104 protein-coding genes and 2 pseudogenes (1 of these 106 running past the window's edge) are annotated in these 113,967 nt (G+C 57.9%); 47 read left to right on the top strand and 59 right to left on the bottom strand.

From position 1 onward, the window contains the following. Positions 1 to 158: 158 nt before the first annotated feature. Complete coding sequence (locus tag ACVWXW_RS00810) at positions 159 to 1,382, top strand: glycosyltransferase (RefSeq protein WP_457402220.1); 1,224 nt, start codon at positions 159 to 161, stop codon at positions 1,380 to 1,382. Between the two features lie 111 nt (positions 1,383 to 1,493). Here ACVWXW_RS00810 and ACVWXW_RS00805 read toward each other — a convergent pair whose 3' ends face one another. Continuing rightward, a complete protein-coding gene (locus ACVWXW_RS00805) occupies positions 1,494 to 3,362 on the bottom strand; it encodes a peptidoglycan D,D-transpeptidase FtsI family protein (protein WP_457402218.1) in 1,869 nt (622 codons plus the stop codon). 508 nt (positions 3,363 to 3,870) lie between these two features. On the opposite strand from ACVWXW_RS00805, the gene ACVWXW_RS00800 reads away from it, so the two are divergent. Next, positions 3,871 to 4,692: a hypothetical protein gene (locus ACVWXW_RS00800; RefSeq protein WP_457402216.1), complete on the top strand. Its 822-nt coding sequence runs from the start codon at positions 3,871 to 3,873 to the stop codon at positions 4,690 to 4,692. Between the two features lie 75 nt (positions 4,693 to 4,767). Then, the gene (locus ACVWXW_RS00795; protein WP_457402214.1) at positions 4,768 to 6,354 is read left to right on the top strand and encodes an ArnT family glycosyltransferase; all 1,587 of its coding nucleotides are present in this window, start codon (positions 4,768 to 4,770) and stop codon (positions 6,352 to 6,354) included. 24 nt (positions 6,355 to 6,378) lie between these two features. Here ACVWXW_RS00795 and ACVWXW_RS00790 read toward each other — a convergent pair whose 3' ends face one another. The 5 genes from ACVWXW_RS00790 to ACVWXW_RS00770 all read right to left on the bottom strand — a co-directional run bounded on the left by ACVWXW_RS00790 (position 6,379) and on the right by ACVWXW_RS00770 (position 11,013). After that, a complete protein-coding gene (locus tag ACVWXW_RS00790) occupies positions 6,379 to 7,743 on the bottom strand; it encodes a gluconeogenesis factor YvcK family protein (RefSeq protein WP_457402212.1) in 1,365 nt (454 codons plus the stop codon). Next, positions 7,736 to 8,719: an RNase adapter RapZ gene (rapZ, locus tag ACVWXW_RS00785; protein ID WP_457402210.1), complete on the bottom strand. Its 984-nt coding sequence runs from the start codon at positions 8,717 to 8,719 to the stop codon at positions 7,736 to 7,738. The genes ACVWXW_RS00790 and rapZ overlap by 8 nt, the downstream gene beginning before the upstream one ends. Before the next feature lie 110 nt (positions 8,720 to 8,829). Continuing rightward, entirely contained in the window at positions 8,830 to 9,534 is a 705-nt protein-coding gene (gene nth / locus ACVWXW_RS00780; protein WP_457402208.1) for an endonuclease III, read from the bottom strand. A 6-nt stretch (positions 9,535 to 9,540) separates the two neighbouring features. Further along, positions 9,541 to 10,638 carry an RIP metalloprotease RseP gene (rseP, locus tag ACVWXW_RS00775; protein WP_457402206.1) on the bottom strand — a complete coding sequence of 366 codons (1,098 nt, stop codon included), beginning with the start codon at positions 10,636 to 10,638 and terminating at the stop codon, positions 9,541 to 9,543. A gap of 132 nt (positions 10,639 to 10,770) precedes the next feature. Beyond that, positions 10,771 to 11,013, bottom strand: a complete 243-nt coding sequence (locus ACVWXW_RS00770) for a NifU family protein (protein WP_011432622.1) — start codon at positions 11,011 to 11,013, stop codon at positions 10,771 to 10,773. Positions 11,014 to 11,502: 489 nt separating this feature from the next. On the opposite strand from ACVWXW_RS00770, the gene ACVWXW_RS00765 reads away from it, so the two are divergent. The 5 genes from ACVWXW_RS00765 (at position 11,503) to sppA (ending at position 17,004) form a co-directional block, all read left to right on the top strand. Then, positions 11,503 to 12,636 (top strand): PIN domain-containing protein, encoded by a 1,134-nt coding sequence (locus tag ACVWXW_RS00765; RefSeq protein ID WP_457402205.1) that lies wholly within the window; start codon positions 11,503 to 11,505, stop codon positions 12,634 to 12,636. 44 nt (positions 12,637 to 12,680) lie between these two features. Continuing rightward, positions 12,681 to 14,420, top strand: coding sequence for a sensor histidine kinase (locus tag ACVWXW_RS00760; protein ID WP_457402204.1), 1,740 nt, complete (start codon positions 12,681 to 12,683; stop codon positions 14,418 to 14,420). A gap of 44 nt (positions 14,421 to 14,464) precedes the next feature. Then, positions 14,465 to 15,313, top strand: coding sequence for a 16S rRNA (adenine(1518)-N(6)/adenine(1519)-N(6))-dimethyltransferase RsmA (gene rsmA / locus ACVWXW_RS00755; RefSeq protein ID WP_457402263.1), 849 nt, complete (start codon positions 14,465 to 14,467; stop codon positions 15,311 to 15,313). 105 nt (positions 15,314 to 15,418) lie between these two features. After that, positions 15,419 to 16,123, top strand: a complete 705-nt coding sequence (gene fabG, locus ACVWXW_RS00750; RefSeq protein ID WP_457402202.1) for a 3-oxoacyl-ACP reductase FabG — start codon at positions 15,419 to 15,421, stop codon at positions 16,121 to 16,123. Positions 16,124 to 16,197: 74 nt separating this feature from the next. Then, on the top strand, positions 16,198 to 17,004 hold the full coding sequence (gene sppA / locus ACVWXW_RS00745) for a signal peptide peptidase SppA (RefSeq protein ID WP_457402200.1): 807 nt from the start codon (positions 16,198 to 16,200) through the stop codon (positions 17,002 to 17,004). 89 nt (positions 17,005 to 17,093) lie between these two features. Here the strand turns inward: sppA and coaBC are convergent, their stop codons facing one another. Further along, positions 17,094 to 18,332 (bottom strand): bifunctional phosphopantothenoylcysteine decarboxylase/phosphopantothenate--cysteine ligase CoaBC, encoded by a 1,239-nt coding sequence (gene coaBC, locus ACVWXW_RS00740; protein ID WP_414344656.1) that lies wholly within the window; start codon positions 18,330 to 18,332, stop codon positions 17,094 to 17,096. 339 nt (positions 18,333 to 18,671) lie between these two features. Between coaBC and ACVWXW_RS00735 the strand changes: the two genes are divergently transcribed. Together ACVWXW_RS00735 and ACVWXW_RS00730 are read left to right on the top strand one after the other, a co-directional pair. Next, positions 18,672 to 19,040 carry an AbrB family transcriptional regulator gene (locus ACVWXW_RS00735; protein ID WP_011432615.1) on the top strand — a complete coding sequence of 123 codons (369 nt, stop codon included), beginning with the start codon at positions 18,672 to 18,674 and terminating at the stop codon, positions 19,038 to 19,040. 256 nt (positions 19,041 to 19,296) lie between these two features. Continuing rightward, a pseudogene (locus ACVWXW_RS00730) lies at positions 19,297 to 19,707 on the top strand (Ig-like domain-containing protein); the annotation flags it as partial. A 232-nt stretch (positions 19,708 to 19,939) separates the two neighbouring features. On the opposite strand, the gene ACVWXW_RS00725 reads toward ACVWXW_RS00730, so the two are convergent. Beyond that, positions 19,940 to 21,163 carry an RNA-guided endonuclease InsQ/TnpB family protein gene (locus ACVWXW_RS00725; RefSeq protein WP_457402198.1) on the bottom strand — a complete coding sequence of 408 codons (1,224 nt, stop codon included), beginning with the start codon at positions 21,161 to 21,163 and terminating at the stop codon, positions 19,940 to 19,942. A gap of 317 nt (positions 21,164 to 21,480) precedes the next feature. Between ACVWXW_RS00725 and ACVWXW_RS00720 the strand changes: the two genes are divergently transcribed. Beyond that, the gene (locus ACVWXW_RS00720) at positions 21,481 to 23,208 is read left to right on the top strand and encodes a helicase HerA domain-containing protein (protein WP_457402195.1); all 1,728 of its coding nucleotides are present in this window, start codon (positions 21,481 to 21,483) and stop codon (positions 23,206 to 23,208) included. A 282-nt stretch (positions 23,209 to 23,490) separates the two neighbouring features. Here the strand turns inward: ACVWXW_RS00720 and ACVWXW_RS00715 are convergent, their stop codons facing one another. From ACVWXW_RS00715 to ACVWXW_RS00705, 3 genes are all read right to left on the bottom strand, one after another. Further along, complete coding sequence (locus tag ACVWXW_RS00715) at positions 23,491 to 24,702, bottom strand: FAD-dependent hydroxylase (protein WP_457385481.1); 1,212 nt, start codon at positions 24,700 to 24,702, stop codon at positions 23,491 to 23,493. A gap of 13 nt (positions 24,703 to 24,715) precedes the next feature. Next, complete coding sequence (locus ACVWXW_RS00710; RefSeq protein ID WP_457395811.1) at positions 24,716 to 25,702, bottom strand: methyltransferase domain-containing protein; 987 nt, start codon at positions 25,700 to 25,702, stop codon at positions 24,716 to 24,718. A gap of 263 nt (positions 25,703 to 25,965) precedes the next feature. Next, positions 25,966 to 27,009 (bottom strand): glucokinase, encoded by a 1,044-nt coding sequence (locus ACVWXW_RS00705; protein ID WP_414418479.1) that lies wholly within the window; start codon positions 27,007 to 27,009, stop codon positions 25,966 to 25,968. Between the two features lie 152 nt (positions 27,010 to 27,161). Here ACVWXW_RS00705 and ACVWXW_RS00700 point away from each other — a divergent pair, with 152 nt between their 5' ends. Continuing rightward, positions 27,162 to 27,908 carry a DUF3120 domain-containing protein gene (locus ACVWXW_RS00700; protein WP_457402192.1) on the top strand — a complete coding sequence of 249 codons (747 nt, stop codon included), beginning with the start codon at positions 27,162 to 27,164 and terminating at the stop codon, positions 27,906 to 27,908. Between the two features lie 25 nt (positions 27,909 to 27,933). Here the strand turns inward: ACVWXW_RS00700 and ACVWXW_RS00695 are convergent, their stop codons facing one another. The 4 genes from ACVWXW_RS00695 to ACVWXW_RS00680 form a co-directional block, all read right to left on the bottom strand. Continuing rightward, on the bottom strand, positions 27,934 to 28,515 hold the full coding sequence (locus tag ACVWXW_RS00695) for a hypothetical protein (RefSeq protein WP_457402191.1): 582 nt from the start codon (positions 28,513 to 28,515) through the stop codon (positions 27,934 to 27,936). Positions 28,516 to 28,589: 74 nt separating this feature from the next. Then, positions 28,590 to 29,114, bottom strand: coding sequence for an acetolactate synthase small subunit (gene ilvN / locus ACVWXW_RS00690; protein ID WP_011432604.1), 525 nt, complete (start codon positions 29,112 to 29,114; stop codon positions 28,590 to 28,592). A 108-nt stretch (positions 29,115 to 29,222) separates the two neighbouring features. Then, entirely contained in the window at positions 29,223 to 31,736 is a 2,514-nt protein-coding gene (locus tag ACVWXW_RS00685; protein WP_457402189.1) for a DUF3656 domain-containing U32 family peptidase, read from the bottom strand. A gap of 382 nt (positions 31,737 to 32,118) precedes the next feature. Next, the gene (locus ACVWXW_RS00680) at positions 32,119 to 32,310 is read right to left on the bottom strand and encodes a hypothetical protein (protein WP_011432601.1); all 192 of its coding nucleotides are present in this window, start codon (positions 32,308 to 32,310) and stop codon (positions 32,119 to 32,121) included. Positions 32,311 to 32,813: 503 nt separating this feature from the next. Between ACVWXW_RS00680 and ACVWXW_RS00675 the strand changes: the two genes are divergently transcribed. From ACVWXW_RS00675 to ACVWXW_RS00665, 3 genes are all read left to right on the top strand, one after another. Beyond that, positions 32,814 to 33,662, top strand: a complete 849-nt coding sequence (locus ACVWXW_RS00675) for a Tic22 family protein (protein WP_457402187.1) — start codon at positions 32,814 to 32,816, stop codon at positions 33,660 to 33,662. Between the two features lie 12 nt (positions 33,663 to 33,674). Next, positions 33,675 to 34,562, top strand: coding sequence for a peptide chain release factor N(5)-glutamine methyltransferase (gene prmC, locus ACVWXW_RS00670; RefSeq protein ID WP_457402186.1), 888 nt, complete (start codon positions 33,675 to 33,677; stop codon positions 34,560 to 34,562). Positions 34,563 to 34,718: 156 nt separating this feature from the next. Next, positions 34,719 to 35,489, top strand: a complete 771-nt coding sequence (locus ACVWXW_RS00665; protein WP_457402184.1) for a sensor histidine kinase — start codon at positions 34,719 to 34,721, stop codon at positions 35,487 to 35,489. A 24-nt stretch (positions 35,490 to 35,513) separates the two neighbouring features. Here ACVWXW_RS00665 and ACVWXW_RS00660 read toward each other — a convergent pair whose 3' ends face one another. Both ACVWXW_RS00660 and psb27 read right to left on the bottom strand, forming a co-directional pair. Then, positions 35,514 to 36,017 carry a YHS domain-containing (seleno)protein gene (locus tag ACVWXW_RS00660; RefSeq protein ID WP_457402182.1) on the bottom strand — a complete coding sequence of 168 codons (504 nt, stop codon included), beginning with the start codon at positions 36,015 to 36,017 and terminating at the stop codon, positions 35,514 to 35,516. Between the two features lie 185 nt (positions 36,018 to 36,202). Then, positions 36,203 to 36,604: a photosystem II protein Psb27 gene (psb27, locus tag ACVWXW_RS00655; RefSeq protein ID WP_414329352.1), complete on the bottom strand. Its 402-nt coding sequence runs from the start codon at positions 36,602 to 36,604 to the stop codon at positions 36,203 to 36,205. A 65-nt stretch (positions 36,605 to 36,669) separates the two neighbouring features. Here psb27 and ACVWXW_RS00650 point away from each other — a divergent pair, with 65 nt between their 5' ends. Together ACVWXW_RS00650 and ACVWXW_RS00645 are read left to right on the top strand one after the other, a co-directional pair. After that, a complete protein-coding gene (locus ACVWXW_RS00650; RefSeq protein ID WP_457402180.1) occupies positions 36,670 to 37,410 on the top strand; it encodes an NnrU family protein in 741 nt (246 codons plus the stop codon). 34 nt (positions 37,411 to 37,444) lie between these two features. Continuing rightward, positions 37,445 to 37,837, top strand: coding sequence for a thioredoxin family protein (locus ACVWXW_RS00645; protein ID WP_457402179.1), 393 nt, complete (start codon positions 37,445 to 37,447; stop codon positions 37,835 to 37,837). Here the strand turns inward: ACVWXW_RS00645 and ACVWXW_RS00640 are convergent. From ACVWXW_RS00640 to ACVWXW_RS00620, 5 genes are all read right to left on the bottom strand, one after another. Continuing rightward, positions 37,774 to 39,369: a hydantoinase B/oxoprolinase family protein gene (locus ACVWXW_RS00640; protein WP_457402178.1), complete on the bottom strand. Its 1,596-nt coding sequence runs from the start codon at positions 39,367 to 39,369 to the stop codon at positions 37,774 to 37,776. The two genes, ACVWXW_RS00645 and ACVWXW_RS00640, sit on opposite strands and share 64 nt — an antisense overlap. Positions 39,370 to 39,374: 5 nt before the next feature. Continuing rightward, positions 39,375 to 39,680 carry a hypothetical protein gene (locus tag ACVWXW_RS00635; RefSeq protein WP_457402176.1) on the bottom strand — a complete coding sequence of 102 codons (306 nt, stop codon included), beginning with the start codon at positions 39,678 to 39,680 and terminating at the stop codon, positions 39,375 to 39,377. 35 nt (positions 39,681 to 39,715) lie between these two features. Next, positions 39,716 to 40,255 carry a PDZ domain-containing protein gene (locus tag ACVWXW_RS00630; RefSeq protein ID WP_457402175.1) on the bottom strand — a complete coding sequence of 180 codons (540 nt, stop codon included), beginning with the start codon at positions 40,253 to 40,255 and terminating at the stop codon, positions 39,716 to 39,718. 240 nt (positions 40,256 to 40,495) lie between these two features. Beyond that, complete coding sequence (pip, locus tag ACVWXW_RS00625; RefSeq protein ID WP_457402173.1) at positions 40,496 to 41,446, bottom strand: prolyl aminopeptidase; 951 nt, start codon at positions 41,444 to 41,446, stop codon at positions 40,496 to 40,498. 27 nt (positions 41,447 to 41,473) lie between these two features. Continuing rightward, positions 41,474 to 43,681 (bottom strand): glycoside hydrolase, encoded by a 2,208-nt coding sequence (locus ACVWXW_RS00620; RefSeq protein ID WP_457402171.1) that lies wholly within the window; start codon positions 43,679 to 43,681, stop codon positions 41,474 to 41,476. A gap of 167 nt (positions 43,682 to 43,848) precedes the next feature. On the opposite strand from ACVWXW_RS00620, the gene ACVWXW_RS00615 reads away from it, so the two are divergent. After that, positions 43,849 to 44,367, top strand: a complete 519-nt coding sequence (locus ACVWXW_RS00615) for an HNH endonuclease (RefSeq protein WP_414350223.1) — start codon at positions 43,849 to 43,851, stop codon at positions 44,365 to 44,367. Positions 44,368 to 44,533: 166 nt separating this feature from the next. Here the strand turns inward: ACVWXW_RS00615 and ACVWXW_RS00610 are convergent, their stop codons facing one another. Continuing rightward, the gene (locus tag ACVWXW_RS00610) at positions 44,534 to 44,755 is read right to left on the bottom strand and encodes a hypothetical protein (protein ID WP_457402261.1); all 222 of its coding nucleotides are present in this window, start codon (positions 44,753 to 44,755) and stop codon (positions 44,534 to 44,536) included. 781 nt (positions 44,756 to 45,536) lie between these two features. On the opposite strand from ACVWXW_RS00610, the gene ACVWXW_RS00605 reads away from it, so the two are divergent. The 3 genes from ACVWXW_RS00605 (at position 45,537) to ACVWXW_RS00595 (ending at position 47,579) form a co-directional block, all read left to right on the top strand. Beyond that, positions 45,537 to 45,755: a hypothetical protein gene (locus ACVWXW_RS00605; RefSeq protein WP_414331694.1), complete on the top strand. Its 219-nt coding sequence runs from the start codon at positions 45,537 to 45,539 to the stop codon at positions 45,753 to 45,755. 43 nt (positions 45,756 to 45,798) lie between these two features. Beyond that, entirely contained in the window at positions 45,799 to 47,079 is a 1,281-nt protein-coding gene (locus ACVWXW_RS00600; protein ID WP_011432585.1) for an MDR family MFS transporter, read from the top strand. 131 nt (positions 47,080 to 47,210) lie between these two features. After that, positions 47,211 to 47,579, top strand: coding sequence for a YccF domain-containing protein (locus tag ACVWXW_RS00595; RefSeq protein ID WP_414343163.1), 369 nt, complete (start codon positions 47,211 to 47,213; stop codon positions 47,577 to 47,579). Positions 47,580 to 47,726: 147 nt separating this feature from the next. Here ACVWXW_RS00595 and ACVWXW_RS00590 read toward each other — a convergent pair whose 3' ends face one another. Together ACVWXW_RS00590 and ACVWXW_RS00585 are read right to left on the bottom strand one after the other, a co-directional pair. Next, complete coding sequence (locus ACVWXW_RS00590; RefSeq protein WP_457402169.1) at positions 47,727 to 50,081, bottom strand: transglycosylase domain-containing protein; 2,355 nt, start codon at positions 50,079 to 50,081, stop codon at positions 47,727 to 47,729. Between the two features lie 3 nt (positions 50,082 to 50,084). After that, positions 50,085 to 52,004 (bottom strand): serine/threonine-protein kinase, encoded by a 1,920-nt coding sequence (locus ACVWXW_RS00585; RefSeq protein ID WP_457402167.1) that lies wholly within the window; start codon positions 52,002 to 52,004, stop codon positions 50,085 to 50,087. Between the two features lie 131 nt (positions 52,005 to 52,135). On the opposite strand from ACVWXW_RS00585, the gene ACVWXW_RS00580 reads away from it, so the two are divergent. Then, positions 52,136 to 53,053 carry a histone deacetylase family protein gene (locus ACVWXW_RS00580; RefSeq protein ID WP_011432582.1) on the top strand — a complete coding sequence of 306 codons (918 nt, stop codon included), beginning with the start codon at positions 52,136 to 52,138 and terminating at the stop codon, positions 53,051 to 53,053. An 11-nt stretch (positions 53,054 to 53,064) separates the two neighbouring features. On the opposite strand, the gene ACVWXW_RS00575 is transcribed toward ACVWXW_RS00580, so the two are convergent. The 12 genes from ACVWXW_RS00575 to ACVWXW_RS00520 form a co-directional block, all read right to left on the bottom strand. Beyond that, a complete protein-coding gene (locus ACVWXW_RS00575) occupies positions 53,065 to 53,784 on the bottom strand; it encodes a PP2C family protein-serine/threonine phosphatase (RefSeq protein WP_011432581.1) in 720 nt (239 codons plus the stop codon). After that, complete coding sequence (locus ACVWXW_RS00570) at positions 53,784 to 55,487, bottom strand: ABC1 kinase family protein (RefSeq protein WP_457402165.1); 1,704 nt, start codon at positions 55,485 to 55,487, stop codon at positions 53,784 to 53,786. The genes ACVWXW_RS00575 and ACVWXW_RS00570 overlap by 1 nt, the downstream gene beginning before the upstream one ends. A 29-nt stretch (positions 55,488 to 55,516) precedes the next feature. Further along, complete coding sequence (locus tag ACVWXW_RS00565) at positions 55,517 to 55,828, bottom strand: DUF6825 family protein (protein WP_414343148.1); 312 nt, start codon at positions 55,826 to 55,828, stop codon at positions 55,517 to 55,519. Positions 55,829 to 55,969: 141 nt separating this feature from the next. Beyond that, a complete protein-coding gene (locus tag ACVWXW_RS00560; RefSeq protein WP_457402163.1) occupies positions 55,970 to 56,695 on the bottom strand; it encodes a phycobilisome rod-core linker polypeptide in 726 nt (241 codons plus the stop codon). 58 nt (positions 56,696 to 56,753) lie between these two features. Continuing rightward, on the bottom strand, positions 56,754 to 57,395 hold the full coding sequence (locus ACVWXW_RS00555) for a HEAT repeat domain-containing protein (RefSeq protein ID WP_414329023.1): 642 nt from the start codon (positions 57,393 to 57,395) through the stop codon (positions 56,754 to 56,756). 64 nt (positions 57,396 to 57,459) lie between these two features. Then, positions 57,460 to 58,230 carry a HEAT repeat domain-containing protein gene (locus tag ACVWXW_RS00550; protein ID WP_041436319.1) on the bottom strand — a complete coding sequence of 257 codons (771 nt, stop codon included), beginning with the start codon at positions 58,228 to 58,230 and terminating at the stop codon, positions 57,460 to 57,462. A gap of 73 nt (positions 58,231 to 58,303) precedes the next feature. Beyond that, positions 58,304 to 58,573: a phycobilisome linker polypeptide gene (locus ACVWXW_RS00545; RefSeq protein WP_011432575.1), complete on the bottom strand. Its 270-nt coding sequence runs from the start codon at positions 58,571 to 58,573 to the stop codon at positions 58,304 to 58,306. 315 nt (positions 58,574 to 58,888) lie between these two features. Continuing rightward, positions 58,889 to 59,377 (bottom strand): globin family protein, encoded by a 489-nt coding sequence (locus ACVWXW_RS00540; RefSeq protein ID WP_011432574.1) that lies wholly within the window; start codon positions 59,375 to 59,377, stop codon positions 58,889 to 58,891. Between the two features lie 145 nt (positions 59,378 to 59,522). Beyond that, positions 59,523 to 60,041, bottom strand: coding sequence for a phycocyanin subunit beta (locus ACVWXW_RS00535; RefSeq protein WP_011432573.1), 519 nt, complete (start codon positions 60,039 to 60,041; stop codon positions 59,523 to 59,525). A 395-nt stretch (positions 60,042 to 60,436) separates the two neighbouring features. Next, on the bottom strand, positions 60,437 to 61,252 hold the full coding sequence (gene trpA, locus ACVWXW_RS00530; protein WP_457402160.1) for a tryptophan synthase subunit alpha: 816 nt from the start codon (positions 61,250 to 61,252) through the stop codon (positions 60,437 to 60,439). 61 nt (positions 61,253 to 61,313) lie between these two features. Then, the gene (locus ACVWXW_RS00525) at positions 61,314 to 62,729 is read right to left on the bottom strand and encodes an ABC transporter substrate-binding protein (protein WP_457402158.1); all 1,416 of its coding nucleotides are present in this window, start codon (positions 62,727 to 62,729) and stop codon (positions 61,314 to 61,316) included. Positions 62,730 to 62,868: 139 nt separating this feature from the next. Beyond that, a complete protein-coding gene (locus ACVWXW_RS00520) occupies positions 62,869 to 63,084 on the bottom strand; it encodes a hypothetical protein (protein ID WP_011430147.1) in 216 nt (71 codons plus the stop codon). A 28-nt stretch (positions 63,085 to 63,112) separates the two neighbouring features. Here ACVWXW_RS00520 and ACVWXW_RS00515 point away from each other — a divergent pair, with 28 nt between their 5' ends. Then, entirely contained in the window at positions 63,113 to 63,961 is an 849-nt protein-coding gene (locus tag ACVWXW_RS00515) for a class I SAM-dependent methyltransferase (RefSeq protein ID WP_457402156.1), read from the top strand. 8 nt (positions 63,962 to 63,969) lie between these two features. Here the strand turns inward: ACVWXW_RS00515 and ACVWXW_RS00510 are convergent, their stop codons facing one another. Next, positions 63,970 to 64,758, bottom strand: a complete 789-nt coding sequence (locus ACVWXW_RS00510; protein WP_011432567.1) for an amino acid ABC transporter ATP-binding protein — start codon at positions 64,756 to 64,758, stop codon at positions 63,970 to 63,972. Positions 64,759 to 65,021: 263 nt separating this feature from the next. Between ACVWXW_RS00510 and ACVWXW_RS00505 the strand changes: the two genes are divergently transcribed. From ACVWXW_RS00505 to ACVWXW_RS00465, 9 genes are all read left to right on the top strand, one after another. After that, positions 65,022 to 66,059: an amino acid ABC transporter substrate-binding protein gene (locus tag ACVWXW_RS00505; RefSeq protein WP_414373172.1), complete on the top strand. Its 1,038-nt coding sequence runs from the start codon at positions 65,022 to 65,024 to the stop codon at positions 66,057 to 66,059. 108 nt (positions 66,060 to 66,167) lie between these two features. Further along, positions 66,168 to 67,340, top strand: coding sequence for an amino acid ABC transporter permease (locus tag ACVWXW_RS00500; protein WP_457402153.1), 1,173 nt, complete (start codon positions 66,168 to 66,170; stop codon positions 67,338 to 67,340). Positions 67,341 to 67,343: 3 nt separating this feature from the next. After that, a complete protein-coding gene (locus ACVWXW_RS00495) occupies positions 67,344 to 68,549 on the top strand; it encodes an amino acid ABC transporter permease (protein WP_457393182.1) in 1,206 nt (401 codons plus the stop codon). A gap of 158 nt (positions 68,550 to 68,707) precedes the next feature. After that, complete coding sequence (gene tatC, locus ACVWXW_RS00490; protein WP_457402151.1) at positions 68,708 to 69,490, top strand: twin-arginine translocase subunit TatC; 783 nt, start codon at positions 68,708 to 68,710, stop codon at positions 69,488 to 69,490. Beyond that, a complete protein-coding gene (locus tag ACVWXW_RS00485; protein ID WP_414349906.1) occupies positions 69,480 to 70,094 on the top strand; it encodes a nucleotidyltransferase family protein in 615 nt (204 codons plus the stop codon). Before tatC ends, ACVWXW_RS00485 begins: the two co-directional genes overlap by 11 nt. Further along, complete coding sequence (locus ACVWXW_RS00480; RefSeq protein WP_457402149.1) at positions 70,081 to 71,529, top strand: NAD(P)/FAD-dependent oxidoreductase; 1,449 nt, start codon at positions 70,081 to 70,083, stop codon at positions 71,527 to 71,529. Before ACVWXW_RS00485 ends, ACVWXW_RS00480 begins: the two co-directional genes overlap by 14 nt. 85 nt (positions 71,530 to 71,614) lie before the next feature. Beyond that, positions 71,615 to 72,502, top strand: coding sequence for an LmeA family phospholipid-binding protein (locus ACVWXW_RS00475; RefSeq protein ID WP_457402147.1), 888 nt, complete (start codon positions 71,615 to 71,617; stop codon positions 72,500 to 72,502). Positions 72,503 to 72,726: 224 nt separating this feature from the next. Continuing rightward, positions 72,727 to 74,322 carry a hypothetical protein gene (locus ACVWXW_RS00470; protein WP_457402145.1) on the top strand — a complete coding sequence of 532 codons (1,596 nt, stop codon included), beginning with the start codon at positions 72,727 to 72,729 and terminating at the stop codon, positions 74,320 to 74,322. A 78-nt stretch (positions 74,323 to 74,400) separates the two neighbouring features. Continuing rightward, positions 74,401 to 75,318, top strand: coding sequence for a methylenetetrahydrofolate reductase (locus ACVWXW_RS00465; RefSeq protein ID WP_457402143.1), 918 nt, complete (start codon positions 74,401 to 74,403; stop codon positions 75,316 to 75,318). Here ACVWXW_RS00465 and dapB read toward each other — a convergent pair. The 6 genes from dapB to rpsL all read right to left on the bottom strand — a co-directional run bounded on the left by dapB (position 75,315) and on the right by rpsL (position 81,238). Then, on the bottom strand, positions 75,315 to 76,175 hold the full coding sequence (gene dapB, locus ACVWXW_RS00460; protein ID WP_457402259.1) for a 4-hydroxy-tetrahydrodipicolinate reductase: 861 nt from the start codon (positions 76,173 to 76,175) through the stop codon (positions 75,315 to 75,317). The two genes, ACVWXW_RS00465 and dapB, sit on opposite strands and share 4 nt — an antisense overlap. A 121-nt stretch (positions 76,176 to 76,296) precedes the next feature. After that, positions 76,297 to 76,614 carry a 30S ribosomal protein S10 gene (gene rpsJ, locus ACVWXW_RS00455; protein ID WP_414328725.1) on the bottom strand — a complete coding sequence of 106 codons (318 nt, stop codon included), beginning with the start codon at positions 76,612 to 76,614 and terminating at the stop codon, positions 76,297 to 76,299. Positions 76,615 to 76,738: 124 nt separating this feature from the next. Next, positions 76,739 to 77,968 carry an elongation factor Tu gene (gene tuf, locus ACVWXW_RS00450; protein WP_457402141.1) on the bottom strand — a complete coding sequence of 410 codons (1,230 nt, stop codon included), beginning with the start codon at positions 77,966 to 77,968 and terminating at the stop codon, positions 76,739 to 76,741. Positions 77,969 to 77,999: 31 nt separating this feature from the next. Continuing rightward, complete coding sequence (gene fusA / locus ACVWXW_RS00445) at positions 78,000 to 80,123, bottom strand: elongation factor G (protein WP_011432555.1); 2,124 nt, start codon at positions 80,121 to 80,123, stop codon at positions 78,000 to 78,002. Between the two features lie 153 nt (positions 80,124 to 80,276). Next, entirely contained in the window at positions 80,277 to 80,747 is a 471-nt protein-coding gene (rpsG, locus tag ACVWXW_RS00440) for a 30S ribosomal protein S7 (protein WP_011432554.1), read from the bottom strand. An 83-nt stretch (positions 80,748 to 80,830) separates the two neighbouring features. Further along, complete coding sequence (gene rpsL, locus ACVWXW_RS00435) at positions 80,831 to 81,238, bottom strand: 30S ribosomal protein S12 (RefSeq protein ID WP_414349901.1); 408 nt, start codon at positions 81,236 to 81,238, stop codon at positions 80,831 to 80,833. A 209-nt stretch (positions 81,239 to 81,447) separates the two neighbouring features. On the opposite strand from rpsL, the gene ACVWXW_RS00430 reads away from it, so the two are divergent. Next, entirely contained in the window at positions 81,448 to 82,152 is a 705-nt protein-coding gene (locus ACVWXW_RS00430; protein ID WP_457402139.1) for a ComF family protein, read from the top strand. On the opposite strand, the gene ACVWXW_RS00425 is transcribed toward ACVWXW_RS00430, so the two are convergent. The 3 genes from ACVWXW_RS00425 to ACVWXW_RS00415 all read right to left on the bottom strand — a co-directional run bounded on the left by ACVWXW_RS00425 (position 82,130) and on the right by ACVWXW_RS00415 (position 85,172). Beyond that, on the bottom strand, positions 82,130 to 83,155 hold the full coding sequence (locus tag ACVWXW_RS00425) for an HD-GYP domain-containing protein (RefSeq protein ID WP_457402137.1): 1,026 nt from the start codon (positions 83,153 to 83,155) through the stop codon (positions 82,130 to 82,132). The genes ACVWXW_RS00430 and ACVWXW_RS00425 overlap by 23 nt on opposite strands. 194 nt (positions 83,156 to 83,349) lie before the next feature. After that, positions 83,350 to 84,288 carry a prohibitin family protein gene (locus ACVWXW_RS00420; protein WP_457402135.1) on the bottom strand — a complete coding sequence of 313 codons (939 nt, stop codon included), beginning with the start codon at positions 84,286 to 84,288 and terminating at the stop codon, positions 83,350 to 83,352. A gap of 80 nt (positions 84,289 to 84,368) precedes the next feature. Beyond that, positions 84,369 to 85,172 (bottom strand): prohibitin family protein, encoded by an 804-nt coding sequence (locus tag ACVWXW_RS00415; RefSeq protein ID WP_414413669.1) that lies wholly within the window; start codon positions 85,170 to 85,172, stop codon positions 84,369 to 84,371. Positions 85,173 to 85,420: 248 nt separating this feature from the next. Here ACVWXW_RS00415 and ACVWXW_RS00410 point away from each other — a divergent pair, with 248 nt between their 5' ends. Then, entirely contained in the window at positions 85,421 to 85,696 is a 276-nt protein-coding gene (locus tag ACVWXW_RS00410; RefSeq protein ID WP_414330279.1) for a hypothetical protein, read from the top strand. Between the two features lie 19 nt (positions 85,697 to 85,715). On the opposite strand, the gene ACVWXW_RS00405 is transcribed toward ACVWXW_RS00410, so the two are convergent. Then, the gene (locus ACVWXW_RS00405; protein ID WP_414330282.1) at positions 85,716 to 86,348 is read right to left on the bottom strand and encodes a 4Fe-4S single cluster domain-containing protein; all 633 of its coding nucleotides are present in this window, start codon (positions 86,346 to 86,348) and stop codon (positions 85,716 to 85,718) included. 170 nt (positions 86,349 to 86,518) lie between these two features. Beyond that, positions 86,519 to 88,795: a ComEC/Rec2 family competence protein gene (locus ACVWXW_RS00400; RefSeq protein ID WP_457402133.1), complete on the bottom strand. Its 2,277-nt coding sequence runs from the start codon at positions 88,793 to 88,795 to the stop codon at positions 86,519 to 86,521. A 257-nt stretch (positions 88,796 to 89,052) separates the two neighbouring features. Here ACVWXW_RS00400 and cphA point away from each other — a divergent pair, with 257 nt between their 5' ends. From cphA to ACVWXW_RS00385, 3 genes are all read left to right on the top strand, one after another. After that, positions 89,053 to 91,749, top strand: a complete 2,697-nt coding sequence (cphA, locus tag ACVWXW_RS00395; RefSeq protein ID WP_457402131.1) for a cyanophycin synthetase — start codon at positions 89,053 to 89,055, stop codon at positions 91,747 to 91,749. Between the two features lie 322 nt (positions 91,750 to 92,071). Beyond that, on the top strand, positions 92,072 to 92,272 hold the full coding sequence (locus tag ACVWXW_RS00390; RefSeq protein WP_414330572.1) for a hypothetical protein: 201 nt from the start codon (positions 92,072 to 92,074) through the stop codon (positions 92,270 to 92,272). Positions 92,273 to 92,394: 122 nt separating this feature from the next. Further along, the gene (locus tag ACVWXW_RS00385) at positions 92,395 to 93,249 is read left to right on the top strand and encodes a prepilin peptidase (RefSeq protein ID WP_457402129.1); all 855 of its coding nucleotides are present in this window, start codon (positions 92,395 to 92,397) and stop codon (positions 93,247 to 93,249) included. Between the two features lie 269 nt (positions 93,250 to 93,518). Here the strand turns inward: ACVWXW_RS00385 and ACVWXW_RS00380 are convergent, their stop codons facing one another. The 3 genes and pseudogenes from ACVWXW_RS00380 to ACVWXW_RS00370 form a co-directional block, all read right to left on the bottom strand. Continuing rightward, positions 93,519 to 93,917 (bottom strand): DUF6883 domain-containing protein, encoded by a 399-nt coding sequence (locus ACVWXW_RS00380; RefSeq protein WP_414388491.1) that lies wholly within the window; start codon positions 93,915 to 93,917, stop codon positions 93,519 to 93,521. A 78-nt stretch (positions 93,918 to 93,995) separates the two neighbouring features. Continuing rightward, positions 93,996 to 97,982: a magnesium chelatase subunit H gene (locus ACVWXW_RS00375; RefSeq protein ID WP_457402127.1), complete on the bottom strand. Its 3,987-nt coding sequence runs from the start codon at positions 97,980 to 97,982 to the stop codon at positions 93,996 to 93,998. 265 nt (positions 97,983 to 98,247) lie between these two features. Continuing rightward, positions 98,248 to 98,415, bottom strand: a pseudogene (locus tag ACVWXW_RS00370) (tyrosine-type recombinase/integrase); the annotation flags it as partial. Positions 98,416 to 98,883: 468 nt separating this feature from the next. Between ACVWXW_RS00370 and ACVWXW_RS00365 the strand changes: the two are divergent. From ACVWXW_RS00365 to ACVWXW_RS00345, 5 genes are all read left to right on the top strand, one after another. Further along, positions 98,884 to 99,204, top strand: coding sequence for a hypothetical protein (locus ACVWXW_RS00365; protein ID WP_457402126.1), 321 nt, complete (start codon positions 98,884 to 98,886; stop codon positions 99,202 to 99,204). A gap of 20 nt (positions 99,205 to 99,224) precedes the next feature. Further along, complete coding sequence (locus ACVWXW_RS00360; RefSeq protein ID WP_457402124.1) at positions 99,225 to 100,064, top strand: VWA domain-containing protein; 840 nt, start codon at positions 99,225 to 99,227, stop codon at positions 100,062 to 100,064. Positions 100,065 to 100,075: 11 nt separating this feature from the next. Further along, a complete protein-coding gene (locus ACVWXW_RS00355) occupies positions 100,076 to 100,840 on the top strand; it encodes a protein phosphatase 2C domain-containing protein (RefSeq protein ID WP_414388693.1) in 765 nt (254 codons plus the stop codon). A 7-nt stretch (positions 100,841 to 100,847) separates the two neighbouring features. Further along, positions 100,848 to 102,521, top strand: coding sequence for a hypothetical protein (locus ACVWXW_RS00350; RefSeq protein WP_457402122.1), 1,674 nt, complete (start codon positions 100,848 to 100,850; stop codon positions 102,519 to 102,521). A gap of 435 nt (positions 102,522 to 102,956) precedes the next feature. Beyond that, positions 102,957 to 105,140 (top strand): DEAD/DEAH box helicase, encoded by a 2,184-nt coding sequence (locus ACVWXW_RS00345; protein WP_457402120.1) that lies wholly within the window; start codon positions 102,957 to 102,959, stop codon positions 105,138 to 105,140. A gap of 289 nt (positions 105,141 to 105,429) precedes the next feature. On the opposite strand, the gene ACVWXW_RS00340 is transcribed toward ACVWXW_RS00345, so the two are convergent. Genes ACVWXW_RS00340 through ACVWXW_RS00330 form a run of 3 tightly spaced genes read right to left on the bottom strand, consistent with a single transcriptional unit; the run spans position 105,430 to position 107,135 of the window. Beyond that, positions 105,430 to 106,422, bottom strand: coding sequence for a permease (locus ACVWXW_RS00340; RefSeq protein WP_457402118.1), 993 nt, complete (start codon positions 106,420 to 106,422; stop codon positions 105,430 to 105,432). Positions 106,423 to 106,437: 15 nt separating this feature from the next. After that, positions 106,438 to 106,680: a thioredoxin family protein gene (locus ACVWXW_RS00335; RefSeq protein WP_457392600.1), complete on the bottom strand. Its 243-nt coding sequence runs from the start codon at positions 106,678 to 106,680 to the stop codon at positions 106,438 to 106,440. 41 nt (positions 106,681 to 106,721) lie between these two features. Then, complete coding sequence (locus ACVWXW_RS00330) at positions 106,722 to 107,135, bottom strand: heavy metal-responsive transcriptional regulator (RefSeq protein WP_457402116.1); 414 nt, start codon at positions 107,133 to 107,135, stop codon at positions 106,722 to 106,724. Between the two features lie 207 nt (positions 107,136 to 107,342). Here ACVWXW_RS00330 and ACVWXW_RS00325 point away from each other — a divergent pair, with 207 nt between their 5' ends. The 5 genes from ACVWXW_RS00325 (at position 107,343) to ACVWXW_RS00305 (ending at position 111,842) form a co-directional block, all read left to right on the top strand. Further along, complete coding sequence (locus ACVWXW_RS00325; protein WP_457402114.1) at positions 107,343 to 108,254, top strand: CPBP family glutamic-type intramembrane protease; 912 nt, start codon at positions 107,343 to 107,345, stop codon at positions 108,252 to 108,254. A 288-nt stretch (positions 108,255 to 108,542) separates the two neighbouring features. Continuing rightward, positions 108,543 to 109,034 carry a hypothetical protein gene (locus ACVWXW_RS00320; protein ID WP_457402112.1) on the top strand — a complete coding sequence of 164 codons (492 nt, stop codon included), beginning with the start codon at positions 108,543 to 108,545 and terminating at the stop codon, positions 109,032 to 109,034. A gap of 480 nt (positions 109,035 to 109,514) precedes the next feature. After that, positions 109,515 to 110,660, top strand: a complete 1,146-nt coding sequence (locus ACVWXW_RS00315; RefSeq protein WP_457402111.1) for a putative CRISPR-associated protein — start codon at positions 109,515 to 109,517, stop codon at positions 110,658 to 110,660. Between the two features lie 493 nt (positions 110,661 to 111,153). Then, positions 111,154 to 111,348 carry a PIN domain-containing protein gene (locus tag ACVWXW_RS00310; protein ID WP_202943711.1) on the top strand — a complete coding sequence of 65 codons (195 nt, stop codon included), beginning with the start codon at positions 111,154 to 111,156 and terminating at the stop codon, positions 111,346 to 111,348. A 203-nt stretch (positions 111,349 to 111,551) separates the two neighbouring features. Then, positions 111,552 to 111,842 (top strand): nucleotidyltransferase family protein, encoded by a 291-nt coding sequence (locus tag ACVWXW_RS00305; protein ID WP_011432542.1) that lies wholly within the window; start codon positions 111,552 to 111,554, stop codon positions 111,840 to 111,842. 290 nt (positions 111,843 to 112,132) lie between these two features. Here the strand turns inward: ACVWXW_RS00305 and ACVWXW_RS00300 are convergent, their stop codons facing one another. From ACVWXW_RS00300 to ACVWXW_RS00285, 4 genes are all read right to left on the bottom strand, one after another. Then, on the bottom strand, positions 112,133 to 112,633 hold the full coding sequence (locus tag ACVWXW_RS00300) for a low molecular weight protein-tyrosine-phosphatase (RefSeq protein WP_011432541.1): 501 nt from the start codon (positions 112,631 to 112,633) through the stop codon (positions 112,133 to 112,135). A gap of 137 nt (positions 112,634 to 112,770) precedes the next feature. Next, entirely contained in the window at positions 112,771 to 113,349 is a 579-nt protein-coding gene (aat, locus tag ACVWXW_RS00295) for a leucyl/phenylalanyl-tRNA--protein transferase (protein ID WP_457402257.1), read from the bottom strand. A gap of 17 nt (positions 113,350 to 113,366) precedes the next feature. Next, entirely contained in the window at positions 113,367 to 113,819 is a 453-nt protein-coding gene (locus tag ACVWXW_RS00290; protein ID WP_414357960.1) for a hypothetical protein, read from the bottom strand. A gap of 93 nt (positions 113,820 to 113,912) precedes the next feature. Then, positions 113,913 to 113,967, bottom strand: the 3' portion of a protein-coding gene (locus ACVWXW_RS00285; protein WP_011432538.1) for a hypothetical protein. It continues 167 nt past the right edge of the window; the window shows 55 of its 222 coding nt (coding positions 168–222); its start codon lies beyond the right edge, outside the window; it ends in the stop codon at positions 113,913 to 113,915.

The following is a 113,967-nucleotide window of genomic DNA, read 5'->3' as shown; positions in this document are numbered from 1 at the left end:
CGAAGAAGCTGGGTAGGTAGAGAAAGGTCTAGCCCTGCGGCTCATCGATCAGTACGATAGGGGATCGTTCTGTGGATCCAATGTGAACCAAGGCAGTCCTAGGATTTGCAGCCCTAGGCGGAGGATTTTTGTTTTATTGTTTTTGGATGGCCTGCTGAATGCTTCATGGAGCTCCTACTTCCTCTGCCGATCCCAAAGCTTCTGCAGCTCCTTTTCAGATTCCACCTCTGTCTCAGTCCAGCCCTGTCCAACTGTCGCTGGTCATTCCCACCTACAACGAAGCCTCTAGCATTGGCAGCTTGGTCAGACAATTGTGCGCCCACCTCGACACGATTCTACCGGGGGCCTATGAGCTGATTGTGGTGGATGACAACAGCCCGGATCACACCGCCAAGTTGGCCCAGGAGCTGCAGGAGGAGTTTCCCCAACTCAGCGTTATCTGCCGGCAGCGGGAACGGGGCCTGGCTACAGCAGTGGTGCGAGGATGGCAGGCTGCCCGCGGAGAGGTGCTGGGGGTTATGGATGGGGATTTGCAGCATCCGCCGGAGATTGTCCTCAAATTGTGGCCGCTCATCCAGAAAGGGGCAGATTTGGTGGTGGGCAGCCGCTATGCACCATCGGGAGGGGTGAGCCACTGGAGCCTGGGCCGGCGCATTGTCTCCCGCGGGGCCCAATGGATTGGGCTGGTTCTGCTGCCGGGAGTTTTCAGCCGTGTTTCCGATCCGTTGAGCGGACTGTTTCTGGTCAGACGCCAGTCTATTGCCGGGATCCCGCTCAACCCCAAGGGTTACAAGCTGCTGATCGAGGTGCTGGCGCGGGGCCGGGTGAAAACCATTGCTGAAGTCGGCTACATCTTTCAGGAGCGCCAAAACGGGGAGAGCAAAATCCAACTGCAAACTTGTCTCCAATATCTTCACCACCTGATGGTGCTGCGCTTTTCGCTAGGGCAGGTGGGATCCTTTTTGCGCTTCAGCACGGTCGGCCTATCCGGCACCTTGGTGGACATGGCTTTGCTCTATGTTTTGCACGATCCCGCCAACTTGGGATGGGATCTCATAACCAGTAAGCTGGTTGCTTCGGAGGTGGCCATTCTCAATAACTTCCTCTGGAACGACCTGTGGACTTTTCGCCATGTGACCCGCTTGCAGCCGGGGCCCTGGAATCGCCTGAAGCGGTTGGCGAAGTTTAACGTTATCTGCTTAATTGGCTTGGTTCTCAACACTTCACTGGTGACCTTGCTGAGCGAGCGCTTGGGCATTCATTATTTGTTGGCCAACTTAATTGCCATCGGTATTGTTGTATTCTGGAACTTCTACCTCAACTCCAAGCTGAGCTGGAGGAGTGCAGAGGTTAAGTCGGACTCTGTGGGTGGCCAGTCTTGAGTATGGCTTTTTCCAGGAAGAGCCAATCCGGAGGTATGGGCATTTCGCTCATTTCCTCACGGTCTGGGCCCCCTTTGGCATCCACCTTCGCCCCTTGTTCCTATGGCTGCGCTAAGTAGAGTTAGGGCGGATCCCCTCTAGGGCGATGATCTCCTGGATCACCGAGCGAACAACGGGAGCAGCCGTCGTCGAGCCGAAGGCATCTTCCCCCTGGGGCTCGTCGATCACCGCCAAGATCACGTAATTGGGGCGAATGGCCGGGAAATAGCCCACAAAACTGGTGATGCGCTTGCCGGGCAAATAGCCCCCCCGTGGCCCGGCTTTCTGGGCAGTGCCGGTTTTGCCGCCGATCTCATACCCCTCGATCTTGGCCGATTGCCCCGTGCCAAAGTCCACCACATCCCGCATTTGGATACGCACTGCCAGGGTGGCTTGCTCGGATAGTACCCGCACCGGCTGGGGCTGCGGGGATCCCCAAACCAGAGTATCCGTATCCTTTTCCACCAAGCCTCGCACCACATGGGGCTGTACTTTCAGTCCGCCATTGGCAATGATGCAGTGCATGGCAGCCAACTGTAGAGGAGTGAGGGCCAGCCCCTGGCCGAAAGCGACAGTGGCCCGCTCCACTGGCACCGTAACAAACTGTCGCAGCGGTTTCAAACGGCTGGCCGGCTCAAAGGGCAAATCCACGCCACTGCGCTCGTTGAACCCCAGCCGCACCAAGGCATTGTAGTACTGGCGGGGATCCAGCTTGCGCATCAGGTGTACCATACCCACATTGCTGGATTGCCGCAGGATATCCGTGACGCTCATCCAGCCATGGGCCCCTCGTTGGTGGTAGTCGTAATTTTGAATGGGCCACTGACCGATGAGAATCCGACCCTCGTCATAGACCCGTTCATCTGCTGTAAAGGCTCCAGCATCCAACCCAATGGCAATGTTGATGGGCTTGAAGGTGGATCCCGGCTCATACAAATCCGTTACCGCCCAGTTGCGAAAAAGACCGGGGTCATACTCAAAGTAGCGGTTAGGGTCATAGGTGGGCTCGCTCACCAGCGCCAGGATTTCCCCTGTCTGGGGCTGGAGGACAATCACCGTGCCCCGCAGGGCTCGAAACCGCTCCAGTTGCACTTTCAGGGCAGCGCGGGCAGCTCTTTGCAGGCGCATATCTAGGGTAAGTTGCAGCACCGTCTCGCGGGATTGCAGCAGCCCTTCCGGTACCTCTGCAGCCAACAGTCGTCCGTAGCCATCGCGAGGAATAGTAACAGGCTGAACAGTACGCTCCAGCAGCTCTTGCCGGGAATATTCCACTCCCGCTTGGCCCTGATGATCCAGATCCACATAGCCTACCACCTCAGCGGCCATCTCTTTTTGGGGGTAAACGCGTTGCCGCTCGCTCACCAGCTCCAGGCCATCCAGATGCAGAGCCTGAATTTGATCCGCCACCTCCTGGGATACCCAGCGCTCCACCCGCACCGCATGATTAACCGACAGCCGCTGCGTCAGTTGCTCTACTGGACGCCGCAACAGGGGAGCAAGAGCGGTGGCAATTTCCTCTGGAGTGCGTTTGCCAAAGAGGCGGGGATGGGCCCAGAGAGTATAGACGGGGCGATCTACGGCCAGCAATTCTGCCTGCTGCTTGGCAATAGAATGACGATCCACAATTGAGCGACGAGGAATGAAAGGTCTTAGCTGGGCTCGCTGCTGGGCTTCGGCTCGCTGCTGCAATAGGGGTGCCTGTTGATGTTGCAAATAAACCAGACGTGCTCCTGTCAGAAACAGGGCAATGGTCAGAGCCAGTCCGGTCATGCCGGCGCGAAAGTCAAGCTGGCGGGCCGTCGGGATCCGATCCCCCAAGAGCCATCCCAGCGCTGTTCCCCACTGCCTAGAGCTTCGCGGTGAAGGGATCCAAGAACCTCTGCGTCGGCGCCGTTGAGCAAGTTGCCGGCCATTTTGCCTTGTCTCCAGGGTTTTCGGCACAAGCCGCCTTACTCCAGCCCTAGATCTGCCTTCCATCACCATCCCCATGTAGGCACCACCGCTAGTTTGGCCCTCATCTCACCTTCATGTCAGCGCTGCGTAGCAACCCTGCCGCCCTCTAGCTTTTGAGAGAAACCTTAGGGGTCCCGAAGAGCAGCCCCAGCAATTCTAGAGTACTGGAGATAACTGAATGCCTCAGAACATGAATGCGGAAAGCCTAACCTTTACTTGCATTCATCCAGCAGTCCATACTTTAACTTGTTTGACTGGAAACATTTCCCCAGCCCTTCGCGCAGCCGATACCCCAACTTCCCCTGCCAGCTAAGGATAAGGAGAATCTGGATACAGCGCAGCCGAAATCGGAGAATTCACAGCTTTTTGTAATTTTTCAAGTGCCTTGTAATCTCGGAAACAGACAACCGACGGACTAGTAAGTAATAATCTGAACAAATTCAGCTTTCCCGGAGTTGAGTCTATGAAATGCGTGGAGGAGAGCCACAACAAGCGCGTGTACCAAGAGTCTTCTGTAGGTTTCCTTGGGTCTCTTGCTACTTTTGTTTTTATCTGTTTCTTTGCGTTCATCCTTTTTATGGCTTTATCTTCGATCTGGTCTTCCCAGGGTGAGCGCCGTTTCACTTGTTTTCGAGTTGACCAGTCTACGGTTAATTGTGAAGTGTCTTTCCAGCCGTTTCTACCTTTGCCGAGCCAAACTACACTTCACATAGATGTAAGAGGAGCTGCAGTCAAAACTGAAATTGTGGAGGATGACGACGGAGAAAGGACTGAGCGCTACTATGTCACGCTGGAAAAGCCTACAGGGGAAACTCCAGCCTGGTTGGCCTTTGGTGAAAGTGAAGCTCAGGAATTGGCAAGGCGCGTTGATTCTTTTGTGAACAGTACAGAGAGTCGGCTCTTGATAGATATCGATAGATTTCACTTACTGGAGTTAGTGTTTGCGATCTTGTATTCTCTCCTTCCAGGGCTATTTCTGGCTCTACTTCTTTGGGTAGGAGCTCTCATGCTGAAGGTGTCTTTTTGGTGTCGCCGTCTAACGTTTGACCGCTCTAGGTACCAAATCCAAGAGGAGCACCTTACTCCTTTTGGGTCGCTAGGGCGGAAAACTTATTCCTTTGGAGATGTACAGCAGATTTTGGTTCAGGCCAAAAGGAATTTTGTTGAATTCTTTTCGGTAGAAGTGAAATTGCAATCGCGGAAACCTTTGCTGTCAGTCTGCTACACTGATAAGGAACCAGAGGCGCGGGCAGAGGCCGAGAAGCTGGGTCAATTTTTGGGGTGTCCGGTCATTTTTTTGCGGGAAACAAAGTCATAGTGCTAGAGGGACGTAGCCCCGAGAGGTATTCAAGGTAAGTTAGATCTGTCCATCTGCCCATAGGGATCCCCTCCATTGCCTAGAGCGGTTTGGCTAATCCTGGGGTTGGGCTTGTTCATGCGGGGCCTGGTGGCTGCCCTTTTGCCGCCGGGCTTTGACGAAGCCTACTACTACCTCTACACCCGCCATCTGGATTGGAGCTATTTTGACCATCCGCCGCTGGTGGCCTGGACAACGGGCTTGGGGCCTGCCTTGACCGGCCAGGTGTCGGCTTTTTCTATTCGACTGGGATCCCTGCTGCTCTATTCTGGCTCTTCCCTATTCCTCTACTACACCGGAGCGCGCCTTTTCTCTGTTCGGGCGGGACTGATCAGCTTGGCGGCCATCAGCATCGCGCCGATCCTTTGGATTGGGTTTGGGGTGCTGACCTTGCCGGATAGCCCGCTGATCTTTTTTACGGCAGCAACCTTGTGGGTGGCCGCTCAGGAGTTTTTTCCGGCTCCTTTGGGGCAGGGGAAATTGGCTGTCTATGGGGCGGCTCGCTATCGGCCAGGGCCTAGGCTAGCGCTCATAGGTCTCTTGGTGGGGCTGGCCTGCTTGGGGAAGTACCACGGCTTGGCTTTGGGGTTCGGCCTGGTACTCTTTTGTCTGCTCAGCCCAGTTCATCGCTGTGCCTTGAGGTCGGGCTGGACGGTGCTGGCGGTGCTGGGTTTTGTGCTGGCCTTCAGCCCGGTGCTGATCTGGAACGCCCAGCAGGATTGGGTCTCCTTTCGCTTTCAGGCGGGGCGGGCGGTGCCGGAGGCAGGGTATCAACTGCCAGCGCTGGGGCTGACGATCCTTTCTGAAATCTTTTACCTGTTCCCCAGCTTGGGGATCCCTTTGGGGTGGGCGAGTTTGGCAGGGACGGGTCGGGTGGCCCTGCAGATTCTCCGCGGGATGCGGCTGACGGATGAAGAGCTCAAGCACCTTTTGATCCTGGCCTGTGGATTACCGCTGGTGTTGGCCTTTACCTTGATGGGAGGCTACCGGCCCATCTTGCCCACCTGGCCCATGCCGGGGTTTTGGGTGCTGACGCTGCTGCTGGGATCCTTCTGGGAACGGTGGCCGGGAGCGAAGCGAACCTTAGTGGGGACGGCGGTGATGGTCAGCTTGGTGGTGGGGGTGGGGCTGGCCCATGTGCGCTATGGCCTGCTGCAGGCTCCTGGCGGGCTGGGCCTGTGGCCCGTGGAGCAGGATCCCTCTACTCAGCTCATTGAAATTGAGCAGTTGCGGCAGCGGTTTCGGACGGATCCCCGCCTGGCTCAAGCCCTTGAGGAGGCAGAGTTCGTTTTTACCAATGTCTATTTTTTGGGCGGTCAGATCGCCATGGCCCTGGCTCCGCTGACGGACAAGCCTCTGACCTGCCTGGATGCAGATTTGCGGGGCTTTGCCTTTTGGTCGCAGCCGCAGGATTGGCTGGGGCAGGATGGGCTGCTCATCACTTCCAAGCTGTTCCAGCCGAGGGCAGGGATCCCAGCCACCTATGGCGACTACTTTGCCCAAATCGAGCCTGTGGCCGAGGTTCCCCTGGTGCGGGCAGGGGCGGTGGCGCAAACCTTTCAGGTGTACCTGGCTCGACAGATGCGCAAGCCCTATCCCCGCCCTTATTCCCGCCTGCAATAACAGCAGAGGACATCCTGGGCAAAGCTAGAGGGGGCGATGTCTGTCGAACCAGCGCATCAGCATTGCCGCCAGGCGTTCGGGGTTGTGGCGCACCAAGCCGGTCTCTGGATCCTCTTGCATGACGTTAGCCAAAACGGCGCGGCAGCCCAGGTAAGCCAGTTTGTCGGGATCCAACACCACAAACTCAGAACCGCTGCGGCGGTAATGCTCCAAAGCACGTGGGGAGGGTGGCTCCCGCTGCACCAGCACGCCGTCAAATAGGCGCACTCCTGCCACCCGATCCAGAGCCATGACGTGATCCCCAACGGTATAGCCGTCCGTCTCCCCTGGCTCGGTCATGATGTTGCAGACGTAGATGTGGGGGGCCATATTTTTGGCCAGAGCTTCCACAATTTCCGGTACCAACAGGTTAGGGATGATGCTGGTGTAGAGGCTACCCGGCCCCAGCACCACAAACTCTGCCGCCTCAATAGCCTCGATGACTTCCGGTAGGGCGGGAGGGTTGGGGGGGTCACAGCCGATTCGGCAAATGCGTCCTCCGGCTTTGGCAATGTTGGACTCTCCCACCACGCGGCGGCCATCGCTCAGCTCCGCCCAGAGGGTAACATCCGCCAGGGTGGCCGGCAGCACCCGCCCCTGAATGGCCAAGACTTGCGAGGTGGCAGTGATGGCCCGAATCAAGTCGCCGCCGGTTACCGCGGTGAGGGCAGTGATGAACAGGTTGCCGAAGCTGTGGCCGCTCAACCCTTCCCCCGACTGGAAGCGATATTGAAACAGCTCGGTGAGCAGCTTTTCTTCGTTGGCCAGAGCAGTGAGACAGTTGCGGATATCGCCGGGGGGCAAAACGCCGATCTCCCGCCGCAGACGCCCTGAGGATCCCCCGTCATCGGCCACCGTGACAATGGCTGTGATGTTGGAGCTGTAGCGCTTCAGACCCCGCAGCAGGTTGGAGAGGCCGGTGCCGCCCCCCAGTACCACAATGCGGGGACCACGGCTGAGACGCCGCCGCGACAACAGCTTATCCACCAGCGCTTCATCTCCCTCGGGGATCAGCACATCCTCGATGGAGCGCATGGCGCTGCGAAACCCCAGCACCACCATCACCAGCCCGATCCCAGTCACCAGGGGGCCACTGATGTTGTTCGGGATCCAAGTGGTAATCAAGCGCAGGGTGATGTCGATCAGCCGCTTCAGGCGAAAGATGGGGGTCAACTCCGTCCAGATGGCAATGCCCAGCACCATCAGCAGCACGCCCCCAACCGCCAGGCTCAGCCAGCGTTTAACGGCTAAACCGGGAAAGAGCCATTTCCAGCCACTTCCCGGCCAAGCAGCCTTGCGGCGGCGAATGCCCCAAGCGGCGGACTTGTTGCTGGGCACAGGCTTAGCCATGGGAAGGTGCAGGAACGCCGGCCAAAGGGATCCTAACCTGTTGCTGGGCAACGCCGGCTTCGCCGGGCGCCGGGCCAAAGCGGGCTTCCAGCTCCCGCTGAGAGTCGAGCAGATGGCGATGCTGAACCTGAACATTCAGGTCGGGAAGAACGTGGTTGCCGGCAGGGACAGTCCAAGGCTGCAAATCCTGGGCCAGGCGCTCCACCAGGGCCACCGAGCGGTGCTGACCGCCGGTACAGCCGATAGCCAAAGTCAGGTGGGGGCGACGCTCTGCGCGGTAGTGGGGCCAAAACGCTTTGATCAGGGACAAGATGTGCTGGTAGGTGGATTGTGTGATGGGATCCGCAAACAAGAACTCCTGCAGCAGGGGATCCTGCCCAGTGAGGCGACGCAGATGGGGCTGAAAGAAGGGGTTGGGCAAAAAACGCACATCGAACAGCAAGTTGGCATCGGGGGGAACGCCGTATTTGAAACCGAAGCTGACCAGCCTTAGGTTGAGGGGCTGGGGGATCCCTTGCACCAAAGCTTGCAATTGCTGCCGCAGTTGCTGGGCATTGAGGTCGGAGGTATCCAACCAGTGGGTGCAGCGTTCCCGCACCGGGGCCAGAGCCAGCCGCTCTTGCTCAATGGCCTCCAACAAACCGGCAGCTTCCCCGTAGGGATGGGGGCGGCGGTGGGCGCTGAGACGGTTGAGCAACACTGGGGAGCGGGCCTCCAAGAATAGGAAAGGGATCCCTTGCGATTGCACCCAAGCAGCCAGGGTGGGAACTTGATCCCGGTACTCCTGGGCGTGGAGATTCAAGCTGATGGCCAAAGCAGCGTGATGGGTCCGCATCGCCTCAACCAAGGGGATCACCTGGGCAGGCGGGATCCCTTCTAGGCCGGTGTACCCCAGTTGTTCCAACTGCTGGATGGCCAAAGTTTTCCCGGATCCCGTCAGGCCGGCAATGACCAGAACGGGGGGCGTGACTGACATGGGTTTATCCTGCATGGAGCTTATTCTAGGGCGAGGGGCGGCCAAAACAAGTGCTGCAAGGGGGGGATCCCTGCCGGCTCAGCCATACAGGGCGCCCAGAAACCATCATCTCAGGCCGGCGAGGCTTTGGTAGCTTTTTTATCCATTTTCTCATCCGGTGCCGCCGGTCTCAGGAGGGGAGCGCTGGGGCAGAGATCCACCAAAAAACATTGCTGGCACAGAGGCCTGCGGGCAGTGCAGATGGCCCGCCCGTGGTCGATCAGACGGATAGACCAGTTCTCCCAATCCGCCTGCGGCAACAACTGCATCAGATCCTTTTCGATGCGCACGGGATCCTCGTGCTCAGTGAGGCCGAGGCGGCGGCTGAGGCGCTTAACATGGGTATCGACGGTAACCCCGGCATTGATGCCAAAAGCATGAGCCAACACCACATTGGCCGTCTTGCGGGCTACGCCGGGTAGGGTGAGCAGCTCCGGCATGGTGCGGGGCACTTGACCACCGAAATCGCTCAAGATCTTGCGGCAGGCTTCCTGAATGTGTTTGGCCTTGTTGCGATAGAAGCCGGTGGAATGGATGAGAGCCTCGATCTCCTCTCGCGGCGCTGTCGCCAGGGCCTGGGCATCCGGGAAGCGACGAAACAGCTCTGGCGTTACCTGATTCACCCGCTCATCCGTACACTGAGCCGAGAGGATGGTTGCCACCAAAAGTTGCAGCGGCGTCTGGTAGTGGAGGGCACAGGTGGAGTTGGGGTAGTGGCGCTTCAGCCGGAGCAGGATCTCCAAAGCTCGCTGGCGCAGGGCCCGTTTGCTGGCCATCTTCCCCTAGCCCGACCCGGTCACAATGGCGAGGGTGTCTTTGAAGATCAGCACCACCCCCAATCCCAGCAACAACACCAAGCCCGTCTGCATCACCCGCTCCTCCAGATGCTTGGGCAGCCGTTTGCCGCGAATCGCCTCCAGGATCAAAAAGGCAATGTGTCCCCCGTCCAAGGCGGGCAGGGGCAACAGGTTGAGAAAGGCCAGGTTAATGCTAATCAAAGCGGTGAAATTAAACAGGCTGGCGGCGTCATCGCGGGCCAGATCCGCCCCAATCTTGACGATCCCCACCGGGCCGGAGACCTGAGCAGCCGTGCTTTGGAAATTCTGAACCAACTGCTGCAGGCCGTTCAGATTGAGCATCACCACCCGCTGGTAGGCATTTCCCGCCTCCGTGAGGATCTCAGCCACACTCTGAGGGGGACGCAAGGTCACCTCCTGGTGGGGGGCCAAGGTCACTCCAATGGCCACCGTCTCTCCCCGCACCTCTGGGATCACCGTCAATTGCAGGGGATCCCCTTCCCCACGCTGCACCTCCAGGGGAATGGGCCAGTTCTCGCTGCTGCGGATCAGCACCTGAAAATCGTTCAGAGCTGCCAAGGCCGCCGTCTCGTCGGCAATCCCCCTGTAATCGCGATCGGCTGCCTGCAACACCACATCCCCTGCCTTCAGGCCGGCCCGCTCCGCCGGGCTATCGGGCATCACCTGAGGGATGAGAATGCCGGGATGGAGGCGCGTTACCGAGGGGATCCCCACCGAGGCGAACATCAACACCAGCACCAGATAGGCGAAGATCAGGTTGGCCATCACCCCTGCACTCATCACCACCAGGCGATCCAGCACGGGGCGGTTTTTCAGCAGATCCGGGTCGTCGGGGGGGTAGGGAGAATGTTCATCCTCGTCAGGAAAGCCCACGTAGCCCCCCAGCGGCAGGGCGCGAATGGCATACTCTGTCTCCCTGCCCTGGTATCGCCACAGCACCGGCCCAAACCCCAGCGAGAAGCGGTTGACGTGGATCCCTTGGAGTTTGGCTGCCGCAAAGTGCCCTGCCTCATGCACCAGGATCAGCAGGGCGAGAATGGCGATGGAGAGGAGAACAGACATGCGCTAGCTCTGAAGAAGGCACAGAAGAAAGAAGTGGGGAGCAGAGAGCCACCCGAGGCTATTTATCAAGGCACATAATCCAACACATGATAAAGAACCCTAAAGGAATCTCACAAAAACCTACAGGGCCTCTCAGAATACCTGCTCCACTTCTAAAATGTCGGGGATGCTTTCCCGCAACTTGCGCTCAATGCCCATCTTTAGAGTCATGGTTGAGCTGGGGCAGGCTCCACAGGCCCCTTGCAGGCGCAGCTTGACCACCGGGCCATCGATTTCCACCAATTCCACATTGCCCCCATCGGCCATCAAGTAAGGACGCAGCTCGTTCAGGACTTTCTCGACGTTCTCGGTATTGAGTTCCAGTGCTTGTGCCATGGTTGCTTTTAGCCTCGTTGAGATTTGGATTGTAGCGGTTTCTGATACATTCACGCTGAACTCTCCTGAACATGGTTCAGGAAAGAAGCGATCGCATCCTGCCTATCTCTGAGCAGGAAGGCGGTATCCCGCAAAGCCCTGAGGAATACCCCCCGAGCGCTTTCCCCCTTCACTTCCCGGCAACCGTTGCGGTGGACTCAAGGATCAGGGGGAAACTTGGTCTACTATATCCCTCTCAATGACTTTTGCCAAACCGCCTAAAGCTCAGTAAATTCAGCAAAGTTCAGGGTTTTGGGGGTTAGAGGCATGCTCCACAGATCCCTCAAGCTGGCAAGGGATCGCTATGATTTCAGCATAGTCTGAATCCTTCTGGGGGAGGGCTGGCTTGGTTGTCCGGATCCCTCCAACACCAGACGACTAGAATGAGTAGGAAGCAGATTTGCCTATTCCCAGCAGCATCACCCACTCAGCAGGGCCGTCTTTTTTCTTATGCTAGACGCTTTACTGGTCATGATCTTCATGTTGGCGGGAGCTGGCCTCGGGTTTTATGGCCTGGATCTGCTCCCTCCTGCCGCCATTCAGGGGGCCAATGTGGAAGGAGCCCGTGTCGTCACCAGCGGCTTTGGCGTGCTGGCAGGACTGGCTTTGGGATCCCTGGTGCGCTGGAGCTACCGTCGCTTCGAGGCCAATGTGCGCTCCCTGCCGCCGGACGTGTTGATCAGCCGCTCGGTGGGGTTGGTGATCGGCTTGGTGATTGCCAATCTGGCCATGGCTCCTGTCTACTTGCTGCCCCTGCCCCCCCAACTCAACAGGTTCCTCGAGCCGCTGGCTTCGGTCTTTTTCAGCTTGGCCTTTGCTTACCTGGGGGTCAGCCTGGCCGATACCCACGGCCCCTCGCTGCTGCGGCTGTTTAACCCCAACTATGCTTTGCAGGCAGCCCTCTGGGCGGAGGGCAATGTGGTGGCTGCCACGGCCAAGGTTTTGGACACCAGCTCCATCATCGATGGCCGAGTGGCTCAGTTAATCGAGACAGGTTTTTTGGAAGGAACCCTGGTGGTTCCTCGCTTTGTGCTGACGGAATTGCAGACCATCGCCGACAAAGCCGATGCCCAAAAACGAGAGCGGGGCCGCAAAGGCTTGGATACCCTGCAGTCTTTGCGAGAGGCCTATCCCGATCGTTTCGTTATTCACGAAGCCAACTATCCAGATCTGACCACTGTCGATGAAAAGCTGGTGCGCCTCACCCAAACCGTGGGGGGAACGCTGCTTACCACCGATTACAACCTGAAGAAGGTGGCGGCTCTGCAGGGGGTCAAGGTGCTGAATGTGAATGAGTTGGCCGAGGCGCTGCGGCCCATCTATGTTGCCGGCGACAGCTTTGATATCAAGATCACCCGCGAAGGAAAAGAGCCAGGTCAAGGGGTAGGCTACTTGGAAGACGGCACCATGGTGGTGGTGGAAGAAGGGCAGCGCTCTGTGGGCAAAACCCGCTCTGTGGTTGTGACCAGCGCCATTCAAACCTCAGCAGGCCGCATGATCTTCGCCCGCCTCAACAAGGACTCTGCCCCACTAACCCGCCCGGCCTCTGATCCGGCCAGCCCGGCTTCCTCTGGAAAAACCTGAGTTTTGGCCTACGTTCCCCTAGCGCAATGGTGGCTTCATCCCAAATGGGCGCCCTCCGACCCACTCCGATGTTCTACACGCAGGATCGCCAGAGGCGCTTCTGGAGTTTTTACTGGGAAGATGCCGAGAAATATGGCATCCACCCTCAGCACATCGTGAGCGGACAGCAAATCTGGGAGGTGGCCAACGCTGGAGAGTACGAAGCCAAGCTCAACCAGGTCTTTGCAAGCGGGGATCCCCTCTCCTACGAATGTCAGGTGCTCTCGCCCCGCTACAAGTTGCATCTGCATCTTTCTCTCAACCCTGTACGGGACATGGAAGGGGAGGTGGTGGCGGTTGCGGCAGTGGGCAAGTTGCTGGGGGCTACGCCTTTTGCGTTGGCCGGAGGAACCAGCAGCCCCAACAGCCAGCCCCATGCTCTCCCGGCCGATCCGGTACAGGGGATCACGACGCAGTTGGTGCGCAACATCCGGCATTCCCTGGATATCCGGCAACTGTGCCAGCAGACCGTGGAGCAGTTGGGGCAACTGTTTGAGGTAGATCGCTGCCTGATGGCCCTCTACGAGGTGGGGCAAGACTCCCTCACGGTCAATGCCGAGTACCGCCGCCATCCTGGGGATCCCTCCCTGCTCCACCAGACCCTGAAGCTGGCAGATTACCCCCATTTGTTGCAGGCCCTCAGACAGGAAGAACCGGTGGAGGCGGGGCGACATCTGGCCATTGCCATGTCTTACCAGGGCTACGCCAACAGCCTGCTCTGGCTGGAAATGCTGGATCCGAACAGGGTTCCTGTTTGGCAGCCAAGCCACATTCAGGTACTCCAGAGCATTGCCACCTACCTGGGCGCAGCCATTGCCCACGCCATTTTGCTGGATCAAAGTCGCCAACTGGCAACCCGCTTGCAGTTAGCCAACCAAACTCTGCGTCAGAAAAATAAGGAGCTGGAGCAGGCCCGTGCCCAAGCGGAATCGGCCAACCAGCTCAAAAGCCAATTCCTGGCCAACACCTCCCACGAGCTGCGCACCCCTCTCAACGGGATCATCGGCTTTATCAAGCTGGTGCTGGACGGGATGGCCGAAAACCGCGAAGAGGAGCTGGACTTTTTGCAAGAGGCCTATCGCTCTGCCCTGCACCTGCTGGCCCTAATCAACGATGTGCTGGATATCGCCAAGATCGAGGCGGGCAAAATGCAGTTGGAGTTCCAGCCCTGCGACCTGCGAGCTTTGTTTAAGGATGTGGAGGCCAAGACCAGCTTGCAGGCCAGCCAGAAGGGCCTACAACTGAGCTTCCACCTGCCCAACACCTCGGATCAGATTTTGCTCTTGGGCGATTACCAACGCCTGTTGCAGGTGATGCTCAATTTGGTGGGGAATGCCATCAAGTTTACCCCCAAGGGCTCGGTAACCGTGCGAGCGGATATCCTGCCCGGCAATCCGGGGTTGGCCCGCATCCGCGTCATCGACACCGGGATCGGGGTATCGCTGGAAAAGCAGCAGAAGCTGTTTCAGGCCTTCACACAGGTGGATGGTTCCACCACCCGCCAATATGGGGGGACGGGCTTGGGCCTGGCCATCAGCCAACGCCTGGTGGAGGCGATGGGAGGGGAAATCAATTTCTACAGCCTGGGCGAAGGGCTGGGATCCACCGTCACCTTTACGGTGCCCCTCTACCGCAAGCCGCTCCTGAGCGGGGATCCGAACCCAGAGGCGCTCCCTGTCAAGCCAGAGAAACCTGAGGATGCGGATCCCAACTTGATTTCTGTTCCCAACTCAGTCCAGCGATGACCCACCCGGCAATTGCTCCTGCAACCCCTCTGGGTACCGCTCGGTTGCCCTATCCTCGTAAACGGTTTGGTCAGCATTGGCTCAAGGATCCCGCTGTTCACGAGGCGATTGTGCGGGCTGCCCAGTTGAATGATCTAGAGGGAGACGCGGATCCCACTTGGGTGCTGGAGATCGGCCCCGGCACCGGCCAACTGACGCGGCGATTGCTGGCCCAGGGCGCCCAGGTGGTGGCGGTGGAGATCGACCGGGATCTGTGCCGACTGCTGCAAAAACGGTTCGCCGGCCAACCCCGTTTTCACCTGCTGGAGGGAGATTTTCTCCGCCTGCCGCTGCCTCCTCAACCCCGCCTGCTGGTGGCCAATATCCCCTACAACCTGACCGGCCCCATTTTGGAAAAGGTGCTCGGATCCCCGGCCCAGCCGGTTCGGCAGTTCGAGCGCATTGTCCTTCTGGTGCAAAAAGAGCTGGCCGAGCGCTTGCAGGCCGGCCCCGGCAGCAAAGCCTATGGTGCTCTGAGCCTGCGGACGCAGTATTTGGCCGATTGCGAGCTGATCTGCAGGGTGCCCCCCACCGCTTTCAAGCCCGCCCCCAAGGTGGAATCTGCTGTGATTCGCCTCACCCCCCGCCCCGCCCCCACCCCCGTCCGGGATCCCTGCTGGTTTAACCACCTCCTTCGACAGGGGTTCTCCACCCGCCGCAAGAAGCTCGTCAATGCCCTGGGAAGCTTGGTGGAGCGAGAAGCGGTTGCAGCAGCTTTGGCTCAGCTCCGCCTCAACCCCGATGCCCGCGCCGAAGAGCTGGCCCTGCCCCACTGGCTGGCCTTGAGCGACCTGCTGCTGGAGAAAGCGCCCAAAAGGGCTGTTGTTCTTCAAGAGGGGCAGGAACCGGGGTAGGGTGAGAGAGGGAAGCTCAGTTGGACGAACCCAAACATCCTCTGGGGTTTTTGAAGTCCCTTCCCGATCTTGTTCTGGATCCCTTTCGTCAATGCAGGTGCATCCATGCAAAGCAACCAAGGCAAGCAAATCCTCTTGACCGGCGGCACAGGCGGGCTGGGTTTGGGGGTGGTTCCCGTGGTGCTGGCCAGCGGAGCAGAGCTGACCTTGACCTATCGCCAAGAGAAAGATCTCACCATTTTGCGGGAGCGACTGCCGGCCAATGCTCTGGATCGGGTTCGCTTTGTGCAAGTGGATTTAACAGATGAGGCGGCGGTTGCCCGCGTCATTGCCGACCTACCCCGCGTAGATGGGCTGATCCACCTGGTGGGGGGCTTTGCCATGGGCCCCACCCACGAGTACAGCTTGGCGGACTGGTATCGCGACTTCGACCTCAACCTCACCACCACATTCCTGACCTGCAAGCACAGCCTGCGCAGAATGTGGCAACAGGGCTATGGGAGGATTGTAACGGTGGGATCCCGAGGAGCGGTGGAGCCGGGCCCGCAATTGGCCGCCTACTGCGCTTCCAAAGCAGGGGTGGTGGCCCTGACCCGTACCATTGCCGCCGAAACCCAAGGCACCGACATCACAGCCAACGTCATCCTGCCCAGCATCATCGACACGCCGGCCAACCGAGCTGCCATGGGATCCGAGCAAGCCGAGCTGTGGGTAAAGCCAGAGTCCATCGGGCAGGTGATCGCCTTTTTGGTCTCAGAAGCAGCGCGGGATCTGCGAGGGGCGGTGATCCCGGTGTATGGCAACGTCTAGGCAACTGGTTGACCAAGCCATGAGCCGCCATTCATGATACAGAATATGCACTTATCCCTATCCAGTTCTTTTCCATGCTGAAGCGATTATTCTTGGGTGGTTTGCGCCGGCAAATCGGTCGCATTGAGGTGGCAGGGGCCATTGATGGCAAAACTCGCGAGCGGGTTCTCAAGGCCCTGAAAGAGGTGGAAGAAAACCAGATCCCTGCTGTGGTGCTGCGCATCGACAGTCCAGGCGGGACGGTGGCCGACTCCCAAGAAATCTACAATGCCCTCTTGCGTTTGCGGGAGAAAAAGGGCACCCGTATTGTCGCCAGCTTTGGCAACATTGCCGCCTCTGGGGGGGTTTATATTGCCATGGGAGCCGAAAAAATTGTCGCCAACCCAGGAACGATCACCGGTAGCATTGGTGTGATCATTCGAGGCAACAATATCGAACGCCTCCTGGATAAGGTGGGGATTTCATTTAAGGTGATTAAGTCTGGCCCCTACAAAGATATTCTCTCGTTTGATCGCGAGCTGACCCCAGAAGAGCGAAACATCCTGCAAGAGTTGATCGACATCACCTACGGCCAGTTTGTGCAGACGGTTGCTGCTGCCCGCAAGTTGAGTTTGAATGTGGTCAAAACTTTTGCCGATGGCCGCATTTTCAGCGGAGAGCAGGCCCTCCACTTGGGTGTGGTGGATCGCTTGGGCACAGAAGAAGATGCCCGCCTTTGGGCGGCAGAGCTGGCGGGTTTGCCGACGGATGCGAAGTTCTACGACCTGCTCCCGCGGCGCAGAGGTTGGTCTCGATTTCTGCCGGCAGCAGAAGCCTTGGCCCGTCTGCAGTTTGAAGCGAGCACCTCGGGCTTGCCCCTGTGGCTTTACACAGGTTCTTGAGGCAGTTCGCGAACAGCTATTCCGGGAAGTTTAGCGTTCTGTACCGCACAGCCCCCACCCCCGGCCCCTCTTGCAGAGGGAGAGGGAGTTTAACTAAAGTAGCCCAACTCCAATTGCCGGGCCAGATCCAGCAGCCGGTGGGCCAGGGTTGGCTTGGTTGCCAATGGGATCCGCTCTGGACTTCCCTGCTGGGGGATCCAATAGCCTTGGTTGTGGCTGCTGCCAAAGCCGCTATCCGGTTGGTCGATGGGGTTGGCCACAATGGCATCCAAGCCCTTCTGGCGGAGCTTTTCTCTGGCCGGCGGCAAGGGATCCCCACTTTGGGCGGCAAAGCCGATGAGGCGTTGGCCAGGGCGTTTGTGGCGGGCCAGAGCTGCCAGCAGGTCAGGGATCGGCTCCAACGGCAACATCTGGGGTAGATCGGCTTTGGGCAGCTTCCCCGCGTAAACCTGAGAGGGGCGCACATCCCCCACAGCAGCAGCCATCCACAAGAGATCCGCCTGGGGAAATTCCGCCTGCAAAGCCGCCTCCAGTTGGGCTGCCGTCTCCACCGGAATGGCCCGAATGGCGAAGGGCGCTGGATCAAAGGGGATCCCCAACGGCCCATGGACCAGCGTCACTGTCGCCCCCCGGCAGGCTGCCGCCACCGCCAGCGCCACTCCCATCCGACCACTGGCCGGGTTGCCGATAAAACGCACCGCGTCGATGGGCTCCCGTGTACCCCCCGCCGTCACCAACACCCGCTTGCCTTGCCAATCTTTTTTCCCCCCTGTCCAGAGCAAAGCCCGCACATACTCCTGCAGGGCCTCCGGCTCCAACATGCGCCCTTCCCCCACCGCATCACAGGCCAGGCGGCCACTGGCCGTCGGCAAGGCCCAAAAACGGGGATCCTGATGTAGCCGCTGCCAATTCTCGGCCACCTTCTCCGCCTTCCACATCTGCGTATTCATAGCCGGTGCCACCGCCACCGGACACCGGGAAGCCAAAACCACATTGGTGAGCAAGTTATCCGCCAGCCCATGAGCCAACTTGCCCAAGGTGTTGGCCGACAAGGGTGCAATGAGGAGAGCCTCCGCCCATTCCCCCAACTCGATGTGCAGCGGTCGTCCTCGTGTTGCTTGCCAAAAGGCGGCATCCGTAAAAGCCGGCTGGCGGGACAAGGTGGCAAAAGTCAAAGGAGAAATAAAATGTTCCGCAGCTTTTGTCAAAACCACCTTGAGCTCTGCTCCCTGCTGCACCAGAGCAGACACCAAAGCTGCCGTTTTGTAAGCAGCAATCCCCCCGCTCACCCCAATGAGGAGACGCCGCCCCGACCAAAAGGGATCCATATTGAGTGACACGCAAACAGCCTTGTTTCCAGTTTCCCTGCTTTTGCTCAATTCCGGCGGCAAAGCGGGGATCCCTCGCCCAAAGATACTTTGACTTGGACGGATGACCCTGTCGAGAATAGGGCCTGAGAGCCTATCATTCCCCATTTCAGCCAAAGTCTCCCCCATGGGTTCTGGCCTTTAGAGGGAATTCCCCACTGCTGTTTTGCGCAACTAGCCCTCAGATCCCATTGCAGTCGCTCACTCATTCCCTCTAATTAAGAAGAGTTGGATCAAACTCTATTGCAATCGCTGTTTGTTTCTGGCTACACTAACAGTTGTCCCTAAAACCATCTTGATATGGCTACAACCAGTAAACCAAAACCACTCACTGGCCAAGAGCTCCTCGACAAGGTAACTTCAATGGGAAATGCGGATCGCAAGGAAAAAGCTCGCGCCTGTGGTTATGTCACCTACACCAAGAATGGTCAGGAGCGAGTGAATCTGATGCAGTTTAACAACGCCCTGTTGAAGGCCGTTGGCGTGGATCTCGGCGCTAGTGACGAAAATGGATCCCGTGGCCGCGCTCCTACCTTCCGGGTTTCGGTTCATAAGAATGGCAACCTCCTGATCGGAGCTGCCTACACCAAGAAGATGGGCCTCAAGCCCGGAGATGAGTTTGAGATCAAGCTGGGCCACCACAACATCAAGCTGGAGCGGGTCAACTGATTTGCTGCCTCCCTGTGCCGCTTTTCCCTGCTGGTGATCTCATCTCAGCCAGGGTAAAGCCCTCGGTATTCTTTTTAGCCCTCAGGGGCCTGGGAGCAGCGACTTCTTCCTTTCGCTCCGGTGTTTATTGTTTCTCTACTTTTCAAACAAGGGATCCTCATGATCCGCTGGGGATCCCTGGCAGTTTGTACCTCATCAATGGCTGAAGTGTGGGTAAGTTCGCTATTCTGACAACAGTTAAATTGGGTCTGCGGCAATGAACACTCCGACCGTGCCAAATGTCTTTCGCCATTGGCGGCGGTGGCGAACTTGGGCGGGGCTGTTGTTGTTGGCAGCAGCGTTCTTTGTCATCGAGTCTCATCGGCAAGTTTGGCCTCAGTCGAATGCTTCTCAAAGTCAGGCATTTTTGGAGTGGGTGTCTTCCCAGCCTACCCCCGAACAGCAGGATGTTTTTGTGGATGGAGTCATTCGGCTGCAATTCAATCGGCCACTGGATCCCAATCTACAACGTCTGGCGGTTCAGTTGGATCCGCCGGCAGCGGTTATTTTTGATGTGCAGGGAGACGAGTTGTTGCTTAAGCCTCGGGATCCCTTGCGCTTTAGCACCCGTTACACCCTCACGCTTTCTCCCCAAGAGGGGCTGCCCCTCGAGCAGGCCATTCAGCTGAGTTTTCGCACCGAACCGCAATTTACCTACGAACGGGATGTCAAACCGCTGCTAGAAGCCAGTTGTGTGGGTTGCCATCAGCCGGCAGGACGGCAGCGCACCCAGTTGCTGGACAGTTATGAGGCCACGATGGCCTATGTCAGGCCCGGGGATCCCAATAGCGAGTTGATCAATCCCCGGTGGACGAGCCGCCACGCCTACATCCTCAACGCCATTAACCGCTCCGAAAGACTTAAACAACATTGGACAAAAGTGGACTTTCGACCAGCGTTGATGCTTTCTTCCTGCTTCTACGACCCTTGCCTAGCTGGGCTTGCAACCCAACCCCGGCAGCGGGATCTCCACAGGCGTGACTTCCCCCCAAGCTGGGGGTAGTTGAGGGTAAATACACCTCAAAATACCACCCCACCAAGTTAATCGCTGCGTTGAGATCCCGGTCTTTCTCTAAACCGCAACTCTCACAACGAAACACCCGCTGGTGCAGCGGCATCTGCTGTTTATGCTGGCAACAAGAACACAGCTGGCTGGACGGATAAAACCTATCCGCCACTACCACCTGACAGCTGTAGAGCCTAGCTTTATACTCTAGCTGTCGCCTGAACTCATAGAAACTACACTCGGCTAGACTACTAGCTAACTTGTGGTTCTTGAGCATCCCCGAGACGTTCAGGTCCTCTATAACTACCACCCGATACCTCTTAGCTAGATAGGTAGTAAGCTTGTGTAGGTTGTCCCGACGAATATCAACTACTCTCTTGTGGAGTCTTGCCACCTTCTTAACTGCCTTCCGCCGGTTTTGCGACCCCTTAACTTTCCTGGACAACCGCCTTTGCAACCTCCTCAGCCGCTTCCTAGCCTTACAATAGGGCTTGGGGTTGCCAAAAGTCCCCCCGTCAGAACACGTGGCTAGATTGTTAACTCCTAGGTCAACCCCAACAACGTCCCCTTCCTTCTCCAGCTCCCCTGGCTCAGGCGCCTCATACTTGAAGGAAATAAACCAACGGTGGGCCCGCCGGCTGATAACAACATTCTTGGGCACAACCGCAGGCAAGACCTCGTAACAAGCTAACCAGCCGAAAATCGGAACCTTGATTTTGTTGCCGGAAATTCTAATCCCACCTTCTAGGTAAAAGCTGTCCAGCTTCCCCTTCTTCTTGAATACTGGAAATCTAGACTTCCCAGCACGCCACCTCTTAATTGCTCTCTCCAGATTCCTAAGAGCTTCCTGCGGGGCACACTTAGAAACCTGATAGTACCAAGGATTAGCCCTCTTCACCTCGGCTACAAGTTTCTTGTGCAGATCAACTGCCGTGGGAATCTTCCGCTTCTCTGCCACAGCTTGCTTACAAAGCTCCAGTCCCCAGTTGTAAGCGTGCCGAGCAACCCCAGCGTGCTGCGCCGCCAGTGTCCTTTGCTTGTTATTCAGTCTTAACTCCGTTTTGAATCCTAATAACAAAGTACGACCTCTAGTTCAGCACTAAACCTATTGCTGTTCCCTTTGGAGCTACAAATTGGGGCATACTGAATATATATAATGTACACTGCATTCAGTCGAGACTAGAGTTCAGCTCAACCGCCCCCAAGCTCGCGGCGGATCCCCTGAGATTGCCTACATTCAAGCCCGCGGGCTGCCCCTGTCCCGTCTAGGTTTTTGGACACCCGAGGAAGTGGAGATCGTCCGCACCTGGATTGTGCAGGATGGCGCCCCCCGCACCAGCGCCCGCTTACAGATGGGCAACTGAATAAGGCATCTGGAACCCAACCCCCACTGCCATGACCCCTCCTCAACCTTTGGCCACCGTGATTCAGGGATCCCTGAGTCGAGGGCTGGAAGCTCGCCTCAATCCCGGTGTCTCGGTAGAAGACTTGCGGGTGGGCAAATTCGTGGTGATCCAGGGGCAGCGCAACCGCTTCTTTGGCCTGCTTACTGACGTTACCCTAGAAACCAGCAACCCCCAAATTCTGGTCAATCCCCCCCGCCCGGAAGAGACCTTGCTGCAGGAGGTGCTGGCCGGTACCGGCACCTACGGCATTATTGCCCTCACTCCGATGCTGATGTTGGTGCCGCGGCAAACGGAAGGGGAAAGGCTATATCCCCTGGTCAATCCCGAACGGCCAGAAGCGTTGGCAGCTCCCCTCGGCCAAGAACCCCCTTCCGCTGGCGCCATGGAGCTGCTGCCCGTGAAAACAGTGCCCGCCCATTTTTCGCAAGTGTATGAGGCACGGGAACTGGACTTTCGCACCGTCTTCGGCTGGGAAGACGACCCGGAGCGGCGCAACTTTGCTATCGGCCAGCCCCTCGACATGGCTGTGCCCATCTGTTTGGACTTGGATCGCTGGGTGGAGCGCAGCAACGGCATTTTCGGCAAATCGGGCACCGGCAAGTCCTTTCTGGCCCGCCTGATCCTGGCCGGTATCATCCGCAAACGGGCGGCGGTGAACCTGATCTTTGACATGCACTCCGAGTACGGCTGGGAGGCGGCCAGCGAAGACAAGCACGCCACTACTGTGAAAGGCTTGCGGCAGCTCTTTCCCGGTCAGGTACAGATCTATACCCTGGATCCCGATTCCACCCGGCGGCGAGGGGTGCGGGATGCGCAGGAGCTCTTCATCGCCTACAACCAGATCGAGGTGGAGGATCTGGCCCTGTTGGCAGAGGAGCTGAACCTATCGGAAGCCAGCCTGGAAAACGCCATTATCCTGCGCAACGAGTTTGGCCGCGACTGGATCAGCCGCCTCTTGAGCCTTTCCAACACCGAGATTCAAGAGTTTTGCGAACAGAAAATGGGCAACAAAGCCTCGATGATGGCCCTGCAGCGCAAGCTCACCCGCCTTGACAACCTCAAGTACATCCGCAGCACCCTGCCCCACAACTACATCGGCCAGATTTTGGATGCCCTCAGCCGCGGCATTCACGTGGTTATCGAGTTTGGATCCCAGTCCAACTTGCTTTCCTACATGTTGGCGGCCAACGTCATCACCCGCCGCATTCACCAGGCCTACGTACATCAGACGGAGCGGTACTTGCAATCCAAAAATCCCCTCGACCGGCCCCGTCAACTGTGCATCACCATCGAGGAGGCCCACCGCTTTCTAAATCCGCGGGCGGCCAAGCAGACCATCTTCGGCACCATTGCCCGCGAGATGCGCAAGTACTTTGTCACGCTGCTGGTGGTGGATCAGCGCCCTTCCCGCATCGACAGCGAAGTGATGTCGCAGTTGGGCACTCGCATTACGGCACTCCTCAACGACGACCAAGATATCGAGGCGGTGTTCACAGGGGTGGCGGGCAGCCAGAACTTGAAAACGGTGCTGGCCAAGTTGGACTCCAAACAGCAAGCCCTAATTCTGGGCCATGCCGTGCCCATGCCGGTGGTGGTGCAAACCCGCCCCTACGACCAGCGGTTCTACGCCGAAATTGCCGATCCTGACTGGTCTCAGGCTGAGGATGCGGAGGTGCTCCTGGCCGCTCAGAAGGCCAAGGAGGAGCTGGGACTGTAGGGAGAGCATGACTCTAGTCAATAATAAGCTCAACTATACTGAAAATAATGTATAATATGTTCAGTACGGATTACTACCAGTTGATCTTTACTGTTTACTTTCGAGTCTGCCAACATGGTAGCCAAAGCAAAGCAGAAAATTGGTAGTAAGACGACACGGAAACTGCGCTTTGGGTATTCTACTCAAAGCTTTGCGGGATACCGCCATTCTGGTTGGAAACAAACAGAATGCTATCGCTGCATAGTTGAACAGTGATGTTCAGCAGTGTTCAGCGTAAATGTATCAGCTCCCCCAAAGTCCCGTCATCAAGCACAGCAGCAAGCACCGCAGGGGGGGGAAGGCCATCATCCCTCTCAGGATCCACCGCCGCATAACCACTACGGGCCAGTAGGAGTTGGAGAAAGTGCGGGTGAGCAGATCCGTGAAGAGCAGCACCACCCAGTTTTCCCAGCGGCGACGGCGACCGTAGCGGCGCAGGACTTTGACATCTCCCAGATCCTCATGCCGTCTCCAGGCGTCTAGGAGCACCTGGGCCAGGGCAGCGGCGTCGCGGATGCCGAGGTTGAGCCCTTGGCCAGCCACCGGATGGCAGTGGTGGGCGGCATCTCCCACCAAGGCAAGACGATGCTGATAGTAGCGGCGGCTTTGCCGTAGGCGAGCCGGGAAAACCTGGGGCCGGTTCAGCAAAGTGAGCTGGCCGCTCTGACCGCCGTAGTAGCGCTGCATCTCGGCCAAGAAGTCGGCCTGAGGAAGGGCCAGGGTGGCTTTGGCCTGCTCGTGGGGCATGATCCAGACCACCTGACAGCGGTTGCCGGGCAGGGGCAAGATGGCGAAGGGGCCGGCAGGCCAGAAGCGCTCGTAGGCAATGTTTTGGTGGTCTTGGGAAGGGGCCACCAAGGCGGTGATGCAGGACTGCCAATAGTCCCAGCCGTCGCTAGGGATCCCTGCCCACTGCCGCACCTGGGAGCGCAGGCCGTCGGCGGCGACCACCAGGGAGGCCCGCAGTTGGCGACGCCCCTGGGCCGTTTCCAGCTCTACCTCGGCTGCAGCCTTCCCATAGGTTACGCTCTCCACCTTGGCTTCGTAGTAGCAGCTAATTTTGGGATCGGCAGCCACCTGCTCCTGGAGCGCCTGCTGCAGCCAGGCATGCTCGCCACAGTAGAAAACTGCCGCTTCCCCCACATCCTCCGGTCTAAACGTCACCCGCTGGGGAGCGTTGGCGTCGGTTAAAATCACCTGAGCAAAGGGCGTAATGTGGGGAGCCAGCGCCTCCCACACCCCGACGGCCCGGAAGATGCGGATTGACAGCGGCGAAAGGGCATAGGCCAGGGGGCGCTGTTTGACTGCCTCAGCCGACTGGGCCTCAATGAGGGCCAACCGCAGGCCGGATCCCCGCAGGGCACAAGCTAGGGTTAAGCCCGCGATGCCTCCGCCGACGATAATCACGTCGTAGAGGGCTGCCAAAGTATCCGGAGTGGGAGCAAGAGTTGTCATCTCTCTTATTCTCCTATTGGCTGCTGTGGGCAACCACTTCTGTGCGGGTGGAGTCTGCCGACGTGGCGGCTCGCACGGCCCGGAACATGCCAAAGCGACACAGCCCTGTGCCGAAAGCCAGGCGCATGAGCAAGAAAGTGGGCACCTCCCGTAGCGACTTAATCAGGCCCACCAAGCCAAACTTCAGCAACCCTTCGGGACGGACAATGCCCTGCCAGATGGAATCCAGCCAAGAGGGAAGGGTCTCCTGAGTCCAATCGGCGGTTTCCACTCGTCCTGCCACCAGCCCGGTAGCCTCCAACTGCTCGGCAAAGCCTTCGATGCTGGAGAAGGAAGGGTGTGACCATTGATCCAACAGTTGCCGCATCACCAGCCGCTCCCAAAAGTTCAGGGGCTTTTGCCGGTCGTCCCGCTGGTTCCAGTCGGCCACCACCAGGATTCCCCCTGGCTTCAACACCCGCAGCATCTCTTGGGCATAGCGGGCCTTGTCCGGCATGTGGGGCCCTGCCTCAATGGACCACACCACATCGAAGCTGGCATCGGGGAAGGGCAGATCAAGGGCGTCGGCCACCCGAAATTCAACTTTGAGATCGGGGGGGGTCAGCTCCTGTGCCCGCTTCACCTGCTGAGGACTGATGGTGATACCGGTTACAACAAAGCCGTAGTCGCGGGCCAAGATGCGGCAGCTCCCACCAATGCCGCAGCCCACATCCAACACGGTTGTCCCTGCAGGCAGTCGATCCAACCCGCCCCAGCGCACCATCTCGTGGACAAAGTCGTGCTTGGCCTGCAGAAAATTTTTTCGTTGGGGAGGAGAGCCGTAGTGGCCTAGGTGAATGTGTTCGCCCCAGTAAAACTCTAGGATCCCATCCCGAGTCCACTCGTCGTAAGACTTGGCCACGGAAGCGGGAGACTCGTATTTGCGAGCAGTCAACAGATAGGCTGCCAAGCCTACGGCCAGCAGCACAGCTATGCCCAAAGCCCAAAAGATTGGATTCATCGGATCAACCATGAAGTTTCTATGAAGTCCCTCTGCGTGGTGGCAATCATTGTCGGTTGGATAGCGCAGCCCCAGGCGGAGTGCTTTCCGGTATGGGGCCAGCCCAGCAAAGGCGCAATCCCATCTTGCCCCATCTGCTGGCTCAAGGAAGAAGTCTAGGATCCCGGCAAAGGGCAGCTGGGCGAGATTTTCCAGCACCCATTGGGATTGCTGCGATCGCCTGCTGGGCCGGGGTGGCAACCTCAACAGCAGCGGCTGCTCCTTCACAAAAGGTTGGCGGCGTAGCGAGCAGCTCCCCTCAGCCCCACCTGCGCGTTCACCACCACCTGCACCGACAGTTGCTCCAGGAGAGGACGCATCCGCCCTTTGTCCAAAAACGAGGACAAAAACTCCCCTTCGTGCAACAGGCGCAAGAGCTTGGGCGCGATCCCCCCAGCGATGAACAGGCCCCCGCGCGGCAATAGGTGTAGGGCAAAGTTCCCGACTGCAGCCCCGTACAGGCTGATGAAAAGCCGCAGACACTCCACCGCCAGAGGATCCCGTGCTTCCATGGCAGCATTGGCAATTTGGGCTGCCGGGTCAATATGCTTAGCTCCCTTTTCCCAAGCCTCAATTTGGGCCAGCAGCTGTTCTTCTCCTGAGCCCCACTGGCTATCCCGCAAAAATTGATAAATGGCAACGATCCCCTGCCCCGAGACCACCCGCTCGGTGGAGACACGTCCGTGCCGTTTTTGCAAATACCTCAAGAGCTCCCACTCCAGAGGGGTGCGCGGGGAAAAGTCCACGTGACCGCCCTCGCTGGCATGAACTTGGTAACCCCCTTCTCCCCAGGTAAGGTAAGCCTGCCCCAAACCCGTGCCTGCTCCCATCACGCCAATCGGAGCCCGCGGTTGACGCTCACCCACTTGCAAGGTGTCCAGATCCTGGTCGCCGAGGGCAAGCACGCCATACCCCACAGCGCTGAAGTCGTTGATCAAGGCTACGCGCGGGATCCCCAGCTCTGCGGCCAATTGGCTCGACTGCAGATCCCAGGGCAAGTTGGTCACTTTGGCAGTCTGTCCCTCAGACCCTGAGCCCCTTGTTTCCATGACGGGGCCGGCCACTGCAAAACAGGCGGCAGCAGGCTGTGGATCTCGCCCCAGCTCCCGCCGAGCCTGGGCCAGAAACTCTCCCACCATTGGGGCGAGGTTGGCGTAATCTTGGCTGGCATAGCGGCAGTGGTAAAGGCTGTGCTCGGGATCCTCGGCATTGACAAGGCTGAGGCTGGTTTTGGTGCCCCCGATGTCTCCTGCCAACAACAAGTCCATACAGTTTCCTCCGGCCAGCACCTCCTTCCCACCCTGACATCTCTGGAGAGAGAATGCCAGGCCCCCAAGGCTTCCCCGCTCCTGCTGGGGAGAAGAGGGAAGGGCAAAGAAGGTGCTATGTTAACTGATGTAAAGGTTTTTAATATTGCATTTTGTCTTCTACACCTTTTTTACCCCCTCTCCAAGATGAGCCTCTGCTGTCCTCTGAGCGTTTGGCCGGGCTGGATCCCCGCCCTCTCTCGGCTCAAAGGCGTTTTCGATCCCACCATGCCATTGGGGGAGTGGCAGCTCTGCTCGTGAGTCTGCCCGTTTTTGTGCAAGCGCCCCTGGTGCGGTATGCCCCTTGGGTCAGCTTGGTGATGTCTTTGGGCTGGCTGGGCCTTAGCTTGCATCTCTACTCCCAGTCCCGTACCCGCCTGTGGGGAGATTTGCTGTACGGCTTTACCCTGACTTGGCTGGCAGGATCCCTGTATTGGGGATGGCTGCGCTTTGAGCCTCTTTGGCACATGCCCATGGAAGCCTTGGGGATCCCGATTGTCTGGTGGGGGACACGGCGACGGTTTGCCCGCATCGGTACCTGGTTTTATCTCGGCTCCCTGTGGGGTACGGCGGTTACAGATCTCTACATTCACTCGGTGGGGCTGCTGCCTGAGTGGCGGCAGGCGATGCAGTTTGACCGGTTGGAGCAGGCGGTTGTCCCTTTTAGGGCGGCCCTCGACAAAATGGCTACCCCCTGGGGCCTGGGTTGGGGCATCGGCTTGGGCCTTCTGTTGCTGGGTGTTGGATTGTGGAGAGTCCAGGGATCCCGCCGCTTGCACCATTGGGCATTTGCGGGAGCAGTGCTGAATACCCTGTTGGTGGATGGGCTATTTGGCTGGGGGGCAGCTCTGCTGCGGTGAGCTGGGACATCCCCATAACTCTGCTTCAGGTGGGAGTAGAAGTATTGGTAGGGCTGGGAGCTCCATCGGACTCCGTCCTGCCAACGTCGGCGGCAGCAGGTGCAGTTGCCGGCAGTGTAGGTTCTGGCCCGGCAGGAGGCAACTCCGGTGCCGGTGCGGGCTGAGGCAGAAAGTCGATGACCTCCCAAGTCTTGGAATCCGGTGAGCTGTAGGCCAGCAGCCACCGTTCGGGCACGGTTTTGACGCGGTCGGGCGAGCGTTGTGTAGCAACAGTTTGTGCCTTTTGGTGGGCCAGGGTGAGCTGGAAGGGATCCCCTTTGCGGCGATAGGGGCGGCGGGATCCCGGCGGCTGCACGCTCAGGGTGTAGGTGCCGCTGAGGTGATGGCCTTCCAGGGTTTCTCCTGAGGCCAACAGCAAGGGTTCACGGCGATCCTGGCGGATTTTCACATCCTGCAATTGCAGGCGGGCTGCTAGCTGGTCACTGCCCACCAAGGATCCCACCGGCCCGGACAAATGAGCGATCTGATAGGCGAGGGCCTGCTGCACAATCGGCTTTGGCGGTCTAGGGCCGCAGCCGGCCAGCAGCCCCACCAGCACAATAGCCACAAGGCTAATCGTGCCCCGCAGAACCGATCCCCTACAACTCCACCCCAGTTTTGGCATCGCTTCCCCTGAGGCCATCAGACGGTAACTAAGGTGGGGTGTTGCTTCAGGTATTCCGTATTCACGCCGGACTCGCGGGTGAGAGCCACCAGGCCGGTACGGGCGATCTCACGGATGCCAAAGCTGGTCAACATCTTGATGATGGCCACCATTTTGCCGGGATCCCCGGTTACCTCGAGAGTCAAAGACTCCTCCGCCACATCCACAATCCGGGCGCGAAACATTTGGGCCACATCCATAATGGCGGAGCGGGTATCGGGGCTGGCATTGACCTTGACCAGCATCAGCTCCCGTTCCACGCAGGGAACATGGGTGATATCGGTAACTTTCAGCACGTCGATGAGCTTGTAGAGCTGCTTCGTCATCTGCTCCACATCGTGTTCATCTCCCTGCACCACCATGGTGATGCGAGAGATCCCCGGTCGTTCGGTGGGGCCAACGGTGAGGCTGTCGATGTTAAAGCCGCGACGGGCAAACATCCCCGCAATGCGGGTTAAAACGCCAGGCTGATCCTGCACGAGGGCGCTGAGGGTGTGTTTCACGGCAACCAGAGGATAGAGAAAAAGCTGAGAAGAGGTTGGGGAAGCACCTGGGAATAACAATACCCTGAGGAAATTTTACGCCAACTTTAGAGAAAGACAGCGCAGCCGTTAACTCTCCAAAGACCCGCGCGTAACCCCCAATTGGCTGTGTAGCTTCAGCTCCTGCCACAGTTGGGATCCGCTGAGTTGACCTTGTAGGAGTTGCTGATAGCGGTGCAGGGTTTGTTGGATCTCGGCGGGGGATTCATGCAAAAATTCGATGCGCAGATAGCGCAGGCCCAAGGCCAATAATTTCGGCACATATTCTGCCCCCGTTTGGGCCTTGCCGTTGTAGAGGGTATTCCGACAGCCGGCATCGGCCTTCAAAATGTGCTCGACATTGGCCCTGTCCCTCAGCTTCACCTCGTGTTTTTCACATGGGCGACCACAATTGGTGTAATCCGTTCCGCTGGATAAAAAGGCGCAAAAGACGCAGTGCTCCATGTGGAACAGGGGCATATGTTGATGAAGGGTAACCTCATACCTATGGGCGGGGCCGGCTTGCAGCAGGGATCCCAGTTGCTCGTGGTTGAGGTCATAGGAAGCCGTCAGGCGCTCCAGGTTGTAACGGGTTTTGAGATAGTGGGCCGTGATGGGATTGGCCACATTCAAGGAAAAATCCCCAATGCAGCGCTGCCCGGCAAAAAAACGGAGATGGTCGTAATTTCTCACCAAGTAGCCATCGGCCCCAGCGGCCAACACTTGCTTTAGGATCCAGGTTTCTCCTGGCTTGGTGATGCGGGGCGGAGCGACCCACAGTTCCACCTCGGGATGGGCGGCTTTGGTTGTGCGGATCACCTCCCGATAGCGGCGGGGATCCTCAAACTCCAGATAGATCTGCCGGATACCGCTGGCTATCGCCGCCGGCAGTTGCGCCGGATCCCGCACCAACACCACCAACTGCGGGGATCCCCTTTCGGGCTCCTCCTGAGAAGGCACCAGATCTTGCCAGCGAGCTTCGGGATTGAGTTGCCAGCGCGGGGGCTGAGCTCGCAGAGCTTGTAGGCGTTCCACCGCTTGTCGGCGCATCTGGTTGAGCAGGCTCACCGGCAGCATTACCTCCCCCTGCAAGGCATTGTGCAGGGATCCCAACTTGAAGGGAGTGGAGCCCAAACGGCCCAGTTGCTGTCGCAGTTTTTCGGTGGTGAGGGGTTGGCGGTGGGCAGCTTCCAGGGGCAGCGGCGAATCCACCTGCACCGTATGGCCTTGCTCATCCCGCAGGATCAGCGTCAGCGGGGATCCCACTTGGCCGTGAACCTCCATGTGGACAGGCCGCTGAAAGCGGGGGTGATCCCCGGCGTAGCTTTGGCGCAGGCGCTTTTCCAGTTCCGGGTCGCTGGTCTTCCAGAGGCGATCCCCCACCCGCAGACGTTTGAGGTCAATGGCCCCCTCTCCAAAGCTGATCCAGGCCAGCCCCTGCTTCTCTTGCACCCGGTAAACTCGCCCCCCCTGCTCCGGCAACTCCGGCTGCCCCTGGTCAAACACCACGCCGTCCCCAGCTTTGAGGGGTGCCTCCAGCCGGATCCCCACCTGATCCTGTTGGATCCCCACCACTTGCCCCAGGTAAACCCCCCGTTTCTTGCCAAACCGCGCGTGCACCAGCTCCTGGTTGTTGATGCCCCGCAGCCAGCCTGTGTAGAGCCCACGAGAAAAGCTCATCTCCAGCTCGTAGCGTTCCTGTTGCGAGGGCTGCCACGGCTGTCCCACCCCCAGCGCATCCAAGGCCTGCCGATACACCCGCGTTACATTGGCTACATATTCTGGGGATTTCAGCCGGCCCTCAATTTTCAGACAGCGGATCCCCAGCTTCACCAGCTCCGGCAGCACCTCCAGCCCGGCCAAATCTTGAGGGCTGAGCAGATACCGCTTCTCCCCCAAGTCGCGGCGGATCCCGTCTACCACCAGCTCATAGGGCATGCGGCAGGCTTGGGCACATTCCCCCCGATTGGCCGAACGCCCCCCCAGCGCCTCGCTGGTCAGACATTGCCCCGAGTAGGCCACGCACAACGCCCCATGCACAAAGACCTCCAGAGATAGGGAGGATCCCTTCTCTTGCAGATAGGCCTGGATCTGGGCGATTTCCCGCAGCGAACATTCCCGCGCCAGCACCACCACCTCACAGCCCAGCTCAGCGGCAAACTCCGCTCCCACTCCACTGGTGATGGTCATTTGCGTGGAAGCATGGATGGGGAAATCGGGGGAAAGATGCCGGATCAGGCGGGCTATGCCGATATCCTGCACAATCACCGCATCCACCCCCGCCGCAATCATCGAGCGGATGTATCCCTCGGCTTCCGTCAGCTCCCTTGGAAAAACCAGAGTATTCAAAGTAACATAGCCCCGTACCCCCCGCCGGTGCAGCCAGGCCATCAGTTCCGGCAAATCCGCTTCCGTAAAGTTGCGGGCGCGCATCCGGGCGTTGAAGCGCTCCAGCCCAAAGTAAATGGCATCGGCTCCGTTTTCCACTGCCGCCTTGGCACACTCCCAATCCCCCGCCGGGGCCAGCAGCAGGGGCAACTTGGTGGTCAGAGGCGGCGCCTCAAAGTGATCCGTTTCCGCGAAATCTATCCCAGCAGCTTTCATCGGAAGACAGCCCCACAAAGAGAACAAGGGATCCTTTCCCATTCAAAATCAAAAAACCTGAGAGCAGGATCCCCTTGTCTCAGGTCAAGCTGCCTCTGCCGGCGGCCTCTTAACAAAAAACTCGTTCCGTCCGCAAAGGGTCTAGGTGACATACTCCCATCGCTGACCCTACGGGTACAGGGTGGGGTTCTCGCTTCATCGGGGAGCTTTCGCAAGAACCCTCAGCGAGCAGACACGGGATGTCCCACCGCGTAGTCGCACCAGATTCCGGCAAAAGCCGTTTTGTGCAACTGCTCCCATCATACACCATGTGGGGGTATCTGTATCCCGGCACTGACCCTACGTACAGTACGGGGCTTAGCTACCCCCACACCCCCATAAGCTAAGAAGCCACCAGCACATTCAGGATCCCGGTGAGGACGGCGCTGAACAAAGCCAACGTTAGGTAGCGGCCAACAGCCGGGTTGTCACCCAGCAGCCGATCGGAAGCGCTGATGGTGAAAAACAAAGACCAGGCCTGAGTAGCGTTGATGGTCTCAAATTGGTTGAATTCAGCGGTGAAGATCTTAGCCATGACTCAATGCTCCCTACAGCTGTGGGTTCGCACCCCTACCTTAACAAAAGTTAACAGCAGCTGCCACGTTTGCGCGGCTACATCAGGACACCGCCGAACAAGGCTGGAATAGGCAGCGTTTTATGGGAGAGCTGGGTACACAACCCTCGGAGGGATCTGCATCTAGCGTGGATCAGTTGTATGCGACTCCGTATATAGTATTGGGTGATGCGGGATCCCCACCCAAAATAGGGGCTTTGCCCCTCGACAGAGGTCGAGCAGATGTTCTAGCCTTGGCTTCTAGGGTGGCCCAAGAGCGCTCTTCAAGATAGGTGTGCCGGGGTGTTGTCAGCGATGGCTAACCGGGATCCTAAGGCTGAGAGTGTGCCGCATCGCTAGCCTAAGCCCTGTTGAGCGGGTTTAATCTAGGCAGCTTTTGATTTGCCCCAGGCTGTTGGTTAGTACTTAGGAAGCTGACCCCATAGCAACCAGAACAAGGCGCGATGCCGGGAGTTGAGATGAGAATGATGCACTGTAATGTAGTATCGCCTGTGCGCTCCCTCTGCCGCTGTGCAGCTCAGGTGGGCGGCGTAGCCGGGATCCTGATCGGAACAGCTTGGGGGGGTTTGGCTGTGACTCCTGTTTGGGCTCAGGAGAATGCCCTACTGGCTCAGGCAGCCGCAGGCCCCATGAGCCGGCAAGAGGTGGCGGAGCGGCTGAATCTGGTGCCTGTTTTTGCCATCGTGTCTCAGAACGGCACCCCCGTTGTCGCCAATGTGGAGCGAGATGGCCGCACCATCCAAGTGGTTTCCTTCTGGCTGGATCAAGCCCAAGCCCAGCAAGTGTTGGAGCAGGTGAAAGCCAGCAACCCCGAGATAGCCAGTCAAGCCCGGGTAGTGCCTCTCTCGCTGGGGTATGCCTACGAAAAATCGGAAGAGGAGCGCGCCAAGAACAGCGATCTGTATTTTGAGGTGGTGCCTCGGGCTTCTGATGTGGAGGCAGCCAAGCAGGTGCTGAAGGAAACCGGTCAAGATGTGCCTGCAGAAGCGATTGGTGTGCCTCTGTTCTATGGCCGCTCCGGAGAGGGGCTGCTGACCATCGAGCAGGATGGCCATGAGGTGGTGCCCTTCTTCTTCGACCGCAACGATTTGCGGAGGGCCTTGGATCGGGCGGCGGCGCAGAACCCGGATGTGGTTGGGAAAACCCAGATTGAAGTGACCTCGCTGGCCATTGTGGTAGAGCGTATGCTGGCCCCCGACGCGCAGGCCGATGTGCAGAAAATTGCCTTTATCCCCTCTCGCTCGGCGCTGGAGTATATCCAATCCCTGGCCCGGCCTGCCAATCCTTCTGCAAGTCCCCAGCCTCAGCGTTAACCTAAGCCCCTGATGGGATCCCCGTCTGCTCTGGTGAAGCGGTTAGCAGAGTGGCGTGCCCAAGCCCTGAGGGCGGCAAAAGCGGCTGGGATCCCTGCCGAGGAAGTGGAGATTTTGCTCAGGGAACGGCTGGGGTGGGGGCCATTGGAGCGGTTGATGGGTCGCGCTCCGGCTGGGGAGGGGGATCCCCTGGAGGAGGTGCAGACCCTTTGGCGGCAAAGGGTGGAAGAGCGCATCCCCCTACAGTATCTGTTGGGCAAAGTTGAGTGGGCGGGCTTGAGCTTGCGGGTGACGCCGGCGGTGCTGATCCCGCGCCCGGAGACCGAGCTGCTGGTGGAGCAGGCTTCCCTTTGGCTACAGGCCAATCCTCTGCCGCCGGGATCCTGTTTTGCCGACCTGGGTACAGGCAGCGGGGCGATTGCCATTGCGTTGGCCCATCAGCACCCCCAGTTGCGGCTTCTGGCCGTGGATTCTAGCCCAGAGGCCTTGGCTATTGCAGCAGACAATGTGGCAGCCCACCATCTGCAGGAGCGGGTGAACTTGCTGCTGGGATCCTGGTTTGTGCCCTTGGATCCCTGGCGGGGGCAGCTGCGCGGCCTGGTTTCCAACCCTCCCTACATTCCCTCTGCCGAGCTGGCCTCGCTCATGCCAGAGGTGCGACTGCACGAGCCGCGACAGGCTCTGGATGGGGGAGAAGACGGCCTAGCCCACTTGCGACTGTTGATTCAAGCAGCACCGGATTACTTGGCCCCGAACTCCTTTTGGGCGGTGGAAGTGATGCGAGGCCAAGCCCCTTGGGTGGCGGAGCAGTTGCGAGATAGGGGCTGTTATCGGCAGATCCAAGTTCACCGAGATCTGGCCGGGGTTGAACGGGTGGTCAGCGCCCACTTCGTCGGATAGAAAAGGGTAGGATCCCATAAGACAGGGTATTGCCGCAGCCCGATTGCCTCAGCGGGACGTAGTCCTCGCTGTCCAAAACTCAAAGATCCAAACCCAAGGATCTGAACCTCGACGGGATCCCCCGTCTTTCCTTCGGAGCACCTCTTGAGGAAACCCTTGCCTGCAGCCAAACCCGATCCACTCCCCCAGCAGGCTGCCTCTGCCGACAAGCAAGAGGCTGTGGATTGGCAATTTGCTTTTGAACGCTCTGAGGTGATGCGGGCCTTTCAACAAGAGTTGCTCGTCAGCATCGGCCATGAGCTGCGCAATCCCCTCAGCAGCCAGATGGGATCCCTGCAGTTGGTGCTGTCAGATCTGTGTGATTCCCCCGAAGAGGAGCGGGAATACCTTCAAAGTGCCAAAGAGGCGGTAGAGCGCCTGATCAAGCTGCTTGAGGAATACACCCGCCTGGCTCGCCATGACCTGCCCATCCAACCTCTGCGACCGGAACCGACCCGACTACGCCCCCTCCTGCAGGATGTGTACAGCCTAACTCGCCTACAGGCCCAGGATCAGGGCATTCGCTACGAATGGCCGGCCCTACAACCCGCCTCGGCCTTTGAGGTGCCCCTTCTCCCCGACAGCCTCACCGTTTGGGCGGATCCCCACGGCTTGGTGCAGGCGCTGCTGGGAGTGTGTCGCTGGGGCATCCGCACCCTACGCTACGGTTCGATGGCTTTGCACCCCTATCCCACCGCAGAAGAAGAGGGGCGACTGTGCCTGGGGTGGAACCTTGAGGGGCGATGCCATGTGCCCATTCAAACAGAGGGCTGTGCCGTCTGGCGGGTAAGCGAGCGGCTCCTGAGAGAAATGGGAGGCCAGCTGGAACTCTGCGAAAGCGGCCCCTACCGAGTTGGCATCAAGGTGACCCTGCGCCTCGCCCATTGAACCCCAGGCCAGAGGGACTTGGGCCTATCGGCTTCTCAAAGCTGGCCAGTTGGCATCTGCCCTCTTGATCAAGCCGGGGATGTCGCGCTCCCAGTTGCGCTGTACCCGCCGGTTGGCGTTCAGGTACAGCTTGTCATCGACGATTTTCCAGGCAAAGGGATCCACCGGGTAAAGGTAGTTGTGGGCCACGGCCCAGGCACAAAACCCGCCGTACTGGGGGGCAAAGCGCTCTGGGTTGTTGCGAAACCGCTCCCGATTCTCGGCGCTGGCAAACCTCCAGGTCACCCCTCCCCACTCCCATTCATACTCTGGGGATCCCTTGACCGGCTTGCCGTCGATGAAATAAGCCACCGGGTCATAGCCCCGCAGGGCCAGGCCGTCCGTTGCAAAAAAGGGGCCTGGGGATCCCTCCTCGACAGCCCCAACGACCTGTCCTTGGGCTGGGAGAGACAGGAGCCAAGCTGGGTGAGAAGCAACAGCTCCAACCATCAGCAGCAGCGAGATCAAAGCCCAACGATTTTTGACCATCACAACCTCCCCAATCCTCAATCGAGATAAAAATCTCCTCCACTTCCAGAAAAGCACTGCGCCCTTCCTCTCAGATTCAAAAAGAGACCTGAGAAGACCCTGGCTTCTGCGGACTGGGAACAGTCTGGCCGCAGCGGGGAAATTTGCCTGTGATTTGGATCGGGGAGATCCAATCTAAAAAAAGCTCAACCTTCTCGGCGCAAGGCCAATTCCGCCCGATCCAGTTGCATCAGCACCCGCTCCACCTTTTCGGGGTTGAGAGGCCGGTTGGAAGTGCGGTACTGGGAGGCCAGCGTGTTAAACACCGTGCGCAAAGTGGTAAAAGACTGCAGCTTGTCGTAGCGATGGCCGTGGTAGCGCCCAGAAAACTCCTGGATGGCCTGCATGGCTTCCGCTCGCGCCTCCTCTGGGTTCATCAGGGGATCCCCTTCGGAAAGGACGGTGCGCAGGGTTTGGATCAAGGTCATGCTGTCTTCGTAATACTTGCCGGTGAGGCGGGCAGCCTGAGCAACTGAACTCCCTGATCCCAGCAAAAGGGCTACAGACAGGAGCAGGCTGACAAGACGCCGAAAAAAAGTTTTGAGCATGGGGAACCTAATGTAACTTATTTTTAAGCATAAGCCACAGCAACACCAGAGGAGTCACCCAAAAGATGCTGTTCACCCCCTTCAGCGACTTTCTGCAGAAGCTGGGCCAGTACGGATCCCATTGGACAATGTTAGCCCTGATCTTGGGGTTTGCCTGTGCTCACAGCGGACTGGCCTACTTGCGACCCTGGGGGGAAAGCCGGCTGGGATCCCGTCTGTACCGCATCTTCTTTGCTCTGGTGAGCCTCAGTTTGGCACCGCTGTTGCTCATCTATTTTTTCAACCACCGCTACGACGGGGTGATTCTCTGGGATCTCCAAGCCGTCCCAGGCATCCGCACCACCGTTACTCTTTTGTCTGCCCTCTCTTTTTTCTTCTTGTATCCGGCCACCTTCAACTTGCTGGAGATCGCCGCCATTCGCAAGCCGGAGATCCACCTGTTTGAGACCGGGATCATCCGCATCACCCGTCATCCGCAAATGGTGGGCCAGGTGATCTGGTGTGTGGCCCATACCCTTTGGATTGGCTCCAGCTTTATGGTGGTGACCTCGCTTGGGCTCATTGCCTACCACCTGTTTGCGGTTTGGCACGGGGATCACCGCCTGGAGAGGAAATACGGGCAGGCCTTCCGCGATCTCAAGGCGCGCACCTCCGTGATCCCCGGCTTGGCCATTCTGCAGAAGCGACAGCAACTGCGCCCCCAAGAGTTTTTTCGCTGGGCCTATCTGGGGGTATTCAGCTTTGTATTGATTCTTTATGCTTTCCATCCCCAAATGGTTTCTGCAGCCAGCCAAGTTGCCTGGTAGCATGATCCCAAAGAACTTCTTTAGTTTGGGAGTGATGGCCTTGCAAGTTGCTTTAGATGCTTTTAATCAAGAACTTTTGACAAGTGATGGGTTGGTTTTGGTGGATTTCGGCGCCCCTTGGTGTGGCCTGTGTCGCTTCATCCAGCCGATTACCGACCGTCTCGTAGCCGAGTGGGGAGGGGCGGTCAAAGTACTGCGGGTGAATGTAGACGACAATTTTTGGCTGCCGCGCCGCTATCGGGTGCGCTCTTTGCCAACCCTAATTTTGTTTGAGAAAGGTCAAGAAGTGCAAAGGCTGGAGCACTTCGCCAGCCGCGATGAGGTGCTTCGCCGCTGCGAGCAGTTGTTTCTTGACCACCTGCGCTACCTGGGTTCGGGAGCCTGCTCATCCTCACTTGAGCCCCAAGCCCCGCCGCCCGGCGTGTAGAGGGTGATCACGTCGCCGGCTTTTAGGGAGCGGCTGATTTTGCCAGGCAAGGGATCCCCGTTGAGGAGGTTGATCCCCACTTGGCCTGGCCCGCCTCCCTGTTCTCCTTGGGGGGCATAGTGGCGCCGCTCGGTGAGCAGGGAGAGGGTGCAATCCTGCAAAGTCTGGATGGAGCGGATTAGCCCCCAGCCGCCCCGCTGTTGGCCATGGCCGCCGGAATCCTGGCGTAGCTCGTAGCGCAGTACCCGCAGGGGATACTCCAGCTCCAGAGCCTCGATGGGGGTGTTGAGGGTATTGCTCATGCCCACATGCACTCCGTCCAAACCCGGTCGTTGCCGGCTGGCCCCCTGACCACCTCCCAGGGTTTCGTAGTAGGTGAAGTGGCGGTTGCCCAGCACACAGTTGTTCATGGTGCCCTGCCCCTGAGCGATGCTCCGCAATCCGGCCACGGGAGCCAGAGCTTTGAACACCACATCGGCAATGCGCTGCGAGGTTTCCACATTGCCCGCCACCACTGCTGCCGGAAACTGGGCATTCACCAAGCAGCCGGGCGGCGCCACGATCTCGATGGGATCCTCCAAGCCGACATTGCTGGGGGCCGTGGGATCCAACAGACAGCGCAGGGCAAACAACACCGCCGAGCGGGTGACGGCCAGGGGCGCGTTCAGGTTTCCCGCCATGGCCGGAGCAGTGCCGGTGAAGTCCACCCGCAGCTTCTTGCCCTCTACTTCCACCTGCACCCGAATCTCAAGGGGCGCGGGCGGATCCCCGTAGCCCTCCAACCAGTCCTCAGCCGTGTAGATCCCATCGGGCAGAGCCTGAATCTGCGCCCGCATCCGTCGGCGGCTGTACTCGATGACCCCTGCGATCAACTGCCAAGCTTCCTCTTCTCCAAAGCGGGCCAGCAACTCCCGAAACCGGCTCATCCCCACTGCGCTGGCCCCCACCTGGGCCTGCAGATCCCCCCGCCGCTGCTCGGCATTGCGCACATTGGCCAGGATTAGGCGCAGCAGATCCTCCTGCCAGTACAACTCTCCTTCTAGAGAGAGCCCAGCCAGCCGTACCGGCGGGATCACCAGCCCCTCTTGCCAAAGTTCTGTGGAGTCGGCGGGCATGGAGCCAGGGCGCATCCCTCCAATATCAGCGTGATGAGCACGGTTCACAGCATAGGCGCAAATCCGGTCGGGATCCCTCCAGCCGGGAATGGCCGCGACCACCGTAACGTCTGGCAGATGGGATCCCCCCTGGTAGGGATCGTTGAGGAGAAACACATCTCCGGGTCGCGGGTTGGCTGCCACCACCGCTCGCACCGCCTGCGAAAGGGCGCCCAAATGCACCGGGATGTGAGCTGCCTGGGCAATGCAAGCCCCTTGCGCGTCAAACAGAGCTGTGGAGCAATCCCGCCGCTCCTTGATGTTGGCCGAATAAGAACCGCGGATGAGGCGGGCTCCCATCTCTTCGGCAATCCCCGCCAGAGCGTTGGCCATGACCTGCAACCGGATGGGATTGGAGACAGGATAGTTGCTATCCATATCCCTCAAAGCCTACGCCCCAGCCAAACGGCCACCCTGCGGATCCCTTGCCAGAACTGCAAACGACGTTGCCAGCGGGCAAGGGTATGGCGATTCTCGCGCAGACGATCCCGCAGACGCAGCAACTCAGCGGGAGTGGGAGCCAAGGCCTGTTGAGCTGCTTCTCGCCAATCGGCCATGGCCTGCTCTGTGACCCCAAGAGCCGAGCGCAGGCTCAAAATGATGGGGATAAGGGCGATCAGAGCCAGAAACAGCAGCCCGTTAAGAGCACAAACTGCCCAGACGGCCCATCCTGAAACTCCCATCGGCATTTACGGAGGTCTCCGGGTAGGGATCCCGACAAGGCTCACTGCTGCTGCAGCATCAAGGGGCGCAACACCCGGCCATCCCCCACCACAACCACCGTTGACAGCACCCGCTCACCACGGCGGAAGGTAATCGGCACCGATTGGCCTACCGGGGTATTTTGGATGATCTGCTGCACATGTTGCACGGAGGTGACCCGCTGCCCATCCACTCCAATCAAAATATCGCCCTGGGCCAGACCGGCTCGTTGAGCAGGACCATCCTGGAGCAAGCCGACCACCTGCACCCCCTGAACTCGAAGTGCGGGGCCGAACAGACGACGGCTGATGGCGCTCTGGGCTTGCTCGCCGTTCACCGTTTCAATGGCAACTCCAATGAAGCCGTTGCCGACAGCATAGGAGGCAGGCGACCACTGGACCCCGAAGCTGTTGGCGTCGCTGCTGACCTGAACCGTGGAGCCGTGGTGGTTGTAAGCTTCACCCCCAACCGAGTCGCAGGGGTAGGCCACAACTGCATCTGCCAGCAAGAAGGAGATGGGCAGGGCTAGGGCAAGCTTGAACAGATGGGTTGGTTTCTGCATGGTTCGACCCTGGAAACGGTGAAGTAGAAATGAGCTTGAATCCGCGAAGCACTTGGGTGGATGCACCAGCCAGGTGTGGGCAGCTTGCACCGCCCCTCCCTCAGTGATAAACCCAAAATCGCCAACTGTCGATAGGCTTGGCCGTGCTTCTGGGCTGGATCCCAAGGTTTTGCCGGCCTTCCTGTAGCAATTCTTCAAGGTCTTGGGATCCCTGGCAGCACTGGGCTGGCTCGGCGGGGCTCACAAACCGGCAAAGCGATCGGTGGCTTCCAGGAGGGCGGTGCGGATTCCGGGCTCGGTGATGGAATGGCCAGCATCGGGGATCATCCGAAACTCTGCTTCTGGCCAAGCCTGATGCAGCTCCCAAGCAGAGATGGGCGGGCACACCACGTCGTAGCGCCCCTGGACGATCACCGCCGGCAGATGCCGCAGCCGTCCCACCCCCCTGAGGAGCTGATCCTCCGGATCCAAAAAACCGCCGTGGACAAAGTAATGGCACTCAATGCGGGCAAAGGCCTCGGCAAACTCTCCCCGACCAAAGCGCTCGATGAGCTCTGGGCTGGGGATCAACTTGCTGGTGCTGGCCTCCCAGACGGACCAGGCGCGAGCTGCCCTCAGCCGTACCTGGGGATCTGGGTCGTTGAGGCGGCGGTGGTAGGCTGCCAGCAGGTCATCCCGCTCTTCGGGAGGGATCGGCTCCAGGTAATGTTCCCAAGCGTCGGGGAAAAAGTAGCCGGCCCCCGACTGGTAAAACCAGCGGAGCTCAAAAGGGCGCAAGAGAAAAATGCCCCGCAAGACAAACCCTAGGCAGGATTGGGGGTGGGTTTGCCCATAGGCCAGGGCAAGGGCACTGCCCCAGCTGCCCCCGAACACAAACCAGCGCTCAATGCCCAGATGCTGGCGCAACTTCTCGATATCCGCCACCAGATCCCAGGTGGTGTTCTCCCGCAGCTCGGCATAGGGGCGACTTTTCCCGCAGCCCCGCTGATCGAACAGCACCACCCGCCAGCGGCTGGGATCGAAATACTGCCGGTAGATGGGATCGATCCCGCCTCCAGGCCCCCCGTGCAAAAACACCACCGGCTTGCCTGCCGGGTTGCCGCACTGCTCGTAGTACAGGGTGTGGAGGGAGGAAACCGCCAGAAAACCTTGATCGTAGGGCTCGATGGGGGGATAGAGATCGCGCAACATAACCGGAAGCTCTGCTGGTCATCACGCTCAAGGTCTGCGCAGGGCAATGGTGGCCTTGGGCGGGATCCCTTCCTGAAAGGTCTCGCCATCCGCGGCCAGGATGACAAATTGCAGCTCCTGACCCGGCTGGGCGCCCAAATTGGTCCAGGGGATGGCCACCTCCAAACAGGCATCCACCACCGCCTTCACTTGATGGCCGATGGCGTGCCAGGTGTGGTACTCCCCTGCCTGCAAGAGCTGGGCTTGCACCTCTGCCGGATGCTGGCCGGTGCCGGGAGGCGGCAGTGACAACCGCAACAGGTGGCGGTAGTGGTAGTTGAGAGGGGCTTCTGCCGGCAATCCCTGCAGGGGAATAGGGCTGTTGACGGTGACGCGGTTGGGATAGAACCACAGCACCAGCAATTGCCTGGGCCGCTGCACCACCGAGTTAAAATCCAGCCGCAGATAGAGGTTGAAGTGATCAAACCCATACCAGAGGCGGCGAACGGCGCTGTTGCGGTGCATGGTGCCTCGGGCCGCTCCAATCTCCACCCGCCCCGCTTGGCTCCACTCCCGTTCTGCCGGACGACCGTTGATGGCCGGGTGGATAAACCCCTGCGGCAGGCGATCCCCTAGGCCGTCATGATCCTCCAGGGGAAATTGCAGCACGGTCGGCACCGCCTCTCCCAAAGCAGTGTAGAGCGCCTGCAGGTGCTCCCGAAACAACTGGTCGAAAACGGCATCATGGGCGGAGGAGTGGCCTGCCCCAAACCACCAGAACCAATCGGATCCCTCGGCGGCCCAGAGGGCCTCCCAGGCTTGGGGATTGGCGCGGGGATGATCCTGAATCACCTGACGGGCTTGGGCCAGAAGCTCCCAAGCGCGGTTTTTGACGGGATCCCCAATCCAGGTGGTGAAATCTGCCTCGATCCAGGAGCCGCTGTGAAGTTGCTCTGCCGGCAAAAACTCAGTGGGAGGAAACTGATCCAGAAACTCGGAGACCGTCACCAAGCGCAGCGCCGGGTGCTGGCTGAGGCGGGTATAGAGGTTTTCCAAGAAGGGCCGGCCATCTTGGGGGTAGTACTCCCAGCAGTTTTCCCCATCCAGAGCGATGGTCACCAGCCAGGGCTGCTCCTGGGGCAGGCGGTTGCGGATGCTCTCCAGATGGCCAATGAGATCTTTGGCGGCAGCATCGGCGGGCATGGCGCTGTAGCTGAAGCCAATCAAATCCGAAAGGCGGTGATCCCGAAAGACGATGGCCAGATCCCCCCGCTCGGTTTCCAGGCGGTAGGGGCGGTAGAGCTTCTCCGGCTCCAGAATGTGGCCCTGCCCATCGCGATGAAAAGGCTGGCCCAGGCTCCACCCCAAAACCCCTTCGTCGGAGATGATCCAATCAAAGCCCTGTTCTTGCACAATCGGCACAATGGCAGGGCTCACCGATTGCTCCGAAGGCCACAGGCCCCGCGGCTCGCGGCCAAAGCGCTCCCGATAGATCTGCTTAGCCCGCTCCAGTTGGGTGTGGACATCCTGCTCCCAGTGAAAGGGGTAGCGAGGTAAGGGCAACCCTGGGCGGGCCACCCGCGCCGAGCGCTCGCTCACCAACAGGGGCAAGATGGGGTGGGTATAGGGGCTGGTGGTCAGTTCCAGTTGGCCGCTGCTCTGCAGTTTGGCGTGCTGGGGCAAGATGGCGCCGAGGATCTGTTGTTGCTTGGCGTAGATCCGCTGCCGATCCGCCAGGGTAAAACCGGATCCCATTTTGATCCAGCCCTCAATCTCAGGATCCTCCTGAAAGAGGGGATCAAACCAAGACAGGTTGTGCCAGGCCAGCAGATCGCTGAAGTCCTGCGGAGTCCAGTACTGCAGACACCAGTTCACCCCCTGAGATTCCCGTTGGTTGTAGAGCTGCCGGTAACGGGGGTAGGGCTCGATCATGGTGGGGTAGTGGCTGTCGAAAAAACGCTCGACCACAAAGCGCAGTTGATCGGGGCCGAGCTTTTCGACAGGGGATAGGGTCAGTTCCAGGTAAGGATCAAAAGCCGAGCCGGCTACGTACTCTTCGATTTGCACAATCAGGGAGGGCACCAAGTTGACCGTTTGGTGCAAGCGGGGATAGCGCTCCAGCAGCAAGACCAAGTCCAGGTAATCTTTGATCCCGTGTAGGCGCACCCAAGGCATGCGATATTTACCCGCCACCGGACTTTTGTAGAGGGGTTGGTGTTGGTGCCAAACCAGGGCGACGTGCAGCGGGTAGGTCATGGGCGGTACCGGATCCAACCATCACCCGGATACTAGCCCATCTGTCTGGCTGGCGATCGTAAGAAACTCTTGAATGTCTGAGCTCTGCCGGTGTCGATGGCGGTGGGGAAAAGCTTGCCATTCGGCAGATTCCTCAGGAGAATGGCGGCAAAAGGAAGAGCTGAGCCATGACTGCCGCTACCCACCTTCTGGAACAGTCGATCGTTGTCTTTTCCCAAAACTATTTGCCCATCAGCCGGGTCAATATCAAGCGGGCAATCGTGCTGCTGCTAACAGGCAAAGCCGAACCGCTCTCGATGATGAATGTGCCGGTGTGGAAGGTGCGCTCCCCCAGCCAGGTCATTGAAGTGCCCGAACATATTCGCCTGACCATCAAGGGCAAAGAGCGCGCTTGGCGCGTGCCCCCTGTGAATCGGCGGGAGGTTTTGCGGCGGGATCACCACACCTGCCAGTATTGTGGCAGCACCCACAATCTGACCTTGGATCATGTCGTGCCCCTCTCCAAAGGGGGATCCCACAGTTGGGACAATGTGGTGACGGCTTGCGAACGCTGCAATCAACGCAAGGGCAACCGCACCCCTGAAGAAGCCAACATGCCCCTGCGCAGCAAACCCCGTGCCCCTCTCCACCCGACGGTGGCTTTTGCGGAGCAGTTCTGGCGCGAACACCAAAGTCGGCAAGAGTGACATCCTCCCGGCGCTCATCCTATGGACAGAGCGCGGGCCACCCTTCCCGTCAGCAGGACGGAGTCCTTACCTCGCGGTCGGGCATTCCTGCCCCACGCCACTTGTCTGGGTCTACAACCCCCGACAGAACAACTGGACAGGCGGTTCCCCTTCCCCAGCCTCCCCCCTAGGCACTGCCAGCTCGCAAAACAACCTCTAATCCACCCAGCACAGTTCCCAAGGCTGAGGCTGAGTCCCGATGCACCCGGTACCGGCATTCAGGGCACTGAGGCCCCCCGACAGCCCAGCTGTTGCTAACCATCCCCCAGCACTTGCAACCGATTTGGCCGCTTCCTTTGGGGTCAACCTTGGCAAAGTCCACCCCACCCTTCCAGCAAACCCACTCCAGAAGGCAGAGAATCTATCCCCAGGCAGCCTCGACGCAATCCTTGGGCAACATCCCCCTTGCCCAGCCCTTGGCCTTGAGGTCTTCCACAAAGATCTTCCACAAAGAAAAGATAGAGAGGGTCTGCCCTCGGTCTCAACGCCAATGGGCCCTCTGGAAATGAAACTCTTGGCAACCATTGGCAATGCCCTGCTGCATCCTGGCAACCTGCAGTGGTGCTCTCTTCCAGTGGCAAGACCCCTGCTGTTTTCTCGCCCCCCTGGGTTGCAGCCTTCTCAGCTGGCCTTGCAGGGCTTTGAAGCCCTTGGGCCGTTCCCAAAAGCGCCCTCTGAAGTTGTCAGGAATTGCTCCAAAACCAGGTCAATCCCCGTCGTCCGCCCGTGAGCTGGTTTGTTGGGAGGCATCTGGATAAGCCCAGTACTTGTAGGTTACCGCCAGCATAAGTAGACTTTACTACAGATTTCGCTCAGGGGTATGGCGGGGATCCATGTATCCCAGTGCTCACCCTGCGGCTAGAGCATGGGACCTATTGCCCCCGCACCCCCGTTAGTTAAAATTGTTGGTACTAGAACTGTAAGGCACAGCTTCTTCTAGCTTTGTCCAGGTTTGCGACTGAGCTACAGGTGCTCTGTTGTGGGCAAAGGGAACTTGCGCCTCGGCTGCAGCAAGCAAGATGGGGGTTGGCTTCCTGCAAGGACTCCGTCCCGCTGACGCGATCAGCAGGTTTTGGGAAAGGTTGAAGGTTGTAAGTTGGCTCAGAAGAGGACTGGGTGTTTTGGGGCAGATGAAAAGTAGCTTAGTGCAGCTCGATTATCGAGTTTATAAGTTGGCGCGGCTGTTGAGCGAATATTTGGAGTTGGGGAAATGGGTTGCCCTGTCTGCTGGCTCGCTGGGTGAAGAGCCTTCTGGCAACGAACATCAAGCCTGGCTGCACAAATTTTCAGTTTACTTGTCAGAGCAGGCTCCTTGCCCTGGCCTCAAGGATCGGGATCCCGTAGGCTAGGTAGGCCCTCCCCTGCTGCACTCAACATCCTGCTGCACTCAACATGTGGATCCCTTCTTGGTGGCCGAAGCTCAGTTTTCAGGTTTGGCTGATCTTTATCGGTCGGCTGCTTTCCCAAACTGGAACCGGCTTTACCTTGTTTTATGCCAGTCTCTTTTTTGTGAATCAGGTGGGGCTGACCGCCACCCAAGTGGGCCTGGGGCTAGGCATTATGGCTTTTGCCGGGGTGTTTGGCCGCATCCTGGGCGGCTCGATGGCCGATGGAGCTTGGGGGCGCCGTTCCACTTTGATCCTCTCTCTGGCTATTTCCACCTTGGGGTCGTTTGGGTTTGCGCTCTCCTATGACTTCTGGAGTTTTGCCCTGGCCAATATGGCTGCAGGCTTGGGGCAGGGGTTGTACTGGCCGCCTGCGGAAGCGATTGTAGCAGATCTAACCACTCGTGAGCAGCGCAACGAAGCCTACGCTCTCAACCGTCTAGGGGATAACCTGGGCCTCAGCCTTGGGGTGGCTATGGCCAGCACGCTGGTGGCTCTGACGGGGGCCTATCGGCTCTTGTTTGTAATCGACGGTGTCACTTTTCTAATCTTTCTGGCAGTACTTTGGTTTTTTATCCGGGAAACTCGGGCGACTTGTCCGGCAGCAGAGCCTGTGTTGGCAGGTTGGAAAACCGCCCTTAGAGATCGCTCCCTTTTGGTGTTTGGCCTGTCGAATATCCTGTTCACCACCTATGTGGCCCAGCTCAGCAGCAGCATGCCCCTTTACTTCCGCAATGGGGTAGGGATCCCAGAGGTGCAAATCGGCATTTTGTTTGCCTTGCATGGGGCCTTGATCGCTCTGCTGCAGATGCCGGTGGCCCGTTGGTTGAATCGCCGGACGCGCATCCAAGGGTTGCAGGGATCCGCCCTGATGTGGGGGGTGGGATTTCTTTTGGTTTGGCTTAGCGGTCTGGCGGCGGAATTGGGGGCTCCGGCCCCGGCGGTGGCAGTCTTGGCGCTGGCGGTGCTCTCTTTGGCGTTGGTGAGCTACAACCCCTCTGCCTCTGCTTTGGTGGCGGATTTGGCGCCGGATCACTTGCGGGGGGTGTATCTGTCGGTCAACTCCCTCTGCTGGGCGGCGGGGTTTGCTCTTGGCCCAATGATTGGGGGGATGGCCTTGGACTTGCCGCAACCGTGGGCAAGCGGGTTGTGGATCTTTTGGGTGATCACCGTCAGTTGGGTTTGGGGGATCCTCCGCTTTCTGAACCGCATTCTGCCCTGCAAGGTGAATAGGGCCGCAGTGCCTCCGGTGATGGAGCCCGCTCCCCTCGGTGACGCAGAACGCTAGAGCCCAGGAAAGAAGCAGATTTTGGGATCCCAGTCTTGGCCAACAGCTGGTTAGAGTATGGATGTCGAACAGGAAGGCTAGTTCTGCTCTTGTACCCTGCAATTTGGTCTCAACGGTGGAGGATCTGAATCATGAGCTTGATTGGCAACATCATCTGGCTAATCTTCGGGGGTTTGCTGACAGGTTTGGGCTACATCTTAGGAGGACTGAGCCTTTGCCTGACAATCATCGGCATTCCCTTTGGCTGGCAGAGCATCAAACTGGGGTTTGCAGTGCTTGCCCCCTTCGGAAAGGAAGTGGTGGAGTATCCCGATGCCAACAGCCCGCTGCTGCTGATCTTTAACGTCATCTGGCTATTGCTGTTTGGCTGGCCGTTGGTGCTTAACCATCTCTTCTGGGCTGTGATTCTGGCAATCACCATTGTTGGGATCCCCTTTGCCAAACAACACATGAAGTTAATTATTTTGTCGTTGTTGCCTTTTGGCCGAGATCTGCGCTGAGAAAGTGGGTGAACCTAGATTGTGGGTTTATTGAGGGGTACGGCCAAACTGGTTATTAGGCATTTCTCACTTGGGATGCAGGAGAGTTTTCTGTCGGGTTGTCAGGATTTGGGGTTGCCAATTGCCAAGGCTGCTCTCGGAGTTGCTCTATTGAACCATCGTCAAACTATTGGTAATGACTTGCCTCGTGTAATTTCCCCAAGTTTGAGCGGCTATGCTGCTGCTTCCTCGTGTTGGGCTAGAGTCATCATTGCCCAGCCAAATGCCGGTCACCAGGGGAGGGTTGGGCGTGTAGCCGATAAAGAGCAGATCCTTGTTGGCGGTGGTGGTGCCGGTTTTACCGGCTTCTCCAATGCCGAGCCGGGCAGTAGTACCGGTGCCGGAGCTGATCACCCCTTGCAGTACGGTTGTCATCTGTTGGGCGACGGTTTCTGGCAGGACAAGTCGCTGAGAACGGGGATCCTCCCGACCAGGGTAAATCTCACGGCAGGTGCGAAAGTCGTTGGGGTTGGCGCAATCGCTGCTATCCAAGATGCGGCGGATGGTGTGGGGCCTTGACCAAAGGCCACGATTGGCAAAAGGAGTGAAGGCTGCTGTCAACTCCAGCAAGTTCACCTCCATTGTGCCAATCACCATAGAAGGATAGGGTTGCAACGGCGATTGGATGCCCATTTGCCGGGCCGTCGCCACCACTTGCTCTAGACCTACCTGTTGGGCCAACCGCAGGGCAATCACGTTTTCGGAGAGGATCAGGCCGCGGGCCAAATCCATAGGGGCCGATCCCGAGCGACAGCCCCGAAAGGTGAGGTTGCCCCAGGTGAGGGGCTCGCAAGACAACACTTGGGAGAGAGGGATCCCCTGGGTGAGGGCAGCCGCATACGTGAACACTTTGAAGGTGGAGCCCGGCTGCCTTTGAGCTTGGGTAGCCCGGTTGAAGGGGCTGGCGTTGTAGTCGATCCCGCCCACCAAAGCCAGCACTTCACCGTTGCGGCTGTCGAGACTGACCAAAGCGCCTTGGCTGAAGCCCAAGCGGGATCCGGACTCGCGCACCGTTTGGGCCAGGACTTGCTCTGCCAAACGCTGGTAGGGCAAATGCACCGTGGTTTCGATGATGAAGTTGCCCTCTGCCGAGAGGTCTTGGCCCAAAAGCTGCCGCAGCTCCTGGAAGACGGCACTGTAAAAGTAGGGAGCAACTGTCGAGGTTTGGGAGCGCAAATTGGGGTTGAGGGTGAGGCGACTGCGCCGGGCCCGCCGAATCTCCTCTTCGGGGAAGACTTTCAGCTCGCTCAGGCGATCCAACACCCGATCCCGACCCCGAACGGCGGCATCATAGTTGGCGACAGGGTTAAAGGCATTGGGCGCGGGCAAAATGGCCGCCAGAGTCGCAGCTTCGGAAAGGCTGAGCTGGCGGCTTGGGATCCCGAAATAGAACTGGGCGGCAGTCTCAAAGCCGTAGATGCCGTTGCCCAGGTAAACATTGTTGAGGTAGAGAGCGAGGATTTCGTCTTTGCTGTAGCGCTGTTCCAGCTTCAGGGCGGCGACGGCCTCCCGCAGCTTGCGCCCAAAGGTATTGCCGGAGCCGGTGTAGTCCCGCAGAACGGTGCGGGCCAGTTGTTGGCTGATGGAGCTGCCCCCCTGCTGCACTTCCCCCGAGCGCAGGTTCACCCAGAAGGCGCGGGCAATGCCCAGCAGATCCACCCCAAAGTGGGAGTAAAAGCGGTGATCTTCGGCGGCGACCACCACCTTGGGCAAAATCGGCCCAAAAGCTTCCAGGTCGGGCAGCTCCCGGTAGGTGTCCCCCTGATGGCGGCGCAGCTCCGTCTGCTGATCCCCGGCCAGGACGATCAGGGGGTTGCGATCTGCGGAGAGGGGTGGCTCCACTGAGAACTTGCTCCACTCATGGCCGATCCAAATCCTCGCCCCCAGCCCCAAGACTACCATCAGGATGAGGCAGCCGCGCACCCCATACACCTGTGGTGGGGGTGGATCCAGCACTTGAATCCAGACGCTCTCCGGATCCCGAGGCGGGCCAAGGCTCAGTTGCTGGCCGTGGCGCAAGATCACCCGGCGCACCCGCTCGGCGCCACCGAAGGGTTTGAGGCGGAAAACGCCGTTGGTCGAGTCTTGATCTTCTAGCTGGTAGCGACCGGCATTCCACCCCAGCCAGTAGAGAATAGAGGGCAACGGGATCCGCCAACCCAGACCGGGCAGGCGCCAATCCGGGCGGGGACGGATGTGGGCGTGGAGATGGCTCACCGCGGGGGCAGGGATGCGAATGGTGGCCACCGTCTGGCTGCGACCGAGAATGTCGGATCCCTTCAGGGCAACCACTCGAGGGGGCTCTCCCGGGCAGGTAATCCACAGGCGCACCGGGCGCTTGGGGGGAGGAGGTTCGGGGGGTTTGAGGAGAGCCGTAGGCCCGATAGGGAAGGGCCTGGCCAGGGTTTTGAAGAAGCGAGCGACGGTGCCCAACAGCGGCTTTTTGTCTTCAGAAGCAGACATGGCTCAGTCCCCCCGCAATTCGCGCGCACGGCGCAGCAGCTCCTGCATGGTCTGGCCGGGAAGAGGGCCGCCTGCTGCTGAATTGAGGTTACGGGCCTTGGGAGGCCGGGCAACAGGGGCAGCCGGGGGTAGGGTGGGAGAGGAGACAGGAGAAGGGGGTGGAGCACCGCTGGGCAGCGCGGGATCCCAGAGGGCCATGTAAAGATGGCCTTGGGCGTTGCGTTCGATCCTGCCGGCCCAGGGGCCAACGCGGAATTGCACTCGCCCGGAACGTCCCTCGCGCACAGCCTGCAGTTCTCGCTGCAGTTGAGCAGGCAAGGGGGCTTGCAGCATATCCTCCAAGAGTCCTTCCACTTGCGGGGTGGGTACGCCAGCGGTGACGGTAGCTTCGGTTTGCCGCAGGGCCAGACTGGATGCGTCGTAGAGCAGGCCCAGGTTCACCCCGCCAAAGCGGTACAGGTCGTACACGGTATTGGGCCAAGCGCCCTGCCCCTGCTGGTTGGGGGATCCCAGGCTGGCTCGTACCGTCTCGCGGGAAGTCTCCAAGGGAAAGGCGCGAAACACCGGCTCGCTCCGGGTGTAGGGTTCCAGCTCCGGTGCCGGGTCCCGCCGTTTGCTCTGCTCTGAAGCCAAAACAAGGAACTCAGGGATCCCCTCCAGCGGCGGCTCCTCGCTCGAACCACTCTCCTCAGACAGGGGATGGGCATTCTCTGGGGCAATGGGATCTTCCACTGCCGGACGAGATCCTGGCCCGGAAACACGGGGGGCCGAGGGGCGCTGCAGCAACTGTCCCCATTGCCAACTCACCAAAACCCAGCCCAGCAGCCCGCCCATCAGAAAGGGAATCAGGCGCACCCAAAGCAGGGATCCCCCGTTCTCGACCTCCGTGGCCGCCGTCAGGGGCCTGAGCCGCAGAGTACCGGCTGTAACCAAGGACGGCGCAGCGGCAGGGAGACCTCCAGAAAGTGGGCCAGAGGCAGCCTCTTCCGACGAGGCGACTGGGACCTGAGGGGCAATAGATCCCTGTGCTCTGGCTTGAATGTGCTCCAGCTCCGCCAACACATTGGCCACCGATTGCGGGCGGGCGGCAGGATCTTTGGCCAGGCAACCGAGGATCAAGTCAGACAAACCGGCGGGCAGCGGAAACTTCAGTCCCCAGTCTTCTAGAGGGATGGGCCGGTGCTTGTGGTGGGCCTGGTACCAGCCCGGGAAAGATTCGGTGGTGGGCTTGAGGGGCATCTCCCCGGACACCATCTGGTACAGCATGATCCCGAAGCTGTAGATATCGGAACGGGCGTCCAGCGGCAACCCTTCCAGCTGTTCCGGGGAAGAATAGGCCAGCGTTCCCAGGTAGGCATGGGTAAAGCTCAAAGATTCATGGCTGTTGAGCAGCTTGGCAATGCCGAAATCCACCAGCTTCGCCAGTTCCCCAAAACTGTCATCGGCCACCACGATCACATTGGCCGGCTTCAAATCGCGGTGGATCACCTGCACCCGTTGCCCTTCCATGAGGATCCCCTCGTGGGCCGCCTTTAACCCCAGGCCAATTTGGCGGGCCAGCCGGAAGAAGCGCTCCAAAGGCAAAGCCCCTGCGGCCAGAATATCCTTGAGGGTTTGGCCGTTCAGGTATTCCATCACATAGAAAGGCACCTCATCGGGGGTAAGGCCATAGTCATTGACTTTGACAATGTGCAGGCTTTTTTGGCCCAAAGCCGCGCAGGCTTTCGCTTCCCGTTCAAAGCGCAGGCGGGTGCGCCGATCCATTGCCGGCTGGGAAAGCAGCTTGACAGCCACTTCCACCCCACCAAAGAGCAAATCTTGAGCCAAATAGACTCGCCCCATGCCCCCCTGTCCCAGCAGATGTACGAGTCGATAACGCTGAGCCAAGAGGCGACCCAAAAAGGGATCCGACGCAGTAAACATAGGGAATCGCGGCGGTACGGAGAACAGGTTTGCAAGAGTCTCGAAGGGATCCGGCAGGAGCGGGCTACCTCTACCATAAGCACTGGAGCCGTCATAGGCCATGCTCGCCGCCGTCAATCCAGTTGCCCTTGATGTCTTTGCCAATTGTTTACCACCCCGACTACAGTGCCCCCCTGCCGCCGGGCCATCGCTTTCCCATGCCGAAATTTCGCCTCTTGCAAGAGCTGCTGCTGCGGGAAGGGGTGATCCGCCCCCAGCAAGTGCACCACCCTGAGCTGCCCCCTCTCGCCTGGATTGAGTCGGTACATACCCCTGAGTACGTCAGAGCCTACTGTGAGGGATCCCTGGAGGCCAAGCTGCAGCGGCGCATCGGCCTGCCCTGGAGCCCGGAGCTGGTGCAGCGCACCTGTCGAGCGGTGGGGGGTACCGTCTTGACCGCCCAATTGGCCCTGCGCCACGGCCTGGCCTGCAACACCGCCGGCGGCACCCACCATGCCTTCCCCGCCTACGGCTCCGGCTTTTGTATCTTCAACGACCTGGCCATTGCCGCCCAAGTCCTGCTGCAGCAAGGGCTGGTGCAAAGGCTCTTGATCGTGGATCTGGATGTCCATCAAGGAGATGGCACTGCTTGGATCTTTCGCTCCGAGCCGCGGGTGTTCACCTTTTCCATGCACTGCGAGGCCAACTTCCCCGCCACCAAACAACAGAGCGACCTGGACGTGCCCCTGCCAGTAGGCATGGAAGATGAAGCCTATCTCCAGACTTTGGCCGACCACTTGCCCGATCTGTTGGCTCAGGTGCGCCCTGACCTGGTGCTCTACGATGCCGGTGTGGATCCCCACGAGGAAGATCTCCTGGGCAAGCTGGCCCTTAGCGACCAGGGCCTGTTTCGGCGAGACATGCAGGTGCTGAACACTTGTCTAAAGCAGGGCTATCCTGTCGCCTGCGTCATCGGCGGCGGCTACGGCAAAGACCTCAACCGCCTCGTGTATCGCCACTCCCTGCTGCACCGAGCGGCCAGCGAAGTGTACCGCCAATACCGTCTTTAGCCGGGCGCAAACTAGGCGTATTCGGCAATCACTACTGTGATGTTGTCTCGCCCGCCCCGCTCTTTGGCCGCCTCGATGAGCTTTAGGGGAAGTTGCTCCAAATCTTCCACCTGCAGGCAATACTCGATGATCACTTCGTCGTCCAGCTCCTCAGTTAGGCCGTCGCTACACAACAACAGGCGATCCCCTGGGTAAACTGTAATCGGCTGCACAGAAGGTGGACCCGCATCGGGTCGGCCCAGGCAGCGCTCGAGAATATGTCGCCAAGGGTGAATCCGGGCCTGCTCATAGGTCAGCTCCCCCAGTCGAATGGAGCGAGCCACTAAGGTGTGATCCTCGGTCATTTGCTGCATTTCGGATCCCCGTAGGCGATAGAGGCGAGAATCGCCAATGTGAGCACTCCAGCAGTTGCCCTTGGGATCCACCATGGCCACCACCACCGTAGTGCCCATGTCTGCCCGCTCTGGATTTTCCCGCTGATCCTTGAGGATGGCACTGTTGGCTGCTTCTACGGCTTCGCTGAGCAACCGGGGTGCCGGCACGTTTTTCCAGCCTCGATCCAGATATTCTCGGATGGTCTCGACAGCCAACAGGCTGGCTGTAGCCCCGGCAGCATGTCCTCCCATACCATCGGCAACAATAAAGTAGCGTCCCTCCGGATCGCAGTAGTAGGCATCCTGATTGCTGCTGCGGATCTTGCCGGGATCCGTAGCGCAGGCATATCGTCGCATCACATCAATCGCTCTGACCGATTCAACCTTAAGAGTACTCTGATTAAAGCAAGAGCAGCGAGGGCAGCCAAAACCAAAGTGATAACCGTTAAGGTAGCATGTCCGGCCAAAAAGAGCTGAGTTGCGCTCAAAAAAAAGGCCGCAAACAACACCCCGTAAATGACTCCCAGCCCGGTGTTGTTCAGCTTGCGCAGCAAGCGCTCCGTCTCGCTGGATCGCACCCGCAGGCGCAGCTCCCCTTGTTCTATCTTGCTCAAGGTCAATTCGATCCGGCGCGGCAAGCTGAGACTGCTGCTGGTGAACTCAGCCGCTTGACGGCCAACCTGGGCCAAGAGGGTCTCAGTCTTGCTTCCGTTTAAACTCATCAGCTCTTCCGCAAAGGGTTTGGCCACCTCCATAAAGTCGAACTCCGGATCCAGCCCCTTCCCCAATCCCTCCAGCGTGGTCAGGGCCCGCATCACAAAAGTAAAGGTAGCCGGAAAACGAAACGGCTGATCGTAGGCCAGCTCGTAAAGGTCTTCGCTAATGGCCGCCACCGAGATTTCTCCCGAGTTGCTGGAAAAGGGTTTGTCCATAAAGTGATCCAGCATGTACTGCACCGAGCGGCGCACCGGAGCCAGATCGGCGGTGGGCACCAGCACCCCCAGTTCCACCAGCGAGGCCACCACCCGATCGGCATTTTTGGAGACCACACCTGCCAGCGTGCCCATCAGCTTTTCTTTCACATCGGAGCGCAGGCGGCCCATCATGCCGAAGTCGTAGAAGATCAACGTGCCATCGGGCTTCACGGCAATGTTGCCGGGGTGGGGATCGGCGTGAAAAAAACCATCCTTGAGCAGTTGCCGCAGATAAGCCTCTGCCCCCAGACGAGCCAAAACCTTGCGATCCAACCCTGCCGCACTCAAGGCTTCGTAATCGCTGATTTTGATCCCCGGCAGGTATTCCAACGTCAACAGGCGAGGAGAGGTGTAACGCCAATACACTTTGGGAACAGCAATTTGCGGCATATCCCGAAAGTTGCGACGGAAGGTATCGGCATTGCGGCCCTCATTGAGGTAATCCACCTCTTCCCAGAGGGTGCGCCGACACTCTTCGTAGATGCCGATCCAGTCGCGGCCCGGCCCGCCCCAAGAGGTGCGATACTGAAAGAACTCGGCAATCCCACGGCAGATCTCCAAATCGATGGTGAACAGCCGGGTCAGCCCCGGACGCTGCACCTTCACCACCACCTCTTCCCCGGTTTTCAGCTTGGCGCGATGCACCTGCCCCAAGCTGGCAGCGGCCAAAGGGGTGGGATCAAAGTAGCTGTAGATTTGGGTTATCGGCCTGCCCAGCTCCTGCTGCACAATTGCCGCCACCTGTTCGTAGCTGAAAGCAGGCACCCGATCCTGCAGCTTGGAGAGCTCCTCGACATATTCCGAGGGGAAGAGATCGGCGCGGGTGGAGAAAAACTGCCCCACTTTAATAAAAGTAGGGCCTAAGTTAAGCAGCGTTTCGCGGATCCAAATGGCTCTGGCCCGGCGGCGCTTGGCCTTTCGCTCGGGCGTGGGTTGTCCCCCATAGCTCCAAGCCTGCTGATCCAGCCAAAGGTAAAACAGCCAGGTGAGCACAAATCGCCAAATGTCCAGCATGCGGCCCTGGCGAGTATAGTTCTCCCGGGCCCAGCGGTAGGCGGTATAGGGCTTGACGGGTTGTGATCCCAAAGAAGTCCGGGATCCCAAAAGGCTCGCGTTCAAGCGTTTCGACTCCGGTACTTCTGCAACTCGGAGCGCAGCTGCGCCACTTCCGCCCGCAAGTCGTCCAGAGTTGCCTGCAAATCTTCTGTCTGGAAAGGCAGCGGCACCCTTTCCTGGGCGGCCATGGATGCTTCTGCCTCAGCCCGGGTCATGACATCCTGGGCAAAGGTTTGCCAGCCCTCCTGCAGCTCAGCCCACACCTTGCCCACTTCCCCGGCAATATCGGTGAGGGCGCTTTCCAAACGCTCGCGCAGAACGTCTGCCACAGCTTTGCCGACAAAAAAAGCCTGCACAACCGGATTCTTCATGCGACCCAAGTGTTAAGAAGCATCACCCAGATTATAACGAATCCTGCTCAAACACAGCGGCGAGCCGACCCACCCGAACAGCCTCGGATCGATCGGCCCGGCAGAGCCCGCAAAGGGTTGTCCCCGGAAGCTTGCCCAGTCCTAGCGGCGGCTGGTGGTCATGTCCGGGATCTTCAGATCGAAGACGCTGATGTTTTGCCGCGCTGCCGGCTTGGGATTGAGCATGCGGGCCATGTTGAGGAAGTTTTCTGGATCCCCGGCTTTGGGAGGACGGGTGAGACGATAGGTGCGCACCACTTCCCGCGTCGAGCGCTTCACGCCGGAGACATCGCGCCAACGGGCTCCATAGCGGGGGGTCACCAGGTTGGCGGGCTTTTCCGACAGGCGACGGCGTTGGTAAGGCACCACATCGTCCCCAAAGGCGGCATTGTACTCTTCGCTATCCACCACAGCGTCGATGAAGCCATCTAGCCCCTTGGTGGCAACGATGATGGAGTACTTGATGCGCTCCTGTTGGCTGTAGGTGGGCCGACCCAAAAAGCGCTGGAAGGTGACCTCGATGAAGCGGTAGTTGTCGTTGGGAACCATGACCAGATCCCGGTACACCTCCGACTTGCCCAGGCCGCGCACAAACTCTTTGACCGAGATTGCCCCGTTGCGCAACTGGGATTCCAGAGCTTTTTGCCGATAGCTCTCCAGCATCAGATGCTCGCTGAAGATCTGGCGATAGGCGGCGCGAATGATGTTGTCAATTCCTGTCGGGTCGTCAGGACGGTAGACCGGCGGGGTTTCGTCGCTGGCTACAAAGTAGCGAGGCACCCGTTCATTTTGGGTGGTGGGGCGATCGGCAAGCAACGGAAGGGACATAGATGGTGCTCCTAAAAAAACGAGAAAAACTTAAGAAAAACACAGTGGGGCAGGGAAGCTAAGGCTCGGCAGCCAATTCCTGCCAGCTCATCTGGGCGCGGAGAGGGATCAGAGGATCGGCATCTTCCAGGGCCATCTGGAGCGCAGCCTCGACTGAGGGGCGCAGAGATTGTTCACCCTGGCGAGCCAAGTCCGTCAGGGATCCAACGGCGGCGTAGCGGACTCCCCAATCGGCATCGGCAAGACATTGCCGCAACAGTTGCAAGGCTCGCTCTTGATCGAGCAAGGGCCGCTTGGCCGCCACTCGTCCTAGCCCACGGGTCGCCGCCCGTCGCACACTGGGGGCAAAGTCCGCTACAATGGCTTCCGCCAAAAAGGGGTAGGCATCCCCATGGCCAATACGGGCCAGAGCCCGCACCGAATAGGCCCGCGCCCCGTAATCGAAACCGTCAATATGGCTCAGCAAGGGCTGCACCGCGGCTTCCCCAAAGCGCAGCACCTCCTCCAGAGCAGCCTCCCCAACTGCAGGGCGATTAAACCCAAAGGCGCGAATTAAGATGGGGATCCCTTCCACTTGGCCCAAAGCGCCCAGCGCCCTCACCACCCGCAACAATTCCTCAGGCGACGTGGCCTGCTCCAATTCTGCTGCCAGTTGAGCCACAGCAATGGGAAACGCTTGAGCAGCCGAGGCGGAGGACATAGGCAACGAATAGTCAAAGGTACACTTGAAACCGCTGATCAAAGGCACTGAGCGCCCCAGGATCCTAGAAGAGCTTCTCCAGTTGCGGCAGGATCACCGCCGTCACCTGAGCCAGCGGCACCCACCCCAACTGAAGCGCCACATCGAACAGCCGCTTCAGAGCATTGATGCGCAGGTTGAGAGCCACGTCGGCTGTGGCCAGCAGCGGCGCCCCCGCCACCCATCCCGATTCGGCCAGGTCGAACAAAGCGGCCTGTCGTAGGCTGGAGTTGGAGTGGGCCAGTAGCGCCACCAGGATTTGGGTCAGCTCCTCGGCTTGCGTAAAGCGATAGAGCACCCAAGCCGCTGCCGAACGCACCCGCTCAGAGGGATGGTTCAAAAAGGGCCGGATTGCTGCCTCAGCCTCGGTGGCCTGAAGCTGACCCAAGGCCTCGATAAGGGCTTCCCAGGGCTGCTCCTGCTCGCGGGACTGCAACAGTGCCAGCAAGGGATCCACCGCTCGCTTGTCCCCCAATTGAGCCAAGGCATAGGCAGCCTCTTCCCGCACATGAAAGTCGGTACAAGTGAGCGCCTCGATCAAACCGGGCACGGCCCGCGCATCCCCAATTTGCCCCAGGGCCTTAGCGGCATTGCGGCGCAGAGGATAGCCCCCCAAGGCAGTGCGATCCCGCTCATCCTGCAACGCCAAAAGCAGCGGCTCTACCCCCCTTGGATCCCGAACTGTGCCCAGGTACCAGGCAGCATAGTAGCGATCTTGCAAGTCATCCCCCTGCAGCCGGGCTATCGCCTGCTCCCAAGTGAGCTGCTGCGGCAGCACCGCCGTGTTGGATGCCATACGAACCGTTGCAGAGCTGTTCATGACACCTGGGCAACCTTGCCGGTAACTTCAGTCGGCCGTCGGGCCTCCCTCACTCAGCAGCGCCGTTGCCCTGAGCGGGAGAGGCATTGGCTCCCGACAAGGCAGTGACCTGCACGATTTTGCCACCCATCCGCAGAATGCGCTGCATCTCGGCAGACAACCGACTGTAGGGAACGGTGGTGCTCAGGGTGCTGCGGCGAACTTTGGCAGAGGTGGCCAGAGCATCGGGCGGGTTGAGCAGACCGGTGTACTCAACTCGGTAAACCCGGCTGCCGGCTTCTGTCAGGGCTTCAGGGCTGGTGGTGCTTTGACCAAACATCGCTTTCCCCAGGTATCTATGAGACTTCGTTTGGAAGACAGGCAAACTGACCAGCGAACAAGCCGTACCGGCTATTCTCGCGAACCAGCACGCTGCCGTTGGGCAATGCCTACAATCCAAAGGCTAACTACCCCAGACTGGAGAGCAGGCGACCAACCCAACCGGCTTAAGAGAAGCCAAGGCGCCAAACCAACCTGGAAACAGGTGGAATAGACCTCTTTGGAGCCGTCGCCTGCTCTGGAGAGACACACAATTGGAAGACAAAGAAAGAGATCGTCCCCTCCCAACAAGCAGGGATCTCTGCCCTGGGATCCCCTAGCTGAGGGCGTTGATGGCGTAATCGAAGTAGATGGCAGCTTCGTTGGCCGCTTGACCGCTCAGCATGCCCAGAGCGCGGCTCTTCATGTACTGCAGAGCCACGATGTACCAGCTGGGAGAGAGGTTAAAGGAGCGGTTCACTTCCCGCAGTCCGGCCACCAGGTATTCATCGAGGGGGCCGGTGCCACCTGCAACCAGAGAATAGGTAATGAAGCGGAGGTAGTAGCCGATGTCGCGGGCACACTTGGCCTGAAACACATCGCCGTGGCCCATTTCACCCGGCTGAGTCAGGTAAGGGAACCTCTTGAACACTTCCTGCACCGCTTCCCGCACCAGAGTTTGCTGGTTGTTGGTTAGGACACGGGCCGCTTCCAGAGAAGCAGCAGCACGCTGGTAACGACCATTCACGGCCTGCAGTTCGCTGGCATTCAGAAAACGCCCTTGATTGTCAGCGGCAGCAATCGCTTCAGTGATGACAGTTTTCACCTTGCAACTCCTAAATTCATCGATTGTGTTGTTAATGGACGTTCTGTAGGAAAGGCGGACTGGATTTCCACCTGCCTATCAGAAATGAGGGATCTAACGGATCTCAATTCTGAAAGGAACGACCAAGCTGGCTTCGACCCAAAGCTCAAACGATGGCGGCAGCAGCCTTATCGAAGTAGCTGGCCACTTCGCTTTGCAGCGCAGAGCAGTCCCCAGGGGTGATGCCTTTCGGATCCATGATCTTGGCCAGGGCTTCTTTCTTCATGGCAGCAATGCCGTTGGCCACAGAAGTGGTGGGCACCCCCAGAGCAATGTAGGTTTCCCGCAGGCCGTTCAGGCAGCGATCTTCCAGCACAGAGCTATCCCCGGCCAAGGTGGCATAGGTGATGTAGCGCAGGATGATCTCCATGTCCCGTAGGCAGGCAGCCATGCGGCGGTTGGTGTAGGCATTGCCGCCGGGAGCGATCAGATCTGGCTCTTGAGCAAACAAAGAGCGAGCTGCATTGGTTACGATTTGGGCGGCATTGCTGGTCATGCGGTTGACAGCATCTAGGCGCTTGTTGCCCTCTGCCACCAAAGCCGCCAGACGGTCAAAGTCTTGGTCACTTAAAAAGGCACCGCGTGCATCTGCCTGAGCGATCACCCGGGTAAAAGCATCTTGCATGATGGATCTCCTTCTGGTCTTTCCAAAAAGTGGTGAGCGACTGGCTGAACCTCCCAAAAGCCGAATCCCAAGCTTTTTTGCGGGATCCTCTTTGACCCCCAAAAATCAAGGATTCCGTGGCAGCAGACCCCCCACCGAACCCCTAAATTTTTAGATAGGTCAAGAACCTCTGCGACTTTCAGACAGCCGAGCATCCAGCCTAATTTTATATCGCGGGATGGATGAGTGTTTTGTGAAGATTTGCAAACCTACCAACCCCAAAATGTCTGCCTAGGCTGGGATCCCTGGACTATGGGGCGCAGCAGGGGGGAAATGGGTCTGCGGGCTGGCTCACAAAATGTAAACATTTGTTTTGAGATGGAAGCAGTCTGAGTGGGCACCTTCCTGAACAGAAGTTAACACTCTGGAGTGGTCACCTCTTGCAGGGCCGCTTTGAGGGCTCGACAAAAGTGAGCTATTTGTTGCAGTCCTTCTTCAGGCGTGGGGGCTTTGGCCAGCCGTTGCACAAATGCGCTGCCCACAATCGCCGCATCTGCTCCCCAGAGAGCGATCTGGCGGGCCTGGTCGGGAGTGGAGATGCCGAAGCCCACCCCAATCGGCAGGGGGGTTTGTTGGCGCAGTTGCTGCAGCAAAGCCGGGATCCGCTTTTCCAGGGTGGCCCGTTCGCCGGTAACGCCGGTGGTGCTGACCAAGTAGACAAAGCCACTGGACTGCTGGGCAATGCGGCGCATGCGCTCCGGGGGGCTAGTGGGGGCCACCAGCAGGATGAGGTCGATCTCTTCGGCCTGGGCTGCTTGTCGCAGGGATCCCGCCTCTTCCAGAGGCAGATCGGGGACGACCAAGCCGGCACAGCCGGCCTGCCGCAGTTGATGCAGAAAGTTGGGGATGCCGAGCTGGTGGATGGGGTTGTAGTAGGTGAACAGGATCAGGGGGGCCTGCAGCGAGAGACAGCGCAAGCCTTGTAGAATGGCGCCCAAAGTGACTCCCCGACTGAGGGCGCGGGTGGCTGCTGCTTGGATCACCGGCCCATCCGCCAAGGGATCCGAGTAGGGTACCCCCAGCTCGATAAGATCGGCGCCGCTCTGATCCAGAACCTGCAAAGCCTCAAAGGTGGTTTCCAAGTTGGGATCCCCAGCGGTGAGGTAGGGGATGAGGGCTTTTTCACCACGGCTGCGCAGCGCCTGAAAGCAGGCTGTGATCCGAGTGGGCATGGGATCCATTCGATTCTGAGGAGATTGAGAGCATCCCCCACTGTAGCGTCTGCCGGGATCCCTAGGGGAGAGGCACAAAATCGTAGCCGGTACCGGAGCGGTTGCCGGGCTCAACCTGCACCAGCACATGGGGAGCATTGCGGTCGCCGGAGGGCAAGAAGCGCACTTCTCCGGAAGCCCCGTCCTGGAGGAGGAAGTTGGGATCCTGCAAACGGGCCAGCACAGCGTTGCGGCTGGTGGCTCCTTGGCTGAAAGCTTGCAAGAAAACCCGGGTGGCATCATAAGCCAGAGCAGTGCGCCAATTGACCTGCCCTCCCCAAAGCTGAGCCGCCGCCTGGGCAAAGCCGCGGTTGCGCGGCACCTGAGGATGCCAGGGTACCGCCACCACCAAGCCCTCTACCGCTGCTCCCCCGTCTTGCAACGTGGTGAGGCTGAAGAGCACATCGCCGCCCAGAAGAGCAAGGGGCTTACCGGTTGCAGCGTTCTCGCGGGCTACGGCCAGCGCTTTTTCGGCTACGGAAGCCGTGGGAGCTAAAAAAGCTACCTGGGATCCTTGGCCGACGGCCCTTTGCAGGCTGGCCTGGGGGTTGAAGTCCGACGCCGATAAGTCGAACTCCGCCAGCACGATGCCCCCTTCGCTGGTCAGGGTGGAGGCAAAGGCATCGCGCAAGCTGGAGCTGTAGGCGCTGTTGGGGTTGTAGAAGATGGCCACCCTTTGCAACCGCAACGTGTTGAGAGCATAACGGGCCAGTTGCGTGCCGGCCACTTGATCCGAGGGCACGGTGCGAAAAATGGCATCCCCCAGCATGCTGATGCGGGTGCTGGTGGAGGTGGAGGAGATCATGGCCAAGCCGGCAGGCTGATAAACCTCGGCTGCAGCCAGGGTGGCGTCGCTGGTGTTATGGCCAATCACCCCCAAGATCTCGGGCTGGCTCACCAGAGCCTTGGCCACCGCCGTTGCTCGCTCAGGGTTGTCGCCATCGTCGGCAATCACTACCCGCAGCAGCCGTCCTCCGATTCCCCCCTGTTGGAAAAGCTCCTCCTGAGCTTGCGCCACCCCGCGCAGGGTCTCTTTGGCGCGGTTGGGGTTGCTGGAGATGGGCACCACCACCGCCAGGCTCAAGGGACTGCCCTGCTGCTGGGCACGGGCATTGTTCAAGAAAATGCGAGCTTCCGGGTCGTTGCGGTTGCTTTGCAGCCCCATCTCCAACACCGGGATGGCTGCGCTGAGGTTACCTTGGCGCAACAGCTCTGCAGCGGCAACGGCAGCGGGACTGCTATCGGCAAACAAGGTGCGCTCGCCGCTGGTCAGGAGCAGATCTTGTGCTCCACCCCCCAACCCTGGCAGCGATACTGGCGGTAGAGAAATGCTTTCCGGCCAGCGAACATAGCCCGCCTGCCAAGCGCGATGACCGCCCCAGAGTAGCAATAGCCCCAAGGCAATGTAGACAATGGGTGGTGGAGACTTGGCAACCATATATCACACTATAGAGAGAGAAAACGCTAGCTTTTGGCCAGCAAAGACACTGCTTGTATCCTCAGGAATCCTCAAAAGTCATCTTTCCAAGGATCTCTAAGGATCTCCGACTATGCATCAGCATGAGTGCGGGAGTATGTCACGGATCGGGACGGTAGGAAGGGCTGTTGCGGTATTGACGCTCTAGCTGCTCCACAATGGAAATGGGAACGGATGAGGTCTCGGAGGGCTCTTCTGGCGAGGTGCCGATCTGCGTCTCGGTCTCCACATTGAACTGCCGAGATGTTGCCCAAACCACTGCTGCAATCAGCAAAAGGACGATAGCGGCACCGTAAAGAAAGGCGACGATGGCCATCGGGTCAATGGTTTAGCTTTCCCCTTCCATGATAAAGGCTGTCGAGAATTACCCACTTCAGGATCCCTTGGAGCAAGCGCTGTGGGACTGGCATCGGGGACAGGCCAAGGGATCCCTGCTCTTGCATGCCTACGGCCTGGAGGGGATCCCGTTGGCGGAAGAGCCCCAGGTGGTCTCCCCAGAGGTGTTCTTCACCCAGGAGCTGCCGGAGGTGGAGGCCATGGCTTTGGATCTATGCCGCGGTCGGGTGCTAGACATCGGCGCCGGTACGGGCCGCCACAGCCTGCTGCTGCAGGAGGAAGGATTGGCCGTGGCTGCCTTGGATCGCTCCCCGGTGGCGTTGCAGATCATGGCAGAGCGGGGGGTGCGCTGCCGCATTGCCGCCGATCTTTTCCACTGGCCGGGGCCGGAGGATCCCTTCGATACGCTGCTGTTGCTGATGAATGGCGTCGGCTTGGCGGGATCCCTGTCGGGCTTGGAGCGTTTTTTGCGCCTGGCTCGCCACTGGGTTCAGCCCACTGGCCAGTTGCTCCTGGATTCCACCGATCTGAGCGATGCCAGCGACCTCGCAGATCTGCGGAATCTGCCGGCAGAAGAGGGAGGGCGTTTAGAAAACTTGGAAGATCCCTCTGGCAAGCTGGCCGCTCCTGCCCACCTCGAAGCAGGTGGCTCAGAAGATTGGCAGGAAGGGAGCGAGGCAAAAGCCAAGGTAGTGAACTTTGTAGCCGAGTACAACGGCCAGCGGGGGGATCCCTTTCCCTGGCTATTTGTAGATCCGGAAACCCTGCTGCAGTGTGCCCACGCCAACGGCTGGCAGGGGCAGATTGTCTATCAAGAGCCGGAGGGGGCTTTTCTGGCACGCCTCACCCCCTTCTGAAGGACTCGCTAGTGGGAAAGGATCTGGGATAAAAACAGGCGGGAGCGCTCTTCTTTCGGATTGCTGAAAAACTCTTGGGGGGTGTTTTCCTCCACGATCTTGCCGCGGTCGAAGAAGATAATCCGATCCGCCACCTCGCGGGCAAAGCCCATCTCGTGGGTTACACACACCATGGTCATCCCCGAGCGGGCCAACTCCCGCATCACGTCCAGCACCTCCTTGATCATCTCTGGATCCAAGGCCGAGGTGGGCTCATCGAAGAGCATCACCGCCGGATTCATGGCCAAGGCGCGGGCAATCGCCACCCGCTGCTGCTGCCCCCCCGAAAGTTGCCCCGGGTATTTTTCTGCTTGCTCGGCGATCCCCACGCGGCTTAGCAGTTCCATAGCCCGCTCTATCGCCTCACTTTTTTTCATCTTTTTCACGTGGATTGGGCCAAGGGTTACATTTTGCAAAACCGTGAGATGGGGAAACAGGTTGAACTGTTGAAAAACCATGCCCACCTCGCGGCGAATGGCATCGATGTTGCGCAGGTCGCTGGTTAGCTCAATGCCATCTACCACAATGCGCCCTCTCTGGTGTTCTTCTAAGCGGTTCAACGTGCGAATAAACGTTGACTTGCCCGAGCCTGAAGGCCCACAGACCACCACCACCTCTCCGCGGCGGATGCGGGTGGTAATGCCCTTGAGGACGTGGAAATCGCCGTACCATTTGTGAACATCTTCGCATTGGATAATGTCAGCGCTGGCTGCACTTTGCGGAGAGAGTGAAGACCTTATGTGCGGGGATCCTTGCATGGGTGGGTGACTCCCTAAGTTTCACCAAAGCAGGCATGGGTACCATGGCAGAACTGGCCGAGCCACAACCGTAGCCTCTGCAACATTTCCATACGCCCTGACATGTAAGGCTTTGAGAAAATCGTAGGCGCCTATGGCAAACCATTCTATGGGGTGTGGGGTGTGGCAGGAGTGTAACCCAATGGCACGGTATCTCGGTTGAAGTGCCGTGTATGAACGACTGTTGACGACGAAGATCTTGAGGATTGACATGGGGTAATTTTATGAACTGGATAAAGCATTTGAACGGATTGGCTCCCTTGGCCGGGGCACTGGCGTTGTCTATGGGCCTGCAGTCCCTTCCCGCTTGGGCGCAGCTGGGGCCGCTCACCGACCGCATCAAGGCTCGGGGCGAGTTGATCTGTGGGGTAAACAACCAACTGCCCGGATTCGGCAACCTGGATGACCAAGGCAAGTATGTGGGTTTTGATATCGACATCTGCCGGGCAGTAGCTGCCGCTCTCTTTGGAGATCCGGACAAGGTTCGATACGTCTACCTGACGGCGGCCAATCGCCAGTCTGCGATTCAGTCGGGCGAGGTCGATATGATTAGCCGCAACACCACCTGGACCCTCACCCGGGATCGCGAGTGGGCGGTGACCTTCGGCCCCACCACCTACTACGACGGCCAAGGATTTATGGTGCGGAAGTCGCTGGGGGTGGAAAAGCTGGAAGACCTGAACGGGGCCACCATCTGTGTGATTGCCGGCACCACCACCGAGCTGAACTTGGCGGATACCTTCCGCGCCCGTGGCATTGCCTTTACGCCAGTAACCTTCGACGGCGATGATTCCTCTTTCAACGCCTACGAAGAGGGCCGTTGCGATGCCATCACCAGCGACCAAAGCGCCCTCATCTCCCGCCGGGCCAGCTTGGCTTCTCCCGACGACCACGTGATCTTGCCGGAGGTGATCTCCAAAGAGCCCTTGGGGCCGCTGGTTCCCCACGGAGATGAGAGTTTCTCCGACATTATGAACTGGACGGTCTACGCCCTCTTCTATGCAGAAGAAAAGGGGATCACCAGCGCCAATGTGGACGAGTTCCTCAAGTCGGAGGATCCCGACATTCGCCGCTTCTTGGGCCAGGAAGGCAACCTGGGAGAGCTGCTGGGCCTGAAGCCGGATTGGGTGGTCAATGTCATCAAGGCGGTGGGCAACTACGGCGAGATCTTCGACCGCCACCTGACCCCCTTGGGCGTGCCGCGGGGCTTGAACCAGCCCTACACCAAAGGTGGGATCCAGTACGCGCCGCCTTTCCGCTAATCGCAAATCCGGGAGCCATCGCCCCCCCTGGGACAGGGATCCCGGTTGGTCAGTACCGGCCAGGGATCCCCTATTCTCTGCTGTGCTCTGAATTTTTGCTTGCCCCGCATGACTTCTCTGTCCGACCAGCCCCACCTTCGCCCCCCCTGGTGGCGGGATGAGCGCATCCTAAAAGTTCTGCTGCAGGTGGCCTTTGTCGTGGCCGTGCTGCTGGTGTTCGGGATCCTCGCCCAAAATCTCCTCGCCAGCCTGCGCCGCCTGGGCATCAGTTTGGGCTTTCGCTTTCTGGACAACTCCGCCAACTTTGGGATCACCGAGGGGCTGATCCCCTACGACCCCTCCGAGAGCTACCTGAAGGCTCTGGCGGTGGGAGCGGTGAACACCCTCTGGCTGTCGGCAGTCAGCATTGTGTTGGCGACGGCGATGGGCTTTGTCCTGGGGATGGCTCGCCTCTCCAGCAACTGGCTGGCCCGCCAGCTGGCCACCGTTGTTACCGAGATCTTTCGCAATGTCCCGGTGCTGCTGATCGTGATCTTCTGGTACCAGGGGGTGATCCTCACCCTGCCGGGGGTGCGCAACAGTCTCTCCATCGGCGGGCTTGTCTTTATCAACCAGCGGGGAGTGAAGCTGCCCGGGTTGGATCCCAGCGGCTGGCTGGTTCCCGCGCTGGCCATTGTAATCGCGGCTGGGTGGGGGATCCGCAAGCTGCTCCTAGTCTGCCGACCCGAGCTGGGATCCCTGCAGCGGAACCTGTGGGTGGCTGCGGGGGTGGTGCTGCTGGCGGTGGCCTGCTGGGTGCTCTTCCCAGAGCCGCCGGTGCGGCTGGATGTCCCGGTACTGGAGCGCTTTAACTTCCGGGGTGGGATCCAGCTTTCGGCGGAGTTTACCGCCATGATGCTGGGCTTGGTGACCTACACCGGCTGCTACATTGCCGAAGTGGTGCGGGGATCCTTTTTGGCGGTGCCGCGGGGGCAGTGGGAGGCGGCCCGGGCCGTCGGCCTGTCGGAGCTGCAAACCTTTCGCTTGGTGATTGTGCCCCAGGCCCTGCGGATCATGATCCCCTCCTTGAACACTCAGTATCTCACCTTGATTAAAAACTCCAGCTTGGCCATTGCCGTTGGCTTTTCCGATCTGTTCAACATCAGCAGCACCATCATCAACCAGTCGGGACGTTCGGTGGAGATGTTCGCCATCCTCATGGCCACCTACCTGACCTTTAACCTGGTGGTTTCCTACGGCATGAACTGGCTCAATGCCCGCGTCAAATTGGTGGAGCGCTAACCCATGCCCAGCAGTCTCTCCTCTCCCCTTGTAGAAGAAAAGGTACTCCCCCCCACGGAGAAACAAAGTCCGCTGGCTTGGGTGCGTCGCAACCTGTTTGACTCCTGGTTGAGCACCTTGCTCACCTTGGTCTCCGCCTTGGTGTTGGCCTGGGCAATTTCCCTGTTCTGGAACTGGGCGTTCACCCAAGCCCGCTGGGAAGTGATCCCGGCCAACCTGAAAATCTTTGCCAGCGGCACCTACCCCAGCAGCCAACTGTGGCGGGTGTGGGCGGTGTTGGGAATTGTGCTGGCCACCTTGGGGGTAGCGGGGGGGGCTTGGGGCGGTGTGCTGCTGCACTACCTCATTCTCTTGGGAGCTGCTATGGGCTTGGCCGCTTTCCTGCCTTTGGGAACCCAGTCGCAGGGGTGGCTGGCGGTTTGCTCTGGCGTCACTTTTGCCGCTATTGCCCTCAGTCGCGGACGGGAATCCTGGCGGCTGGCTTCCATCTGGGTTTGGGCCTTGATCTTGCCCCTCTGTCTGGAGCTGCTGCTGGGCAACCTGGGCCCCAATTGGCCGGCAGTGCGGGCTGAGCAACTGTCTGGACTGCTGCTGACCTTGATCTTGGCGGCAGCCGCCATGATCATCGGCTTCCCCATTGGGGTGTTGCTGGCGTTGGGCCGGGCCAATCGGGCGTTGCCGGTAATCCGGATCTTCTGCACGCTGGTGATCGAGCTGGTGCGGGGGGTGCCTCTGACCACCATTCTGTTTGCCGCCTGGCTGTTGGTGCCCTTCTTTCTGGGGGGGATCAGCGTCAACCTGATCATCCGGGCGGAGGTGGCCTTCATCTTGTTTACAGCCGTGTACGTGGCCGAGGACGTGCGGGGCGGCCTGCAGTCAATCCCGCTGGGCCAGCTAGAAGCGGCACGGGCGCTGGGCTTGAACCCCTTTCAAGTGACCGCTTTGGTGATTTTGCCCCAGGCGTTGCGGGCAGCTGTTCCGGCGCTGGTGAACGAGTTCCTCACCCTCTTCAAAGACACGTCACTGGTGTTCATTGTCGGCCTCATCGACCTGCTGCAGGCGGGGCGCGTGGTGTTCACCAACCCCAACTGGCTAGGCACCCAGCGGGAAGTGCTGTTTTTTATCGGCCTAATCTACTTCATCTGCTGTTTTGCCATGGCCTATGCCGCCCAGCAGGTGGAAAAGGCGCTGGGCTTGGGCAAGCGCTAAAAACTGCAACCGCTCCCCTTCCCAGTTTCATCTGCTCAGGCCCCGGGATCCCCTTAACAGGCCAGGGCTACATCCCCCTATAGCGGCTCGACAAGTGCTTTTCCCTGGAGAGGGGGCAGCGCTAAGATAGCGGGGAACGTCTCGTTACACCTTGGCCCATGACCCTTGCCTCTGAGACCGAATCCCCGGAGCAAGCCGCGGCGGCCCCTGAGTCTGGTCGGGTGCGGGATCCGGAGTTTCCCTACGAGGTCGAGATGACCTTGATGGAGCACTTGGAAGAGCTGCGCAGCCGCCTGTTGGCCAGCGTGATCGCGGTGGCGATCTGCATCATCGCTTGCTTTGCCGTGGTGAACCGCATTGTCGCCCTGCTGGAGGTGCCCGCTCGGGGGGTTACCTTTTTGCAACTGGCGCCGGGGGAGTATTTTTTCGTTTCTGTGAAGGTGGCGGCCTACTCGGGGCTATTGCTGGCCACACCCTTTTTGCTCTACCAAATTGCCCGCTTCGTCTTGCCGGGGCTGAGCGTGAAGGAGCGCAAGCTGCTGGGGCCGGTGGTGCTGGGATCCAGCCTTCTCTTTGTGGCCGGCTTGGTCTTTGCCTACTATCTCCTCATTCCGGCGGCGCTTAACTTTTTCATCCGCTACGGCGAAGGGGTGGTGGATCAGGCTTGGTCCATCGACCGCTACTTTGAGTTTGTGCTGCTGCTGCTGTTCAGCACCGGCCTGGCCTTTCAGGTGCCGATTTTGCAGGCGCTGCTGGGGGCGCTGGGGCTGGTGACTGCCGAGCAGATGTTCAAGGGCTGGCGCTATGTGGTTCTGGGCGCGGTGGTGGCGGGGGCCATTCTCACCCCTTCGACGGATCCCCTCACCCAGAGCCTTTTGGCCGGGGCTGTGACGTTTCTATATTTGTTTGGCATTCTGCTGGTGAAGCTCCTTGGCAAATGAGCCGAAGCTGCATGCGCTGATCTTGGCGGCTGGGTTTTCCACGCGGATGGGAGAGCCGAAAGCCTTTCTGCCCTGGAAAGACGGGCAAACCCTGCTCTCTTACCAGATTTTTCAGTGGCGACAGGCGGGGTTTCAACCCTGGGTGGTGCTGGGATCCCAGCATTTGGCGGCAGCCCAACCCCACTTGGCAGGGGCAGAGGTGCTGGTCAATCCGGCTCCTGAGCTGGGCAAGACCCACTCCATTCGGGTAGGGGTGGAAGGGATCCCTGCCGATTTTCAGGTGCTGGCCATTTCGGCGGTGGATCAGCCCCGCCCGGCGTGGATCTACCACAGCTTGCTGGAGTACCATCTGCGCCATCGCGCTTGGGTTACTGTGCCGGTGCATCGAGGGCGACGGGGGCACCCTACCCTGATCGACAGGCGCTTGCGGGAAAAGCTGTTGGATCTCCGAGAAGAAACCCTGGGCCTGCGCCGGTTGTTGCAGGATCTGGGCAGGCGGGTACAGGAGGTGGAGCTCTACACTCCTGAGATCTTCCTGGACTGCAATACCCCTGCCGATATGGAGGCCGCTGCTGCCGGTTGCGACAGCGTTGCCCAGGAGTGAGGGGATCCCCTTCAAAAATTGTTCTTCGACCGGTCGCCTCAGCGGTACCGAGCACTTCGGCGTTGCCCAGCAAGATGTTCTTCCCATTGCTCGTATGAGAAAGGGCCTTTATCCTGCCAGCACCTATGATCCTGCCTGTCCGGTCGGCAGCTACTGGGAGAGCACGATAGCAGATCCCGGCTGGCGGCATCCGGCACCTTTGCAGGAGCAGGTGAGCGCGGAGGTGGTCATTGTGGGGGGAGGATTGACGGGGCTATCGACGGCCTTGCACCTGGCCCGCGACCACGGTATCCATGCTTGTCTGCTGGAGGCGGGATCCCTGGGTTGGGGGGCCTCGGGGCGCAATGGCGGCTTTTGCGGGGTGGGGGCGAGCCACCTTACCCACGCCCAGATGGTGCGGCGGGTGGGCCTGGCAGAGACAGAGCGCTACTACCGGGATCAATGGCAGGCAGTGGAAACCGTTCAGGAGCTGGCGGCCAGCGAGGGCTTCTCCCTAGAGGCTCAGGGACAGGGCTGCTATGCAGTGGCCCATCGTCCACAGGCATGGTCGGAGTTAGAGGCCGAGTACCAGATCTGTACTCAGGTGGCGGGCTACCCGGCCCAGCTCCTCAACCCCAAAGAGCTGCGGGAACGCGGCTTCAACAGCCAAGAGAACCACGGCGCTTTGCACATCGGGGTGGGGTTTGGCCTCAACCCCCTCAAGCTCACCCAAGGACTGGCCCAAGCGGCCCACCGGTGGGGGGCGAAGCTGTACAGCGGCAGTCCGGTCACGGCCTGGGAAAAGGTGGGATCCCAACACATCTGTCACACGCCGGGAGGAACGGTGCGCGCTCGACACTTGGTCATCGCCACCAATGGCTACACCCCAGAGGCCCTGTATCCCCAACTGGCGGGATCCCTGTTGCCGGCACTGTCCAACATCCTGGTCACCCGACCTCTGACGCCTCAGGAGCAGAAAGCGCAGGGGTGGTGGGATCCGACGCCACTCTACGACATGCGGCGGCTGCTGTTCTATTACCGTCTGCTGCCGGATGGGCGCCTGCTGTTTGGGGGACGGGGTGGCACCCGCGATACCCCGACGGAGCGACAGCAGTTGCGCACTTGGATGACTCGACAGCTCTATCGTCTTTTCCCTGCTTGGGAAGGGGTGGAGATCGAGTACGCCTGGAATGGACTGGTCTGCCTTTCTCGACAGTTTCACCCCCATATTGGCCCTTCGCCGGCGGATCCCAGCCTATGGTATGGCCTGGCCTATCACGGCAGCGGTGTAGCCACGGCGGTGTGGGCGGGCAAAATGCTGGCCCAGGAGATCGCCGGGATCCCTTCCCAGATGAGCGCTCTGTTTCGCCAGCCGCCCCGCTCTTTCCCTTTGCCCTGGCTACGGCTGCACTATCTGCGGCTGGGGTATCTTTGGTGGCAGTTGACGGATGGATAGCCTCTCCAAGTGTGCGGGGGATCCCTCTGTTCGGCGGAGAAGTCCTGCCCTAGTCTGGTCGTAGTTGGGTGGAAACCATCGCTTGTTGTTGCTCCCGAGGTATCCAGTGCTGCTCACGTCTTGCCATCGGCCCAGTCCAGATCCGTCTCCTCTCCAAACCCAATCGGCAACCTGTCGCCGCCAACGGCTTTCGCAAGCGGGGCAGCGGCTGGGGTTTGCTCTGCTGCTCAGCCTACCCACCATGTTTTGGCCTTGGCCCGGATTTGCCCAAATTGCCGGATCCCTTCTCAGCCCCTTGGTGGCCGCTTGGATCCGTTCGGAGGTGCAGAGGGTCGATAACCTGCAAGTGCAAATTGCCGGCTCCGACGCCCAGATTTTGAACGGGCAGATCCCTCAGGCCCAGGTGTCGGGAGACAACCTCAGCTATCAAGGCTTTCAGGTCAGCCATCTGCGGCTGCGGGGCCAGGATATTCGCCTCAATGTGGGCGAAGCCATCCAGGGACGGAGCCCGCTGCGGCTATTGGCCCCTGTGCCGGTGCAGGTGAGCTTGCGCCTTACCGAGGAAGACCTGAACCGCACCCTCCAGGCTCCCCTCATCCAAGCCCAACTGGCTCAGGCCCAGGTGCAGTTGCCTGTTGGGGGCCAAGTGGTGCCCTTTCTCATCCGCCAGCCTCAGGTCACGCTGGAACAGGGTCGGCTGCGCATCCAGGCTAACCTGACCACTCCGGAAGGGGTGGAAGCGCCGGTGACGGTGCTGACTGGCCTAGAAGCCCAAGGCCCCAACCGGTTGCGGCTGGTCAATCCCCTCTGGGTGAGCGAAGGCCAAGAGATCCCCATCCCCGGCCTGGCCGATTTCCCCATTCAGTTGGATCCGGGCGTGCGCATTGACCGCCTGGAGGTGCAGCCCGGCCAAATCCTCTACGAAGGGATCCTGACCATTTACCCAGAAGTCGCAACCGTGCCGCAGGGATAGTTCGCCTGGGCAGGACGGAGACCTTTCCCGTTCAGCAACGGGTGTGATCGGGATCAATCTCAAAGGGTGTGCCTCTGGGCGAGGATCCCTCTAGCAACCGGAGGGAAAGGGATCTTGCTGGCCGTTTGCGTTGGTGCCCCGTCGGGAACCGCACCGTCCACAAGACGAGAGCGGCATCGACTCCCTTCGGTAGCCGGGCAGGAGTGGTGTATTGAGGTGAGATCATGATCCAGCCATCCAACTGCAAACTCGACCCCTGGGTCGCGGTAGCGGTGCGGAGCACTTGCGGCTGGGCGCTGCTGCTGATTTTGTCGGTTGGTTTTTTGGGGGGATGTGCTGGCGACCCGGTTTCTACAGTCCCTCTGGATGGCGCTGCTGTCGGCACGCGGACGGCCACTCCCGAAGGCCGATCCTTTTCCGATATTCAGCCTGGTCGGGAGCCCCGTCTGAAACACCTTTGGGCCAGTTTTGTCATCACTGCTGAGCAACTGCAATCCGCCCGCGAGGCTTCTGTCTCTCTCCATCCGCAGGCCATTTTTCCCTGCACCGACTGCGAAAGCCTGCCGGGATCCCCGCCCCCCACTGCTTCCCCCGCTCCAGGCACCTACCGATCTGACCAGCTCACCTTCTCCTTCCGGGTTGAGCCCAATGAGACGTCCACCCGCCTCAGGGGTAGCTTTCACCTGGATACCACCACGCCTCTGATCCACCCCGGCGCAGGGGTGCGCTTGGTAATCCAACGGGCTTTCTGGGGGGAAGACCCGCTGGAACCGCTGCCACCTCCCCAGGACTTTCACCCTCAGCAGATCATCCGAGGCCAGTTCCAGGAGCGCAGTTGGATCCTCCCTTTCTCCCTGCCGCATCCCCCTGCCGGTGAGGTCTTGCCGCCGCTGCGGCTGGAGGTTGTTCTCACCTCGCCAATCCCACCCGATTCCGCCCCCTTTCTGCGGGGTAGGCCGCTGCCGCCACCTCCGGGTCGGCTGTATCACGGGGTCGCTTGGCCGGGCATTCCCACTTGGGATCAACTCCTCGCCTATCGCCAGGCCATCGGTCAACCCCCCGCCTGGGCAGCCGTGGATCACCTCTGGGATCCCCGCCAGGACTTTCCGCAGCAGTTGGCCAGTCGCCTGCGGGAAAGCGGCTCAGTCCCCTACCTGCGCCTGCGGCTAGATCCGGCCCAACTTTCTGCCTTGGCCAATGGGGATCACGATGAGACCTTGCGCTCTTGGGCCCGCGGGATCCAGCGCTTTGCCACCCCCATCATCCTGGCCGTCGTTGTTGGCGACGGGGATCCCGAACGCGCTCGCGGTAGCGGTGGGGAGCCCTTTGGTGGGACGGAGTCCTCGCTGCAACAACGGGCTTACCAACACCTGATGCAAACCCTGCGCTCTGTTCGCGTTAGCGGGACGGAGTCCCCGGCCAATTTGCTCTGGGTGGTGGAGCTGGACGGAGAAGATGCCAAGGTCGTGTCCACCTGGGCTCGGTTCCCTGAGATGGACTGGCTGAGCCTACAGGTAACGGGGGATCCCGCCGCTTTTGAACCGCTGTACCGCCGCCTTGAGGCCCTCAACCCGGAAGTGCCTGTGGTGATCCGCGGGCCAGCCCTGGGCTCGGAAGCCTCTCAACCGCTGCTGGCAGCCCTAGAGGCCCAACGCTGGCCTCAGGTGATCGGCTGGAGCTGGGCCTTGAGCGGGGACGGGATCCCTCCTGCAGCAGCACAGGATTGGCGGCAGCATCTGCAACAGGGGGATCCCCAGATATGGCTGGGGGAAATGCGGGTGCAGCCCCCGCCCAGCCCCCTTCCCTCGCCCAAGCCTTGAGAAAGGACGACCTGTCTGGAAAAACCTCCTGGAAAAGTCGATAATAGGCCAGCCCGTTTTACCCTTTCTGCCGAAATTGTGGCCCTGATCCCCTCATCACCTCCCCTGTCCCGCTTCGCCCAGGCCATCCAGCAGGGGGAATTTCTGCTCACCGCCGAGATCACCCCCCCCAAGGGATCCGACACCAGCACCCTGCTGTCTTTGGCCCAGCAGCTCAAGGGGCGGGTGCATGCCATCAACATCACGGACTCCAACCGAGCCATGGCCCGCATGAGCCCGTTGGCGGCCTCGGTGCTGTTGCATCAGGCGGGTGTTGAACCGATCCTGCAGTTGGCCTGTCGGGATCGCAACCGCCTGGCCCTCCAGGGGGATCTGTTGGGGGCCTCAGCTCTCGGCCTGCGCAATGTGTTGGCCCTCACCGGGGATCCCATCCACATCGGCGATTGCCCCGATGCCCGCGCCGTGTTCGATCTGGAATCGGTGCGCCTGCTGCAGCTTATCCAACGGCTGAACAACGGCCTAGATTGCAATGGCAAACCTCTCCCGGATGGGGGCACGCATCTGTTGGCAGGGGCAGCGGTAGAACCCCAATCGGGCAGCTTTTCCGGCCTGGAGCGGCGCTTCCACCGCAAGCTGGAAAACGGGGCCCAATTTTTCCAAAGCCAGATGGTTACCGACTTTGAGCAACTGGAGCGCTTCATGGATAAGTTGGGCCGTCCCGCCGGCAAGCCCATTTTGGCCGGCATCTTTTTGCTCAAATCGGCCAAAAATGCCGAGTTTATCAACCGCAACCTGCCAGGAGTGAAGATCCCAGACGGGATTATCCAGCGGCTGGCCAACGCCGCCCACCCCCTCGAAGAAGGGATCCGCATTGCCGCCGAACAGGTGCGTCAGGCCCGCCAGATCTGCCATGGGGTGCATCTGATGGCCGTCAAAGCCGAGCACCTCATCCCCCGCATTCTGGATGAGGCCGGGATCCCTCCCCTGACCGGCTAGCTCAACACTTGCTCCAGCCCGTAGACCAAACCTTTGAGCTGCAGCACCTTGCGGATCCCCAGGATCACCCCCGGCATAAAAGCTATCCGATCGGTGGTGTCGTGTCTCAAGGTGAGGGTTTGCCCCATCCCACCAAAAATGACCTCCTGGTGGGCAATCAACCCCGGCAGACGAACGCTGTGAATGGGAATGTTGGGGCCAGAGAGCCCTCCCCGCGCACCGGGGATCAGCTCTTTTTCTTCCACTGAGGACTCCGTCCCGCTGTCGCGAACGGGCGGGTTAAAGGTTTTGCCCAATTGTCCCAGCCGTTGGGCCGTCTGCAGAGCCGTGCCGCTGGGGGCATCCGCTTTGCGGTTGTGGTGCAGCTCGATGATCTCGACATGGTCAAAATACTGGGCCGCCTGCAGCGCCATCTGCTGCAGCAAAATCATGCCGATGGCAAAATTGGGCGCGATTAAACAGCCCACACCCGACTTGTCCGCCAGATCCCGCAGCCGCTCTACCTGCTCCGGCGTCAGGCCCGTCGTCCCCACCACCGGACGCACGCCAAAGGCAATGGCCGAGCGAACATGTTCAAAGGCCGACCGAGGATGGGTAAAATCCACCATCACGCCGCGGTTGCTCCGCTGCGACAACCTCAGCAACTGCCCCGACAAGTCATCGGTAATCTCCACCCCCAGGGATCCCAGGCCCAGCACCTCGCCAATGTCCAAGCCCAATTGCGAGCGGGCTACTGCCCCCACTAGGGTCATGTCGGGCGTCTGGGCAACGGCTCGCACCACCTCTCGCCCCATTTTGCCCAAGGCCCCCACCACCAAAACCGGGATGGGGGATTGGGCCGCTCCTGGAGTTGCCAACCCCTGAGAGGGGTCTGCACCACTATCGCGATCGACCGGATCAACCGATGTTGTCACCCGCTGCTGCCCTCATCCAAGCTCTACGAAATGACTGCGAAAGCGGGGGATCCCTGCAGATCCATCACAGCTTCACCTCGATATCTACCCCTGCCGGCAGATCCAGCTTCATGAGAGCATCGATGGTTTTGGAAGAGGGGGAATAGATGTCGATAATGCGCCGGTGGGTGCGGGTTTCAAAATGTTCCCGCGAGTCCTTGTCGGTGTGGGGGGAACGCAGCACACAGTAGATTCTGCGCCGCGTAGGCAAAGGGATCGGGCCGACAGGTACGGCGTCGGTACGACGAGCCGTATCCACGATTTTGTCGCAGGAAGTATCCAGCAGCCGATGATCGTAAGCCTTCAGGCGGATGCGAATTTTCTGTTGGGTCAAAGTAGGCATGGCCGGAGAGCAATCCAGAGAACGGTGGACTCGAAAAGGTCAGCAGGGAAAGTGCTCCGCACCACTGTTGCGACCGAGTTGGTCTGGGGCCGCCAGCACTCAATCCCTGCCGAGAAAAAGCAGCTTACTTCAGGATCTTGGAGACAACACCCGCTCCGACGGTACGGCCACCCTCGCGAATGGCAAAGCGCATCCCCTGCTCGATGGCGATGGGCTGGATCAGCTCCACCGTCATCCTGACGCGGTCACCAGGCATCACCATCTCTGGCTGGGATCCGTCATCAGCCGTGAAGGAAGAGATGGTGCCGGTTACATCGGTGGTGCGCACGTAGAATTGGGGACGATAGCCGGCGAAGAACGGCGTGTGGCGACCTCCTTCTTCTTTCTTGAGGACATACACCTCAGACTCGAAGTTGGTGTGGGGAGTAATGGTCTTGGGCTTGGCCAGCACCATGCCGCGCTCCACTTCGTTCTTCTGAATGCCCCGCAACAGCACACCAACGTTGTCGCCGGCGATCCCTTCGTCGAGGGTTTTCTGGAACATCTCCAGGCCGGTAACGGTGGTAGAGCGAGTTTCTCGCAGGCCCACCAGTTCCACCGTTTCGCCCACTTTGATGCGGCCCCGCTCGATCCGGCCCGTGGCCACCGTGCCCCGACCAGTAATCGAGAAGACATCCTCCACAGCCATCAGGAAGGGCTTGTCCACATCCCGCTCAGGCGTGGGAATGTAGGAGTCCACCGCATCCATCAGCTCATAAATTTTGTCCACCCAAGGATCTTCGCCCCGCTGGGTTTTGGGGTTGGCGGTCATTCTTTCTAGGGCTTTCAGCGCCGATCCTCTGATGATGGGAACGTCGTCGCCGGGGAAGTCGTATTTGGAGAGAAGCTCCCGCACTTCCAGCTCCACCAACTCCAGCAGCTCTGGATCGTCCACCATGTCTGCCTTGTTCAGAAAGACCACCAAGCTGGGCACCCCCACCTGCCGGGCCAGCAGGATGTGCTCCCGCGTTTGGGGCATGGGACCATCAGCTGCAGACACCACCAAGATGGCCCCATCCATCTGAGCCGCGCCTGTGATCATGTTCTTCACGTAGTCGGCGTGGCCGGGACAATCCACGTGGGCGTAGTGACGGTTGGCAGTCTGATACTCGACGTGGGCGGTGTTGATGGTAATGCCGCGAGCTTTTTCCTCTGGCGCTGCGTCGATTTCATCGTACCGCTTGGCTGTGGCCTGACCCAAAGCAGCCAAGGTGGTGGTGATGGCAGCCGTCAGGGTGGTCTTGCCGTGGTCAACATGGCCGATGGTGCCAACGTTGACATGGGGTTTGGTGCGTTCAAACTTAGCGCGTGCCATGAATCATCACTTCCTTTTTGGTTTCAGTCAGCTACTCATTTCCTTTGTTTTTGGCAATGATGGCTTCGGCGATACTGCGAGGAACTTCCTCGTAGTGGCTGAACTCCATCGTGAAGGTGCCTCGACCCTGGGTTTTGGAGCGAATGTCGGTGGCATAGCCAAACATCTCCGCCAAGGGAACTTTGGCATTGACTTTGGTAATGCCGCCTTCTGTATTCATCCCCTCCATCTGGCCGCGGCGGGCGTTGATGTCCCCGATGACATCCCCCACAAAGGCTTCAGGGACTTCCACTTCGACCTTCATCATCGGCTCCAGCAGGGTAGGGCTTGCCCTGCGAGCGGCCTCCTTCAGAGCCATCGAACCGGCGATCTTGAAGGCCATTTCGCTGGAGTCCACCTCGTGGTAGGAGCCATCCACCAGGGTGGCGCGGATGTCAATCAGGGGATAGCCCGCCAGCACACCGGATTCGCAGGCTTCTCGGATCCCTTGCTCGGCTGGCCCAATGTATTCTTTGGGCACAACGCCACCCACAATCTTGGAAACGAACTCAAATCCTGTACCCGGCTCCGCCGGCTCTAGGTCGATAACCACATGGCCGTACTGGCCGCGGCCACCACTCTGGCGAACAAACTTGCCTTCCACGCGGCTAACCGGCTTGCGAATGGTTTCGCGGTAGGCCACCTGTGGGTTACCAACATTGGCTTCTACGTTGAACTCCCGCAGCATCCGATCCACCAAGATCTCCAGGTGCAGCTCGCCCATCCCAGAGATGATGGTTTGATTGGTCTCGGGATCCACAGACACGCGGAAGGTGGGATCCTCCTTGGCCAGGGCCTGCAGGGCCTTGGAGAGCTTATCGATATCGGCTTTGGTTTTGGGTTCTACCGCTACTGAGATCACCGGCTCTGGGATAAACAGAGACTCCAGGATCACCGGCGCATTTTCGTCGCAGAGGGTGTCTCCGGTGGTGGTGTCCTTGAGGCCCACCACAGCTCCCAGATCTCCTGCCCGCAGCTCATCCACGTCCAAGCGTTCATCGGCCTTCAGCACCACCAACCGCGAAATTCGCTCCTTCTTGTTCTTGGTGGAGTTGAGCACATAAGTACCTTTGGTCAACACCCCCGAGTAGACGCGAATAAAGGTGAGATCCCCGTACTTATCACTCATCAACTTGAAGGCCAGGGCGGAGAAGGGCTCATCGTCGCTGGCACGGCGGGACACTTCTGAGCCATCTGGCAGCACCCCCTTGATGGCCGGAATATCCACAGGCGAGGGCAGGTAATCCACCACTGCATCCAGCAGCATCTGGACTCCCTTGTTCTTGAAGGCAGAGCCACACAGCATGGGCACAATTTGGCCGCTGATCGTGCCTTTGCGCAGACCCGCCATCAAGTCGGCTTCGCTCAGATCTTCTTCGGCGAAGTACTTTTCCATCAGAGCCTCGTCCGTCTCGGCCACTGCTTCCACCAGCTTGGCCCGATACTCTGCCACGAGATCTTTCATCTCCTCAGGGATGGGGGCCGGACGAATGTCTTTGCCGATCTCATCCATATAAATGCGGGCTTGCATCCGCACCAAGTCAACAATGCCGCAAAACCCGTCTTCGGCACCGATGGGCAGTTGGATGGGCACAGCATTGGCCTTGAGGCGCTCCCGGATCTGGTTGTAAACCTTGAGGAAATTGGCCCCCATGCGATCCATTTTGTTGACGAAGGCAATGCGGGGCACATTGTAACGATTGGCTTGCCGCCAGACGGTCTCAGACTGAGGCTGCACGCCGCCCACCGAGTCAAAGACGGCGATCACCCCATCCAGCACCCGCATGGAGCGCTCAACTTCAATGGTGAAATCGACGTGCCCAGGAGTATCGATGATGTTGATGGTGTACTCCGGTGCGCCGGAGAGGGGCTGGGAAGGATTTGCGGGATCCCGCTTAGTCCAACGGGTGGTGATGGCCGCAGCGGTGATGGTGATGCCCCGCTCCCGCTCCTGGGCCATCCAATCGGTGACCGCAGTTCCGTCGTGAACTTCGCCAATTTTGTGCACCAGACCGGAGTAGAAGAGAATCCGCTCTGTGGTCGTGGTCTTGCCAGCATCGATGTGAGCCGCGATGCCGATGTTTCGGACTCGTTCTAGGGGAACTGTGCGTGCCACGTCAACCTCCCAATCCTCGTCGCCCTGCGACTTGGGCAAACTAAAAAATCCTTTACAATTCTAATCTTTTTTGCCGATTTTTCTCCACCTCGCTGGAACTCTGGGTGGGCAGAACAGGGATCCCAAAAGTCTCCACTGCTCCGCCAGGCTAATTCAGTAGCGGTAGTGGGCAAAGGCTTTGTTGGCCTCGGCCATGCGATGCACCTCTTCTCGCCGCCGAATGGCGCTGCCGGTTTCGTTGGCTGCATCGATCAGCTCATTGGCCAACTTGGCGGCCATGGTGCGACCTGGACGAGTGCGCGAAAAGGTCACCAACCAGCGCAGCGCTAGGGAAGTGCCCCGTTCTCCTCTCACCTCCACAGGCACCTGATAAGTGGCTCCGCCCACCCGGCGGGCTTTCACCTCCACCAGTGGGGTGGCGTTGCGAACAGCATTTTCCAGCAAGGGCAGTGGGTCTTGGCCAGTGCGCTCCCGCACAATGTCCAGAGCTTCATAGAGGATCCTGGCAGCCAGGGATGCCTTACCCCTCATCATCAACTTGCGGATCAGCATGGTAACCAGACGGCTCCCATACTTGGGATCCGGGGGCACATCACGACGAGGGGCACGGTTGCGGCGAGACATAGGAGCTGGGTTGCTTGTTCAGATGGGGATGGCAGAAAGAAAGATGACGAGTGGGATATGGAGGGTTGAGGGTGAGGGCAAAGCTATTTTTTCTTGCCAGCGGCGGCTGGAGCTTGGCCCGGCTTGGGCCGTTTCGCCCCGTATTTGGAGCGGCCTTGTTTGCGGTCTTTGACCCCTGCAGCGTCGAGGGTGCCCCGGATAATGTGGTAACGCACGCCGGGCAAATCCTTAACCCGCCCACCGCGAATCAGGACCACAGAGTGCTCCTGCAGGTTGTGGCCGATGCCAGGAATGTAAGCGGTGACCTCAAAGCCGGAAGTGAGGCGAACGCGAGCCACTTTTCTCAGGGCCGAGTTGGGCTTTTTGGGCGTTGTCGTGTACACTCGGGTGCAAACCCCCCGCCGCTGTGGACAAGCCTTCAGGGCAGGAGACTTGGTCTTGCGAGCGGCAACGCTGCGCTCCTCACGGATCAGTTGCTGAATGGTGGGCATGGGCTGGCAGAGAAGGTCACGACTTAAATTTTAAATTATCCGGTTGAATTATCCGGCGATATTGAATCCTAGCAAGGCGGGATCCCAGCGTCAACTTGGGGATGGACTGCTGGGCTGTTAGCCTGGCCGAGTCTGAATTTCGGCCTCGTTCCCCCCTTGCCTCAGCTTTTTAGGAGACTCTGCACACCAGAAAGGATCCCTAGCAGACGATGGGCTGGTTAGATTGGTGGATTGTGCCTCCATGTCCGCTTTGCCGGCGCCCTGCCAAGGCCGTGTTCTGTCAAGACTGTCAAAAGCGGTTGCAGGCGGAGCGCCTTGCCACTTGGCCAGTCACCACCTCGCCTTGGCCACTTTACGCCTGGGGGATCCACCGGGGGGCGCTGCGCAGGGCCATCTATTGCCTGAAGTACGAAGGACAACGGCGCATTGGCTCGGTTTTGGGAGAATGGCTGGGATCCCGCTGGGTGGAAAGCCGACAGCCGTCTTCAGGCTCCCGTAGGGCCTATGGCTTGGACTATACGGTGGTGCCCATCCCGCTTCATGCGGAGCGCCTGCGGCAACGGGGCTACAACCAAGCCGCCTTGATCAGCCAAGCCTTTTGCCAGCGGACAGGTCTGAGACATTGGCCTGAGGCTCTGGTGCGGGTGCGGGCCACAGCGGCTCAACATGAGCTCAACCCGCTGCAACGACAGCACAACTTGGCCGGGGCCTTTGCCCTGAAACAAGTTCCGGCCACACCGGTGTTGCTGGTGGATGACATCTACACCACCGGCTCTACTGTGCAAGCCGCCCAGCAGGTATTGGCCGCTGCCGGGATCCCGGTGGCCGGAGTAGTTGTCGTCGCCCAAACCCCAAAAGCTGCCTGTCCAGCCTGGCCCGGAACCCCAGCCCCTATCCCGCCTCCAGCAGATTAAAGGCCGTAACAAACATAAAGTCACAAAACTCGCGCACCAAGTTCGGATCCCGCCAGCCCTTGCGGGTTTCCTCCCGCAGCACTTCCAGGGCCTGTTCGGCGGTCAGGGCCGGTTTGTAGGGGCGAGGGGAGATCAGAGCGTCGAAGATGTCGATCACCTGAAAGACGCGGGCCAACAGAGGGATCTCTTCGCCTGCCAGCCCATCCGGGTAGCCGCTGCCATCCCAACGCTCGTGGTGGTGGCGGATGATCGGCAGCACATCCTGCATGGTGCGCAAGCCCCGACAGATGTCTTCGCCAATCAACACATGGGATTTCATGATCTCCCATTCTTCCGGGGTATGCTTGCCCTGCTTGCACAAAATCGCATCCGGGATCCCGACTTTGCCGATGTCGTGCAGGTAGCCGCCCCAGCGCAGGGCCTTGATCTGTTGACGAGACAGCCCCAAGTAACGACCAAACTGTTCCCCCATGGCCACCAAGCGTTCGCAATGGTCACCCGTGGTGGGATCCCGACTTTCCACGGCGCGGGCAATGGCAAACAACACCTTGGCGGCGTGATCCAGATCTTCGTTCAAACGCTTTTGGTGGATGGATGAGCGTACCCGCGCCAGCAGCTCCACGTGATCGAAGGGCTTGGTCAAAATGTCGTCGGCCCCCACCTGCATCCCCATCAGGCGATTGGAGCGGTCGGTCAGGGCAGTGATCAGCACAACGGGGATCAGGCGGGTCAGCTCATTGGCCTTCAGTTGCCGGCAGACATCGAACCCGCTCATGTTCGGCATCAGCACATCCAACAGCACCAAGTCTGGCCGAAGCCGCTCCACAGCCTCCAAAGCCTCTTCGCCGTTGGTGGCCTCGCTCACGCGGAAGTGGGCCGACCGCAACAGCTCACCGATGTAGAGGCGGCTGCTGGCCTGATCGTCCACCACCAAAACATGATCCGCCTCCGCCAGCTTCGGGTTTAGACGGGGAAAGGGGGTGTGAGTCAGGCGGGAGTTCATGGCGGCCAAAATCTAGTCTTGCATCGAGTACGAGCTTTCCCCCTCAGCCGGATTCGGCGCAACCCCACAGGGGATCCCAGTCCAAACACTTGGCGGTAGGATGTCAACGAACTCGAATGACATCCCTTCGCCTTCACATCTGGACACACTTTATACTCAGACTTTTAAGTCTGTAATCCGCAACTTTGCTGAACCTACTGCGCTCTTTGTAAGGCTGCCTGATGGGGATCCACATTGAGAAACACGGTGGCATCGCCCTCGACACGGATGATGCGCAAAGGGGGCAGCGAGTCCGTCGGGTTTTGGATGCGCTCTTGCAGCTTCTCGTAGAACAGCAGATCCGCCAGTTGCGCGTTCTGCGCTGCCGCTTGTCCTTTCAGCTCAATGGCCCGCTGGTTGGCCGCCGCCAGGATTAACAGTCGCTCCGTCTCTTTTTCCTGGATCTGCGCCCGTACTGCCGCCGTCTGTGCTGTAATCGAGGCCACCTGTTTGCGTTCAATCGAGTCTCTTAAGGCTTGTGGGAAATCGGGGTTGCCCAGAAACAGGCTCTCCACCTGCACCAGAGGCAGGGTTTGGCCATCGCGGTTGACAGTAGGCATCTCTTGGCGAATCAAGTCCAGCGCTCGTTGTTCGATGGCGGCCCGCTGGCTTTTCCGGTAGAAGTCTTCCGAATCGAAAGAGGCGGAGATATCCCGAATTTTGGAGCGCACCACTGGCACCACCACCGTGGAAAGATAGTTCTCGCCGATGCTGGCGTGCAGCTCATCCAAAGTGGCGAGGTTGGGCTTGAGGGCAATGGCCACATCGATGACAAAGGCTTGTCCATCGGCGGTGTTCACCGTGATGGCGTTGCTGATGGCATTGGCCGAGGCGGGGTTGTTGGTAAACTCCCAAACGCGGGTGAGCACGGTGTAGGTGATCGGCGTCTCGATCCCCGGGATCCGGAAGATGGCCCCTGGCAGTTCCACCCGCCCCTTCTGCAACCCGGAAAAGGTATTGAAAACTACAGTGGCATGTCCGGGCAAAGTGACGTACAGGCAAGCGCGGAGCACTCCCAGGGCCGCCAAGACGGCGATCCCTCCCGCGGTCAGCCAACCGGCTCTGCTGTGGGGTGCTTCTCCTGTTGGATACATGGCGGCTGCTCCCGTTTTAGGGTCGGTGAGAAGAGCTGAGGAAATTGGGGACAGGCTAAAAGGATTGATTTCCTGTTGAGTTATTTGGTGATCAAAGTTTCCAGACGGGATCCCAGTACCGCGGCTTTGACCACCTCTAGGTACTGCGGATTTTGGGTGAGGGCCTGTGCTTTGGCTCTCAATTGACCGGCTTCCGCCTCAGCTTGAGAAATGATGGCGCGGGCATCTTGGCGGGCCTGCTCGATCTCAAATTGCTTTTGCGCCAGTTGATTTTCGGCAATGGTCTTTGCCTCAATTGCCGCTACAAAATCAGGATCGAAATCCACATCCCGCAGCAGAAAATCCAAAACCTCGATGCCGTATTCCTTCAGCAGAAGAGCCACCCGTTCGCGGATTTGGCCCTGGAGCAGCGGGCGCTCCGTGGAATACAGAGCCTGGGCGGAAAAGCCGCTGGTCTCGTTCAGGATGACCGACCGAACAATGGGAGCGATGCGATCCAGGTAGTTCTCCCCCAGTTGTGTGTAGACTTTGGGGGCGTCCACAATGCGAAACTGCAGCGTCGCCTCAGCCGCAATCTGCTGCCCATCCTGAGAAAGGGCCACCAGCCGCGGCGCGTAGGCAGTCGGGTCGTTGTCCTTCCAGGTGAGGGCCTGCGTTTTTACATCGAAGGTAACCGTGCGCGAGACAAAAGGCGGCACCCAATGGAGACCAGGCTGCAAAGCCATCGGGCTCACCCCCCCTCCCCAGGTGAACACCACCATATTTTCTCCGTTGCCCACCAGTCGCAGCGGCCTGCCCATCGCCACTAGGATCAATACGGCTCCGGCAAGGGTGGCCTTGGGCAACCAGCGACCAACTCGCCTTTCCCAACCTTCTGCTCGCATCTCCCCATCTCCTGCGCATGCAGCCATTCTCGCGGCTGTGGGGAAATGAGGCTGAGAAATCGCCGCTATCTTTTAAGTTTTCTCCAGGGATCCCGCGAGAGATCCCGCGCTTGCTCGCCCACTGTTCTCAACGATGTCGAGAACTCTACAAAGTTTACAAAAGATTACTTCATACTTTGCAAAGACCCGTGACAGACAAGCGAAAAGGGAAGAAGATTAAAACATAATAAAGATTTGGGTTGCCGTTCATGCTACCTACTGTCGACTACGAGCGGCGAGACATCCAGGTGCCACCCTCGTGCATTCCCGCTGCCGCCCAGGCCTTGATCCGGCAGGGGGTATCCATCTGCTGGCGGGAAGAGAGCCTGTCTGCCCTAATTCGTCTCGGATCCAAAGGCGCCGCCGACCGGGCCGCCATTTTGCTGGTGGAAATGAGCCTCATGGGCCAACCGGAAGAGCTAAAAAACTGGCTGGAGATGTGCTGGCAACTGCCCGCTTGTCTCAGGGAACCGCTGCAGGTGTAGGATAAAGGATCACTGCAGTTCAAGAGCCTGCCTCGTCGAGGAGAAACTGGCTGCCGTAGCCGGTAACGATGCGGGTTCCATCTTTGAGGATATGAATTTCCACCTGGTCACTGGCCCAATTAAGCTGGTTTTGCAAGGCGGGGTTGAAGACGTGCACCCGCTGGTTGCGGGAAGAGACCAGCGAGTGGGGGGAGTGAATGGCCTGAGATTGGAGATAGGGGCCGTCCACTAAAATATCCAGCTCTTGCAGCAGCTCCTGGGCGCCGGGAGGAGCTTGGGGGGAGTGCAACTGTTCTAGGGTAAAGCCGGTAAAAGACATCACTGTCAGCCCTTTGGCCTTGAGAAGCCGCGCCAAGCTGGCCAGGGCAGGAGCCTGCCAGAAGGGTTCCCCGCCGGAGAAGGTTACCCCTTGATTTTTGGGGTTGCTTAGGATTTGGGCTGCTAGGTCGGTCACGCTCACCAGTTGATGGATGACAAACGGCCAGGAAGCCGGGTTGAAACAGCCTGGGCACTCCCGCAAGCAGCCCTGCACCCACACCACCGCACGGCAGCCCGGCCCATTCACTTCCGACTCGTCCACATACCCCATCAGGTTGAGATAGCCGGGAGGAATCTGGGCCAGAAAGCTCAGCGCCATCTCTGCCTTGGACATGGATCACCCGCTGCAAAACCTCTTGAGGCTATTCTTAGCCTAATTGGCAGCTATGCTCATAAGGCAGTCATGAATCAATAATTAACGCTTGAGAACGATTGAGGCTCGTAGTTGCAAAAACAGGATAACTGGGAGGCTGCTGAGAAAGCTGCCTGGTCTGGAAACCGGCCCTACTCCAATTGCGCCCTCAGGGTTTGCACTCCCCGTCGCGACCAGCTCACCGCTCCAGCTCGATCGGCTACGTAGAGGGGCCGTTGTTTTTGCCGAAACCAGGCAGTCACTGCTTCGCTGACAGGGCCAGAGCTGATGCCCGCCTGCACCTGAAAGCGCTCCAACAGATCCAGAATCAGGGATCCTCCGTCCCACCACAGCCAGTCGATCTGGGCCGGCATCAGTGGGGATCCGGTTAGCTCGGCTTGCACATGGGTGCCGGCAGAGCCCAGCAGCAGCCAATGGGATCCCTCAGCCTCCAGTGTCAACACCAGGGGATTGGTGTAGACAGCTTGCAGCCGCAGCCGCTCCGAGAAAGGCATCCGATCGCCTGGCTGCAGCACCTGATAGGGGATCCCGGCAGCTTGCACAGCACTGAGGGAGCGCAGGTAACTTTCGGAAGCCGCATTAGCCCCTCCCCCATCCCAGAATTGCCCAATCGCGTTGGCGGGACGTACTCCTTTGGAGAAAGCCGACAGCAGGATCTCCCAGCCGCCATTGGCAGAGCCGGCGGAGGTCATGGCCACCGCTCCATCCAGACGGCGCAGGCCCCGCTGCCGCAAAAAGGGCACTACTGTGCGTTCTGCCAGGCGGGGATCCCCGCTGTTGAGCAAGAGGTGGCGTCCTTCCGCTTGAATGGCCAGGATGGGGATTCGCCCACTGGCCAGGGCGGTGATCTGAACGGCTGGCCCCGGCCACAACCCCGGCCCCAACAGGATCCCGACCAGGATCAAGGCAGTGCCCTGCCAGCGGAAAGCCCGTTGCCACCGTGGCCAAAAGGTCACGGCCACCAGCGCGCCGTAGAGGAGCAAGCACTGGAGCAGGGAGACCCGGCCGGTGTAGTAGGAACTCAGAGGCCAGCTGGCCATCCAGTTCACCCAGTTGATTAAAGGCGTGATCAAAAACGTCAAGGGCCGGGCCAGCAGGGATCCCAGCCCCGGCCAGAGCAAAGCCCCAAACGCCACCCCGAACCCCGCCACCAGCAGCGGCACTAGCAGAATCAGCAGCAGCGGGTTGGCCAGCAGCGAGTAGGTGGGGATGCGGCCAAAGATGGCCACTTGCAGCGGCAAGGTCCAGATCTGGGCTGCCAGCGGAACGGCCAAGGCGGTGGCCACAGCCGGAGGCAAAAAGTCCAGCCGGGAAACAATTGGGGCTGTTCCGACCAGCAGGCCCAGGGTGGCGGCGAAGCTGAGCTGGAACCCCAAATCCGTAATCCACATGGGCTGATAGATTAGCAACACCACCGCCACCACCAGCAACGTGCCCAGCGGATTGAGCCTAACTTTTCCCTGCAGGCGCGGCTCCGTCAGCACCACCATGGCTGCTGCCCCCATCAGTGCTGCCCGCAACACCGAAGGGCTGAACCCCGTCAGGGCGATATAAAGCCCCAGCACCGCCAGGATGCTCCCCTGCTGCAGGCGCACCGCCAGCCGGCGCGTCAGGACAAACACCACCCCCACCAACAGCGACACATGGAACCCAGAGGCGGCCAGCGCATGGGCCATGCCGATTTCCCGGAAGGCATCCTGCAAGTCGAAATCCAATTGGGCGGCCCGGGATCCCAGCACCAAGGAAGACAACAGATTCCCCTGCCGCTCCCCCAATCCAGCAACGAACGCCTCTCGCACCCGCCGCCGCAACACCCAGCCCCCCCAACCTCTTCCCCCCGGCTGCAGGATCACCTCACGGGCGCTGAAGCCGGCAAAAGCCCCCTGGCGCTGCAGGTAGGCTTGAAAATCAAAGCTGCCCGGGTTCAAGGCCGGACTGGGAAGGTACAGGGATCCCGTCAGGCGCACCCGTTGGTTGGGGTGGAGATCCTTGTCCTGGAGGGCCTCAGGGCCGGTGGTGACGTAGAGCTTGCCGCTGACCTGGCGGGCCGTGGAGTCGGCGTTGAGCACCTGCTCTGCTCTCAGCCAAAATTGCCGCCGTTCGCTGCGGGTGGGACGAGGTTCCGAGAGGACGGTGCCCACCAAGTTCATCTGCTGCTGGGGGGCCAACAGACTGATATCCGTCGGGCCGGGAAAAGGCTGCCGCCAACCCAGGTAACCCCAAGCCAGACACCCCACCAGCCCCATCGCCAGCCAAGTGCGGGCCAGACGCGGTTGCCGCCGGCACAGCAGGGATCCCGCCAGCCCCAATCCCAGCAGGATCCCCCAGCCCCACCCGGCAGCCTGGGGCCAAGCCCGCACCAGCAGGCCCAAGATCCAGCCCAACCCCAGCAGATAGGTTCTTTCCATGTGCCGCAGACCCGTCTGCCCCCCACTGTACCGATGTGGTCAAGCGGGATCCATTGCGTTGTCTTAACCTTGCTCGCCCGCCGAAAGAATTGTATTAAAGGATACTCTTTCTCGACCTTGGCAAAGGGAGTGTAGATTAGGGCTGGTCGCGCCAGCGGGATGTAGTCCTTGGCAGTTTCCTGCGCCGGCATCCTGAAAACGACCCTAAAACGACCCTAAGTTATCTGTCCCCTTCCCCGCTGTTTCCCCTAGACCCTATGCGCATCCGATCCATCCGCGTTCTCAGTGGCCCCAACTACTGGAGCATCCGTCGTCATAAGCTGATTCAAATGCGGCTTGATCTGGAAGACTTGCAGGAGCGACCCACCAACACCATCCCGGGTTTCAAAGAAAGGTTGGAGGCCCTGTTGCCGGGACTGTGGGAACACCAGTGCTCCCGCGGCTGCTATGGGGGATTCTTGCAACGGGTGGAAGAGGGCACCCTCATGGGCCATGTGGTGGAGCATGTGGCCTTGGAACTGCAGACTCTGGCCGGCATGAAAGTGGATTTTGGCCGCACCCGCGAAACCTCCACCCCCGGCACCTACAACGTCGTGTTCGAGTATCAAGAGGCAGAGGCCGGGCGCTTTGCGGCCAAAGCTGCAGTCTACCTCTGTCAGGCTTTGGTGGATGGAGAAGACTACCGCCGCGACCTAGAACTGGACATTCAAGAGTTGCGAGAGATCCGAGAGAACGTCCGCTTCGGCCCCAGCACCCAAGCTTTGCTGGACGAGGCCGCCCTGCGCGGGATCCCCTATCTGCGCCTCAACAAGGGATCCCTGGTGCAACTGGGGTACGGCGTCTACCAAAAGCGCATCGAAGCCACCACCACTGAAAAAACCAGCATCATTGCTGCCGACCTGGCCGCCGACAAGCGGGCCACCAAAGAACTGCTGCAGGACATGGGGATCCCGGTGCCCAAGGGCTATACGGTGCGTCGCTGCAGCGAGCTGGCAGCCACCATCGAGGATGTGGGGGGCTTTCCGGTGGTGATCAAGCCCCTCAACGCCAACCACGGCAAGGGCATCACCGTCAACATCACCAGCCTGGAAGCCGCCGAGATCGCCTACGATGCCGCCAGCCAATACTCCGATGTGGTGTTGGTGGAAAAGCACCTGGTGGGGGATGACTACCGACTGCTGGTGATCAACAACAAGCTGGTGGCTGTGGCCAAGCGGATCCCAGCCTATGTGGTGGGAGATGGCCGCTCCACCATTCAAGAGCTGATCGACGAAGTCAACAGGGATCCGCGGCGGGGGTTTGGCCACGAAAACGTGCTGACCCAAATTAGCGTTGATGACATGACCCTGCGTATCCTCGAAAGCAAAGGCTACACCCTGGATACGGTGCTGCCCAAAGGAGAACATTGCACCCTCAAATCCACCGCCAACCTGAGCACCGGAGGCATCGCCGTCGATTGCACCGATATCATCCATCCCTACAACGCCTTCATTGCCGAACGGGCAGCTCAGATCATCGGCCTGGATGTGGCGGGCATCGACCTCATCTGCCCGGACATTGCCCAGCCCGTCAACGAAACCGGGGGCGGCATTGTCGAGGTGAACGCTTCTCCGGGTTTGCGCATGCACCTGGCCCCCAGCGAAGGGATCCCGCGCAATGTGGCTGAGCCCATCATCGACATGCTCTTTCCCCCCGGCAGCCACACCCGCATCCCCATCCTGGCCGTCACCGGCACCAACGGCAAAACCACCACCACCCGCCTGATCGCCCACATCCTCAAAGGCATCGGCAAGCGGGTCGGCTTCACCACCACCGACGGCGTTTACATCCAAAACCATCAAATTGCCAAGGGAGACATGACCGGCCCCCACAGCGCCCGCCTGGTGCTCAGGGATCCCACCGTAGAAGTGGCGGTGCTGGAAACGGCGCGAGGCGGCATTTTGCGAGAGGGGCTGGGGTTTCCGGAATGCGATATTGGCGTGGTGCTCAACGTAACCTCAGATCACCTAGGGTTGGGGGATATCGAAACCCTAGAAGACATGGCCCGCGTCAAATCCGTCTTGGTGGAAGCGGTACACGAGCGGGGCTACGCTGTCTTGAATGCCGATGATGGTCTGGTGGCCGCCATGGCCGCCAATGTCAAGGCGACAGTGGCCTATTTCAGCATGAACCCGGAAAATCCCCTCATTCAAAAGCACATTGCTTCCGGGGGCATAGCAGCTGTCTATGAAGAGGGCCACATCTCAATTTTGAAACGGGGCTGGAAACTGCGCATAGAAGATGTAACCAAAATTCCCCTCACCCTCTCTGGCAAGGCCAGCTTCATGATCCAAAATGTGCTGGCCGCTACTTTGGCAGCCTTCCTGCACGGGGTTTCCATCGACGACATCCGCATGGCGCTGGGCACCTTCACCAGTTCTGTGGCCCAAACCCCTGGTCGCCTCAACTTGTTCGATGTGGGGGGCTACCAAGTGCTGGTTGACTATGCCCACAACCCAGCAGGTTACGAAGCCATTCAAAGTACCCTGGAGCGCTGGGATTGCCAACGAAAAATTGGGGTTATCGGCGGGCCTGGGGATCGGCGCAACAGCGACCTACGAGAGCTGGGAGTCTTGGCAGCGCGCATGTTCGACCGAGCCATTGTCAAAGAAGATGATGACCGGCGAGGACGGGAACCAGGCGAGGTGGCCGCCCTAATCCGGCAGGGTTGGGAACAGGAAAAGGCAGGGGATCGTCTGCAGGAAATCTTGGATGAGGCAACTGCTATCGAAACCGCTCTGGAGAAAGCCGAACCCGGAGACCTGGTGGTGATCTTTCCGGCGGATGTACAGCGCACCATCCAGATCATCACCCGCTTTCAAGACAAGCTCAACCCCAAACCCAGTTACCGTGGCTCCTCCTACAGCATCGGCCCAGATTTGATCTCCCCCAGCCCTGACGTCAAACTGTCTTAGGCTGGCTGCCGACAACTCCAGAGTGCTCTATGGCCTCCATTCCTGGACAGACATCGAGAATTGAGTGGGCGGAGGTGACCCATAAGTCCTCGGCGGCGATATCCTAAGTTTAGGCTGGCGGGGGCGGGTGACTTGTCTTTTGGGAAGCAGCAGGTGTTCGGCTCAGGGGATCCTCGGCTTTTCAGAAGCCTTAACCGTTCTAAAAAAGTCTGAGGGATGGCAGACAGAACTTTGGGGATCCCAAAAGGTCTAAAGACTCCGTCCCGCCGACGCGATGGGAATGTCGTTAGGGTAGTTGTGAATTTGGCAAGGAAAACAGCTCATGGACAGCGCTCTGCTTCAAGCGGCTCGCCAGATTTATCAATTTCATCTGCAGCATCGACCGGAAGTGCTGGAGCAACCTCCGCGGGGGGTAGTTATTCACCGCCGTACCCTGCGAGGGGATCTGATCTTTTCCGAGTTCCCCATCCTGCTGCCCCAGGAAACTTTTATTCCGCTGCAGCAATTGGAGCCGCTGCGGTGAGGCACAAGGAGCTACGCTGACAGAGCAGATCCTTCCTTTTTCTGCCTTTAGGGACTCCGTCCTGCCGACGCGATGGGAATGGCTGCCATGCTCGAGATTCTCCCCTACTGCGCAACGCTCGCATGATGTGGCTGAGCAACGCTGATGCGAACGGCACCTGGGAGCTGCGCCTACTGGGCTGGGTGCTGGTACTGGTGCTGGGGGCCTGTGTGGGCAGCTTCTTGAACGTGGTGGTCTATCGCCTGCCGCAGGGTCTTTCTCTGCTCCATCCCGGATCCCATTGTCCAAGCTGCAAGACGCCGCTGGGCCCCACGGAGAACATTCCCATCCTAGGCTGGTTGTTGCTGCGCGGTCGCTGCCGCCATTGCGGGGTGCAGATTAGCTGGCGCTACCCTGCTGTCGAGGCGTTGACGATAGGGCTGTTTGCCCTCAGCATCGGGGTTTTGGGGTTTTCTGCCCAAGGGATCCTCACCTGCGTCTTGTTGAGCTGGCTGCTGGCCCTGGCACTCATCGATCTGGATACCTTTTTGCTGCCGGAGGAGCTGACCCGTTCAGGCCTGGTGGTGGGGCTTTTGGCCCGCCTGGCTCTGCCGTGGCTCCAGGGATCCGGATCCCTGGCCGCTACAGGCCTGTCACTGGTGGAAGGGATTGCAGGAGCTGTGCTGGGCCTCTGGCTGCTGGAGGGCATTGGCCTCTTGGCCCAGTGGGCCTTGCGACGGGAGGCCATGGGTGGGGGAGATGGCAAGCTGTTGGCCCTGATCGGCATGTGGTTGGGGTGGCAGGGGGTGGTGGTGGCCCTTCTTTTGGGTTCCGGGTTTGGCCTGCTGGCTAGCTTGCTGGCCATGATCAAGGGGCGGGCCCGCCTGGGAAAGCCCATCCCTTTCGGCCCCTACTTGGCTATGGGCGGAGGGGTAGCCGCTCTAGCCGGATCCCAACTGGTGGAGGGCTACCTGCGCTGGCTTGACCTGGTGGGGTAGAGGGAACGTCCATTCAACATTGGATACTTCATGTTTCGGGATCTATGACTTCAAACTGATCGGGAAAAAGAATGAGATTAAAATATCGAAAACCTCCTACCAAGCTCAAATCCGGAACCGCTAAATCAACCGCATAGCCTTCAGTGGGATCTGAGTAACATTCCACAATGGATCCCTGAGTTCCAGCAGGAATAGTGGTCTCGCTGAAATACTCCTTGACATCTGCCACAGTTTTGACTCTACTGTATGGCTTGATTCTAGAAGTGGTTTTACTCATCATTGTGTACCTCTAGCCAATTGGTGACCAAACGAGGGATTAAACTTTCCTTATCAACCTGCCACACGGTCACTAAAGTGCCTTTTTTCTGATTGAGGCCCAAAATTTCAATCTTGACTCGATAGCGGCTTCCATAGGGTGTTGGAAACGGATCCCCGGCTAAGGCGCAAGGCAGAGCAGCAGTAACCTGTTGCAGAATGTGAGCAAATCCCACCCTTCTTCCCTCTGGTGTACTGACATCATAGCCAAGCTCTGCAAAGGCAATCCACTTGCCTTGATTTCCAGGATTAGCTGGATTCATAGAGTAATCAACGAACTTGGCAGGATCCACTGCTGCTTCAGAAGCCCTGGGCAAGGATCCGGCCATGGTTGCAGCTTTTGCCGACTTCACGTAAGGTCTAAGGACTCCGTCCCGCTGGCGCGAACAGTAGCCCAGACGTCTCACGCTAACCTGAAACAACCATATTAATTACTCCACCCCTTCGATTCTGTCCTCGATCTCCTGATACAGCTCCTGCAGACGCTCGATATTGGCCTGGGAAGTCTGCCAATAGCCGCGCCCATGCACCTCTAGCAGGGATCCGACAATGCGCCGGAAGGAGTGGGGATTGAGGTTCATCAAGCGCTGCCGCATGGCCTCATCCTTGATGAAGGTCTCGTTGGTTTCTTCGTAGATCCAGTTGTCCACCGCGCCTGCCGTAGCTGACCAGCCGGAGGTGTTGACCAGCCGCTTGGCGATCTCCCGTACCCCTTCGTAGCCGTGCTTGAGCATCCCCTCATACCACTTGGGGTTGAGGAGCTTGGTGCGGGCGTCCAGACGGATGGTTTCGCTCAGGGTGCGGATCTGGGCGTTGGGCGTGGTGGTATCTGCCATGTAGGCCGAGGGGGCCTTGCCGTCGGGGCGCAGGCTTTGCACCAGCTTGGTGGGATCCGAGTCAAAGTAGTGGCTGACATCCGTCAAGCTGATCTCCGAGGAGTCCAGGTTCTGGAAGGTCACATCCACCGTCTTCAAGCTGGCTTCAAAAAGCTGTCGCATCTGCTGGTTGGGCAGATTCGAGCCGAAGGCAAAGGACTTGCGGGATAGGTACATCTCCCGCAGCTCCCTCTCGTCCTCCCAGGAGCTGTTTTCCACCGCCAGGTTGATGTTGGCGGAGTAGGATCCGGAAGCGTTGGAAAAGACCCGCGTTGCCGCCTGCTCCAACGTCAGCCCCAGTTCTTCTGCCTGCTGCAAGGCGTGCTTGCGCACAAAGTTCAGCTCCGGTGGCTCCACCGCTGCGGCCGCCAGCTTCACCGCCCGGTCGATCAGGTCCATCTGGTTAACAAACAGATCCCGGAACACCCCCGAGCAGTTCACCACCACATCAATGCGGGGCCGGCCCAGTTCCTCCAAGGGGATTAACTCCACCTTGTTCACCCGCCCCAGGGCATCGGGTTTGGGTCGCACCCCCAGCAAACACAGCACCTGCGCCAGCGACTCCCCGTAGGTCTTGATGTTGTCGGTGCCCCAGAGCACCACCGAGATGGTTTCCGGGTACCGGCCACCGTTACTGCTCATCTCGCGAGCCAGCAGCCGTTCCACCACCATCTCCGCCGACTGGATGGCGGCTGCCGTGGGGATAGACTGGGGATCCAAAGCGTGGATGTTGCGCCCTGTCGGCAACACATTGGGGTTGCGGATGGGATCCCCTCCTGGCCCCGGCAAAATGTACTCCCCTTCCAAGGCCCGCAGCAGGGATCCCAGCTCATAATCTGCCGTAATTTGCTTGAGGCACTCCTCCAGAAATTCAAACAAGGGCTTCAAAAGATCCGGATCCACCTGGGGGTAGCCCGCTTCTTTTAGGACTGCCAACCAGGGGGCTTGCCGGCCCATGTTGAAAAAGTTGAGCTTGGCCACCCGCGCGACCCGGCCCTGGGCGTCGGTCTGCTCCTGCACCAGCGCCGCCACCGCCTTCTGGCAGGCCTTGTTGATGCGATCCAGCAGCTCCGTATCCGCCAGGTGTCCCCGATCCCGGTTGCGGTAGATCTCGTCGATGTCCCGGCCCAGGCTTTGGGCGAGAATGCGGGGCAGGCCGAGGATCCCTTCTTCGGGGCGGTCAATGCTGGCAATGCTCACCAGGGTGGCAATCGCCTCCTCTGCCGTGGGGGGCGCTCCAATGACGTGCAGACCACAGGGCAACAGCCGCGACTCGATCTCCATCAGCTGGGCGTAGAGCTTGCCCACCACCCTATCCCGCTCTTCCAAGCTCAACTGGGCGGCGTCCCCCTGGGGCAACTCCACATCCTTGTCCAGGTTCACCAGCCGCGCCTTGTCGCAGATGGCGTTGACGATGGCGATGCCCCGCGCCCCCTCCCGCAGGGTTTGGTAGGAGCCGATCATCTCCCGCAGCTCTTGCAGCCCCTTGTAGAGGCCGGCGTTTTCTGCCGGCGGCGTCAGGTAGCTGATGGTACAGGCGTAGCCCCGCCGCTTGGCAATAGTGGCCTCACTGGGGTTGTTGGCGGCGTAGTAGTACAGGTTGGGCAGGGATCCAATTAGATTATCCGGATAGCACTCGCCCGACATGCCGATCTGCTTGCCCGGCATGAACTCCAGGGATCCATGGGTGCCAAAGTGCAACACCGCATCCGCCCCCCAAACTTTCTCCAGGTAGGTGTAGTAGGCGGCAAAGCCGTGGTGGGGGCTGGCTGACCTGGAAAAAAGCAGCCGCATGGGATCCCCTTCATAGCCGAAGGTGGGCTGCACCCCGATGAACACATTGCCAAAGTGCTTGCCGTAGATCAACAGATTTTGCCCATCGGTATTCAGGTGCCCCGGCGCTGGCCCCCAGTATTGCTCGATGGCTTTCACGTAGGGTGTCAGCGCCTCGTACTCCCGCACCGACAGTTTGGCGGCCACATTCAGCTCCGGGCTGGCGTACTGGGCCTGGGGATCGTGCAGGATGGACTCCATCAGCTCCTGCGGGGTTTTGGGCAGCAAGGACTCCGTCCCGCTGTCGCGAACGGGGCCGAGGTCATAGCCGTTGTGGGCCAGGGCCTGCATCACCCGGTGAATAGAGGCAAATACATCCAAGTAGGCTGCTGTCCCCACATTGCCTTTGTCCGGTGGGAAGCTGAAGACGGTGATGGCGATCTTCTTCTCCAGCTTGGGCTTACGTCGCAGGTTGGCCCATTTAATGGCCCGCGCCGCGATCAACTCAATCCGATCCTGCATGGCATGGGCTTTGCCGGTGGCCGCATCCCGCCCTGAGAGGATGATGGGATCGATTGCCCCGTCCAGCTCGGGAATGGCAATCTGCAAAGCCACCTGAACCGGGTGTAGGCCCAGGTCGCTGGCAGCCCATTCCTCCGTCGATTGAAACACCAAGGGCAGCGCCACCATGTAGGGGCGATTCAGCCGTTGCAGCGCTTCCACTGCTTTGGGGTGATCCTGCCGCGCCGGCCCTCCCACCAGGGCAAACCCGGTTAGCGACACGACCACATCCACAATGGGCGCTGTCTTCTGCGCGTTCCAGAAAAACTCGTTCACCGGCTTGGAGAAATCTAGACCCCCGGCAAACACCGGCACCACCCGCGCCCCGCGCGACTCCAGCTCTTGCACCATGGCCACGTAGTGGGCATCATCCCCCGTCACCAGGTGGGTGCGCTGCAACACCAACCCCACGCAGGGAGCCAAGGGATCCTTCACGTCCTGCGGCAGATCCTCGCGGGCGTTGTACCAATCCAAATACTCCGCCAGACTGGCAAACATCTGCGGCGCCAAGGGGTGCCAGATGCCCATCTCCAAGTAGGTGACCGGCTCAGCAAACTGCACCTGATCCCGCATCCCCGGCAGGTAGCGATCCGCCAACATCAGCAAAAAGTTCTCCAGGTTCTCGCGGGATCCCCCCAGCCAGTACTGGAAGCTGAGCATGAAGTTGCGGGCATCCTGCGCCTTGTCGAAGGGCAGATACTTCAGCACCTTGGGCAGCGTCTGCAGCAGCTTCAGCATCCCCTCCTGGAAGTTGGATCCCTGCTGGCGCTTGCGCATGAACTGGGCAATGGCGCTCTTGGACTGTCCCAGCTGCGCCATAGAAAAGGCTCCCATCTTGTTCAGGCGCATCACCTCCGGCATGGAGGGAAACACCACCACCGCATCCAGCCGTTCCCGCAGGGGTTCTACCGCCTGCACCACCTTCTGGGCAATGTCCTCGATGAAGATCAAGGATCCAATAAAGACATTGGCCGTTTCCAGATCCCGCCGAAAAGCCTCATAGCCCGCGGGATCCCGCAGCTCCTCCACCAGGTAGCCGGCCAGCTCCACCGCCAGCTTGGAGTTGTGGGCATTGATGCGCTGCGCAGCCGCCGTCAGGGCACTCTGATATTGCGGCTCCAACACCACATACACCACCTTCATCAAGCGGCGATCCCCTACCTCGGCAGGGGTAACGTGGCGGGTGATGGGCTTAACCAGAGTAAACATGCGGTCGCTCTCCGTCGTGCAATGCAAAAATTGGGTAAACCGGGGAAAGGATTCTGTCCTGCTAACGCGAAAGGACTCCGTCCCGCTGACGCGAAAGGACTCCGTCCCGCTGACGCGATAGGCAGGATCCCCTATTGTCTGTTTCCCGTTCTACCAGAGAAACGGATCCCTGCTGGGAGCATGGCGGCAAGGTCGTAATAATTCGCAATGATCGCTGAGGTACTGTAAAGGGGAAGAGGATCCCTTCCCCAGAGAGCGTCCCCTTCTAAGGATCCAATGGACTTCTCACCCCGCGCCCGCCTTTATTCAGCACATGGGTGTAAATCATGGTGGTTTTGACATCTTTGTGGCCCAACAATTCTTGGACGGTGCGGATGTCGTAGCCGTTTTGCAGGAGATGAGTGGCAAAACTATGGCGGAAGGTGTGGCAAGTAAACTACCCGACTCCGTACCGCTTTAGCGGTACAGAGTAGGCTTTTAGTAGCCCTGGGCCTGCTCTGCTCTACCAGAGAACAAGACAAGCCCGGACCTCTAGGCTGGTTTACGGCAGCCCCAATCGACCGTTGCCAGTGCCTTAAATAACCGTTTCTGGTGTCCGCACTATTATCATAACATAGAGCAAATAAAGTTGCACATTCCTCCCGACACTGACTTTATGAGTACAGTGTGCGGATCCTGCGATTTCTAGCTGACTTGCTCCAGGAGCTTTCTGAGTCTAGGTATGGGTGTGTTAATGCTCATTCAGCCAGATAAAAACCCTTTGGAGGTAATTATCGCTCAAAATGTTGACTATACAGACAAATTAGGGCAGCATTACACTAGGCGATGGAAAAGTCTGCTTCTTAGGTGATTATCAGTCATCTAGCTGCAGAAACACATGTTAGGCGACAGGGAGCTTTTAATGACGACCGAGTTGCTCTATCACCAACCAGTGGCACTGATCGCCATCGCGCTGCTTGCATGCATGGTGATCGCTGCGGGCTCGGGGTACAAACTCGGTCGCAGAGGACGCCAAGCACAAAACGAGCTGACGCGAATTCAGATCGGGAGCATTCAAGCGGCAACCCTGGGACTGCTTGCCCTTCTTCTTGGATTCACCTTCGCCATGGCGCTGTCCCGATTCGAGTACCGGAAGCTAGTTCGCAAAACGGCGGCGTTGTTTGCCGAGACGTTATGTGAAAGTGCGGCTCTGCATTCTACAAGTCAACAATTAATAATGTAATAATCTGAAAGGAAATCGCAATGCCATATCAAGCCGAAATTAGTCGAGCCAATCCGAGTTGTTTCTTGTTCCTCATTGACCAGTCGGGATCGATGTCAGACCCGTTCGGTGGTAGTGGGCCAAACAAAAGAAAAGCGGATGGTGTCTCCGATGCAATCAACAAGCTGCTTCAAAACTTAGTCATCAAGTGTGCCAAGAGCGATGGAGTTCGAGACTATTACTATGTTGGCGTAATTGGTTATGGTGCTTCAGTCGGTTCAGCCTTTATGGGCTCTCTCGCTGGCAAGGATTTATCACCCATTAGCCAAATCGCAAATTCACCGGCTCGAATCGAGGAGCGTAGCAAGAAAGTGGATGATGGAGCCGGCGGGCTCGTGGAACAGACTATCAAGTTCCCAATTTGGTTTGATCCCGTCGCTAACGGAGGAACTCCAATGTGCCAAGCATTAACGCAGGCCAAGACGATCGTTCAAGACTGGATTGCCCAGCACCCTTCCTGCTTTCCTCCCATTGTGATAAACATAACAGACGGTGAGGCGACAGATGGAAACCCTTCTGATGCTGCAAACGAAATCAAATCATTAGCGAGCTCTGATGGTAACGTTTTGCTATTCAATGTTCACTTGTCTTCTCAGAAGGCTAATCCTATTGAATTTCCAGACTCCGATAGCGGACTGCCCGATGAGTTTGCCCGCTTACTCTTCAGTATGTCGAGCATACTGCCAACACACATCCAGAATGCAGCAAAACAGGAAGGATATCATATCTCGGAGGCAAGCCGTGGGTTTGTTTTCAACGCTGATATCGTTTCGGTAATTCGTTTCTTGGATATTGGAACGCGTCCAAGCAATCTGCGCTAGTTTTGGAACCTATGAGACTCTCACTACACCATTTCTGGCTGCAAAAGCTTGGCAATGAAGAAGCCGATTACGAGGACGCTTTCGCCCCCAAAATAGATGGCATAATCGATCAGGAGACTTTTGCAATAGCTATTGCCGACGGTGCAACTGAGAGTTCTTTTGCATCCGATTGGGCTAAGATGCTCACTCGTGCTTTTGTCAAAGAACGCTTCACGAACATCCAGGCTCTGCAGGCCCGCACGGAAATATTATCGAAGCGATGGCACACTTTTGTAAACCGTAGACCATTGCCTTGGTTTGCAGAAGAAAAGGTTCGCCTTGGAGCCTTCGCAACGCTGCTCGGCGTCGAACTCACCTCAAACTCAAACGATTCAAACGAATCGGGATCTTGGTCAGCAATAGCAGTCGGTGACAGTTGTCTCTTTCAAGTCCGCAATGATGATCTTGTCCTCTCTTTTCCCATTTCCAGCGCAAGCGAATTTGGAAGTTCTCCGACTTTGCTTTCCACCAATTTGGCCCGCAATTCGCAACTCTGGGAGAAAGTCAAGCGCCAAACTGCAGAATGGCAATCAGGCGATCTCTTGCTACTTGCCACAGATGCCCTCGCGTGTTGGTTCCTCACCGAGCATGAGAACAATGAAAAGCCCTGGAACATTCTCTACGGTTTTACCGAGAATTCGTCGCCTCAGGAATCATTCAAAGCGTGGGCGAATGATGCGCGTCGTTCTACCCGCCTGAAAAATGATGACATCACCTTACTCTTAGTGAGGCTCTGAATTTGTTATGCCATTACCAAGAGGCGATGAATACTTAGCTGCAGTTCAAAACCCCAACACAGCTTTCAGCGATCCGGAATTAAAGGTTTCCATCCCAGAACCTGATCAGTTCGGAATTCCTAAGCCTTACTCCGGAGGGTTCACAACCACATTTCATCTCAAAAATCATTCGCAACATTGGGCAGTCCGCTGTTTCACCAGAACCATTCCAGATTTGCAGAGACGCTATGAAGCTATTGGGCGGTTCCTGCAAACCTGTACAGACGGTTTTTTTGTAAAGGCCATTTGTCTTAATGAAGGAATTAGAGTTGGCAACCAGTGGCATCCCATCATAAAGATGCAGTGGCTCGATGGCGAAACTCTGAACACCTTCATCGACCGCAATATCAATATCTCTAAGCCTGGAGAGATTTCTAAGCTCATTCCAGAGTTTGTCGATTTGGTGCAACGTCTCGAAAGCCTCAAAGTAGCTCACGGGGATCTCCAGCATGGTAATATTCTCGTCAAGCAAGGGAAGCTCTACCTTATCGATTACGATGGATTCTACCTCCCCGAACTCTCCAGCCTTAAGACAAATGAGATCGGACATCTTAACTATCAGCATCCTTCAAGAACCGCTGCTCATTACAATTCAACGATTGACCGGTTTTCGGCCATCGTGATATATCTCGGTCTTTCAGCGGTCGCCGCTTCGCCCCCTCTCTGGCACAAGTACAACAACAGCGAGAATATCCTATTTTGCTCAAATGACTTTGCAGATGTCGAGTCATCTCCACTTCTCATTGACATTTCTAGAATCTCCCAACTTGCCCCTCTTGTGGAGAGATTCAGGGGTGTTTGCAGGCTCGAATTCGATAAAGTTCCGTCTCTTGATCAGTTCATTTCTGGCAACTTCACCTTTCCAAAGATCACAGTCCGCCCTCCCGCTCCAGCCGTTACTGTTCCCCAAAGGCGCAGCCAGTATCCAGTCATTGACGCTTCTCTTTCTGGCTCACTCTCAGAACATATCGGCGACCGGGTGGAAGTAATCGGACTGATTACCGATTACCATTCTGCACAAACTAAGCACGGACAACCTTACATATTCCTCAACTTCGGTTCTTACCCACACCAAACCTTTACACTTGTTTTGTGGTCGACTTCCCTGGATGCGTTCCGCCGTGATAAAGTTGATCCTCTTTCTCTCGTTCACAAGTGGGTCAAAGTTACTGGCGTAATTGGTAGGTATCGGGACAGACTGTATCGGGACAGACTGCAGATGACAATTGAACTTCCGTCTCAAGTTCAAATATTGTCAGGCGAGGAAGAAGCTCGCCAATGGCTTGGAGTCAAGCCGTCTGTATCGCTATCTCCACAGATTCGACGCCCAATTTCACAACCTGACGAATCAGTTTTTAATACTATCTATTCGGGCAAACGTGCTACTCCTAGTGGTACTCCGTCATCGACCACATCTCCGTCAAAGAAATTTGATTCTTCCCATTTTAATACTATCTATTCGGGCAAACGTGCTACTCCTAGTGGTACTCCGTCATCGACCACATCTCCGTCAAAGAAATTTGATTCTTCCCACGGCATCCTTGGCGGATTAATACTCGGAATCGTCGGTGCATTAGTTTTGGGTTTCTGGGGTTTCGTGGCAGGCGCCGTGCTCGGTTACCAAATTGGCAAGCGATTATGAAAGGACAACACACTCTATGAGCTGGCGATTCAGAAAAATCTTCCGTTGGGGTCCATTCCGCACCACTTGGACAAAACGAGGCTGGGGATCCTGATGCTTTTGGGGCTGATGGGTTACCCAACATAACAAGTCACTGCACCCGACCTTGAGGTAGATTACTGATTGGGATCCTTGGTTTGGGGTGGCGGGTGAGTTCGGCCGTTATGTTGCCAGCGCCAGAGCTGTGCCTTGTCAAGGCTGTTGGTGAAGGGGCGCTGGCGTCTGTGGGTAGTTGAACCGATCGGTGGAAAAATTTACACAACATAACAAGTCACTGCACCCGACCTGATGTTAAAATTCGAGAAATACCCAAAACTGCTGGCGGCGGGTGAGTTCAGCCGTTATATTGCTTGTCTTATTAGTCAAATAGATTTAGTTTAGTCATTTGGAGACAGCATGTCAGAAGGTAAGTTCCAGAACTATGCTCCACTTAACCCAAACACAGCAGAGAAAAAGTTTTGGGAATGCCTCAAAAAGACATTTCAGAATGAGCCATGCGTAGCTTACTTTAGGTATCCAATTTTTAAACGCACAGGCAATCTCACCAGAGAACCTGACGTTATCTTTATGCACAGAGATTTAGGATTGTGGGTATTTGAGTGTAAAGGGTGCAGTATCGCTAACATTGAAAGTATCGAAGGGCATCAGTGGAAAATGACTAATTGGCATAGGGAAGAGGAATTGCCTATGCTTCAAGCTGAGGATGGCATGTTTGCAATAAGTGCGAAACTCACAGAACGAAGAGAAACACGAGGACTGGTCGCCTCACACTACAGAGTGGTATTACCCTTTGTTAAAGAGCAAGAATGGCAAGATAAAGGATTTTCTGACTTGCCGTGTACCCATGGCGTTGTTTTGCTGGAGGAGGATCTGAAGCCATCGACTCTCCGAGAAAAACTACAGTTGGGCGCTTGCGAAAATCCACAGCGTCCTCTATCTGATGAACAGTGGCAAAACATAGTTGCTTTACTGGGCGGTTCGCTACCAAGACAAGAAGCTAGAGCCATACCCACAGGAACACCACCCGAAAATCCTTTAAGAGTCATCCATTATCTGGAATCTCGCCTTCGTTTTCTGGACGATCAACAGCAAAAGGTAGCTTTTGAGGTTCCAGATGGCCCTCAGCGTGTTAGAGGATTAGCAGGAACAGGGAAAACCGTTCTATTTGCCAAGAGAGCCGCAAAAATCCATGCCGCGCACCCTGACTGGAAAATTGCTTTTGTTTTTTTTACACGGGCACTTTACGACCAAATCATAGGTTTAATTGGTCTTTACTATCGTGAAATGGTTCGGCAAGATGAAGGAGATGTAGAACCAGACTGGCACAATGTACAAGTACTACATGCTTGGGGTTCAAGAGAGCGTAACGGTTTCTACCGTAACTTAGCCCAAAAATCGGGAATACGTCCTCTGAGTGTCAACGACGTTAAACATAGTCTTGGACGCTCCTGCTCTCCGTCAGAAGCTTTTCAATACATCTGTGATTCTTTAGAAGAAAATGTACCAAACATACCTGTACTTTTTGATGCGATCTTGATAGACGAAGGACAGGATTTGCCCCCATCCTTCTATCGATTAGCTTATAAAAGTTTATCTGACCCAAAACGACTTTATTGGGCATACGACGAAGCACAGGGGATTGGAACCCTGACGGTACCTCGTCCTTTGCATATCTTTGGGCTTAATCCAGATGGAACACCAGTAGTAGATTTAGGTGGGAACAAACTTCCTGATGGAACCATAACCAGCCCTACCTACGAAGGAGGACTGCGCAAGGCACACAATTTAAACCGATGCTACCGAACACCTAAAATGCTTCTCATGGCTGCTCACGCTATCAACATGGGCTTACTGCGACAAGAGGGTTGTTTGCAAGGAGTGAGTAACAAAGAGGATTGGGAAAAACTAGGTTACACTGTTCTGGATGGAGATTTTTCAGATGCAAGTGTCAAAGCTGGCAAAACAGTCACAGTTACGCGCGAGGCAAAAAACAGCCCTCACCCCATAGACAGTGATGATTTTCCTCACAAGGACGCTTTAGGCTCACCTTTACGCATCCAGACTTTTTCGGATGAGTTGGAAGAGCAGGAATGGATTGCTCAACAAGTGGAGGAAGATCTGAAGTTAGGCTTCGACCCTTGGGACTTGTTGATTACTTGCCCCACTGGTGATAAAGAACAGCAGTACTTTGAAGCAATAAAATCTAAACTCTCAAGGCGAGGTATCCAAAGCGTTATTGCAGGTGTTGATACAAATCTGGATATCTTTCGCATGGATAACTGCATCACGATCTCAACAATTTTCCGAGCCAAGGGCAATGAGGCGTGGAAGGTTTATGCTTGCAGATTTCATTGTGCTACCCAGCCATTAGCTTGGAGAGGAGAGTCAGAACTACAGAAGCGTAACGAAGCCTTTGTTGCACTTACACGAGCGCGTATCTGGTGCGTTGTAACTGGGGTTGAGGGTGCGAGCCCAGTTTTTGAAGAATTGAGAGCTATTGTGCAACAGTACCCAAATCTAACCTTTAAAGCATTCAATCAATCCTCATTGAAAAGGATTAATGATGAAGATTTTGAATAGCAAATTAGAAACTCGTATCAATATTTGCTACCAATTGTAAGTGCAACATAACAAATCACTGCACCCGACTTGAAGCTATACTTTAGTCATTACCCAAAACTATAGCTAGGTAGGTTAAGGTTGTCGCCTTAAGATTCTGGGAAACCAATGTGGGGCTACGCCCAGCGACCCATATCATGCCAACCTTTGTATGCTTAGCTATACTGGTGGCGGGTGAGTTCAACCGTTAGATGCCCTTATTCCCTGGTTGTGGCTATCCTCCCAGTCCTGATTGAGAGCAAAGGGGTAGTTAGACAAGGAGTGCATTAAACAGGTAGCCGATACTGATGATTCCAAAAGTCATTAGGCTAATAAACACAGCTAAAAGTTGAGGGCGAAGAACTTTTCTCAGGATGACCATCTCAGGCAATGAGAGAGCCGTCACAGCCATTGTGAACGCTAATACAGTACCCATCGGCATTCCTTTGTTAACCAATGCTTCGGTAATTGGCATAACACCAGCAATGTTTGCATAGAGAGGTACACCCAACACTACAGCAACAGGAACAGCGAATGGGTTGCTAGACCCTGCTAATTGTGTAACTAAAGTGGTTGGGACATAGCCATGAATTCCAGCACCGATCGCAATACCGACAACGACATAAAGCCATACCGATCGCACAATTTCACTGGACTGAAACCATCCCTGCTGAAACCTCTGTTTCCAAGTGACATGATTGGCGTTAAGGTTGTCCTCTTGAGCATTGTCTTGGTGGGCTTTTTGAAATTGCCATACAAAAGATTCAACCCATTTTTCCAACTTGAGCCATCCGATGATATAACCAGCTAAGATCGCTAATCCAACCCCAAAGCCAATATATAGAAGTGTGACTTTTAACCCGAATAACCCCCACAACAGTACAACAGCTACTTCATTTACCATTGGGGCAGAAATCAAATAAGAAAATGTCACACCCAGAGGGATACCTGCTTCCAAAAAACCAATAAATAGGGGTACGGCAGAACAAGAGCAAAAAGGTGTGACAATCCCCACCATCGCCGCTAGAATATTTCCGCCCAAAGTGCGCTTACCTTCTAACCATTGCCGCACGTTTTCAGGTTGCAAAAAACTCTGAAATGTTCCCACAACAAAACTAATAACAATCAATAAGGTCAAAACTTTGGGGACATCGTAAAGGAAAAAATGCAAGCTAGCTCCGAGATGAGATTCAACTGACAGTCCTAATAGACGAGTGACGATCTGTGTTGCCAGCCAGTCGAATGGATAAAACGGATCGAACATTGTTTGTCCTCTCTTCTACATCTGTAAGAGTCGCTGAATTTCCTCACTGGTCATCACTTTACCTTTACCCACGACCTTACCATTAACAGTCAGTGCAGGTGTAGACATAACTCCTCGCTTGGCAATTTCAATGGGGTCAGTAATGTGAAAAATTTCTGCTTCTAGGTTAAGTGCAGCGATCGCTTCTCTGGCATTAGCTTCTAGTTGCTGACATTTTTTGCAGCCTGTTCCCAGTACTTCAACTGTGATCGGTTTCATAAGAATTTTCCTCCCAATGTTTACGTCAGATCGCAATAGCATTAATTTCTCAAAGGCTTGACTTGAAACTGATCTAGGACAACGCATTCTTGATCATTTTTTTGCAAATTGGCATAGCACTGTTGAGCCAGTGGTGTTAGCTCATTATGAAGAATTTGTAATTGGCGAATCGTATCTTCAATTTCATTAACTTTTTTGCTGAGACGTTCATAAACCGCCTGACAAGTGAGCGATCGCCCATCCTTTAACGCAAGAATGTCTTTAGTTTCATCTAGACTAAGCCCCAAAGATTTAGCCCGTGTAATAAAGGTAAGCCGCTCCACATCTTGTTGACTGAATAGCCGATACCCTGCTTCTGTGCGCTGTGGGGATGGAATTAACCCAATTCGCTCATAAAAGTAAAGGGTTTGTGGATTAATATCTAACAGACGCGAGACTTCCCCCACTTGAAACATTGACATCACTCCATTACAGCCTGATAAGCTCATAGTAAACCTTATACTTTGATATAAGGTCAAGGGTCGTCAGGTAAAGTTTGTTAAAGTTGTCAGGTTGTCAGGCATCTAACACTGCGTTGGTGCGGACGGAACAGAGGTTATTGGTGGGTATTCTAAGGTTATCTGCCGCCACACAACTTCACCGTTATGCGGCAGGACCTCCCGGTGTACTCTGAAACCATGCGACCATCGAGCATGTGTCGTCGTCACCCTCTTGCAACGTTCTTTGCTCTCGCCTATGGCATTTCGTGGGTACTCTGGGCACCGCTGTGGCTGCCTGCGTTTGGCATACACGGGTTGCCGGTAATTCCTTATCACCATGCACTCGGCGCCTTGGGGCCAATCACCGCAGCCTTCCTCGTGTCCGCCATGGAAACCGGGCTGGCGGGACCGGCGGATCTGCTACGACGCATGGGTTTGTGGCGCGGGAGACTCGTCTGGGTCGCAGTCGCGCTCTTTGCCCCCTATGTTCTTCTTGCACTCGCCGTCGTTGCGGCATCGCTGCTGAATGGGGAGAGCGTGTCGCTGTCGGGCGTCGGCAGATCACGCGAATTCTTGCAGTTTTCAGCTCTCGGATTCCTTGTTTACAACATTGTCTCGTTCGGCTTTGGCGAAGAGGCGGGCTGGCGAGGGTTCGCCCTTCCTCGACTGCAAACCCGCCATTCCGCTCTGGTCGCTTCGCTGCTACTTACGTGCGGATGGGCGCTCTGGCACCTGCCGCTTTTCTTTTACCGCCCCGGCTATACCAGCATGAATGTGCCAGGCGTCACCGGTTGGTTCTTCAGCTTGCTCACGGGTGCGGTATTGCTCACATGGCTTTATAACGAGAGTCGTGGCAGCATTCTCGTTGTGGCGATTTTTCATGCTACGGTCGACGTCGCTTTTACCTCGGATATTTCCTCGCCGTTCGTGGTCAACATCACTGGAGCGCTAATTACGTGCTGGGGAATCATCGTACTTATCGCTGCGGGGCCTCGCTATCTGGCAAGGCGCGGCAAGATGGTCAGGCTGCATGTTGGCGACAGCGTCACCGGATTCGTTCACCGTGACGGCCAAGTTAGTCAGCCTGCCGCATAACAATGCGATGCAGCTGACGGCGCTCCGCGCCGCAGCTGATCGCCATCGTTATGTCGCCAGCGCCAGAGTTGTGCTTAGCCAAGGTTGTTGGTGAGGGGGCGCTGGTGTCGGTGGGTAGTGGAAGCGACTAGTGAAAATTTACACAACATAACAAATCACTGCACCCGTCCTGATGTTACAATCCAATCACTACTCAAAACTACTGGTGGCGGGTGAGCTTAGCCGTTATGCCAAATTAGAGATAGAATACAGTATGGTGATAATGGTATTGCATTTCAACTCATTTGGTTGCTTATAGGTGTTTTAAGTGGATTTGCTTTTTATAACTCGATTATTCAGGTTCTGCTTATAATCCCAAATATTCAAAGAATTATATCTACTTATTGGCTAGGGCTTGCACTTCTGTCTCTTTTTATTTCAATCTTATGTGGTTGTATTCTTCTTGGGCACGAAAAAGTTACCACCTTTGACAAAGAAAAATACAGAATTGTTCAGAGAGTCGCAGGATACTTGAGCATAAAGCGATATCTCTATAAACCTAGAATTTGGAGCTTAAATGAACTTCGTTCTGTAATTATTGAGGAGCTTGATGATGGAGAAACACTTTTTTACTCTCTTTTTCTGCGAACAGGTTCGGGGGAAATTATTCCTCTGTCAAATGAAAAGTTTAGTAGCTATGATGCGAGAAAAGACGCTGAAAAGATTTTATTGTATGTGGGGCTGTCAATTGACAATATTCAAGAAGAAAAACGAAAGGGATATGAATTATGGAAGGGTTGAGGCATAACAAATCACTGCACCCAACCTGATGCTATAATCCATCCATTACTCAAAACTAGTGGCGGGTGAATTCAGCCGTTATATTGCCAGCCCTGGTAGATTGTGGATGATTGGGTCAAAGGATCCCTGGGGAGGCTGGTCTTGGAGGATCCAGATAGATCTAGGTAGAGAGAGTCACCCAACATAACAAGTCACTGCACCCGACCTTGAGGTAGATTACTGATTGGGATCCTTGGTTTGGGGTGGCGGGTGAGTTCGGCCGTTATGTTGCCAGCGCTAGACTTGTGCCTAGTCAAGGTTGTTGGTGAAGGGGCGCTGGGGTCTGTGGGTAGTTGAACCGATCGGTGGAAAAATTTACACAACATAACAAGTCACTGCACCCGACCGTATGCTAAGCTGTTCATATCATCCAAAGCCAGTGGCCGCGGGTGAGTTCAGACGTTGGGCGGCTTCGCCTAAGTTCAAGTTGGGAGAGATTTTATGCCCCAGAGAAATACTTTGATATGCACGGTTGGAACAAGTCTTTTTGAAGGCAACTTAAGTCGTTTGTCAGCAACTACACCCAATGTGCCATCAAATTGGGAAAATATTCGCAAGGCTTATGATGAACAAAATTGGACAAATTTAGCTGAAGAGATGCTTAGAGTCTCGCCAACCGACAGAGTGTGCGGCGCTGAAATCAACACAATAGCTGAAATCAACACAATAGAAGAAGCCCGAAGAAAAAGCTGGCTTGAACTTGAAAATCTAATTTTTCTTGTTTCGGATACTCCTAAAGGAAAAAACACAGGAGAATTTCTAAAGCGCTATTTTGAACGACGTACCGACCTCAATTTACGAAATCTCGAATATCAAACTGTTGATAATCTTCAAGATGAGCGCCCCACAGATTTTAGAGTTCACGGCTTAAGAAATCTTGTTCGCAAAGCTGGCGAATATATACAAAGATTTGGTGGTGCTGAATATGTCGCCATTGACGCAACTGGCGGATACAAAGCGCAAATAGCAATAGCCGTTATTGTTGGGCAGGCATTGAACATACCTGTTTTTTATAAACACGAGAGATTTTCGGAAATTATAGATTTTCCTCCGTTGCCCATATCATTCGACTACGAAATTCTTGCACAAAATGCAGATGTACTAACAGACTTTGAACGCGGCGGAGCGTTTTCGCGCAGTGAATTAGGTGAAATTGACGAAAAGCTTCGTGTTTTATTGGCAGAGATTGTTGTTGATGGGGAGTCTGTTTACGAATTAAGTCCGATAGGGCAGATTTACTTAACAGGTTTTCGTATCCGCAACCCAAAGCCGGTAAGACTAATACCAGCCGAAAATAAAAAAGAGCCATCGTTTAGAGATGACCATTACCCAATTGGGTTTAGAGATTTCGTGGAAAAAGTTTGGCGGGAAAACCCATGGATAGTAACAGCGAACTCATTGCCTTACGACAAGCAGAAATCAATTAAGGGTATTGGATTCTATGTTCGAGAAGAAGATGGCAAGCTTATAGGAACGTTCCAAGATAAAAATAATTTTGGCGCAAGGTTTTGGATTCATGTTACCGATGAATCTTCAATCGCCTTAGCATGGGCGGCAGACACCTTAAACCGGAAGTACAGACCATGAACAACAACTACGCCGCCCAACACGCGCTTCCACCTGACACCGCTCCGCTGCGCTTCGCGGCGCAGGTGAAGCGCAGGCCGTTAGATGGCTGATCGATGCGGTTCATAATGAGAAGTCTGCCGATGAAGAGATGTATAGCTCTCAGGGTTATGGCCTCGGCGCTGCTCGTCTTGCCACTGACATCTGTACCGACTCACGCTCAGGGAGGGCGCGCTGATATTGAGATCGATTTCGGCGCGTGTACTCCTGAGCGGCGGTTGGTCTTCTTCGCCTTCGGCTCTACGACCATCGAAGTGGCGGGTAAGGCGGGGGGGAGATGCGTAATGAGGTACGGGACCGAAATCGAGAATCCGATTTGGGATGGGTTCCTTGATAAGACATGCAGGGTGCCACTGCAAGCAGGGAGGCTAAGGTTCACGGTGAGGGATGACGGGGTTGATTTCTCCCCCCTCAAGTCACACTGTGTTCCCACCCCACGTGTAAAGAAGAAGAATTGAGCGATGTCCTGCGGCGCAAAGGATTTGAAAGGTATATAACCGAGGAAGAACGGATGGAGTTCTTGAGCACTTTCGTTAGAGATGGCGTCTTGGTGGAGATTGTAGAGCGCGTGGCGACGTGTCGTGATCCCAAAGACGACAAGTTTCTTGAACTGGCTGTTAATGGCAAGGCAAGATGTGCGTGCCGTTAGATGTACCCAGAGACAAGATGATGAGCAAGCTCAAATGCCCTCATTGCGGGAACCCAGGGATCCCTGTCCTCTGCAAGGTGTGCCTCGGCTCAACTGTGCCTGCGACCTGCAAAGCGTTATGAATCTTTGTTTGAGTCGTAATTGAGAGGAAATAGGTGAGCTATAATTCCTAATGGACTTTTCTTTTCATTGCAGGTTGGGTAATGCAAAAACAGGAAGTCCTTACATTACTGGCAAATCACCAGAACACTCTGAAGGACTTTGGCGTAAAGTCTCTAATGCTCTTTGGTTCAGTAGCAAGGGATGAAGCGCAAACAGACAGTGATATCGATCTGCTAGTAGAGTTTGACCGTCCAGTTGGATTGTTCACTTTTGCACGCTTGAAACGATATCTAGAGGAAATTTTAGAGAGTCCGGTTGATCTAGGTACGCCTGACTCCCTCAAGCCCTATCTGCAAGAATCCGTTCTCCGGGAGGTGGTTCGTGCCTTCTAGAGATTGGCAGAACAGAGTAAGATCGGAAATAGAGGCAATTAAGTTAGATGAGGATCCCTCTGGGCCAGGATATATGGTTGTTTCAGACTGCAGGAAAGCAACTTGGGGATCCCAGGTTCCCATAGTCTGCTTTGGGAGACAGATAAGGGGTATGTTTGTGTTGGCCGGTTAGAGATCGAAGGCAGGGCAAATGTCCCAGACTTATTCGGAACGACTATCGCGAACGGAGCTATTGTACTGGCTACCGTCTCATCGCCATTTGAATTGACTATAAGTAAACACACAAGCTCTCAAGCACGGGGCGGCAACGGTGGGCATTGGATCCCGGGAACCAGGGATTCCAGCAAGCCGCTACAGGCATCCCAGAGCAGCTCGATCACGTAATGGAATCCAGCCTCACCCCCGTAGTAGGGATCCGGAACTTCTTCGTCAGAATGAGAGCGGCAATAGCTGCACATCAGGCGCACTTTCTCGGCATATTTTCCCTGGGGATCCAAGCTGAGAATGTCGCGGTAATTTTGTCGATCCATAGCCAGGATCAGGTCAAACTCGCGCAGGTCGGCAGGTCGAATCTGGCGGGCCTTGCCTTGTAGCTCTAGGCCATAGCATCGGGCTGCTTGTTGCATGCGCCTATCTGGGGGGCTGCCGATGTGATAGGCTGCCGTACCTGCTGAGTCGCAGATAATTGCTTCCTTATGGCCGCTGCTGCGCAAAAGGTGATTGGTGATGCCCTCAGCAGTAGGAGAGCGACAGATGTTACCCAGACAGACAAACAGAAGCTTTTGGCTCATGGCAACCTCCCCATCGGATCCCATGTGTGGGCCCACCACAGGATGTATCCGCCTGCAACAGCGGGACGGATTCCCTTTCTATTTTCCACCAAGAGCCGCTGCAATGTTTTGTCGGCGGCTATCGTAACATTGCAGATTTAATTGAACCGACAAGGGATCCCCAGGCACTGCTGCAATAGCTTCAGGTACTCTTGTCCATCCATGAGAAAGGCACCAAAACGGGCCAGGTGCGGGTTCATCAACTGAGCGTCGAATAGGCGAAAGCCCCGCTCCCGTAAGTGCTCCACCAACTTCACCAAGGCCACCTTCGAGCCGTTGGGGATGCGGTAGAACATCGACTCGCCGATAAACGCCGCTCCAAGGGCAATACCCAGGATCCCGCCTGCCAAGGTCTCTCCCTGCCAGGTTTCAAAGCTGTGGGCAAAGCCAGACCGGTGCAGAGCTGCGTAAATCTGCTTCAGCTCGGGGCTAATCCAGGTTTGGGGACGAGCGGCACAGCCCTCTACCACCTGCTCAAAAGCACAGTTCAGCCGCACCTGAAAGCGATTGCTGCGCACCAAGGGCCGCAATGAACGGGGGCAGTGGAATCGCTCATCGAGGGGGATCACCGCGTGCCGGTCGGTGCCGTACCAGGCCAGGGATCCCGTCTCTTCGTCGGCCATCAGAAAGTAGCCTTGGGCATAGCCTGCCAGAATGGTGGCCAGATCCACCTGCATTGCCTCAGTTGCGCTCCTCAAGATTGCCATTCTGCAGAGAGGCTGGCAAAATCCCCCCCATTGGCCCTGGGGTGACAATCCACACAGGCGCTCACCCGCACAGGAGTGGGAAACTCCACTTGCAGATGCAGGGCACGGAAATAGCGAGAATCTGCCAAGCGATAGGGCACCTGTTCCCCCTGTCGCAGGGGCCGGGAGTTGGGCCGCAAATAGCCCCAGGCCAGTTGTAAAGCCACACCGCTCAGGGGCTGGATCTGCTGGCCATAGTGGTTGGGATCCTGCAGCAGCCGTCGCCAGGTTTCAGTGGGCAACACTTGGGCGGGCAACGCCACATGGCAACCACCACAACTGCGCACATATTGAGCTTGCTCCAGTTGGGCTTGAGTCAGGCCCTGCTGGGCTTGTGCTCCCAGGTTCTGCGCTGATCCCGCCAGCAGGGATCCCATAAACCCGGACAGGATGACTACCATGCTGCAAATCCAAAACCGCCGGCGTCGTCGTTGCAAAGGAGCCATGCTCTCACACCCACTGCCCATGCTTTCCCACTCTAGACCCACTCTAGATCAGGTGGCCGCTCGCCACAGTGGGACGGAGTCCATAAGATCCGGCCTCAACTGC

The sequence above is a fragment of the Thermostichus sp. MS-CIW-30 genome, assembly GCF_054058015.1.
The sequence above is the reverse complement of the archived record's forward strand: the minus strand, read 5'-3'. Positions and strand labels throughout refer to the sequence as shown.

Coding starts and splice junctions, on each gene's coding strand:
- ACVWXW_RS00810 (WP_457402220.1), top strand. CDS start 159: ATGCTTCATGGAGCTCCTACTTCCTCTGCCGATCCCAAAGCTTCTGCA.
- ACVWXW_RS00790 (WP_457402212.1), bottom strand. CDS start 7,743: ATGGCTAAGCCTGTGCCCAGCAACAAGTCCGCCGCTTGGGGCATTCGC.
- rapZ (WP_457402210.1), bottom strand. CDS start 8,719: ATGTCAGTCACGCCCCCCGTTCTGGTCATTGCCGGCCTGACGGGATCC.
- nth (WP_457402208.1), bottom strand. CDS start 9,534: ATGGCCAGCAAACGGGCCCTGCGCCAGCGAGCTTTGGAGATCCTGCTC.
- rseP (WP_457402206.1), bottom strand. CDS start 10,638: ATGTCTGTTCTCCTCTCCATCGCCATTCTCGCCCTGCTGATCCTGGTG.
- ACVWXW_RS00770 (WP_011432622.1), bottom strand. CDS start 11,013: ATGGCACAAGCACTGGAACTCAATACCGAGAACGTCGAGAAAGTCCTG.
- ACVWXW_RS00765 (WP_457402205.1), top strand. CDS start 11,503: ATGCTAGACGCTTTACTGGTCATGATCTTCATGTTGGCGGGAGCTGGC.
- ACVWXW_RS00760 (WP_457402204.1), top strand. CDS start 12,681: ATGGGCGCCCTCCGACCCACTCCGATGTTCTACACGCAGGATCGCCAG.
- fabG (WP_457402202.1), top strand. CDS start 15,419: ATGCAAAGCAACCAAGGCAAGCAAATCCTCTTGACCGGCGGCACAGGC.
- sppA (WP_457402200.1), top strand. CDS start 16,198: ATGCTGAAGCGATTATTCTTGGGTGGTTTGCGCCGGCAAATCGGTCGC.
- coaBC (WP_414344656.1), bottom strand. CDS start 18,332: ATGGATCCCTTTTGGTCGGGGCGGCGTCTCCTCATTGGGGTGAGCGGG.
- ACVWXW_RS00735 (WP_011432615.1), top strand. CDS start 18,672: ATGGCTACAACCAGTAAACCAAAACCACTCACTGGCCAAGAGCTCCTC.
- ACVWXW_RS00720 (WP_457402195.1), top strand. CDS start 21,481: ATGACCCCTCCTCAACCTTTGGCCACCGTGATTCAGGGATCCCTGAGT.
- ACVWXW_RS00715 (WP_457385481.1), bottom strand. CDS start 24,702: ATGACAACTCTTGCTCCCACTCCGGATACTTTGGCAGCCCTCTACGAC.
- ACVWXW_RS00710 (WP_457395811.1), bottom strand. CDS start 25,702: ATGAATCCAATCTTTTGGGCTTTGGGCATAGCTGTGCTGCTGGCCGTA.
- ACVWXW_RS00705 (WP_414418479.1), bottom strand. CDS start 27,009: ATGGACTTGTTGTTGGCAGGAGACATCGGGGGCACCAAAACCAGCCTC.
- ACVWXW_RS00685 (WP_457402189.1), bottom strand. CDS start 31,736: ATGAAAGCTGCTGGGATAGATTTCGCGGAAACGGATCACTTTGAGGCG.
- ACVWXW_RS00680 (WP_011432601.1), bottom strand. CDS start 32,310: ATGGCTAAGATCTTCACCGCTGAATTCAACCAATTTGAGACCATCAAC.
- ACVWXW_RS00675 (WP_457402187.1), top strand. CDS start 32,814: ATGATGCACTGTAATGTAGTATCGCCTGTGCGCTCCCTCTGCCGCTGT.
- prmC (WP_457402186.1), top strand. CDS start 33,675: ATGGGATCCCCGTCTGCTCTGGTGAAGCGGTTAGCAGAGTGGCGTGCC.
- ACVWXW_RS00660 (WP_457402182.1), bottom strand. CDS start 36,017: ATGGTCAAAAATCGTTGGGCTTTGATCTCGCTGCTGCTGATGGTTGGA.
- psb27 (WP_414329352.1), bottom strand. CDS start 36,604: ATGCTCAAAACTTTTTTTCGGCGTCTTGTCAGCCTGCTCCTGTCTGTA.
- ACVWXW_RS00650 (WP_457402180.1), top strand. CDS start 36,670: ATGCTGTTCACCCCCTTCAGCGACTTTCTGCAGAAGCTGGGCCAGTAC.
- ACVWXW_RS00645 (WP_457402179.1), top strand. CDS start 37,445: ATGGCCTTGCAAGTTGCTTTAGATGCTTTTAATCAAGAACTTTTGACA.
- ACVWXW_RS00640 (WP_457402178.1), bottom strand. CDS start 39,369: ATGGATAGCAACTATCCTGTCTCCAATCCCATCCGGTTGCAGGTCATG.
- ACVWXW_RS00635 (WP_457402176.1), bottom strand. CDS start 39,680: ATGCCGATGGGAGTTTCAGGATGGGCCGTCTGGGCAGTTTGTGCTCTT.
- ACVWXW_RS00630 (WP_457402175.1), bottom strand. CDS start 40,255: ATGCAGAAACCAACCCATCTGTTCAAGCTTGCCCTAGCCCTGCCCATC.
- pip (WP_457402173.1), bottom strand. CDS start 41,446: ATGTTGCGCGATCTCTATCCCCCCATCGAGCCCTACGATCAAGGTTTT.
- ACVWXW_RS00620 (WP_457402171.1), bottom strand. CDS start 43,681: ATGACCTACCCGCTGCACGTCGCCCTGGTTTGGCACCAACACCAACCC.
- ACVWXW_RS00615 (WP_414350223.1), top strand. CDS start 43,849: ATGACTGCCGCTACCCACCTTCTGGAACAGTCGATCGTTGTCTTTTCC.
- ACVWXW_RS00605 (WP_414331694.1), top strand. CDS start 45,537: ATGAAAAGTAGCTTAGTGCAGCTCGATTATCGAGTTTATAAGTTGGCG.
- ACVWXW_RS00600 (WP_011432585.1), top strand. CDS start 45,799: ATGTGGATCCCTTCTTGGTGGCCGAAGCTCAGTTTTCAGGTTTGGCTG.
- ACVWXW_RS00595 (WP_414343163.1), top strand. CDS start 47,211: ATGAGCTTGATTGGCAACATCATCTGGCTAATCTTCGGGGGTTTGCTG.
- ACVWXW_RS00590 (WP_457402169.1), bottom strand. CDS start 50,081: ATGTCTGCTTCTGAAGACAAAAAGCCGCTGTTGGGCACCGTCGCTCGC.
- ACVWXW_RS00585 (WP_457402167.1), bottom strand. CDS start 52,004: ATGTTTACTGCGTCGGATCCCTTTTTGGGTCGCCTCTTGGCTCAGCGT.
- ACVWXW_RS00580 (WP_011432582.1), top strand. CDS start 52,136: ATGTCTTTGCCAATTGTTTACCACCCCGACTACAGTGCCCCCCTGCCG.
- ACVWXW_RS00575 (WP_011432581.1), bottom strand. CDS start 53,784: ATGCGACGATATGCCTGCGCTACGGATCCCGGCAAGATCCGCAGCAGC.
- ACVWXW_RS00565 (WP_414343148.1), bottom strand. CDS start 55,828: ATGAAGAATCCGGTTGTGCAGGCTTTTTTTGTCGGCAAAGCTGTGGCA.
- ACVWXW_RS00560 (WP_457402163.1), bottom strand. CDS start 56,695: ATGTCCCTTCCGTTGCTTGCCGATCGCCCCACCACCCAAAATGAACGG.
- ACVWXW_RS00555 (WP_414329023.1), bottom strand. CDS start 57,395: ATGTCCTCCGCCTCGGCTGCTCAAGCGTTTCCCATTGCTGTGGCTCAA.
- ACVWXW_RS00550 (WP_041436319.1), bottom strand. CDS start 58,230: ATGGCATCCAACACGGCGGTGCTGCCGCAGCAGCTCACTTGGGAGCAG.
- ACVWXW_RS00545 (WP_011432575.1), bottom strand. CDS start 58,573: ATGTTTGGTCAAAGCACCACCAGCCCTGAAGCCCTGACAGAAGCCGGC.
- ACVWXW_RS00535 (WP_011432573.1), bottom strand. CDS start 60,041: ATGCAAGATGCTTTTACCCGGGTGATCGCTCAGGCAGATGCACGCGGT.
- trpA (WP_457402160.1), bottom strand. CDS start 61,252: ATGCCCACTCGGATCACAGCCTGCTTTCAGGCGCTGCGCAGCCGTGGT.
- ACVWXW_RS00525 (WP_457402158.1), bottom strand. CDS start 62,729: ATGGTTGCCAAGTCTCCACCACCCATTGTCTACATTGCCTTGGGGCTA.
- ACVWXW_RS00520 (WP_011430147.1), bottom strand. CDS start 63,084: ATGGCCATCGTCGCCTTTCTTTACGGTGCCGCTATCGTCCTTTTGCTG.
- ACVWXW_RS00515 (WP_457402156.1), top strand. CDS start 63,113: ATGATAAAGGCTGTCGAGAATTACCCACTTCAGGATCCCTTGGAGCAA.
- ACVWXW_RS00510 (WP_011432567.1), bottom strand. CDS start 64,758: ATGCAAGGATCCCCGCACATAAGGTCTTCACTCTCTCCGCAAAGTGCA.
- ACVWXW_RS00505 (WP_414373172.1), top strand. CDS start 65,022: ATGAACTGGATAAAGCATTTGAACGGATTGGCTCCCTTGGCCGGGGCA.
- ACVWXW_RS00500 (WP_457402153.1), top strand. CDS start 66,168: ATGACTTCTCTGTCCGACCAGCCCCACCTTCGCCCCCCCTGGTGGCGG.
- ACVWXW_RS00495 (WP_457393182.1), top strand. CDS start 67,344: ATGCCCAGCAGTCTCTCCTCTCCCCTTGTAGAAGAAAAGGTACTCCCC.
- tatC (WP_457402151.1), top strand. CDS start 68,708: ATGACCCTTGCCTCTGAGACCGAATCCCCGGAGCAAGCCGCGGCGGCC.
- ACVWXW_RS00470 (WP_457402145.1), top strand. CDS start 72,727: ATGATCCAGCCATCCAACTGCAAACTCGACCCCTGGGTCGCGGTAGCG.
- rpsJ (WP_414328725.1), bottom strand. CDS start 76,614: ATGCCTACTTTGACCCAACAGAAAATTCGCATCCGCCTGAAGGCTTAC.
- tuf (WP_457402141.1), bottom strand. CDS start 77,968: ATGGCACGCGCTAAGTTTGAACGCACCAAACCCCATGTCAACGTTGGC.
- rpsG (WP_011432554.1), bottom strand. CDS start 80,747: ATGTCTCGCCGCAACCGTGCCCCTCGTCGTGATGTGCCCCCGGATCCC.
- rpsL (WP_414349901.1), bottom strand. CDS start 81,238: ATGCCCACCATTCAGCAACTGATCCGTGAGGAGCGCAGCGTTGCCGCT.
- ACVWXW_RS00430 (WP_457402139.1), top strand. CDS start 81,448: ATGGGCTGGTTAGATTGGTGGATTGTGCCTCCATGTCCGCTTTGCCGG.
- ACVWXW_RS00425 (WP_457402137.1), bottom strand. CDS start 83,155: ATGAACTCCCGCCTGACTCACACCCCCTTTCCCCGTCTAAACCCGAAG.
- ACVWXW_RS00420 (WP_457402135.1), bottom strand. CDS start 84,288: ATGTATCCAACAGGAGAAGCACCCCACAGCAGAGCCGGTTGGCTGACC.
- ACVWXW_RS00415 (WP_414413669.1), bottom strand. CDS start 85,172: ATGCGAGCAGAAGGTTGGGAAAGGCGAGTTGGTCGCTGGTTGCCCAAG.
- ACVWXW_RS00410 (WP_414330279.1), top strand. CDS start 85,421: ATGCTACCTACTGTCGACTACGAGCGGCGAGACATCCAGGTGCCACCC.
- ACVWXW_RS00405 (WP_414330282.1), bottom strand. CDS start 86,348: ATGTCCAAGGCAGAGATGGCGCTGAGCTTTCTGGCCCAGATTCCTCCC.
- ACVWXW_RS00400 (WP_457402133.1), bottom strand. CDS start 88,795: ATGGAAAGAACCTATCTGCTGGGGTTGGGCTGGATCTTGGGCCTGCTG.
- cphA (WP_457402131.1), top strand. CDS start 89,053: ATGCGCATCCGATCCATCCGCGTTCTCAGTGGCCCCAACTACTGGAGC.
- ACVWXW_RS00390 (WP_414330572.1), top strand. CDS start 92,072: ATGGACAGCGCTCTGCTTCAAGCGGCTCGCCAGATTTATCAATTTCAT.
- ACVWXW_RS00385 (WP_457402129.1), top strand. CDS start 92,395: ATGATGTGGCTGAGCAACGCTGATGCGAACGGCACCTGGGAGCTGCGC.
- ACVWXW_RS00375 (WP_457402127.1), bottom strand. CDS start 97,982: ATGTTTACTCTGGTTAAGCCCATCACCCGCCACGTTACCCCTGCCGAG.
- ACVWXW_RS00365 (WP_457402126.1), top strand. CDS start 98,884: ATGACGACCGAGTTGCTCTATCACCAACCAGTGGCACTGATCGCCATC.
- ACVWXW_RS00360 (WP_457402124.1), top strand. CDS start 99,225: ATGCCATATCAAGCCGAAATTAGTCGAGCCAATCCGAGTTGTTTCTTG.
- ACVWXW_RS00355 (WP_414388693.1), top strand. CDS start 100,076: ATGAGACTCTCACTACACCATTTCTGGCTGCAAAAGCTTGGCAATGAA.
- ACVWXW_RS00350 (WP_457402122.1), top strand. CDS start 100,848: ATGCCATTACCAAGAGGCGATGAATACTTAGCTGCAGTTCAAAACCCC.
- ACVWXW_RS00345 (WP_457402120.1), top strand. CDS start 102,957: ATGTCAGAAGGTAAGTTCCAGAACTATGCTCCACTTAACCCAAACACA.
- ACVWXW_RS00340 (WP_457402118.1), bottom strand. CDS start 106,422: ATGTTCGATCCGTTTTATCCATTCGACTGGCTGGCAACACAGATCGTC.
- ACVWXW_RS00335 (WP_457392600.1), bottom strand. CDS start 106,680: ATGAAACCGATCACAGTTGAAGTACTGGGAACAGGCTGCAAAAAATGT.
- ACVWXW_RS00330 (WP_457402116.1), bottom strand. CDS start 107,135: ATGTTTCAAGTGGGGGAAGTCTCGCGTCTGTTAGATATTAATCCACAA.
- ACVWXW_RS00315 (WP_457402111.1), top strand. CDS start 109,515: ATGCCCCAGAGAAATACTTTGATATGCACGGTTGGAACAAGTCTTTTT.
- ACVWXW_RS00305 (WP_011432542.1), top strand. CDS start 111,552: ATGCAAAAACAGGAAGTCCTTACATTACTGGCAAATCACCAGAACACT.
- ACVWXW_RS00300 (WP_011432541.1), bottom strand. CDS start 112,633: ATGAGCCAAAAGCTTCTGTTTGTCTGTCTGGGTAACATCTGTCGCTCT.
- aat (WP_457402257.1), bottom strand. CDS start 113,349: ATGCAGGTGGATCTGGCCACCATTCTGGCAGGCTATGCCCAAGGCTAC.
- ACVWXW_RS00290 (WP_414357960.1), bottom strand. CDS start 113,819: ATGGTAGTCATCCTGTCCGGGTTTATGGGATCCCTGCTGGCGGGATCA.